The organism is Streptomyces sp. 796.1 (genome assembly GCF_047525675.1).
In the GTDB taxonomy this organism is placed as follows: domain Bacteria; phylum Actinomycetota; class Actinomycetes; order Streptomycetales; family Streptomycetaceae; genus Streptomyces.
Genome location: NZ_JBLIWA010000006.1, coordinates 6935 through 122277, shown reverse-complemented (window position 1 = coordinate 122277; position 115343 = coordinate 6935). Strand labels below are relative to the sequence as shown.

Here is a 115343-nt window from a genome sequence, read left to right as displayed (position 1 = left end):
ACTGGCTCTTCACCGAATCGGAAGGTCTGCTCGCCGCCGTGCAGCAGGCGGCGGACGGGGCGGGCCGGCGCCGGGCCATCGACATCCTGGTCATCGTCAAGGACCTCGTCGAGTCGGGGGCCGCTGCCCGGGCCTATTTGGAGGCGGTGTTGGCCTGCCGGGACGCGGCGGCCGTGGCGGGCGACAGCCGGATGGCCGGGCGGGCCTGCATGATGCTGGCGCACTGCTACCGGTTGTCGAACCGGTTGGACGAGTCGGACGAGCAGGCGCGGCTGGCCCTGGAGCTGGCCCGCAGCGCGGGTGATCCCGTGCCGCTGTGCGAGGGGCACACCGACCGGGGAATCGTGGCGCTGATCCAGCACCGGCATGCCGATGCGGAGGAGCATTTCGTGGCGGCGTTGGCTGCCTTCCGCGCCGCGGGCAACGACTCCGGGGTGGCGAACGTGCTGAGCAATGTGTCCCGGGTGTACGCCGCCACGGGGCGGGCGGAGGACGCGGTCGCGTTGTCGGCCGAGTCCATCGCCCTCCACGAGCGGCTCGGGGTGGCGCTCCGGGTGGCCAACAGTTGGTACGGCATGGGTGTGGTGCTGGCGCAGACGGGGCGCCATGACGAGGCGGCGACCTACTTCAACCTCGCCCTGGAGTGCTTTCGGAGCAATCGTCAGCACCTGTGGGAGGGGTCGACGCACGCCCGCCTCGCGGAGGTGTGTCTGGCACAGCACGAACCGGACCAGGCCGTTCACCACGCGGAACGCGCTCTTGAGCTCCGCTGTATCGGGGGCGAGTTACGGCGGGCCACCACGCTCACCACGCTCGGGCGGGCGCTTTCGGCGTTGGGGCAGGTCGACCGGGCGCGGGTGTGCTGGAGTGAGGCGCTCGCCGTGCACGAAAGGCTCGACGCGCCCGAACAGCACGACGTACGAGCCCTCTTGGCCGAGTCCCTCCTGCGCACTCCCGCGCGTCCGGCCGCCCTGCCGACCTGATGCGGCCGGACCGTCCCCCTGCGGGCAGGCCCGCCCCACTGCGGGCGGGCCGTGCCGCTGCGGCCCCGCGGTCAGCTCGCCTGGGCCGCCGCCTCCGGTACCGCGCACAGTGCGGGGGCGGGCGGCGGTCCGGCGGGGGCGGTGCCGCCCTCCTCCTCGTACTGCCGGGCCAGGTAGCCCGCCTGGAAGCGGCTGTCGGCGCCGAAGTCGTCCATCAGGTGGGCGATGCGCCGGCGGCAGGTGCGCAGGGATATGCCGAGGCGGCGCGCTATGACCTCGTCCTTGGCGCCGGTGGCCAGCAGCCTGGTGATCGCGGAGTCGATGCCCCTGGAGATCTCGCGCTCGCGGCTTCCTTGGTGCATTCCGGCGAAGGGTTCCGCGGTCATCCAGAAGATGTCGAAGACGGTCGACAGGTAGCGGGCGAGGGCCGCGTTCCGGACGACGACGGACAGTTCGGCGTCGTCGGGGCCGGGGAGGACGGCCTGCGAGCGGTCGATGACGATCATCCGCGGCGGGAGGACGTCGAGCGTGCGGACCTCGGCGCCGGCGGCGCAGAGGTCGGCGACGCCTTGCTTGGTGATGCTGCTGTACCGCGTGCTGTGCTGGCACAGCGTGCGCTGGCCCACGCCGCGGCCGAGCAGTTCCAGGTACTTGGGCAGGCCGCGGTCGGCCTCTTCCTGGGTGCGGATGCCGAAGGGTTGGATGACGCAGGCTTCGACCTGGCACACCTCGGTCATCTCGCTGATCATCTTGTGTAGCAGCTCGGCGTCGTCCACCACCTCCACCCCTTCCGCCGGGTCCTGGCCCATGGCGGCCTCCAAGTGGACGGGCATGAAGGCTTCGATGGCGGCGCGCTGCACCGCGAGTCGGGACTGTTCCGCGCGCAGCGAGTGCTCCCGCGGGCCGACCCGCTCGGCCGCCGCGGTCTGCGGGTTGATGGCCACCAGGCGGGTGTGGGCGATGGACTGCCTGCGCAGGAGGCCGAGTTCGCGTAACTGGCTCACCGCGGATGCGGCCTCTTCGTCGGACACCTGGAGCAACTGCGCCGCGTGCAGCGGCTCGACTCCTCCCTCGCGCACGGCGTGCTGGTAGAGCCGCATCGTCGTCGTGCTGTGGGTCACGCCCGGTTGGTTCGGCCTCATGACTCCCCTCCGCGTCAGCCCCCGTCTTCCACCAGGGTGACGCACGACGCTAACCGTCCGATAAGCGAATGCCGTACGCGGGGTGGTCGCCGTCGCGCGCTGCCGGCGGCAGGGGGCGTGCGGCGGCTCGTCGGCCGTGGCGAATTGCGCGTACTGACCCGGTACGGCTAGCTGCGGCGGGTGCCCGGGGCGTGGTGGCGGAGGTCGCATTCCGCGGCGTAGTACAGGTACACGTCGCGATAAACGCCGGCCCGGAACACGTGGCCGCGTAGCGTGCCCACTTCTTGGAATCCGCAGTCGAGTAGGGCCGGAAGGCTCGTGTCCGTGCTGCACGAGGTGGCCGTGAATGACGTGGTGTCCGCGGTCGCCCGTAAATGGGAGAGGAGTGCGTGCAGTGCGGCGCTGTCGTCCGCCGCGACCGCCACCTGCGATTGGCGTGGATTGGCGGGATTGGGCGCGCTTCCCAGGAGCGTCCCGCTCTCGGCGACGCAGAGCGCGGCGTCCATCTGGGTGAGCCGGTGGAGCATCCATTGATCGTGCTGGGTCGTTGGTTCGAGGCCGAGGAATCCGTTGCCGGAGTCGGGTAGTCGGCGCAGTCGGTGAATGCCGTCGGCCAGGTCGACCGGGGTGAGGTCAGCCATCCGCGACCAGCCCCCACATCTCCCGCTCCACCTCGTCCCCCGCGTACCGGCAGCCGCGCGGGACGACCGCTTCCCAGGCGAATCCGGCGGCGCGCAGCAGCGCCAGCGGCGGGCCGGCCGCCGGCGTCACCCAGCCGTGCAGGCGGCGCAGGTTCAGCACGCGCCGCCCGTGCGTGACGGCCGCCTCGACGAGCTCGGCCAGCAGGTCTTCGGTGTGTTCGCCCCCTGCCCCGTCCCGTGCGGTGTGTTGCGCGCGCTCGCGCGGGCCGATCTCAAGGCGGGCCCGACCGCTGGCCCAATCGATGTCGGTGTAGCGCACGTAGGCCAGGTCGGTGACGACGTAGAGGCGCTCGTCGCGCCGCGCCCACGGGTCGGCGATCCGGTGCGGTTCGGCCGCGTCGGGCCATCCGGCGGGCCTCACCCCAAGGAGCTCACCCGGCAGTCGATATCCCGTGAGCAGCGACACATCGGAACTGCGGTACGCGACGAGCCTCATCAACTGACCTCAACCAATCCAAACAACAGGTATATGCAGCAGGCGCCCCCGTTCCGCCGAGCTTGAACGGGCGACCCCGCGCCGCGCCCATCTCCGCGACGATGGGCGCGGGCGGGTCCCCCGTCCGCCGAGAACCAGTAGGAATACCGGCCCCACACTCGACGGATACCATTCCCCGCGACCCGCCGAGCGCTTCGGAAGTGAGCGTGCCAGGAGTGACAGGGGGCGTCTACACGTGCCGCCCCTCAGCAAAGGGACCGGCACTTTGCGGACACTCCCGCTGGGCAGATGCTTTCAGGGGGAAATGGTTCGGGTCCGGAGCGCGTATACGCCGTATGGGTCCGTGCGCCACCATGCCGTGCACCGCGGCTCGATGGTCGCACTCGCGAACGCTGGCGTCGATGGGGCGAAGCACCCAGTCGACCGCTTTCGGCCGAGGCGCAAGGGCAGTTGGGTACCGCTCCCGGGTTCCCTGCGCCCGTCCGGCGCAAAGGGCAGCAACGACCGGGCCCGGCTCACCACCGTGCCGGGCGCCCCCGCCACATCAGGCACGCGCCACATCAGGCACGCGCCACCTCGCGTACGCGCTTGTCACCTCACATAGGCGCTCGCCGCGCACACACCGACCGACCGCCTCGCGCGCGGCCCGCACCAGACCGCCGCCAGCGGGCCGGCCGCGCCCCCGGTTCCGTGCGCCGCCCGGCAGTGCCTCGCGCGCCGTCCGTGCTGCCGCGCGCCGTGCCCTCTTCGTTCTCCGCTGGCGGTCGGACATCTCGTACGGGTCTCGCACCGGCCCATACCGGCCTCGATTCGGCCCCGTGCATCCCACTCGTACGCCGATCGCGTTTCGGCACGGCGGATCTCGGCCGGTGGATTTGGATTCCACCGGGTGAGCGCCGATATGCAGCAGCGTCAGGCCCGGGCGCTAGCGTTGGCCTCGAACAGCCCGTACCGTGCCGGTACGAGGACCACGGAGCATCTCAGCCGCTGCCGGCGACGGCCCGGACCACCTCTGACATCGCTATCAAGACGGTCAACTGGCTGGAGAACGCCCCTGTCGTACGGCAGCGTCGCGCACTCCGTGAAGGCGAACACCGCCTATGTAATCGAAAGTAGCGGTATATCCCGATCAATACGTGGATGCCGTGGAACTGGCCGATAACCAGGGTGGTTATCGAGCAATCACCGGCGGGAAGTGCGATCCGTTGCCTACTCCGCGCACCGGGGTTGCCCGCTCCGATATTGCGAATCGGCCAACTCTTGTGCGCCCTGTGGAGAGGTCCGGCCCCTACTGACGTGGAGGGGGCCGACAAGGCAAACTGACCGGTGCGAAGCGGAGACACTCGGCAAGGGGAGACCATGGGCGACGATCAGGGGCAGGCGCACCAACTGCGCTTCACCGTGCTCGGGCCCGTCCGGGCCTGGCGCGGCGATGAGCAACTCAATACGGGCTCGCCACAACAACGGGCCCTCCTCGCCGCCCTGCTGCTCCGCGACGGCAGCACCGCCACCGCTCCCGAGCTGGTCGACGGCCTGTGGGGGGACGAGCCGCCGGAGGCCGCCATCGCCACGTTGCGCACCTACGCCTCGCGGCTGCGGAAGTCCTTCGGACCGGACTCCGGCGTGCTGATCAGCGAGTCGGGCGGGTACGCGCTGCGGGTCCCGCCCGACGCCCTCGACCTCGTCCATGCGGAACAGTTGGTCGCCCAGGCGGACAAGGCCCGGGCGAGCGGCGAGCGGGCCGCCGCGCGGGAGTTGCTCGGTCAGGCCCTCGACCTGTGGGACGGCGAATCGCTCGCCAACCTCCCCGGCCCGTTCGCGGACAACCAACGGACCCGGCTCCTTGAGTGGCGCCTGAGCCTGGTCGAGAGCCGTCTCGACCTCGATCTGGAACTCGGCCACCACACCGACACCATCTCCGAACTCACCGCCCTGACGGCTGCTCACCCGCTGCGCGAGCGGCTGCGCGAGCTGTTGATGTTGGCGCTCTACCGCAGCGGGCGGCAGGCGGAGGCGCTCGCCGTCTACACCGACACCCGCAACCTGCTCGCCGAGGAACTCGGTGTGGACCCGCGGCCCGAGCTGTCCGAGCTCCAGCGCCGAATCCTCCAGGCGGACGTCAAGCTCAACGCCATGGCGTTCGACGCGCCTGCTGCCGAGCGGCCCGCCACCGTCCGCCCCGCCCAGTTGCCCGCCACGGTGGCCGACTTCACCGGGCGCGCGGCCTTCGTCACCGAGCTCAGTGACCAACTCGCCACCGCGGAGGGCCGCGTCATGGCGGTCTCCGCCGTGGCGGGCATCGGCGGCGTCGGCAAGACCACCCTGGCCGTGCACGTGGCACACGCCGCCAGGGCGCACTTCCCCGACGGCCAGCTCTACATCGACCTTCAGGGCGCGGGGCCCACCGCGGCGGAACCGGAAGCCGTCCTCGGCTCCTTCCTCCGCGCCCTGGGCACCCCGGACTCGGCCATTCCGGACACCCTGGAGGACCGGGCCGCGCTCTACCGCTCCACGCTGGCCGGCCGCAAGGTCCTCACGCTGCTCGACAACGCCAGGGACGCCGCCCAGGTCCGCCCGCTGCTGCCGGGCGCCGAGGGGTGTGCGGCGCTGATCACCAGCCGGGCCCGGATGATCGACCTGGAGAGCGCGCACCTGGTCGACCTCGACGTCATGAGCCCCGAAGAGGCCCTCATGCTCTTCACCCGCATCGTCGGTGAGGAGCGGGTGACATCGGAGCGCGACGCCGCGATGGACGTGGTGGCCGCCTGCGGCTTCCTGCCGCTGGCCATCCGCATCGCCGCCTCCCGGCTCGCCTCGCGCCGCACCTGGACCGTCTCCGCGCTGGCCCGCAAGCTCGCCGACGAGCGCCGGCGGCTGGACGAGCTGCGCGCCGGCGACCTGGCCGTGAAGGCCACCTTCGAGCTCGGCTACGGACAACTGGAGCCGCAGCAGGCCCGTGCCTTCCGGCTGTTGGGGCTGCCCGACGGCCCCGACATCTCGCTGGCCGCGGCGGCTGCGGTGCTCGACATGCCCCCGGACGACGCCGAGGAGCTGCTGGAGTCCCTGGTGGACGCGTCGCTGTTGGAGTCCGCAGCGCCGGGGCGGTACCGCTACCACGACCTGGTGCGCCTGTTCGCCCGCGCCTGCGCGGAGCGCGACGAGCAGCCGCCTTCCGAACGCACCGCGGCCATGTCCCGGCTGCTGGACTTCTACCTGGCCACGGCGGCCCGGGTGTACGCCATCGAGCGGCCGGGGGACCGCGTGGTGGACCACCTGGCGCCGACCACGTACGCCGGGTTGGACTTCCCGGACCGCGAGTCGGCGCTCGACTGGCTGTTCGTGGAGGCGACGTGCATCCTGGCCACGACGCGCCAACTCGCCACGGACGGTGCGCTGCGGCGCTCCGTCGACCTGCTCCAGGCCACCCGCGACCTGGCCGAGTCGGGCGCCCACTCGCACCAGTACCTCCAGGTGGCCATGGCGCTGCTCCAGGCGGCGCAGGAGGCGGAGGACACCCGGGCCGAGGGCCGTGCCCGTACGGTGCTGACGTTCGCGCACAGCCTGTCCGGCCGCTTCGACCGGGCGGACGAGGAGGCCAAGCACGCGATGTTGCTCGGGCTCGCCGCTGATGACCCGGTGCCCAACGGACAGGCGGCCAACGAGCGCGGCATCATCGCGATCTACCAGAGCCGGAACGACGACGCCGAGGCGTATCTGACCCGCGCCCTCGACGCGTTCCGGGCCGATGAGAACCGGCCCGGCGAGGCGAGCGCGCTGTGCAACCTCTCGCGCGTCCACGTCTCCTTGGGCCACACCGAGTTGGCCGTCCAGCTCGCCGAGCGTGCCCTGACGATCTATCGACAGCTCGGGGTCACCTTCCGCCTCGCCAACGGGCTGTACGCCTATGGCCTCGCGCTGCGCCACGCCGGCCAACTGGACATGGCCCGGGTTCAGTTCACCGATGCGCTCGCGGTCTTTCGGGAGAATCGGCAGCGGCTTTGGGAAGGCATGACGCTGTATCGCCTCGCCGAGGTCCACCTCGCGGCGGGCCAGGCCGCGCAGGCAGCCACCCATGCGGAACAAGCACTTTCGTATTTGCGGGGCATCGGCGGCGAATGGCGTCGCGGAAATGTACTGACGGTATTGGGTCAGTCACTTGACGCCATTGGGCAGTCAGGTCGCGCCCAAGCCTGCTGGAACGAAGCCCTCGGGATCTTTGAACAGTTGGGCGCCGCAGAAACGGATGCCGTGCGTCAACTTCTCACTCCGGCCGCCGCATAGTTCAGCGTACAACCTCCTACGCTGGCCGTTCATCGAACGTTTATCACTCCACGGCAGTCTCAGTGACGTCGATCCGTCGCGTCGGGGGGCAGGCGGGTCGATCAGGAAGCCACACCGTTATGGTGAACGGCCCTGAATGCCCGTCCAGCCGCCCTCGGGGGAGTGGCTGGGCGGGCACTTCTGACCCCTTTCACTGCACGACTAACGGAGGGCCCGAGCACCATGACTGACCAGCAGACTGTCCCAGCACAGCCACAGCCGGAGACCGTCGCCGACGCGGAGATCGTCACCGTCGACGGGCACGCGACCACGGCGCCGATACGGACCAAGCGGCCGAAGACCACCACCCAGCCGCAGGACGGGCACGCCACCGGCGCCAATGCGGCCCCGCTGGGTGACGGTCACGCCACCGGCGCCACCGCGGTCGCCCTGCGCGATGGGCACGCCACGTCCGAGCCGCGGGACTAACCAAGCCATAAGGACGTCCCCTCCGGGGGATAACCGCAGGGACCGGCATCGTCGGCACGGAGGGGGAGCCGCCGCGGCCGGTCCCTGCACGCATAGGCGCCCTAACAACATCAGGCCAAGGTACGGACAACTTCAGGCCGCTTGATCTACTAAGCGCACACCCGTCATTACGTTCTTGTCACGAAGAGCCATTAACCCCCGCTTAAGGAGCTCCCATGAATGACATCCGAAAGGTATGTGCAGCCGTCGCGATAGCGGCAGCCGCGGTTCTCTTCGCCGGTTCCTCCGCCGTGGCGGACGGCCACTCCACCACCTTTCCGGCAGATGGCCATGTGACGGGAGCCCAGTCCCATGACGCCCAGGCGGGCCCGGCGACACCACAGGACGGCCACGCGCTTTAAGAGCAAGCAACAAGACGACGGTGGGGGCTACCGCTACGGGTAGCCCCCACCGTCGTTTTCGTGACGAATTAGCAATTCCGTTTCAATGACGGACCGTTCGCTTTCCGATACGAATCGGAGTGGCGCCACTAACTCTTGTACTTCGAAGCACTGACCACCCGGCACGTGTAGTACGTCCGCTCCGTGAAGGTGTAGTAGCTCGTCATCGTGACCGTCTGGGACTGGCCCGGGGCGACCTTCACGCGCTCGTAGTCGCTGCCCATCAGGGTGCCGCCGGTGCTCTTCTCCCAGCGGACGGTGAGGGAGTAGTCGTAGGTGGTGGTGGACGCCGGGTTGCGGACGGTGACGTCGTACTGGAGTTGCTTGGTCGCCTCGTCGTAGCGGCAGTTGCTGCCGGTGGTCTCGTTGGTGACGTTCGCCTCGAAGGAGGGCTCGGTGGGGGTCGACGAGGTCGAGGACGACGAGGAGGAGGTGGACGACGAGTAGCTGCCGGAGCTCGGGGTGTAGTCGTCGTCGTAGGTGGTGCCGCCCGATGAGGTGCTGGTGCCGGTGCTGGTGCCGGTCGAGGTCGAGTCGGTGCCGGAGGAGCCGCCGGTGACGAAGCCGCCGTTGGACGAGGACGAACTGCTGCTGCTGCCGCCGCTGTCGTCGCAGCCCCCGCCGCCGCTGCGGCGGGCCCCCGTCAGGGCGACGAAGACGACGGCGACCATGGCCACCACCTGGAGATGGCGACGACGACGTGTGTGCATGAAATACCCCCGTGGAAAAGACTGATTCAAGCCAATGACGCGCTGCTTGACGAGCGCACGACAGCTTAAGGCAAGACCGAGGTGGCGCCGCCCGCTCCGAGCGGGCCCTGCCGCGGGGCGGCGGGCCCGGCCGGTGGCAGGGGCGAATCCGGCCGCGGATGCCGGCGGGTCGTCGCAGGGCGACGCGTCCGGCGGGAGCCGGGCCGCTCGAACGTCCGTGGCGGATCTACATTCCACCACGCCACAGGGGGCACATTGGTTCCCTTCTCGCCCCTTGGTTGTTGTCTTCACCAACTCCCCCCGCATCGTTACCGAGCGTGTCCCTCGCGTGGCAGGAGTGGCGGGACGGGCGTAGCGTCGGGTGGTGAGGGCGCTGACGCGACAGGACGAGGAGTCGAAGATGGTCCGCAACGTCTTCGGGAGCCTCATCGCTCTCATCGGAGCGACGGCCGTCGTCTGGAGCCCCTTCCGTGCCTGGTACGACGGCCGTCACGGTCGCGATGTACGCATCGACGACCTGTTCACCGGGTGGGACGGCGGGCCCGACACCGACGTGGCCCTGCTCCGCTCGTTGTTGCTGCCGATGCTCTGCGCCGCGTTGTTCGCCCTGCTCGGTCTGGCGCTGCGAGTACGGCTGTTGGTCGCGTTGGCCGGCCTCGTGGCGCTGGGCTTCACGGTGTTGTGGATGGTCAGGCAGGGGCAGGCCGCCGGCAACCTGGTGGTGGACGGCGAGGGCAACGGCCTGGGCGTCGGAGTCGCCGGTGCGCTGGGTGGCTCGATCCTGCTGTTGATCGCCGCACCGCTGATGACCAAACGCCCCACCCGCCGCGTCGATGGCGCACCACGACCGGTGCCGCGCGACGACGTCCGTACCCACGGCGCCCACGACGCCCGCGCCGCCTTCCACGGCCGCTACGACGGGGCCCCGGGCCCCGCGACGGCGTACGGAGCCGCTGACCCGTACGGGCGCGGCGTGGCAGGGACGTACGGCGCGGCGCAGGGGCACGGGTCGTACGGGGGCGGTACGGCGGTGGGCGGCGGGGCGACAGCGGGCGGCAGTACGGCGTGGGGTGGCGGGCGCGCGGCCCCTGCCCCGGCTTTCCCCGCCTCCCCCGGTGCCGGGGCCAGGCCGGGTACCGGTCCCACCCCCCAGGTGACCTGGCCCGCGGCGCCCGAGGCCGAGCGGCTGGACAAGACGATCGAGATGCCGCCGGTGACGGAGGAGACGCAGGCGGCGGAGGTGCGGGCGGACGGCACGCGGCCGGACGGGGGCCCGGCGCCGGGAGCAGGCGCCGACGGGGCGCGGCCCACCGCGGAGTCAGCCCCTCCCCCATCGACGGCCAGCCCCGCGGAGGCGACCACTCCGCCCCCTGCGGCGGCCAGTCCCGCGGACACCGGCCCGGCGGGCGTCGCCCCGGACGGGGCCGACCCGGCGCAGACCGGCCCTTCACGGGCCAGGCCCGCGGAGCCCGGCCGCGCGGACGCAGTCCCGCCGGAGTCGGACCTGGAGCGGACCGTTCCGCAGCCGGTCCACCGCGACGAGGACACCACCTGACGCGGCCCCGGCGCGCTCAAGCCCACCTCGCGCACGCGTACGCACGTACCGCCACCGGACCCGAGCGCCGCGGGCTGCAACCCGCCGCCCCGCGCACACCACTCGCGCACACCCACCCCGCGCACGCGTACGCGCGTACCGCTCCCACCCCGCGCACACTCAAGCCCATCCGCAGCCCACGCGCGCGCCCGCTCCCACCGCCCGCCCCCGGCGGCGACCGCTGCGGCCCGGCCATCGGCCCTGCCGCTGCCCGCCGCCCCGTGCGCCCTACTGGCGGGCGGGTGAACGGGAGAGGCCGGTGCCCTTGGCCGCGTCCAGGGCGTAGACGCAGCGGTCCTTGCTACAGGCGTACACGACGCCGGCGACCGCGACCGGCGAGCCGGTGATCTCGCCGCCGGTCGCCAGCTTCCAGCGGAGTTGGCCGCCGGTCGCGTCGACCGTGTACAGGCAGTGGTCGGCCGAGCCGAAGTGGACCCGGCCGTCGGCGACCACCGGGGCCCCGATGACCTCGCCACCTGCGGCGAAGCGCCACTTGGGGGTGCCGGTCACCGCGTCCAGCGTGTACAGCGCGCCGCCGCTGCCCAGGTGCACGGAGCCCGCGGCGACCAGCACCGGTTCCACGGACTGGCGGGGCTCGGTGGCGATCCGCCAGCGGTCCCGGCCGCTCTCGGCGTCCAGCGCGTAGACCGTGCCCAGGTAGTCGGCGATGTAGATGCCGCCGCCCGCGATGGAGGCGCCCGGCGCGTACGCCGGCGGGCTGAGGAAGACGGCCGGGGCTTCGAAGCGCCAGTGCACGGCACCGTGCGCGATGTCGATGGCGAGCACCCGGGTGCCGGCGGCGATGTACGCGACGCCGTCGGGCGCGTGCAGCAGCCTGACCGGTACGCCGCCGCAGGACGCGGCGTCGCCGACCGGGTAGGACCAGCGCTCGACGCCGGTACGGGCCTCCAGGGCGCGCAGCCGCGCGTCCGACCACACGTACACCGTGTCGTCGTGGATGACCGGCCCGGATTCGGGGGTCTCGAAGTCCGTCTGGGCGCCGCTCATCTCCCACAGGAGTTCGCCGTTGGCGGCCTCCCACGCCTGCACGCCGCCGCCGCGGGTGCCGGTGACGACGGTGCCGCGGTCCACCGAGAGCGAGTAGACCCAGCCCTCGGTGGCCAGCCGCCAGCGCTCGGCGCCGTCGGTGGCGTCCAGCGCGTAGAGCGTGGTGCCGTCGGAGGCGTGGATACGGCCGCCGGAGACGGCCATGGCCCAGGCGACGTCGCGGGTCCGGAAGACCCGCCGGCCGGTGCCGGTGTCCAGCGCGTGCACCTCGAAGGAGGTGACGTACAGCAGGTCGCCGGCGACCGCCGGGGTGCCCCACACGTCGTTGGACATCCGGAACCGCCACGGGCGCCAGCGGCCCTGGCCGCCGGCCTGGTCGGGGCCGCCGTCGCCGTCGCCCACCGGGTGCGGTGCGTGGCCGGTGCCCGCGCCCGGGCCGTGGCCGGTGGCGGATTGGGCGGGGCCGGCCACATGGCCGCCGGGCGAGCCGCCGTGGCCGACGCCCGGGCCGCCGCTGGGCGGGCGGACCCAGCCGGTCGCGGGGCCGGTCTCGGGCGCGGGTCTGCCGTTCCTGGCGTCGGCCGCGCGCGGGCCGGGGCCGATCGGCACCTGGGAGCCCGGCAGCCGCAGCGAGCCGTCCGGGCCCTCGGCGACCGCGGGCCCGGTGCCGCCCGCAGCGCCCGCGCCCAGCGGGCCGTGCGGGGCCGGTGGCGCGACGGAGGCCGCGGCCGACGGCGGCGAGGACAGCGGGGGCTGGGCGGGGAGCTGGCCGCCGGGGCCCGGGCCGGTCGAGATCGGCGCGGGGGTGATCGGCGGGGGCGGCGCGGAGGGCGGCAGGGCGGCCGACGGCGGCGGCCCGACGCCCGCGGTGTTCGGCGCCGCGTGGGCCGCCTGGCCCGGCTGGCCCGGCTGAGCGGCGGTGCCCGGTGCCGGTGGGGTGGTCGGATGCGGCGCCGCGGGCGGGCGCGGGGCGGCCTGACCGGGGGCGTACGACTGGGGGGTGCTCGGCTGCTGGGTGGCGGCCTGTGAGGCGGACGCCGGGCGGGGGGCGGACGCAGGGCCGGACGCGGTCGGGGGCCGGTGCGCCCGGGGCGGATGTGCCTCGGGCGCGGGATGCGTCGGGTGCGCGTGGGGCGGCCGGGCCGCGGCCTGGGGCCCGTTCTGCTGCCCGGTCGGCGGCTTCTGCTGCGCCGCCGGCGGCGCGTAGGACTGCGGCGCGCGCTGCGTGGGTGCCCGGTGTTCGCGCTGGTCCTGCCGTACGGGCGCGGGCTGGGCCGGGCCCTGCGCGGGCACTGCGGCCTGCGGTCCCGCGCTGAGCGGCCGTACCCGCGGGGTCGTGCCCACGTGCGTCATGCGGAGCGTGGGCGCGGTCGGCGCGAGCCCGCCGGAACCGTCGGGCCCCTCCTGGCCGGACCCGCGTCCGGCCGCGGTGCCGGGCCGCTCGGTGCCGTGTTCGGCCTGGTGGCCGGTGGCGGGGTGGGCCGGCGCGGCAGGCGCGGCCTGGGGCGCGACGGGGGGCGCCACTGGGGGAACCGGGTGCTCTGCCTCGCCCAGCTCGGGTCGAGCGTCGTGCCCCGCATCCGGATGCGAAGACGTGGTCCGTGCCGTGGGTCCCTGACCGGCCCCCTGAGTCATCGACCCCTCCACCATCGCGCCGCCGTGCACCTTCTGGACCTTGCCTGGTCGACGGGGGTCCGCGGTGTCGTCCGCCCATCATAGGAATGACCGTCGGGGGTTGTGACGCACCAGGGGTCGCGAAACGGCCCGAGCGCAGGGTTCGCCGGGCATTTCTCCCGAATTGGCCGCTTGGCAGGGGCGCATTACACCGTAACGAACGGCCACCGGCCGTGTGGATGACGGGTCGGGCGCCCCGGCGAAGCCGGCGGTGACGGCGGTCAGTGGGGCATGGGGCGTAGGCGCGGAGCGCGCGGTGCTCGCGAGAGCGACGGGGTGGCGCGTTGCGCCCCGGCGCTCAGGTGCTCGCGGGTCCGCGCGGGGCGCTCACGGTGGTACGGGGCGGACGCCGTTGGGACGAGGCCCGCACGATGAGCTCGGTCGGTATCACCTGCTCGACCGGGCCACCGCCGTCGACGCCTTCGATGGCGTCGATCAGCAGTTGGACGACGGCGGTACCGATCCGACGGGGTTTCAGGGAGAGGGTGGTGATCGGCGGGTCGGTGCTGGTGTACACGCTGGATTCGCTACAGCACACGAGCAGCAGGTCGTCGGGGACCCGCAGCCCGTAGCGGCGGGCCGCGGCGAGCAGGTCGGTGCCGTTGGGGTCGAAGAGGCCGTAGACCGCGTCCGGCCGGTCGGGCCTGGCCAACAGTCGGTCGGCGGCGACGGCCCCCGCACAGGGGTCGTGCGCCGGGTACTCCTCGTACACCGGGTCCTGGCCCACGCGCTCGCACCAGGAGAGGTAGGCGGAGGTGGAGAGCCGGGTGTAGGTGTCCGTGGTGGTGCCGGTGAGCAGGCCGATGCGTCGGGCGCCGGCCTCGGCGAGGTGGTCGAGCAGACCGCACACGGCGGCCTGGTGGTCGTTGTCCACCCAGGCGGTCACCGGGACCGAGCTGGCGGGACGGCCGTCGGAGACGACCGGGATCCCGTGGCGTACCAGCTCGGCCACGACCGGGTCCTGATCGGACGGGTCGATGACCACGGTGCCGTCCAGCGCCACGTTGGACCACACGTCGTGGCGCGAGGTGGCGGGCAGGATGACGAGGGCGTAGCCGCGGGCCAGCGCGGCGGAGGTGGCCGCGCGGGCCATCTCGGCGAAGTAGGCGAACTCGGTGAAGGTGAAAGGTTCATCCCCGTACGTGGTGACCGTCAGGCCGATGAGACCTGACTTGCCGGTACGGAGCGTGCGGGCCGCGGCGGAGGGGCGGTAGCCCAGCCGGTCGGCGACCTCGCGGACGTGGCGGCGGGTGGCATCCGGTAGCCGTCCCTTGCCGTTGAGCGCGTCGGAGACGGTCGTGATCGAGACCCCGGCTGCGGCGGCCACGTCCCGGATGCCCGCTCGCCCCAACCGGCGGCCGGTCGACCGGCTCACCTGGTGCTTCCCTGCTGCTGTCATGGCGTGCCGATAGTAGGGCTCGAAGGGTGCGTTCGGAGGAATCGGCAGGCCCCTGTCAACAGGCACGATTCTGCATGAGCCATTCCCGGTAAAAACCTTAAAATGCAAGGTAGTTGGCCGATCCGCGGCGACTCTGCATGGTGGTGTGGTGGTCGCGCCTGCTGCTTGCCTTATGTTTCGGAGAGGTCTCAACTCACTCTGATGGGTGACGCGCGCCACGGCGCCCGCCACCGGCGCACACTGAGACGAAGAGCGCTCCCCATGGTCTTTACGGCGACCCGGGGAATCCTCATAAGGTAAGCAGTATTGCTTTTCTGTTGCTGACTGCTGTGCTCGGGATGGTCTGAGGAGGATCTGCGGTGTCTGAGAAGAGCCCCAAGCTGCGTGCTGCGCTCGATGGCGTGCCGACCTACAAGCCGGGCAAGCCGGCTGCTGCGCGCGAGGGCGGCGGGACGACGTACAAGTTGTCCTCGAACGAGAACCCCTACCCGCCGCTGCCCGGGGTCCTGGAGCAGGCGGTGCAGGCCGCCGGCGCCCTCAACCGCTACCCCGACCTGGCGTGCAGCGGGCTGATGGCCGAGCTCTCCACCCGGTTCGACGTGCCGATCGAGCACCTGGCCACCGGCACCGGCTCGGTGGGCGTGGCCCAGCAGCTCGTCCAGTCGACGGCGGGGCCGGGCGACGAGGTCATCTTCGCTTGGCGCTCCTTCGAGGCGTACCCGATCATCACGCAGGTCTCCGGCGCGACCGCGGTACCGGTGCCGCTGACCACAGGCGAGGTGCACGACCTTAGCGCGATGCTCGCCGCGATCACCGAGCGGACCCGACTGATATTCGTCTGCAACCCCAACAACCCCACCGGCACCGTGGTGCGCCGCGCGGAGCTGGAGCGCTTCCTCGACGCGGTGCCCTCCGACATCCTGATCGTGCTGGATGAGGCGTACCGCGAGTTCATCCGCGACGAGGACGTCCCCGACGGCCTCGACCTCTACCGCAGCCGCCCCAACGTGTGCGTGCTGCGCACCTTCTCCAAGGCGTACGGGCTGGCCGGGCTGCGGGTCGGCTTCGCGGTCGGCCACGAGCCGGTGGCCGCCGCGCTGCGCAAGACGGCGGTGCCGTTCGGCGTGACGCAGGTGGCGCAGGAGGCGGCCATCGCCTCGCTGCGCAGCGAGGACGCGCTGCGCGAGCGGGTGGACGCGCTGGTCATGGAGCGGGCTCGGGTGTACGAGGCGCTGGTCGGCCAGGGCTGGACCGTTCCCGAGTCGCACGGCAACTTCGTCTGGCTGCGGCTCGGTGAGCGCACCGCCGACTTCGCGGCGGCCTGTGAGCGTGCCGGCGTCGTGGTGCGGCCGTTCGTGGGCGAGGGCGTGCGGATCACCATCGGTGAGACTGAGGCCAACGACATCTTCCTGGCGGCGGCGGAGTCCTTCCGCAAGGAGCTCTAGGCCACACGCCGCCGGCCCCCGGGGGCGTACCGGGCCCGGGCCGGGGCGGTGGTCGTGGCGCGCCGTCGTGCGGTGGCGCGGCGAGGACGCGCAGCGGTGGGGGCGGCAGTACGGGATGAGGGCGCGGCTTCTGCCGCGCCCTTTTCGCGTTGCTGTGTGGGGGTGGCCCGCCGGTGCGTGCCGTGCGCCGTGCGGGAGGTTCCGCGAGCCCGTGGCCGCGGGTGGCCCGGTCGTCTGCTCATCCGGCGTTCGGTCCTCGCGGCATCGGCATCGGCATCGGCGTCGGCGTCGACAACGGCATCGGCGGCGGCGTGCCGCGGCGCGTGGCCCGGCGCGGGGGTGCTGGCGATGCGCCGGTACGCGGAGTGGGCTTCGCCACAGGTGGGCCGCGGCCGGCGGGTGGCGGGCGGGGGCGGGGTGGGCGCAGCAGTGGCCGATCGCTTGCCGCAGGGTGGTGGTGCGGGCCGCCGCGGCGTACGGGGTGTGGCGCCGGCGGGGGCGAAGTCCCTGCTGGTGGTGGCCGGTTGGGCGGAGTGTGGGGCGCCGTGCGGGGGTGCTTGCAGCCACTTGGCCGGCGGTCGATGGGGTGCCCGGGGGACGGCTCGGGAGGGGCACCCCCCGGTGGGAGGGAGGGAAAGCATGTGCGTCATAATTCTTTGTGAATGTGAACGCGTTCACAAGCGCGCCCGGTGCATCCCGCTTTGCGGGTGATCAATGGGGCAGATCGCCTCTGCGGTGCGCGGCTCAGCAAGACGGCAAGGAGTACGACGTGGATCTGGCCCTGGCCCCAGAGACCCTGGCCCGCTGGCAATTCGGCATCACGACCGTCTACCACTACCTCTTTGTTCCGCTGACGATCAGCCTCGCCGCCTTCACGGCCGGTCTGGAGACCGCCTGGATCCGGACGGGCAAGGAGAAGTACTTCCACGCGACGAAGTTCTGGGGAAAGCTCTTCCTGATCAACATCGCGATGGGGGTCGTCACCGGCATCGTGCAGGAGTTCCAGTTCGGCATGAACTGGTCGGACTACTCCCGCTTCGTCGGTGACGTCTTCGGTGCCCCGCTCGCGATGGAGGCGCTGATCGCCTTCTTCTTCGAGTCCACCTTCATCGGCCTGTGGATCTTCGGCTGGGACAAGCTGCCGAGAAAGCTCCACTGCGCCTGCATCTGGATCGTCGCGGTCGGCACGACGCTGTCCGCGTACTTCATCCTGGCCGCCAACTCGTGGATGCAGCACCCCGTCGGCTACACCATCAACAAGACGACGGGCAAGGCCGAGCTGACCGACATCTGGGCCGTGCTGACCCAGAACACCACCCTGGTCGTCGTCTTCCACACGCTCACCGCCGCTTTCCTCACCGGTGCCGCCTTCGTGATCGGCATCGCCTCGTACCACCTGCTGCGTGCCAAGCGGGCGCAGGACCGGGGCGAGGAGTTGCCGGCCAAGCAGCGGCGGCAGGTCGGGGCGATGCGTGCGTCGCTGCGGGCCGCGCTGGTCATCGCCGTGATCGCGGGGCTCGGTACGGCGCTCAGCGGTGACCGGCTGGGCAAGGTGATGTTCGAGCAGCAGCCGATGAAGATGGCCGCGGCCGAGGCGCTGTGGGAGACGGAGGCGCCGGCCCCGTTCTCGGTCTTCGCGATCGGCGATGTGAGCCAGGGCCACAACAGCGTCGAGTTCAGTGTCCCCGGGATACTCTCCTTCCTCGCACACGACAACTTCTCGTCCTCCGTGCCAGGCATCAACGACATCGCCGAACGGGAAGCGAAGCTCTACGGCGGCGAGCCCGAGGACTACATCCCCAGCATCTTCATGACCTTCTGGGGCTTCCGCCTCATGATCGGGTTCGGGATGGTCTCCTTCGCGGCCGGGGTCATCGGCCTGTGGACCACCCGCCAGAAGCGATGGCTGGCACCGGAGAAGCAGACCGGTGAGGACGAGGTGCCGCGGCTGATGCTCACCAAGAACCGAGAGCTGAGCCCCTTCTTCACCACCTGGTCCTGGCGGATCGGCATCCTCACCATGGGCTTCCCGCTGATCGCCAACTCCTTCGGCTGGATCTTCACCGAGATGGGCCGCCAACCCTGGGTGGTCTACGGGCTGATGCGCACCAAGGACGCGGTGTCCCCGGGCGTCAGCCAGACCGAAGTGTTGATCTCGATGGGCGTCTTCACCCTGCTCTACGGCGTGCTCGCGGTGATCGAGGTACGGCTGCTCACCAAGTACGCCAAGGCCGGACCCGATGTGGACGAGGCGCCACCGACCAAGGACCCGAAGCTGCGCTTCCCCAAGCCGGGCGGGCCGGGCGGGCCGGGTGGTTCGGCCGCCGGCGGGGACGCCGCGGCCGAGGACGCCGACAAGCCGATGACCTTCGCGTACTGACGACGGCTGGATACGGAGACAGACCATGCACCTCCACGACGTCTGGTTCGTGCTGATTGCCGTCCTGTGGATCGGCTACTTCTTCCTCGAAGGGTTCGACTTCGGCATCGGCGTGCTGACCAAGCTGCTCGCCCGGGACCGCACCGAGCGCCGCGTACTGATCAACACCATCGGCCCGGTCTGGGACGGCAACGAGGTCTGGCTGCTGACCGCGGGCGGCGCCACCTTCGCGGCCTTCCCCGACTGGTACGCCACCTTGTTCAGCGGCTTCTACCTGCCGCTGCTCGCCGTTCTGATCTGCCTCATCGTGCGCGGCGTGGCCTTCGAGTACCGGCACAAGCGCAGTGAGGAGCGGTGGCAGCGCAACTGGGAGCAGGCGATCTTCTGGTGCTCGCTGCTGCCCGCGTTCCTCTGGGGCGCGATCTTCGCCAACCTGGTCCGCGGGGTGCCGATCGGCGCCGACAAGAACTACGCGGGCAACCTGCTGGACCTGATCAACCCGTACGCGCTGCTCGGCGGTCTGACGACGCTGGTGCTCTTCACCTTCCACGGTGCCGTCTTCGCCGCGCTCAAGACGGTGGGCGACATCCGGGCCCGGGCCCGGCGGCTCGCGGGGCAGCTCGGACTGGGCGCTGCGGCGCTGGCAGTGGCGTTCCTGGGCTGGACGCAGGCCGACTCGGGAAGCGTCGGCAGCCTCGTCGTACTGGTCATCGCCGTGCTCGCGATGGTCGGGGCGCTGGTGATGAACGGCCGGGGGCGCGAAGGCTGGTCCTTCGCCCTGTCCGGGGTGACCATCGCGGCGGCGGTGGCGATGCTCTTCGTGGCGCTCTTCCCGAACGTCATGCCCTCCTCGCTGGACCCGGCATGGAACCTGACCGCCGAGAACGCGGCCTCCAGCCCGTACACGCTGAAGATCATGACCTGGGTCGCGGGCGTGATGACCCCCGTGGTCCTGGCCTACCAGGCATGGACGTACTGGGTGTTCCGGCAGCGGATCGGCACCCAGCACATCCCCGTCGACGCGCACTGATGTCCACGCGAGGGAGTGAGTCGATGTTTCACGTGAAACCGAACGGCCCAACGTTTCACGTGAAACGAGCCGGTCGGGTGTTTCACGTGAAACCAGGTCGGTGTTTCACGTGAAACCCATCGACCCGCGGTTGGTGCGGTACGCCCGCGCGACGCGATTCTTCCTGCTGGCCTCGGTCGCCCTGGGGTTGGTCGGAGCCGGACTCGTCATCGCCCAGGCAATGCTCATCGCCGAAATCGTGGTGGGCGCGTTCCAGGACGGCAGGGACGTGGCCGGGTTGGCCCGGCCGCTGGCGTTGCTGGCCGGTGTCGCGGTGGGCCGGGCCGCGGTCTCCGCACTGACCGAACTGGCCGCGCACCGCGCCAGCGCCGAGGTGAAGTCCGAGCTGCGGATGCGACTCCTTGAGTGGGCGACGGGGCTCGGGCCCGGCTGGCTGAGTACGCAGCGGACGGGGGAGTTGACCGCGCTCGCAACCCGCGGCATCGACGCCCTGGACGACTACTTCGCCCGCTACCTGCCCCAACTCGGCCTCGCGGTGGTGGTGCCGGTCGCGGTGCTGGCCCGGATCGTCACCGAGGACTGGGTGTCGGCGCTGATCATCGTGATCACGCTGCCGCTCATCCCGATCTTCATGATGCTCATCGGCTGGGCCACCCAGCACCGGATGGACCGGCAGTGGCGGCTGCTGTCCCGGCTCTCCGGGCACTTCCTCGACGTGGTGGCCGGGCTACCCACGCTCAAGGTCTTCGGCCGGGCCAGGGCGCAGGCCGAGTCCATTCGGGCCATCACCTCCGACTACCGCCGCGCGACGCTGAAGACCTTGCGCATCGCCTTCCTGTCGTCCTTCGCGCTGGAGCTGCTGGCGACGCTGTCGGTGGCGCTGGTGGCGGTGGGCATCGGGATGCGGCTGGTCCACGGGGACATGGACCTCTACGCCGGGCTGGTGGTGTTGATCCTCGCGCCCGAGGCGTATCTGCCGCTACGGCAGGTCGGGGCCGAGTACCACGCCGCGGCGGAGGGGCTGGCCGCGGCGGACGAGGTGTTCGCCGTGCTGGAGACGCCGGCTTCCGGAGTGGCCGCCGCCCCGACGGTCGGGGCGGGCGCCGCCGCGCCAGCGATCGACGCGCGGACGGCCACCCTGGTGGTGGACCGGCTCCAGGTCCGGCACCCCGGGCGCACCGAACCCTCCCTCGACGCGTTCTCCTGCGCCGTCCGGCCCGGCGAGACCCTGGCCGTCGTCGGACCGAGCGGCGCCGGCAAGAGCACCCTGCTCCATGTGCTGCTCGGGTTCGTCGGCGCGGGCGACGGGGTGGAGCGCGGCCAGGTGACGATCGACGGCGTGGACCTCGCCGCGTTCTCGGCGGACGACTGGCGGGCCTGGCGGAACCAGATCGCCTGGCTGCCGCAGCGGCCCTATCTGTTCGCCGGCACCATCGCGGAGAACGTCCGACTGGCCCGCCCCGATGCCGACGACGAGGCCGTGTGCGCGGCGCTCGGTGCGGCGAGCGCGCTGGAGTTCGTACGGGCGCTGCCGGACGGGCCGCAGACCGTGATCGGCGAGGACGGGGCCGGCCTCTCGGCCGGTCAGCGGCAGCGCTTGGCGCTGGCCCGGGCGTTCCTCGCCGACCGGCCCGTACTGCTGCTCGACGAGCCGACCGCGAACCTCGACGGCGAGACCGAAGCGCTGGTCGTGGACGCGGTCCGACGGCTGGCCCGCGGGCGCACGGTGCTGCTGGTCGTCCACCGGCCGGCCCTGCTGGCGGTCGCGGACCGGGTGGTGCGGGTCGGCACGACGGCCGACGCCGGACCGGACCACGAGCGGGCGGCTGCGCCGCTGGACGCCACGGCAGCCAGCACGACCCCCGCCCGGGCCGCCACGTCCCCCGCCGAGTCGGCGCCCGCGGCGGCTACCGAGCCCGGCAGTGGCACGCCCGCCGCCGGCGAGCGAACGCCGCCGACCGCCGACGGCCCGCCGGCACAGGCCCAGGCGCCGGCACCGGACGTGCCCACGCCGGCGACCGGCCCGGCCCCTGCGGGCCACGGTCGACGGGGCGCCCTGGCCCTGGTCCGCGCGGTGGGCCGGGCGCGGCGGGGCCGGTTCCTGCTCGCGCTGCTGCTCGGCAGCCTCGCGCTCGGCAGTGCCGTCGGACTGATGGCCGTCTCCGGCTGGCTGATCTCGCGGGCCTCGCAACAGCCGCCCGTGCTGTACCTGATGGTGGCGGTGACCGCGACCCGGACCTTCGGCATCGGCCGGGCCGTCTTCCGCTACGCGGAGCGGCTGGTCTCGCACGATGCCGCGCTGCGCGTCCTGGCCGAACTGCGGGTGACGGTCTACCGGCGGCTGGAACGGCTCGCACCCGCCGGGCTGCGCGAGAGCCGGCGCGGCGACCTGCTGTCCCGGCTGGTCGCGGACGTGGACGCGCTCCAGGACTACTACCTGCGCTGGCTGCTGCCGGTCGGCTCGGCCGTCCTCGTGGGCGCCGCGTCCGTCGGTTTCACGGCCTGGCTGTTGCCGGAGGCGGGCGCACTGCTCGCGGCCGGTCTGCTGGTGGCCGGTGTCGGGGTGCCGCTGCTGACCAGCGCATGGGCCCGGCGTACCGAGCAGCAGCTCGCACCCGCCCGGGGCGCCCTGTCCGTCACCGTGGTGGACCTGCTGACCGGCACGGCCGAGTTGACGGTGGCCGGCGCGTTGCCCGCGCGGACGGCCGCCGTGCGGCGCGCCGACGGGCTGCTCACCGCGATCGCGCGGCGGGCGTCCGGCGCGAGCGCGCTGGGGGCCGGGCTGACGGCGCTGAGCTGCGGCGTCACGGTCGCCGCCACGTCGTGGGTGGGAGTGCGGGCCGTGGCGGACGGGCGGCTCGACGGGCTGTGGCTCGCGGTGGTCGTCCTCACCCCGCTCGCCGCGTTCGAGACGGTGGCCGGGCTGCCGGGCGCCGTGCGCTACCGGCAGCGGGTACGCCGGGCCGCCGAGCGGGTGCACGAGGTGCTGGACGCCCCGGCGCCGGTCCGCGAGCCGGCGCTGCCCGCGGCCGAACCCGAGCAGCCGTTCCCGCTGGTCGTACGGGATCTCACGGCCCGCCACGCCGGGCAGCGGCGGCCCGCGATCGACGGGTTCGACATGGAACTGGTGGCCGGGCGGCGGGTGGCCGTCGTGGGGCCGTCCGGGTCGGGCAAGACGACGCTGGCCCAGGTGCTGCTGCGGTTCCTGGACGCGGAGGCGGGGGCGTACACGCTGGCCGGGGTGGACGCGGCGGGGCTGTCCGGAGACGCGGTGCGGCGACTGGTCGGGCTGTGCGCGCAGGACGCGCACCTCTTCGACAGCTCGCTGCGCGAGAACCTGCGGCTGGCCCGCCCGGCGGCCAGCGAGGACGAGTTGCGGGCGGCGCTGGCCGGCGCCCGGCTGCTGGAGTGGGCCGACGGGCTGCCGGACGGCCTCGACACGCTGGTCGGCGAGCACGGCGCGCGCCTCTCCGGAGGGCAGCGTCAGCGGTTGGCGCTGGCCAGGGCGCTGCTCGCGGACTTCCCCGTGCTCGTACTCGACGAGCCGGCCGAACACCTGGACCTGCCCACGGCGGACGCGCTGACCCGTGACCTGCTCGTGGCCACCGAGGGCCGTACGACCGTGCTGATCACGCACCGGCTGGCGGGGCTCGACGCCGTGGACGAGGTGATCGTGCTGGAGGCGGGCCGGGTGGCGCAGCGCGGCGCGTACGCCGAACTGGCCCGGGCCGCGGGCCCGTTCCGCCGCATGTTGGAGCGCGAGCGGGCGGCCGACGGGCTCATGGGCCGGGGGCATGGCCCCGACGACGGGTCACGTCCGGGTGGGGAACGCGCTCAAGAGCGCTGCGAGGAGCGGGCAGGTCAGCCGGCAGAGCAGTCGGCAGGCCAGCCGGTAGGGCAGACGCCGGGACAGTCGGCTGGGGAGCCGGCTGGGGAGTTGGGCGGCGGGGCCAAGGAGGTGGCCGGGGCGGCGGGCCGGAGTTAATGCTTTCCCCCACAAAAGGGGCTAACTACGCTCGCCTCCATGGCAACCACGGGACCGCCCCAGCCCAGCGAACCAGCCGCGTCCGCCGGCCCGGCGGGCGAACCGGGCCGGGCCGCTGGCCGGGCCGCCGACCGCGCCGCCGGACAGGCTGCCGACCGGGCTGCCGACCGGGCCGGCGGTCGGAGCGGGCGCGCGCCGGCCCCGCACGATTCGCTGGAGGCCGCCACCGCCGCCACCCGCAGCCTGCGGGGGCTGCCGGCGGAGCTGACCGCCCGGGTGCCGCGGCTCCTTGAGGCCATGCGGTCGGTGGGTGCCGGGCTCGACCTCGCCGTCACGCTCGACCGACTGGTGTGCACCACCACCGAGTTGGTCGACGCCCGGTACGCCGCGATCGGCGTGCTGGACGGGGCGAGCGGCAGGTTCGCCGACTTCGTCAGCTACGGCGTGGGCGCGGAGGACTGCGAACCGCTCGGGGCGGCGCGCGAGCACGGGCTGCCGAGCGCGCTCGCCGTCCAGCCGGACCCGGTGCCGCTCGCCGACCTGACGACCGACCCGCAGGCCGCGGGGTACCCCGCGGGCCGGCCGCCGGTGCGCAGCTTCCTCGGCGTACCGCTGCGGGTGCAGGACGAGGACTTCGGCGCGCTCTACCTGGCGGAGAAGCAGGGCGACGGCCCGTTCACGGAGACCGATCTCCAACTCGTACGGGTCCTCGCGGTGGAGGCCGCGCTCGCCATCGCCAACGCCAGACGGGACGAGCAGGCCCGGCAGCGGGAGCGGTGGATCGACGGCTCGGTCGCCGTGACCACCGCCCTGCTGTCCGCGAACGACGCCGAGGACGCGCTCGTGGTGGTCGCTGAGAAGGCACGGCGGCTGGCGGATTCGACGGCGGGGATCGTGCTGCTGCCGACCGCCGCCGGGGGCCTGGAGATCGTCGCGGTGGACGCGGACGAACCCGAAGGGCTGCTGGGCACGGTGGTTGAGCCGCACGCCCCGATCGTGCCGCAGCTCATGTGCGGCGAACCGGTCTTCGTCGAGGACTCGGCCACCGACCCCCGCATGACGACGGGCATTTCCCGGCGGTTCGGGCCCAGCATGATGCTGCCCCTGCGCAGTGGCAGCCGGGTGCTCGGCATCCTCAGCACGCCGCGCAGCCGTGGCGCCCGCCCGTTCACGGCCACCGAACGCCGGCTCGCCACCCAGTTCGCCGCCCAGGCCGCGCTCGCGCTCGTACTCGCCGATGCCCAGCGCGACCGGGAGCGGCTCGCGGTGTACGAGGACCGCGACCGGATCGCCCGTGACCTGCACGACCTGGTCATCCAGCGGCTGTTCGCGACCGGGATGATGCTGGAGGGCGCCCAGCGCAAGGCGGAGCTGCCGCTGGTGCAGGACAAGATCGGCAAGGCCGTGGACGAGCTGGACGCCACCATCCAGGAGGTGCGCACCGCCATCTTCGCCCTGGAGCAGGGGCCGGCCGAGGCGCCGTCCGGGCTGCGTACGCGGGTACTGCGGGAGATCGGCACGGCGGCGGTGCCGTTGGGCTTCCAGCCGTCGGCCACCTTCGTGGGCGCGGTGGACGCCCGGGTGGGCGAGCTGACCGGCAAGAACCTGATCGCGGCGCTGCGCGAGGCACTGTCCAACGCGTTCCGGCACGCGCGCGCGTCGCGCATCGAGGTGGTCGTGGACGCGACGGTGCGCCTGCCGGACGGGCGGGACGGCGTGCGTCTGACGGTCGCCGACGACGGCGTGGGCATCGCGGCGGGCGGCCGGCGGAGCGGACTGCGCAACCTGGCCCGCCGTGCGGAGGCGCTGGGCGGTTCGAGCGGTTACGGCCCCGGCCTCGCCCCGGCCGGGGGCTCGGGTGCCGGTGCCGACGTCGCCGCGTCGGACGATCACGGTGGTGGGCGCGGTGGGACGACCGTGACGTGGGAGGCGCCGCTCTGAGAACCCTCGGCGGTGGCGGGTGTCGCGGGGCCGGATCACTCCGGGACGGGCGGGGCGCGTTGGTTGATGGGCTGGCTGCTTTAAGGGATTTAAAAGTTGGTTGGCCGAGGGGGGTTTGAGGGCCGTGGGGGCGGGCCGGCCCTCGTTCGCGTGCTGGTGGGGGGCGGGGGAGCGTCCGCGGGGACGTGGGGGCTTTTGGCGTGGCCGGCTGGTGGCCCGGCTGCTTTAACGGATTTAAAAGTTGGTCGGCCGTGGAAGGTTTGGCAGCCGTGGGGGCGGTCTGGCCCTCGTCCACGTGCCGGTGGGCCAGGGGCCCCGTACCTCTGCGGCCGGCGGCGCCGTCGGGCCTGCCGCCGGGCGGGTGCGCGTACGGGGTGCGGCGCGGGCAGCGTCCGGCGGACATCAGGCCCGCCGGGCGCCAAGGCTCGCCGGGCGCCAAGCCCGCCGGATGTCAGGGCCGTTAGGCAGCGTGTCGGGGCTCAGGGGGTTCGTTTCACCTGGGCTGCGAGGCCGTCGAGGAGGAAGGTGAGCCCGGTGGTGAAGCTGCCGTCCCAGTCGTCGTCGTACAGGTAGCCGCGCTCGGCGAGGGTCGGGTAGCGGTCGCCGTTGGCCCGCAACTGTTCCTGGCCGACCCGGCGTTCCTCGTCGGTGATGTGCAGCGCGGTTTCGGAGGCCGCCGAGCCCAGCACGTGGTTGTACAGCGCCCACGTCGCGGCCGACAGGTCCTTGTCGGTGAAGCCGGCCCGTACCAGCGTGGCTTGCAGGATCTCCATCCAGGCCAGGAAGTGCGGGCCGATGGTCGGTCGGCGCCTGGCGGGGACCGCGGCGGCCCAGGGGTGCCGGAGCAGCGCGGCCCGCCACGCGGTGAGCACCGTCGTCACCTGCGTCCGCCAGTCGGCGGAGGCGTCCGTGGCCGGCTCCACCTCGCCGAAGATCGCATCCACGGCGAGGTCGATGACGTCGTCCTTCGTGTCGACGTGCCAGTACAAGGACGGGGCCATGACGGCCAGCCGTTCCGCGAGCCGGCGCATGGTGAGCCGGTCGATGCCCTCCTCGTCGAGCAGGGCGACGGCGGCTTCGACGATGCGCGCGCGGGTGAGCGGCGGCTCGCCGCGGCTGGTACGGCGCGGTCGCAGCCACACGCTCCGCACCTCGCCCCCCTCGCGTTGCCCGCGCGCTGCGCCCATGCCGCTCCTCCCTCTCGCCCGTCGCTCCGGCCGTCCGCGCCGGGCAGTCGGGCCTCGTCGCGTCCCGCGGTCCGCGGGACGCCGTAGCTGTGTGCCGCTGCCTTGCCCACCGGCGGCGTTCCGTCGCCTTCCCACCTTGCCCGTACCGCTGCTGACCTGCGTATTCGTAGCGCGCCGCGGTCGCGGACCGGGGCTGTTCGGGGCGGTCGGGACCCGTTCACCGGTCGGCCCAGTGTAGTACGTTGTTCGCCGTCTCTAACGTTGTTAGTGGAGGTCGAACGGTGTTAGCCAATGCGGATGTGGCAAGTACGACGCCTGAACCAGGCGCGGGGCGGCGGCGGTGGTGGACGCTGCTGGCGGTCAGTACGGCGCAGCTCCTCGTCGTCCTGGACGGCACGATCGTGAACATCGCGCTGCCGTCGGCGCAGCGCGCGCTCGACATGTCCGACGCCAGCCGGCAGTGGGCCGTCACCGCCTACGCGCTGGCCTTCGGCGGCCTGCTGCTGATCGGCGGGCGCGTCAGCGGCGCGCTGGGACACCGCCGCACGTTCCGCATCGGGCTGCTGGGCTTCGCCGCCGCGTCCGCGCTGGGCGGGGCCGCCGTCAACCCCGAGACGCTCTTCGGGGCGCGAGCCTTGCAGGGGGTGTTCGCCGCGCTGCTCGCGCCGGCCGGGCTCGCACTGCTGACCACCACCTTCACCGAGGCCCGCGAGCGCGGGCGCGCCTTCGGCGTCTTCGCCGCGGTCGGCGCCGCCGGGTCAGCGCTCGGCCTGGTCGCGGGCGGGCTGCTGACGGAGTACGTGAGCTGGCGCTGGTGCCTGTACATCAACGTGCCGCTGGCACTGCTCGCGGTGGCCGGCACGGCCCTGGTGCCGCTCGACCGCCCGACCCGGGACGGCGGGCGGCTCGACGTCGCGGGGGCCCTGCTCAGCGCGGCCGGGTTCGCCGCCCTGGTCTACGGCTTCAACGAGGCCGAGCCGTACGGGTGGGGCTCGGCCAGGGTGCTCGTACCGCTGGTCGGCGGGGTGGCGCTGGTGGCCGCCTTCGGCGTCGTCGAGTCGCGGGCCAGCCATCCGCTGCTGCCGCTCCGGGTGCTCGTCCACCGTGCCCGGGGCGCCGCGTTCGCCGCGATCACGCTGCTGTTCGTCGCGATGTTCGGCTTCTACCTGTTCATGAGCTACTACACGCAGACGGTTCTCGACTACTCACCGGTCGAGGCGGGCCTCACGCTGATCATCAACGCCGTGGCCGCGCTGCTCGGCTCCACGCTGATCGCCGGCAAGCTGCACGGCCGCGTGCCACCCGCCGCGCTGATCCTGCCCGGCCTGCTCGCGGCGGCGGCCGGGATGCTCCTGCTGACCTGGTTGACGGCCGACAGCTCGCACGTCCTGCCGCTGTACCTGACGCCGGCGCTGGTCCTCACCGGGCTCGGGCTCGGCTGCGTCATGCCGCCGACCGCCAGCCTGGCCACCGCCGACATGCCCTGGCGCGACATCGGCGCCGCCTCGGCGGCCTACAACGCGGCCCAGCAACTCGGGGCGGCGCTGGGCACCGCGCTGCTCAACACGGTGGCGGCCAGCGCCGCCGCGTCCTACCTGGCCCGGCCTGGGCACCGCACACCGACCGCGGCCACCGTGCACGGCTACACCACCGCGCTCATGGTCGCCTTCGGCATCCTGCTCGGCGCCGCGTGCGTCGTCGCGCTCCTGACGGCCCCCGGTCGCAGGGGTACGCGTACGCCCGTGACCGGGCACGACCGGGCGGAGGAGGCCGCTCCACGCTCCTGACGAACGCCTGACGGTGGGAACGCCTGGCGCGGGTCCGTCCGATGCTGGTGCGCCCGACGCCGGTCCGCCCGATGCCGGTCCGCCCGGTGCCCGTTCTCTTGGTGCCTGTCGTGCCGACGGCCGGGCCCTCCCGGCCGTCGGACTCCTTCGGACCTCCAGGCAGTCGGGCTCCTGGGGCGCCCGACCGTCGGACTCCTCCGGGTTCCCCACGCCGGGGTCCCGGCGTGACCCCGAGCGGCTACCGCCCCAGCACGCTCTCGATCACGCGCGCCACGCCGTCCTCGTTGTTGCCCGGGGCGTGCCGGCTCGTCGCGGCGAGGACCTCGGGGTGGGCGTTGGCCATCGCGTACGGCATGCCGGCCCAGTTCAGCATCTCCACGTCGTTGGGCATGTCCCCGAACGCCATCACCTGGTCGCGGGTGATGCCCCGCTCGGCGCAGCACCGCTCCAGCGTGCTGGCCTTGCTGACGCCGAGGGCGCTGATCTCCAGGAGGGCGGTGGGGCTGGAGCGGGTGAACGTCGCGTGCTGCCCGGCGGAGGCGCGGGCCAGGGCGAGGAAGTCGTCCGGGGCGAGGTCGGGATGGTGGGCGAGCAGCTTGAGGATGGGCAGTTCCGCCTGGTCCGCGTCCTCGGACAGCAGCTTGTCGGCCGGGCCGATGGTCGTGGGGGTGTCGAACGACAGGGGCGGGTAGGCCGGCTCGTGGTGGATGCCGCCGGTGCGCTCGACGGCGAACGTGGTGCCGGGCGCGGCGGCGCGCAGCGCCCGTACGACGGAGAGCGCGTCCTCGGCGTGCAGGGGATGTACCAGGACGAACCGTATGCCCTGGTGGAGGTCGACGACGGCCGCCCCGTTGGCACAGATGGCCAGGCCGTGGCCGTGCAGGTGGTCGCTGACGACGTGCATCCAGCGGGCCGGGCGGCCGGTGACGAAGAAGACGTCGATGCCCGCGGCCTCGGCCGCGGCCAGCGCCGCGACGGTGCGTTCGGACACGGACTTGTCGTCGCGCAACAGGGTGCCGTCGAGGTCGGTGGCGATGAGCCGGGGCACGGCGGGCGCCACGGGCGTGGGCTCCGCACCCGCGAACGTGCCGGGTTCGGGCTGCTTGGGCTGCTCAGTAGCTGGAGTCACGGCCTCCATCCTGCTGCATGGGCGCGCACAGATGTGCGTACGGGCGCACGGACGGGCTTCATGCGCCTGAACGGTCGGTGTCTCCGGTGGCTCCGGTGGCCCCCGGTGGCTCCGGTGGCCCCCGGCGTCTCCGGTGGCCCCCGGCTCCGGGTGGGGGCGCGCTCGGGCTCGGCGGCGAGGGGGGCTAGGGCCCCGGCGCCCCGCCCGCCCGGCTCCGGCTCCGTCGTCCCGGTCACCGGGGAGACGCTGACAGAACGCCCCTCGGTGGAGGGCGCGTTGGGATACGGCACGGCACGGAACTGCCGCTGCCCGTCAAGGCAGAGGGGGCCGTGACCTGGCTGCCCGAGGGGGGGCGGCGTACGGGGTGCTGCGGGGTAGGAGGGGGCGGGTGCGGACGGGTGCGGAGAGGCGGGGGTCGGGCGGGAGGCAGGCGGCGTACCGGATTGTCGTACCCGGCACTTACCCTCGATGCATGCGACTGAGCACCGTGATTCTGCCGATCCGCCGCTGGTCCGACGGCGGTCGCGCGGAGTGGGAGCGCGCCGAGGAGCTCGGCTTCCACGCCGCGTACACGTACGACCACCTCTCGTGGCGCACGTTCCGCGACGGACCGTGGTTCGGCGCCGTCCCGACGCTGACCGCGGCAGCGGCGGTGACGTCCCGGATACGCCTCGGGACCCTGGTCACGTCGCCGAACTTCCGTCACCCGGTGACGCTCGCCAAGGAGCTCATCACGCTCGACGACGTCTCGGACGGTCGCATAACGCTGGGCATCGGTGCAGGTGGCGTGGGGTATGACGCGACGACGCTGCTGGCCGGCGACCAACAGCCGTGGTCGCAGCGCGAACGCACGGAGCGCTTCGAGGAGTTCGTGCCGCTGCTCGACGCCCTGCTGTCGGAGGAGACGGTGACGGCGGAGCACCGGTACTACGCGGCGCGCGAGGCGCGGAACGTACCGGGCTGCGTGCAGCGCCCCCGGCTCCCGTTCGCCATTGCCGCCACCGGCCCGCGCGGGCTGCGACTGGTCGCGGGGTACGGCCAGGCGTGGGTGACCACGGGCGATCCGAAGCTGGCCGAGGGCGCCGGCCCGGCCGATTCGCTCGCGGCCATCGGGCGCCAGGTCGAACGGCTCGGCGAGGTGTGCGAGCAGGCAGGTCGCGACCTGGGCAAGCTCGACAAGATCCTGCTCACCGGCTTCACCCCGGACCGGCCGCTGGACTCGGTGGACGCCTTCGTGGACTTCGCGGGGGCCCATGCGGAACTCGGCTTCACCGAGATCGTGCTGCACGCCCCGATACCGGACTCGGTCTTCGCCGCCGATCAGGCGGTCTTCGAGAAGATCGCGCTGGAGGGCCTCGCCCAACTGGGTGGCTGACCAGCGCGCCAGCGCTTTGACGGCCATGCGGTCCTCCTGCGCAGGCTGCCGTGAGCTCGTGGGCTTGTGGGCTCGTGGGCTGATGGGGTATCGGGGGCGTGGGCTCGTGAGCCCTTGGGGCTTGGCACGCGGGTGGGCTTGCGGTGGGTCCGACGTACGCCGGACCGGTGCGCGCTGCGGAGGCGTGTACTGCGGAGGCGCGCGTGGGGGAGGCGTGCGCGTACGCGCGGTGTCACGTCGTGCCGCACCGCGCCGCGTACGCCGGACCACCGCCGTGCGAGCGGGCACCCGGGTGAGGAGAGGCCGGGTGTCCGGGGCATCCCGTCGCGGCGTGAAGTGATGTGGCGTGGTGCTGCGTGGCGTGGGCGGCGCGGTGTGGTGCCCTTCGGCCGGCTGGTGGGCGCGCCGCGCTCCGGCACGGCATCCGCGCGTAGTCCACCGGTAGGTGGGGGACGCCGGTCCGCGACGGAACGAACGGGTTCCGCATACCCCGATGAGCGGGCTGACCTGGTAGAAGCGGCCCCGGCGTGGGGAATGGCGGCCGTGCACACGCGGTGCGCGCCAGGTAGGCAGGACATGGTGCGCGCATTCCGTCTACCGCGCCGACCACTTGGCCCGGACGGCTCGGCGGTGACGCTTCGGGTAATTCCTGATGAACGGTCAGGGCGAGATTGTTGGCCGGGTGGCCCAACTGTTGGATGGTCTGCAACGTCGGCCTGCCATGCCTTCCCTGCGTCTGGGCGCGCACCTAAGGTCCGCTGTGTGAAGTTCCACAGCACCCTGATCGTTTCCCGTTCCGCCCGTCGCGCGCTGCGGCCCGTCCTTGATCAGCTCGACCAGCGCATTGACAGAAAGCTCCGCTCAGCCCGCCGTGAACTCACCGTCCTCCGTGAGGAGTTGCGCCGTACGCACTCCACTGACCTACTGCTCGGCCGCGACGGCAGGTTGACCGACCGGCAGCCGAGCCGGGAGGAGATTGCGGCCCTCGCGACCCAGATCGCCGCCCTGACCGGCCGCGATAGCGCGTACAAGGAAACCGTGCTCGCCTACCGCACCCTGGTCGAACTGGAGAACAGGGGCGTCGGCCGCATCGCCGGCTCCACCCGCAACATCCTCGGCAAACTCACCGCCACCCCACTGCTCGGTCCGCCGAACGGCGAGATCCTGGAGATCGGCACGCTCTACGGGCTCTTCGCCGGCGGCATGGCCCGCCAGTTGCTGCGCGCCGGCCTTCCGTATCAGCTCACCATCGTCGATCCGCTCTCGCCCGTTCAGCTCCAGCCCGGTTTCGAGATCTCCTCCGACCCGTCGGGCACGCCTGTCACCGAGGCGGTGGTACGCGCCAACCTCGCCTACGCCGGCGTCGAGGAATCACGGCTCCGCCTGCACCGGGGCTTCTCCGAGGACCCCGCCGTACGCGAGGAACTCTCCGACCGGCAGTACGGCGTCGTGATCATCGACGGCGACCACTCGTACGAGGGCGTCGCCAACGACCTGGAGTGGGCCGAGCAGATCGCCGCCCCCGGCGCGGTGATCGTCATGGACGACTACGGAGACGGCCGATGGGCCGGCGTACGCGAGGCCACCGAGGAGCGGCTGGCGGGCAAGACTCGACTCAGCATGATCGGCCAGGTCGCCACCAGCGCCTTCCTCCGCGCAGCCTGAACGATTCCCCCACCCCCACTGCCTCGCCGCCCCATCAGCAGCGACGGCAACCGCCCGGCCGCTCGGTGGGGCTGCGGCTGCGCGGTTGCGCGGGCTGCGCGGCTTGAGCTGGGCAGTGCCGGGTGCGCGGCTGGGCTTGGCTGGGCCTGGCGTGGGGGCGAATTTTGGGTGCGGGCTTGAGCCTGGAGCACGGGCCTGGGGCCGGGCCTGGAGTGCCGGCTTGGGGCGAGTTTCGGGTGCGGGCTTGGGTTTGGAGTGCGGCTGGGCCTGGGAGGCCGGATCGGGCGTGGGATCGGGGGACGGGTCCCGGCTTGGGCCTGCGGATCGGCTTGGGTCGCCATGCGGCTGGCCAGCGGCGATGCGAGGCGCCGGAGGGTTGGCCCGCGGCCCCGGTGCCTCGCTTCGGCGCCCACTGCGATCGGCTGGGCCACTACCACCTCACCCGCCCCGGGCCCATGGCATCCGGACCTGCACCGGGCCCGGGGCGTCCGGCCGCGTCGTTGCATGTCGGGCGCGGTCGACCCACCACGGAATCGGGCGGCTCCATCACTGTCCCAGCCGGTGACGGGCTGGGTAGGCGTTGCGCCAGCCGCCCCGCGAACCGCCCCCACCCCCACAGGCACGCGGCGCCCGCCCCGCCGCGCCCCGCGGCAACCCACCCCAATCTCGCTTATCTCACGAATACCCCACAAAGAGGGAGAATCGTAGGAGAGCGCAGAGGAGGGGCTTATGCCGCGTACGCGATTCGCACCCGACCGAGGACTGGCCGCGCGCATGGTCAGCACGATGTTCCTCATCGGGCTGCTGTACGTAGTGTTCATCGGCGTCCTGGTGGCGCTGCTGGGGAACGCATGGCCCATGATCGTGCTGCTGGTGGGCGGGATGTTCATCGCGCAGTTCTGGTTCAGCGACCGGATCGCGGCGTTCAGCATGGGCGCGCGCGAGGTCACCCCCGCACAGGCCCCCGAGCTACACGGCGCAGTGGACCGGCTGTGCGCTCTCGCCGACATGCCCAAACCCCGGGTGGCGATAGCCGACAGCGACGTACCGAACGCCTTCGCCACCGGACGCAGCCAGCAGAAGTCACTGGTGTGCGCGACGACCGGGCTGTTGCGCCGCCTGGAGCGCGAGGAACTGGAAGGCGTCATCGCGCACGAGCTGTCGCACGTGGCCCACCGCGACGTCGCGGTGATGACCATCGCGTCCTTCCTCGGCGTACTGGCCGGCTTGATCACCCGCATAGCGCTCTGGGGCGGCTTCAGCCGAGGCAACAACCGTGACAACGGCCTCGGCATCGCGCTTCTGGTGATTCCCCTGATCAGCGCAGTCGTCTACGCGATCAGCTATCTGCTGACCCGACTGCTCTCCCGCTACCGCGAGCTCTCGGCAGACCGCGCCGCCGCCCTCCTGACGGGCCGACCCTCCGCACTCGCCGCCGCACTGACCAAGGTGACGGGCGAAATGGCGCGCATCCCCACCCGCGACCTACGACAGGCCGAACCGTACAACGCCTTCTACTTCGCCCCCGCCTTCTCCGGCAGCAGCTTCAGCAAACTGCTGTCCTCCCACCCGACGCTGGAACAACGGCTCGACCAACTGGGCCGCATCGCCGCCGAACTGGGCCGCCCGTAACGGGAAGCTCCCAGCCCCTGGCGGGGGGGGGCTCCCCCTCCCCTCCCCTCCCCCTCCGCCCTCCCCCCACCCACCTCCACCCCCCCCCACCCACCGCCTCACCACACCCCGCCGCATGTGCTCACGGGCCCATGGGGCCCGTGTCCCACGGATTCACGTGTACGCGCCTACGCCGGAGCTCCCCCCACGCAGCCAACTCAGCCCCCACCCGACCCACCCCGCCACCTCAACCCAGCCCACCCCACCCGCACGCACCTCACGAACACCCCGCACCCCGCACCCCAACCCCCACCCCCAACCACCTCGCGTACGAACACGCCCTACAGCGACCGGAAGGACAACCCCGTGGGCTTCCTCGACACCCTGCTAGGCCGCAGCAAGCCGGCCCGTCCTCAACTCGACCAGCTCTTCGCCCTGCCATCGGCGGCGGTCACGCTGGAGGCCGCAGCGGGGTTCACGCCGACCGGGCAGGGATCGGTGTGCTTCGCGAGTGTGGAGGGCGGCGCGTTCGCCGGTCTCCAGCGTGAGGTACGCGACCTCCTCGACGCCGACACCGAACGGGGCGGCATCCCCGTCGAGTTCAGCCAAGACGCGTACGGTTTCACCTGGCTGCTCACCCAGCACGCTCCCGACGACGTCGCCGGCCTGGTCAACGACCTCCATGCGGTCAACACCACCCTGCGCGACGGCGGTTTCGGGCCCCAACTGCTCTGCTCGCTGTTGAGCTTTCGGGACGGCCAGGACCGTTCACTCGCGCTCGTGTACCTCTACAAGCGCGGCACCTTCTACCCCTTCGCCCCCCTTCCCGGTGGCGTCGACAAGCGTGACAACGGTCTGGAGCTCCAGACCCGCGCCCTGCTCACGGATGACCTGCGGATCGAAAAGGACCTCGGCCGCTGGTTCCCGGTCTGGGGCGCACCGGGCCTCTAACGTGGGCCCGCGCCCGGCTCCCGGGCGGTGCCCGCGCGCTGACCCGTACCCGGCGTCAGCGGATGAGGCCGTTGAGCCAGGGCGTCATGTTCCACGGCCCCAAGATCGGCTCCTTGTACGTGATGTCGCCGGGTATCGGCACGATCAGGTGCAGGGTGGGCGGGAACCGCCGCCCCCGCACCCAGGCCCGCCCCCCGTAGACGGCGTCGAGGAAGGCCGGCAACTGCTCCCGGGGGACACCGATGAACTCCACGGTGTCCACGGTGATGCTCGCGTCCCCCTCGCTGAAGATCTCAATGCACACCGTCGGCCGACCGGCTATCTCGATGTACGCCTCGTGCGGTAGCGACCCGTCCGGGTCGACCACGGTGAACGCCCCGGAGGCGAGGCGCCGGCCGGACTGGTCCGCGCCGATGGAGTGCTCGACGGTCGCCTCGCGGCCGTGTGAATCCGCCATCTCCGTCACGGCGGCGACAGCGCTCTCGGTGCTGTTGATGCGCCGGTCGCCGGCCCCGCTACCGTCGCCTCCGCTGCCCGTACCGGGCGGGACGTTCGTAGGTCTCATACCTTCCCATGATGCCGCACGGCGATAGAACGTCCCTGTTCGTGGCCCTGTTGGTGGGCCTGCGCCGGGGGCTGGCCGCGGCTGTGTCAATCGGTCGGCTTCGGTGGGCGGCCATCTCGTGACCGTGGTCGCTGCTCGGATGCCAGGCGGCACGGCGGTGTTTCCGGCGATCGGTCCCCGGCCCCGGCCCCGCCCCCGGGGCCGGTTCGCCGCTACCGCTCCGGCGGGGAATGCCTTGGCCTCCACTGGCTGTCCTCCTTCCGTGGGTGGCCTCTGATTCGGTCGTGCTCGCCCCTGGGCGGTGCCGCCTGCTGAGTGCTGCTCGTACCGCGCGTGACCCATCTGCCCTGGAGACGTGTGCGGCGCCGCGTCCGGATCAGTCGCCGCTCCCGTCCCCGGGGACGCCGGGTGGTGAGGGGCTACGGGCAGCAGCATCGGGTATCGCGAGGCGGTCCATCCGACGTGCGCACACCTCGCGCTCCACCGCGGCGGCTATGAAGTCAGCCATGTGCACCTCGCCGACCAACTCCCGAACCCGGTCCAGCACCCCGACGGGAAGCGAAATCGACGCGTTGCCGTTGCCATCGACACCCCTGACACCGCCGCCGCCCGCGGCAACGCCGTGGCCAGAACCAGCGTCAGCACCAGGGTGCTCCGCAGCGGGCGAGCCCGCCGCGCGGCGCTCGGGTCGGGTGACTCCGGGAGAGCCGGGCGGATCTGCTGGAGCCGTCGGGGTCTTCGGGGCCTTCGGGGCATTCGGTGCCGTCGGGGAGGATTCCGACGCCCGTCTCGACGCTGCTCCGGGGATCGGCGGACGGTGGGGCAGCGGGCCGTAGCGGCCGAGGTGTTGGTGCAGATGGCGGGTTGCCACCAAGCGCATCGCGCGGGCCAGCTCCGCGTCCAGTGCCTGCTGGGCCAGCGGACGGAAACGACGGATCAGCAGCGCCGCCTCCTGGGCCTCGGCGTCCGTCGGCGGATGGCCCAGGTACTGCTGGAACACGTGCTCCGTCGTGAAGTCGAGGAACCGATCCGCGATGTGCTCGACCTGTCCCCGCAGTTCCCGTACGTGATCGGCGATGGCCAGCAGGGGCACGCCTGCCGCGTGCAGTTCGACGGCGACCGCCAGCTCTTGCGGGCTGGGCACCAGGAACTCGTCCGGGCTCTCCGGAACGGGCTCCAGAATGCCGAGTTCCACCGCCTCCCGGACGGCGGCCTCGTCCAGGCCACTGCCGAACCGCTCAGCCAGCTCCGCCCAGGTGATCCGCGTGGCCTGCTCGTCCGTCCACGGCTCCTCCACCGCCGCGACCAGACCCAGCACCCCGCCCAGGTCTCGGCCCGCGTCCCAGGCCGCGAGGAGTTCCTTGATGCTGGACAGGGTGTAGCCGCGCTCCAGCAGCGCCGCGATCCGCTCCAACCGGGTCAGGTGCTGGTCCCGGTACACATTGGCCCGGCCGCGCCGCTCGGGCCGGGGGAGCAGACCACGGTCCTGGTACGCGCGGATGGTGCGGACGGTCGCCCCGCTGCGGTGCGCCAACTCCTCGATCCGGTACTCGGGGGATGCGTGCGGTTCGACGGATGCTTCGGACACGTCCCTGCCCCTCCCTTCCTCTTCTCTGCTTCGCCATGTCTGCTTCGCCTGGCGCGGGCTCCCGCCCTGACCTGGCTGTCCGCCATCCACCTCGTTGGTGCGCGGGCCGCTGGCCTCGGCATTGGGCCGGCTCGGCCTGCCCCTCGCGCCGCCCGTCACCCCTTCGGTTCGAGCCTGGCCAGGGCGCGTATCGCCTTCGGAGCGAAGCGGGACAGCAGATGTGCGCCGCGTGCCTCAGGGGTCACCGGCACCACCGCCTGGTTGCGGACCACGGCGCGCAGGATCGCGTCGGCCACCTTCTCCGGCGGGTAGTTGCGCTTGCCGTACATCCGGGTGCTGCGGGCGCGGCGGCGCTCTTCCTCGTCGTGGTCCACGCCGACGAACCTGGTCGTCCTGGTGATGTTGGTATTGATGATGCCGGGGCAGATCGCTGAGACGCCGATGCCCTGTCCTGCCAGCTCGGCACGTAGGCACTCACTCAGCATGAGCACGGCCGCCTTGGACGTGGCGTACGCGGGCAGCATGCGGGTGGGTTGGAACGCGGCGGCGGATGCGGTGTTGACGATGTGGCCGCCCTGGCCGCGGTCGGCCATCTGCCGGCCGAAGGTGCGGCAGCCGTGGATCACGCCCCACAGGTTGACGTCGAGCACCCGCTGCCACTCCTCGGGGCTGGTGTCGAGGAAGGGGCCGGACACCCCGATTCCGGCATTGTTGACCAGCACGTCCACGACGCCGTACGAAGCGGCGACCTTGTCGGCCAGCTTCTCCATGGCCTGCGTGTCCGAGACGTCCACCGGCTCGCTCCAGGCCGCCTGGGCCCCGATCAGCCTGGCCAATTCGGCGGTGCGGGCGGCCCCCTCCTCGTCCCGGTCGACGGCGACTACACGCGCCCCCGCCTCGGCGAACGCGAAGGCAGTGGCTCGGCCGATGCCGCTTGCGGCGCCCGTCACCAGCACGAGCTGCCCGGCGAACCGTGCGGCGTAGGCGCTCGCTTCTCTGGGCTGCACGGCCGGCGCCCCTTCCTCGACCGACGTGACGAAGTCGGCCACCCAGGCGGAGATCTGGTCAGGGTGCGTGCGGGGCGCCCAGTGCTTGGCTACCAGGCTGCGGCGCACCAACCTGGGCGCCCACGTGTCCAGTTCGTCGAAGACCTGCTCCGAGACGAAGCGGTCTCCGGTGGGGTGGATGAGTTGGACCGGTACGTGTGCGTAGGCGTCGGTGCGGGGGCGTCGCAGCCTGGCGCGCACGTCGTCCCGGTACATCCACACGCCGTGGGCGCCGTCACCGGGCAGCGAGGCGGTCGGATAGCCGGCGCCGTGCGCGCCGTGGGCCGGTGTCTTCTCGACCCGGCTCAGCAGCCCGGGCCACGCCTTGCCGAGCGGCCCCCGCCACAGGGCCTCGGGCACCACGGGGGTGTGGAACGCGTACACGTACCAGGACTTGATGCCCTGGCCGAAGAGCTGGCCCACGCGGCGCGGGGTCGGGCGGGTGGCGCGCTTTTTGAGCCAGATGCCGAGATGGTCAAGGCACGGTCCGGACATCGTGGTGAAGGAGGCGATACGGCCCTCGGTGCGCGCCACGGTGGCGAACTCCCAGCCCTGCACCGAGCCCCAGTCGTGCCCCACCAGGTGCACGGGCCGGTCGGGGCTGACCGCGTCGGCGACCGCCAGGAAGTCGTCGGTCAGCTTCTCCAGCGTGTAGCCGCCGCGCAGTGGTTTGGGCGCGCTCGACCGTCCGCAGCCGCGCAGGTCGTAGAGGACGACGTGGAACCGGTCGATCAGCCGTCGGGCGACCTCGCTCCACACCTCTTTGCTGTCCGGGAAGCCGTGCACCAGCACGACGGTCGGCTGTGTCCGGTCGCCCCACTCTGCGACGCAGAGCTGCACGCCGCCGGTGTTGACCCAGCGTTCGGTCGCTCCGGCCAACGGTCCCGTGGCCTCCGTGTCCGTCACTGCTTGACCGCCTCTCCGATAGCCGCTGTCACTGTTGCCCGTCTTCGTGCCGCGTACGTACTGCCGTGCCCTGGCGGATACCCCGAACCGCTCCCGTGACGACCGTGTCGTTCCGTCCCGTGGCGCGCCCGCACGGCGGCGATGTGGACGCCGGTGTGGTCGGCCGGTAGCGGGTGCCGGTGGGCTTGCCGCGTGGTTCGCAGGCGCCCGTGGTCATATGGGTTGTTCCGCCGCCCAGCGGCGCACGTGCGGGAGGTCGTCGTCCAGCCAGAACGCGCTCTGCTCCGGGTCCCTGGAATCCGTGACGACGAGGATCTCCTCGAACTTGGTGCCCACGCCACGGAAGCCGAGGTGCGGTTCCACGGCCCACAGTCCGGGTCGTGGTGGATGGTCGGAGAACCGGTACGGGCTCCACAGCGGGGACCACCCTTCGCGGTGCCCGTGCAAGGCGTCGCTGGCCAGGCCCTTGAGGCTGTGTACTCCGAAGCCGAACGCCGTGGGGGACCAGGTGCGTTGCCTGACGCGGTCGACCTTGTGCGCGATGACGCCGAACGGGTAGGCGCGATGCCGGTTGGCGTACCCCTGGCGGACCATGAGCCGGTCCACGTCCTCGTATATCGCGCGCAGGGAGCGCCGCTCGCGCACTCCGCGCAGGATCAGGGCACGGTGTGCCGCCAGGTCGGTGAGCAGCCTGTCGTGCAGGGGGTTCGCGCCGAGACAGCCGCTGTAACCGATGTCGGCCGTATAGCCGTTGAGCACCGGGGCCATGTCGAGGATGAACGGCATCCCCGGCTCCAGCTTCCGGTTGGTGGGGAAGAACTGGAGCGGTATGCGGAAGTCGGTGAAGGCCGTGCGGTCACCGAACCAGGCGAACGGCAGGTGGAACCAGTCGCGTACGCCCCGCTCGCGCAGCCAATCCCGCTGCATCCTGGCCGCCTCGCGCTCGGTGACGCCGGGGCGCAACTGGGCGGCGACGGCCTCCGCGCACTCGTAACTGAGCCGCTGCACCGTGCGGAACCCGCGCAACTCGGCGGTGAGTTCGCCGTGGCGTGTGGTGTGCCGATCGTCCACCGATGTGGTCATGGCTTCCGTCCCTCCCTCGACGCTCGGGCCCTGGTCGTACGGCTGCGGGCCCGGCCCGGGTGGGCAAGGCCATGCAGATCTGGGGCCGAGAGGCGTCCGGGCCTCGGTCCCGTAACTTGACACTGATGAATGTGACAATGACTGGCGGCTGCGTCAATAGGTCGGATCGGCCTGTGGAAAACCCTGGGTAACCCCGAACCACCTGCGACTGGACTGGCTACTTCGCATCTGTGGCGGCACCGGGCGCAGGACTTTTCTTCGCGATGAAGCCTCGATTCCCCCCTTGTGGGTGAGCGTGCGCCGGTCTTCGGCGCGTGACGTTCGTGGTCGGTGTGACACCAGCGGCGTCAGCTATGTGAGCGCCGTCAGGTGCGTGAGCAACGCATGCGCGCTGCGAGTCGGACGTGCACGCACCCCCGGCCGACGCCGTGCCTCCGTGACGGCGTGCGACAGCGCCCCGTCCGCCCGGGCGCCAGCCCGCCACGCCGCTTCCGCCCGCCTCGCCGCCCCGGCAGTGACGCCGTACGTCCTACCCTCGGAGGTAGCACCCCCTAGTGCACCGCCCTCCCGCACCTCAGCCCCCTGGGGCTGGCCCTCGCGGTCAGCCCCGTACCGCGTCTCCGCAGGTCAGCCAGTCCCCGCAAGGAGACGACCGGATGCCGCCGAGACGTCGGGCGGTGATGGCCGGCGGCACGCCGGGAGCGGGCGGGGACGAGGGAGGGGACGGAGCGACGAAAGAGAACTCCGACTGTTCTCCTTCGGTACGGGCCCCCTACGGGTTTCTACGACTCCAGTCGTAGGCCGATCCAGCCGTCTGGAGGGAGGCCGGCTCGTAGGGACGCCACTACCTTCGAATACGTGACTGTGATCGCTACCGAAGGCCTGAGCAAACGGTTCCCCCGGGTGACCGCGCTCGACCGGCTCTCCCTCGACATCGCCCCGGGCGTGACCGGGCTGGTCGGTGCCAACGGCGCCGGCAAGTCCACCCTGATCAAGATCCTTCTCGGGCTCTCGCCCGCCAGCGAGGGGAAGGCCGCCGTGCTCGGCCTCGATGTCGCCAGTGAGGGCGGGGCGATCAGGGAACGGGTCGGATACATGCCGGAGCACGACTGCCTGCCGCCGGACGTGTCGGCGACGGAGTTCGTCGTGCACATGGCGCGCATGTCCGGCCTCCCGCCGGCCGCGGCCCGTGAACGCACCGCGGACACGCTGCGCCACGTCGGCCTGTACGAGGAGCGATACCGCCCCATCGGCGGCTATTCGACCGGTATGAAGCAGCGGGTCAAGCTGGCCCAGGCGCTCGTGCACGATCCGCAGCTCGTACTGCTCGACGAGCCGACCAACGGCCTCGACCCGGTCGGCCGGGACGAGATGCTCGGCCTGATCCGCCGCGTCCACACCGACTTCGGCATCTCCGTCCTGGTGACCTCGCACCTGCTCGGTGAGTTGGAGCGCACCTGCGACCACGTCGTCGTCATCGACGGCGGCAAGTTGCTGCGCTCCTCGTCGACGGACGACTTTACGCAGGCCACGGCGTCGCTCGCGGTCGAGGTCACGGACAGCGAGGCGCACCCGGACGGCACGACCGCCCTGCGCGAGGCGCTGGAGCAGGCGGGCCTGACGGTCGGCACCGTCGAGCGCGAGGCGGACGGTTCGCCGGCCTCGGCGCGGCTGCTGTTCGTCGAGGTCGACGGCGACCCCACATACGACGCGGTACGCGATGCGGTGGCCGGGCTCGGACTGGGGCTGGTGCGGATGGAACAGCGCAGGCACCGCATCGCCGAGGTCTTCCGCACCGACGCTGCCGCCGCGCAGTCCCCGGCCGCCGGCGCGCCGCAGCCCCCGGCTCGCCCCGGCGCGTCACCCACGTCCCAGCAGCCCCCTGCCCATCAGCACGCGGCGCAGCCACTGGCCGCTGGCCGGCATCAGGAAGGAGGCGACGGCGATGTCGCCTAAGACCCACAGCGGGGAGACGGCGGGCAACTGGTCGGCCCCGAGCCCCGCGGCCCCGGCCGACGTCATCCACAACATCGGCTACCGGCACTACGACGGCCCGCGCCTCGGCCGCGCCTACGCCCGCCGCTCGCTCTTCTCGCAGAGCCTGCGCGGCGCCTACGGACTCGGCCGTTCCGCCAAGTCCAAGGTGCTGCCGATGCTGCTGTTCGGCGTGATGTGCCTGCCGGCCGGGATCATCGTCGCGGTCGCCGTAGCGACCAATGCCAACAGCCTGCCGGTCGAATACACCCGGTACGCGATCATCATGCAGGCAGTGATCGGCCTGTTCGTGGCCGCACAGGCGCCACAATCGGTCTCACGTGATCTGCGCTTCAAGTCGGTACCGCTCTACTTCTCCCGGCCGATCGAGACCGCCGACTACGTGGTCGCGAAGTTCGCCGCACTGGCCTCGGCCATCTTCCTGCTGACCGCGATCCCCGTGGTGGTCCTCTACGTGGGGGCGCTGCTCGCGAAGCTGGACTTCATGGACCAGACGAAGGAGTTCGCACAGGGAATGGTCTCCGTGGCCCTGCTCTCCGTCCTGCTCGCCGGCATCGGCCTGGTCATCGGCGCCCTCACGCCGCGCCGCGGCTTCGGCGTCGCCGCCATCATCGCCGTGCTGACCATCTCCTACGGCGCCGTGAGCACCATGCAGGCGATCGCCGAAGAACAGAGCAGCACCGGTTCGATCGAGTGGATCGGCCTCTTCTCGCCCATCACCCTGATCGACGGGATCAGCGCGGCGTTCCTCGGCGCGACCTCCGCCGCACCCGGCGGATACGGCCCGGACGCGGCCGTCGGCCTGGTCTACCTGCTGGTGACCGCTGTCCTGGTGGCCGGTTCGTACGGGCTGCTCATCCGCCGCTACCGGAAGGTCGGACTGTGACCCAGATCGACCACCTGCTGCCTACGGATGACCGCGGATCGGCCACATCTGGCCAGCCCCTGCCCCGTACGAGCCGCTTGGTGACCGCCCGAGTGTCGGGGCGTGCCCCCCGCACCTCGCCCGCCGTCGCCACCACCCCCCGAAGGAATGGGCCGCGCCCATGAGCACTCTCATCATCGACAACGTCTCGCGCTGGTTCGGGAACGTCGTCGCCGTCAACGACGTGACCATGACCATCGGCCCCGGCGTGACCGGCCTGCTCGGACCCAACGGCGCCGGCAAGTCCACCCTGATCAACATGATGGGCGGCTTCCTCGCGCCCTCCACCGGCTCCGTCACCCTCGACGGCACGCCCATCTGGCGCAACGAACAGAGCTACCGGCACATCGGCATCGTGCCCGAGCGCGAATCGATGTACGACTTCCTCACCGGCCAGGAGTTCGTCGTCGCCAACGCCGAACTGCACGGGCTGCCCCATCCGCGCGCCGCCGCACAACGCGCGCTGGCCACGGTCGAGATGGAACACGCGGCCGGCCGCAAGATCTCCACGTACAGCAAGGGCATGCGGCAGCGCGTGAAGATGGCGTCCGCGCTGGTCCACGAGCCGTCGGTGCTGCTGCTCGACGAACCGTTCAACGGCATGGACCCGCGGCAGCGCATGCAACTGATGGACCTGCTGCGACAGATGGGGGCCGAGGGACGCACCGTCCTGTTCTCCTCCCACATCCTCGAAGAGGTCGAGCAACTGGCCGCGCACATCGAGGTCATCGTCGCCGGCCGACACGCCGCATCCGGTGACTTCCGCAAGATCCGCCGGCTGATGACCGACCGCCCCCACCGCTACCTGGTGCGCTCCAGCGATGACCGGGCCCTGGCCGCCGCGCTGATCGCCGACGCGTCGACCGCCGGCATCGAGGTGGACGCGGCCGAGGGCGCCCTGCGCATCCAGGCCATCGACTTCAACCGGTTCACCGAACTGCTGCCGCGCGTCGCCCGCGAGCACGGCATCACCCTCCTCACGGTCTCGCCATCGGACGAGTCCCTGGAGAGCGTCTTCTCCTACCTCGTCGCGGCATAACGCAAGGAGCCCCAGCGATGTACAACCCCACGGTCGCCCGGCTGACCTACCGGGCGTTGCTCGGCCGGCGCCGCGCGCTGATCCTCTGCTCGCTGCCCGCCCTGTTGATCGTCATCTCGATCGCGGTGCGGCTGATGACGGGGGCCGACGACGAGACGGCCGATGCGATCCTCGGCGGCTTCGCGCTGTCCGTGATGGTGCCGCTGATCGGCGTCATCGCAGGTACCGGGGCCATCGGCCCCGAAATCGACGACGGCTCGGTGGTGTATCTGCTGGCCAAGCCGGTGAAGCGGCCGACGATCATCGTCACCAAGCTCTTCGTCGCGGTCGGCGTCACCATGGCCTTTTCGGCCATCCCCACCCTGATCGCCGGCCTCATCCTCAACGGCAACAGCCAGGGCATCGCCGGCGCCTACACCTCGGCCGCCGCCATGGCCTCCATCGCCTACAGCGCGATCTTCCTGCTGCTCGGCACCGTCACCCGGCACGCGGTCGTCGCCGGCCTGGTGTACGCGCTGGTCTGGGAGTCCGTGTTCGGCACGTACGTCAACGGCGCCCGCCAACTCAGCGTCCAACAGTGGTCGCTGGCCGCCGCGGAGAAGATCGGCCAGGGCGGCGTGGTCTCCTCCGACGTCGGCCTGCCGGTCGCCGTGGTGCTGCTGATCAGCGTCACGGTGCTGGCCACCTGGTACGCGGGCCAGAAGCTGCGCACCCTGACCCTGGCCGGCGACGAGTAGCCGCACACCCGTCGGCGCACCCACCGACGCGACTGCGCGGCGGGGCCTGCCGGATGGCGGGAAAGGGCGGACCGCGGTCCGTACGGTGGCCAGCAGACGCTGCCGTACGGATCGCTTCGTATCTGCTGCCACCCGCCGGGACGTTGCCGCGTGCGCACGCCCGCGCGTAGCCGTCAGGCGCGCGACTTTGGGGCGTTGGCACTGCCCGCGTGGTGGGTCCTGAGCTGGCCGAACGCCCTCGGTGACGGCTCCGCGCAGCAGGAACCGCAGGCAGCGACGGTCATCCGCCCGTCACCTCCCGGTGACCGAGAAATTCCTGCCCCGTCGCCAATGGCCAAAGGTTGAACAGTTCTTGACTGTTCGAATGGGGGTTCGCATAGGGGGGATTGTCAGAGGGGCCGAGTAGCGTCTTCGGCATGGGGTACTCGGGTTGGATCATCGTCGCCAAGGGCGACGACACACTGTCGAAGGAGCCTGCCGTCACCGCCCACGGGCGTGGAGTCTTGGCTGAGTACGTCCGGGGGGACTGGCGCGAGATGTGGCTCGACGGTCGCTGGGGGACGCGACCGAGCCCATCGGCGACAGAACTCGCCACGGCGACCGGCGCCCCCGCCATGACCGTCTTCGTGATGGACGAGGACTGCGCGGTGGCGTACGGGGCGGCGCCCTCAGGGCAATGTTGGGAGGCCGTCTTCTCCGAGGAGGCGGCCGAGGCGTACGAGGCGATACCAGCCGGTTACGAGCGGTGCGCGGCCGTCGCCGCCGCCCTGGACTGGGCCGCGGAGGCCAAACTCCTGTGCTGCGAACCAGGTCCCGTCGAGACGGCACTGCGCGACGGCTGGTATTCGGACCTGCTCCGTTGCTTCGGACTGCCGGAGGGGGTGGAGGTCCACAGGGCAGAGTGAACGCCCACCGTCTCACCAGGAGTTCTCTGCCCGGTACGGGCCTGCGCGGGCCTGTAGGGGCGCCTGACGTGGCGCGCGTCCCGCACCCACGCTTCTTCACAGGCGGCACGCCCTCACCGGCCGCCGCGGCGGAGGCGGAGCGGTCGGCGGGGGTTTCCGCTGTGCGCGGTAGCACCTGAGCGCGGCGCCGCGCCGGGCTGTGCGCCGCTGGTGCGCCGGGTGCCTGGCGGGGTGGTGGCTTGCGCTCGAACTTCGTCCGCCATGCGCGTGCACGAGGCGTACGGCACGCCGCCTCGGCGCGCGCCGCTGCTGCTGCCATGCCGTCCCGATGGCGAGAGCCGTGGCGATGCGCAGCGCGCTGGGGGCAAACGGGGAGGTGGGGCCGCGGCGCGCGGGCGCTCAGGGCATGTGGGGGTGGGGGGTGTCCGCGCCGCTGCGGTCGTCGCTCACCATGAGCAGTACGGTGGCGCGCTCGCCGTCCCCCAGCGAGCGAACCTTGTGCGGCGTCGTCGCCTTGAAGTACACGGAGTCCCCCGGCCCCAGCGTGACCGTCAAGGACGGGAACAGCAGCTCGGCGAAGCCCTCGTGGACGAAGACGAACTCCTCGCCCGGATGGTCCCGGAAGGGGGCGGGGCCGGCATCGTGCGGCGGGTACAGCATGAACGGCGTCATGCGCTTGTCCCCGGCCTGGAGTGCTATGCCCTCGTAGCGGGTGCCGGGCTCGTCGTCGGAGGTCAGCGACTTGCGCTCGGCCGCCCGCGTGACGGTGATGTCCGCGACCTCGGCCGCGTTGGCGAAGAGGTTGTCCAACGGGACGTCCAGGGCCTTGGCGAGCGAGGCGCTGACGGCGATGGACGGGATGCTCTGACCGCGCTCGACCTTGGACAGATAGCTCTTCGTGACTCCGGAGCGCTCAGCGAGCACCTCCAGCGTCATCAGCCGCTCCTTGCGCAACTGCCGTACCCGATTGATCACTGGTCGCATCCCTTCACGCACCCCCGCCCTGGCTTGAGTCGACCGGGCGGGTCCCCAGTATGTCCCGGCCCCCCGCTGACCGGCCCGGTCGGGAATTCACTCTTGCCTCATGACACCAGGTGTCCTATGGTGAACTCAGTTTCCTCGAGAGTGCTGCGAGCGGCACAAGACGACGGGGCGCTGGCGCTGCCTGCGCCCCGGAAGTGGAGAAAACCGTGGCCGACACCCTGAAAGAGACGAAAGACGTGCTCGTCGACCGTGCCGCACGGCAGATGCGCGAGCACTTCGGCGACTCGCGCCTGACCACCCGGCAGAAGCTCGCCCTGACCTGTCGGATTGCGTACGACGGCGGCCATGACTCCGGGCTCGCCGGCCAGATCAGCGCGCGTGGACCACGGCCGGGCACCTACTACACCCAGCGGCTGGGCCTCGGCTTCGACGAGATCACCGAGGACAACCTGCTGTTGGTCGACGAGGACCTGCGCGTGCTGGCGGGGGAGGGCATGCCCAACCCGGCCAACCGGTTCCACTCATGGATCTACCGCGCCCGCGAAGACGTGAACTGCATCATCCACACCCACCCGCTGCACGTGGCCGCGCTCTCCATGCTCGAAGTCCCGCTACAGATCTCCCAGATGGACACCACGCCGCTGTACGACGACTGCGCCTTCCTCAAGGACTGGCCCGGAGTGCCGGTGGGGAACGAGGAGGGTGAGATCATCTCGGCGGCCCTCGGCGACAAGCGGGCCATCCTCCTGGCCCACCACGGCCAACTCGTCACCGGCGCGACCGTCGAAGAGGCGTGCAACCTGGCGGTTCTCATCGAGCGCGCCGCGCGCCTGCAACTACTCGCCATGTCCGCCGGCACCATCAAACCCCTGCCGCCCACCCTCGCGCAGGAAGCCCATGACTGGACGTCCTCGGAGCGCCGCAGCCAGGCCAATTTCGCGTACTACGCGCGCAAGGCGCTCCGCCGCCACCCCGACTGCATCACCGGCGAGGTGGACCTCTGATGGCCGAGTCACCCCTCAGGGGAATCATCTCGTACCCCGTCACCCCCTTCCGCCCGGAGACCGGTGAAGTCGACCTGCCCGCTCTCCGCCGGCTCACGGGCGAACTGGTCGATGCGGGAAGCCACGGCATCGCACCACTGGGTAGTACGGGGGAGAGCGCCTACCTCCGCGAAGCGGAATGGGACGCCGTCTGTGAAGCCACCCTGGACACCGTCGGCGGGCGGGTTCCCACCGTGGTCGGGGTGGCGCACTACAGCACCGAGGGCACCATCCGGCGTGCCCGGGTCGCGGCCCGGCACGGCGCCACCGCGATCATGGTGTTGCCCCAGGTGTACTGGAAGCTGACAGAGGCGGAGCTGGCCCGCCACTTCGCCGCCGTCGCCGACGCGAGCGACCTCCCCGTCATGCTCTACAACAACCCTGGCACCAGCGGCGTTGACCTGCTGCCCGAAACCGTGACCGCCCTGGCCCGCACCATCCCGAACCTCACCATGGTCAAGGAGAGTTCGGGTGACGCCACCCGCTTCCGATCCATCCGCGAGCTGTCGGGCGGCGCCCTGTCCGTCTACAACGGCAGCAACCCTCTCGCCCTCGAAGCCTTCCGCTCCGGCGCAGAGGGTTGGTGCACCGCAGCCCCCTGCCTGGTGCCGCGCTGGTGCCTGGACCTCCATGCGTCAGCGAAGCAGGGGGACGAGGACCGGGCCGATGCGGTGCTGGCGGAGCTGCTCCCGTTCTTGCAGTTCATCGTCGGGCACGGTCTGCCGCGGGCCATCAAAGCGGGCCTGGAATTGCAGGACCGCGGAGTGGGACAACCAAGGCCCCCGCTCCTGCCACTCCCCCAGGAAAGGAGAGAGGAACTACGAGGACTACTCGACGGACTCGACACTCACCCACTGCTGTCGGACCCGGGCACCGGCGTACGAGCACCTGCGGTGTGAAGCACCTCGGCCCTGCACGGTTCGCCGCAAGGGCTGAGTAGGCAGCGAGGGCGTGGCGTACGAAGCAGTTACCCGGGAAGGTGGGGGAACGGACGTGGTGGGTTGGTCCCGGAACCGGTCCGACGCTGGGGGCAGGCTGTTGCGAACGACTGGGGGCAGGTTCCGTTCAGCACGCCCCGAGCGATGGGCCCGGCATTCCTGAGCGACGGTCCGGGGCTGGCGGTGGCCGGCCGGGGTAGCCTCCGGGCATGTCTTCCACGGCTGCTGACGCCTTTGTCCCAAGCGACTTCGACATTCCTCAGGGCCTGTCCGAGGAAGGGTTTCGACTAGAGCCCCTGCACCCTCGCCACAACGAAGCTGACCACGCCGCATGGATGTCAAGCATCGAGCACATTCGCGCCACGCCCGGATTCGAGAAGCACGATTGGCCACCGGTGGCCGGCATGAGCGCTGCGGAAAACCTCAGCGACCTCCAGAAGCACGCGGATGACTTCGAGCGGCGCGATGGATTCACCTACTCGGTCCTCGACGACCAGGACGAGGTAGTTGGCTGCGTGTACATCTACCCGGTGAATTCCGGAACGGAGCAGGCCCAGGTCCGATCCTGGGTGAGCGCCGACCGGGCCGACCTGGACGGCCCGGTGTACGAAGCGGTTTCCGACTGGTTGGAACTGGTCTGGCCCTTCGACCAAGTCCGCTACCGACCGACAACCTGACAAGAGGCTGACCACCGCAGAGAGCGGCTGTGCCACCCCATACGACAGAAGCAGGACCGCAGCCTCCCAACGACAAACAGCGGACGTCTCGACGTACGACGCCACGACGCACGGCACATGACGAATGGCGAATGACAAACGAGCACCAAGAGCGAGGAAGGAGAACAGAGCCAGGCTAGGTGAGATGACCCGACTGGTGGGCCGAACGGTGGGATGCAGCACGGAGTGCAGGTGAGCCGGAATGGTCCGCCTGGGTGCCCCTCAGGTACTACGCCCGCGTGTATGCGTCGGCGTGCGCGTCCCCTGAGGGGACCGGACTTCCTACCGTGCAGGAGTCGGCTACAGAAAGCAGGGCTCCCCGTGTCCGTCACCGACGTCTACCTGGCGAACAACGAAACGTATGCCGCTGCCCCCGCGGCGACCCGCGGGCCCCTCCCCCTGGCTGAGCCGCCGACTCGGCATCTCGCCGTGATCACCTGCATGGACGCACGGATCGACGTGTACGACATGCTCGGGCTCGAACTGGGCGAGGCGCACGTCATCCGCAATGCCGGCGGCGCGGTGACCGACGACGCGATCCGTTCACTCGTCGTCAGCCAGCGCGAATTGCAGACGCGGGAGGTGATGGTCGTCCACCACACCAAATGCGGGATGCTCGGCCTGTCAGACGACACGTTCAAACGAAACATCGAGCAAGCCACGGGCGTCCGCCCACCCTGGGCGGCCGAGGGATTCGAGCAGCTTGAAGAGGATGTACGGCAGTCGGTGCGACGCGTCTTGGCGAGCCCCTTCGTCCCGTACCAGCACTCCGTGCGGGGTTTCGTCTATGACGTCGACACCAGACGGTTGCACGAGGTGCAGTGCGGGGGTGCGGCTCACCGGTAGGGGCTGTTTCAGCAGTGGCATTCTGGGGTGTTAGTGAGCGTTGCGTTCTGCGGCGGCATGCCACCAGCCAGGTGGAGATGCGTCGGCGACGGCGGCGGTGGGCTGGTCCGGGTGGAGCCCGAGTCGTCGGAGTGCACCGGCCTGGATGCGGATGTCGAACCAGCCGTGCCAGTGGCCATCAGGCCCGACGCCGCATGCCAGACCCCACTGGATCTCGGCCGGGTCGAAGGGCATCCAGTCGATGCCGCGGTCACGCAGTCAAGCGCGGGTGGCAGCCATGGGGCGGGGACGGCCCGGCACGTTCTCGTAGGTCGCGATGGTGATCCAGACGGCGCTCGGCGCATCCATGGTGCCCATGATGCCGGGCGGCCGACCTGATGCCATCGCCAAGGGGGCGGGGGTGGGAGGGAGGGGCAGGGGGGGAAGCGGGCAAGCCCCCTGGCCCCGCGGATATTGCCGCAGCGATACGGCCTCGTGTACGCCGGCCCAGTTGGCTTTCGGGAGGGAATCGGGCGCCCGTACCGTGCTGTGGCGATTACGGAACGTCGTTCCTGGAGGTTGGTGCCCCATGTCCGTCACCGATGAGTACCTGACCAACAACGCCACGTACGCCGCCACCTTCAGCGGGCCGCTGCCGTTGCCGCCGTCGCGCCATGTTGCGGTGGTGGCCTGCATGGACGCACGGCTCAATGTGTATGCGGCGCTGGGGCTGAAGGAGGGCGAAGCGCACGTCATCCGCAATGCGGGCGGCGCGGTGACCGAGAACGAGATCCGTTCGCTCGCCATCAGCCAACGCCTGCTCGGCACCAGGGAGATCGTGCTGATCCACCACACGGACTGCGGCATGTTGACGTTCACGGACGATGCGTTCCGGCAGCAGATCGAGGAGGAGACGGGCATCAGGCCGGCGTGGGCCGCTGAGGCGTTCGACGACGTGGAGCGGGACGTACGGCAGTCGGTGCGACGCATCAAGGCCAGCCCGTTCGTGCCGCATACGGATCAGGTGCGCGGGTTCGTCTTCGACGTGGCCACGGGGCGGCTCAACGAGGTGGAGTGAGGGCGACGAAGGTGCGCCGGGACGCACGGGTTCGACGCGCCGCCGTAGCGTAAAAGACTTTGCGGGGCGCTGACTTCGCCTGGTGGCAGCCCCGTACGGGCTCCGGTCCGTAGCCTTGCCCCACTGCGGGGCAGGTTCCGGACCGGAGCGCTGGGGCCGGGGTCAGATCTTCAGGTCGCGGCCGGCACCGAGGCCGAGCGTGGCCAGGCCCGCGCACACCCCGAGCAGCAACAGCAGCGGCAGGGTCCAGCCGTCGGTGACCTGGTGGACCGCGCCGAGGGCCAGTGGCCCGGCGGCAGCCAGCAGGTATCCCCAGGTCTGGGCCATACCGGAGAGGCGCGCGGCAGTGTGCGCGTCACGGGCGCGGAGCACCATCATCGTCAGCGCGAGGCCGAGCGCGCCGCCCTGCCCGATGCCGAACAGTGTGGCCCACAGCCAGGCCCCGCCGACCGGCGCCACGAGCAACCCGACGACGCTGGCGGCCATGAGCGTGGCCACCCCCACCGCAAGCAGCCGCTGCTGCCGCATGCGCCCGGCGAGTAGCGGCACGACGAACGACCCGACGCCCTGCAACAGCGTGCTGTAGGCGAAGATCAGGCCGGCCGTTGACTTGCTCATGCCGTTGTCGGTGAAGACGGTGGGCAGCCAGGCGATCACCACGTACGCAACGAACGACTGCGACCCCATGAACAGGGTGATCTGCCAGGCCAGCGGGGTGCGGGAGAGGCGCGTCGCGTCCGGTTCGGGGGCGGCCGGGGCCGAGTTGCGGGCCGGGGTGGCGGCTGGCTGGCCGTGGTGCAGGCCGCGGCGTGCGATGACGGCCTGCGGCGCCCACAACAACGCGGCGACCGCCGCCAGCAGCGCCCAGGAGGCGAGCGAACCGCGCCAGCCGCCGAGCGCGTTCTCCAGCGGTACGGCCGCGGCGGCGGAGGCGGTCGCGCCGATGATCATCGCGGTCGAGTACAGGGCCGTCATGGCCGCCGCGCGCTCCGGGAAGTCCCGCTTCACCAGGCCGGGCATCAGCACGTTCAACCAGGCGATGGCGGTACCGACGAAGGCGCCACCAACGAACAGCGTGACCACGGGCGGTGCGACGCGCAGCAGGATGCCACCACACAGCAGCACCAGCGCGGCCAGCAGGACGAATTCGGTACTGAACCGGCGCGCCAGCTTCGGCGCCAGCGGCGACGCTATGCCCATGAACACCAGCGGGATCGTGGTGACCAGGCTGGTTGTGGTCGCCGCGAGGTGGAAGTGGTCGCTGATCTCACCGAGCAGCGGGGAGACCCCGGCCAGCGCCGCGCGCATGTTGAGGGCGGCGAGCACGATGCCGATGAGGAGCAGAGCCGGGTGGGTGCGCAGGGTGCGGCGTGCCGCCGCGACGGGCGGCGTGGGGACCAGATCCTCTTCGGCATCGATGAGCCGGTCATCGGGCGTGGTGCTGGGCCCGGATATCCCGGACATAGGCGGCTTACCTTTCGTCGGTTCGAGGCGTGTTCCCGAGCGAGGGGGGCGCTTGAGGCGTGGGGCGGGCGCCCGGCCGTGAGGCACGGCGGGCTGCGCCGACGGGGGCGTTGCGTGCGTGGCTGTGCGACGGCGCGCCGGCCTGGAAAGGAGAAAAAGAGGGGAGGGCGGGGGAGGAAGAGGGGAGGGGAAGCCTTGGGGCGGGTGGGGGAGTCAGGTGCCGGGCGCGAGTAGTGCGTCCACGGCCTGTTTGGGTACGTCCAGCAGGGCGCGGGCCGCACACTCCGCGGCGTCGGGGTCACCGGAGGCGATGGCGTCGACGACGGCGTGGTGGTCGCCCGGCGCGATGTGCGGCATGTCGCGATCGCCGAGCGCGGTGAGCAGCGCCTCGCGTACGGAGCTGCTGAACCAGCCGTACGTGGCGCTCAGCGCCGAGTTGTGCGCCGCGTCCACCACGGCCGTGTGGAACTCCACGTCGTGGTCGGCGTACAACTCGATGTTCTCGTGGGGTGGTTGGGTTCCGCCGTCGGCCAGTGCTGCCTGTGCGGCGAGGGCGGCTCGCATGCGTGCCAGGTCGGCGGGTTGGTGCCGGAGCGCGGCGAGCCGGGCGCCCTCTGCCTCCAGGGCGATCCGCAGTTCCAGGACGTCCCGGATGCCGGCACGCTGGATGCCGCGCATGACGGCGGCCGGGTCGGCCGTGGACACGACGAAGGTGCCTTCACCTTGTCTGGACTGGAGCATTCCGGCGTGACAGAGCACGCGGACCGCTTCGCGCACGGTGTTCCGGCCGACCTGGAGCTGTTCGGCGAGCGCGTGCTCGGTGGGTACCCGGTCGCCGATCTTCCACTGACCGTCGGCCAGTTGGGCACGGAGCTGCTCGACGACGGTGTCGACGAGCGAGGTGCGTCCTGCCGCCCGCAGCGTCATGGTCACTGCTCCTCACCTGCGTCATGTGGTTACCCGGTCATCCTACAACTGCCTATCGGCCCGTCCACCCCTGACAGGCGTGATGCGCGCTACGCCTGCGGTCTCGGGCCTCGGGCCCTTCGTCCCGGGTGACCCGACGTGCGCGTGCGGCCTGACGTGCGCGGATGGGGCGGCGTACGCGGGTGGCGACCCATTCCCCTCGCGTCATGCGGGTGGGTGGGGGCCGGCCGGCTGTTCGTACGCTCAGCGACGATTCGATCACCGCAGGTCAGCGAGGATTGTCAGAGGGGAGCAGTACGGTCGGTCCATGGCAGCAGGCTTCGACCTGGCATCCGACTCCACGGATGCTCGGCTGTGGCTGTGGCTGGTTCGGTGGTCGCTTCGGGCCCGGTCTCGTGGCCGGTGGTTTCGGGGCGTGGGTGGGAGCGGTGGGTTGGTGTGCTGGTCGTGGGGGCGCAGGTGAAGAGGGTGTTCGTCCTTGGATGTAGTGGGTGGGTGTGGTGGGTGCCCCAGGCTGTTTGGGGGTGAGCCACGTACGGGTGATTGTTGGGTGTGCAGGGTGGGTTGGGGGTATGAAGCCGGGTGGGGGTTGGTTGGGAAGCGGCCGGCAGCGTTTGCGTGTGGCCTGGCCTGGGGGTGGGTGTTTCCAGCGGAGGGCTCGCTGGACAGAGGTGGGTGGTGGTGGGGTCAAGCGGGGGTGTGGCTGCGGGGCTTGGGTGTGAGGGGAATGGCCGGGGTGTGGTGACGGAGCGGAGGCAGGCTCTCTGCCACGGCGTCCGCGAAGGCCAGGGCGGCCGGGCCGAGGGTTTCCCAACGGCGCACGGCCCAACCGGTGGCGAGCGGGGGCAGGCTCGGAATGGGGATGAGGCGCAGCCCGGGGTGTTCGGTGGCGCGCCAGCCGGGGAGGGTGGGGACGATCGCGTGCCCGAGGCCGAGTTCGGCGAGCAGCATGGCGGTGTCCCAGTCCGCGACGCTCGTGCTGGCGTCAGGTTCGGAGCCGTGCTGGGCGAAGTGACCGTCCAGGGAGCGGCGTGAGGTGGAGTTCTCGGGCAGCCGGATGTGTTGGATACCGGCCAGGTCGTTGTGGTGGATGGTGGTGTGGGTGGCCAGGGGGTCGTCGGCTCGTACGGCGAGTACCCAGGGGAGTTGGATCACCGGGCGTTGTTGGATGCCGCGTACGGGTGGGCCGATGGTGATCCAGGCCAGGTCGGCGGTGTCAGCGGCCAGTGCGTCGAGACAGCCACGTCCCGAGTTGGACGTCTGGAACTCCAAGCCCACCTGAGGGTGTTGGGCTCGGAAGGCGACCACGGCCTGCGACATGAAGTGCCGTACCGAGATGGCGCCGGTGGTGATGCGTACGGTGCCGGCTGCGCCGTCGCGGATCTCCCGCAACTGGCGTACGGCCAGGTCAAGGGCGCCGATCCCATCGCTTGCCGCGTGCCGCAGGAGTCGGCCGGCCTGGGTGGGGGCCACCCCGCGCGGTTGGCGTTCCAGGAGGGGTAGGCCCAGTTCGCGCTCCAGTCGGCGGATGCGCTGACTGATGGCCGACTGGGTGCAGGACAGGTCGCGGGCCACGGCGCTGAGGCTGCCCGCTTCGCACACCGCGAGGAAGGCGCGGAGATCATCGAGAGTCATTTGATCACGCTAGATGAGGAGGTGATGCCAAGCCACGGCTTGGAGAGTTGCAAGGAAACCCGTGGATTGACTTGGGGGTGGCCGGGCGCAGATGCTCAGAGGCAGGGCGAAGTCGGCGCCGCGGAGCCCTGGGCGGCAACCCGCTCGCCAGTTCACTGCGCGTCCGGAAGCGCGGTGCGTTGGCGAGCGGGTGCCGACCCGCAGCCGTGGGCCCGCCGCGGTGCCGGTGGGCCGGCGGTGGCTGGCCCACGGTGTCGGCCCGGCGATGGGTGGTGGCGTGCAGTGATGTGCGCGGTGTGGAGGCTGTGTGGTGCGGGCTGTGAGGCTGGGGGTTGGCGCGTGAGGGTGGGAGATGTTGGTGGGGTTGGGTGTGGTCAGGAGGCGGGCCAGTCCCAGGCCATGCCGTGGACGCCGGCGGGGCAGCGGGTGGGGAGCATGTGGGCCGAGTGGGAGATGTCCAGGGCGATGCGGCGGCTGGAACGTTGGGCGGCGCCGATCTGTTCGCGGTAGTAGCGGTAACAGGTCACCGGGAGCGCCTTGGGGTGGAAGTACACGTGGAGGAGGTACTCGCGCAGGTTGATGCGGGTGCGGCGTTCGTGGTGGGTGGAGGGGAGTTGGCTCGGGCCGAGCAGGATCTCGTAGTCGATCATGGCGGTCTCGTTGCGGGTCAGTTCCCGGCCGAAGAGGATCTCGATGACGAGGCTGCGCAGTTCGGGCACGAAGCGTACGGTGCCGGGCTTGCCGCACCGTATGACCACGTCGATCGATTCGGCGGTGGTGTCGTCGATGGAGTGCACGACCGTGAACCGGCTGGCTCCGCTGCGGGTGGCGCGAAGGACCTGGTGGACGGCGGTGCTGCGGATGCAGCGGTGTTCGTCCAGGCGGAGCGTCTCGTGGATGACGAGGGTGTGCAGGTCCTCGTTGAAGTGGGCGAAGGCGGCGCCCAGGGCGCGTTCGACGACGGAGTTCTCGCCGAAGACGCGCTGGGAGGCGGTGAGGTCCTGTGACTCGGCGGTTGTTCGGCCCCGTGGGCGGTGCGGGCCGAGGAGGGAGCGCAGGGCGCCGGTGGGGAGGGCGAGTATGGATTCCAACTCGTCGACGGCGCGCAGGGATTGGGGCCGCTCCGGTTGGCTCCGGCCGCGCTGCCAGTAGCTGAGGGTGGCGAGGCTGATGCGGATGCCGCGGGCCTCAAGCCGTTCCCTGACACGTTCCAGTGTGAGGCCGCGTTGGCGTAGGGCCTCGCGGAAGACGGTGGCGAAGGAGGTGCCGGCCGTGGCCCGGGCCAGGTGGGGCGAGGGTTCGGTGCCAGTGCCAGTGCCAGTGCCAGTGCCAGTGCAGGGCTCGGTGGGAGGTGGCGGTGGGGCGGCGGCTCGTACGCGGGGTCTTGGGGGCGCCCCGGTGACCGCGATGGACCGGGGTGCGCGGGGTGGGGATGGCTGTGTGGCGGCGGGCGGGGTGGGGCTGGTTCCCGGGTGGGGCGTGTGGTGCGCGGGGGAGCCTTGGGGCGGCTTGGGCATGACGTCTCCGGGGGTCGCGCGGTCCCGCTGAGGCGTGGTGCAGGGGTATGGAGCGGTGCGGTGTGAGGCGGTTCTCGCCGGGTGGCGTACGGGGTGGTTGGTAGGGGCCTGGCCGTACGGGGCGAGTGGAGCGGTGGGACGGGATGGCGCGGCGGGTGGTGGGGGACGGGGTACGTGCCGGTGGCGCGGGCCTCGCGGGTGCCGATGCCGAACGGTGCGGGGGCCGCTTACCGTATCCGGCGAGCGGCCCCCGTGTCCCGTACGAGGTGTGGGGTTTGGCCGTTGAGGGAGGGGGCTGTGCCTCGTGCGCCGGCGCCGGGTTTCGTCGGCGACGGCCCCGGCCTCGTACGCCCCCGTCTCGTACGCCCGGGCCGAAGGGCGCCCCGGATGCCCCCATTCCTCGTACGTCGTAGGCCGAGGCCCAGACGCGGTGCTCCGTGTGTCGCGTCCCGGGGCCGGGGTGTCGGGTGTTAGCCGTGGGAGGGGTGAGGGCTGGTGGCGGCCGGCGTGTTGGCTACGTCGGGGGTAGGGCCGTGTTGGTGGTGGTTGTTGTGGGGTGCGCTGTGCTTGGGGCGGGCTGGGGGTGTGGTGTGGGGTTGTGGGCTTTGTTGTTCGTGTGGGGGGTGGGGGGTTGGGGGCGGTCGTTGCGTAGGGCTGCGAAGACGAGGAGGGCGGTGGCGACTGCGACGAGGCCGGAGATGAGGCAGACCCGGTCGATGCCGGCGGCGAAGGCGTCGCCGGCGAGGCGTTCGATGGTGTGGCGGGCGGGGCCGGGTGGGGCGGCGGCGATGACGTCGGTGGCGTGACCGCCGCTGATGGCCTCGGCGGCGTGATCGGCCGCGTGGGCAGCGGTGTGGCCAGTGACGCGTTCGGCCGCATGGTCGGCGATCGTGCTGTTCGGGCCGCTGCCGGTGCTGGGCGGGCCCGCTGCGAGCGCGTCCCGCGCGCCGCCGGCTCCGCCGTCGCCCGCCGCGGCCGTGGTGGTGCCGTCGGTGTAGACGGTGCGTACGCGGGCGGCGAAGACGGTGCCGAGTACGGCGATGCCGAGCGCGTAGCCGAACTGGCGGGAGGTGTTCACCGCGCCGCTGGCCATGCCGGCGCGTTCACCCGGTACGAGTCCCAGTGCGGCCGATACCAGGACCGGCGTGGCCAGGCCGACGCCGAGGCCGGCCACGGCGAGCCCCGGTATGAGCGAGGTCCAGTCCGCGTCGCCGTCCACGAACGTGGCGTTCAGCAGCGCGCCCCCGCCCACCAGCAGCAGGCCGAACCCCACCGGGACCTTCGGCGGCAGGTGGCTGAGCAGTTTGCCGCCGACCACGCCGACCAGCAGTGCGGCCAGCGCCAGCGGCGTCACCGCGAGGCCGGCCTCGATCGGGCTCATGCCGAGGAGCGACTGGAGCCACATGGCGACGTAGGTGAGGTAGGGGAAGGCGCTCGCCTGGAGCACCACTGCCGCCACCATCAGCACCACGAATGCCGGGCTGCGCAGCAACCCCAGGTCGAACATGGGTTGTTGCAGTCGCCGTTCGACCAGGACGAAGGCGAGTAGGGCCAGTCCGGCGGCGATGAGCGCGGCCAGGGTGCCCGGCTCGGTCCAGCCCTCTTCGCCGCCGCGGATCAACCCGTACGTGAGGGCGCCGGCGAAGGCCGTGAAGAGGACCACGCCCGCGGTGTCGATCCGGCCCCCCGAGCGGCCGGTGGACTCGCCGACGGTGCGTAGCGTCAGCCAGCCGGCGAACACCGTCAGCGGCAGGTTGACCAGGAAGATCGCCCGCCAGTCCAGGGCCTCGGTGAGCAGCCCGCCGAGTACTGGGCCGACGGCCGCCGCGGCGCCGCTGGTCCCGCCCCACACGCCGAACGCCACGCCGCGGTCGCGCCCCGAGTACGTCGCCATCAGCAGCGGGGTGTTGGTCGCGAACATGGCCGCCGCGCCCACGCCCTGGACCGCCCGCGCCGCGATCAACAGGCCCGGGCTCGGGGCCAGTCCGCAGGCCAGCGACGACAGTGCGAAGACGGTCAGGCCCAGTACGTACAGCTTGCGGCGGCCGAACAGGTCGGCTGCCGAACCGGCCGCCATCAGCAGCGCCGCCAGCGCCAGGGCATAGATGTCCATCACCCACTGGAGGGAGGTGAAGGAGGCGTCGAGATCGCGCGCTATCGGCGGCAGCGCGGTGTTCACGATCGTGACGTCCATGATCAGCATGAAGTTGCCCAGGGTGATGGCGACCAGCGGCCACCACTTGCCGCGCCCGGCGCTGTGCTCGGTGCCGTGCTTGGTGGCGCCTCCGGAATCGCCCCCGGCACCGCCTCCGGAATCGGCTCCGGCACCCCGCCCGGCGCCGCCCCCGGCGCCGCGCCCCGTATCGAGTCCGGTGCCGCGCGCGGCGGCGGTCCGGTCGCGGGTGCCCCCGTCGTTCGTCATGGGTGTTTTCTCCTTCGTGAGGTGGTACGGCCCGATGTCGGCGGGCCGTACCACTGTCCGACCGGTCCGGCGTTTTCCCCAGCCAGTACGGGTGGTGGTGGCGGTATCCGACACGGGCTAGCGTGGGGTGGTGAAAATCGACGCGTTCGACGAGGTGGATCGGCAGCTCGTGCACGCCCTTCAGATCGACGGGCGCGCCTCCTTCGCCCGGATCGCCGCGGCGCTCGGCGTCTCGGACCAGACCGTGGCCCGCCGCTACACGCGGCTGCGCACGCAGGGGCTGGTGCGGGTGCTGGGGCTGACGGACGCGCGGGCGTTGGGTGAGGTGGTCTGGTTCCTGCGGGTGCAGTGCCGGCCCGATGCGGCGGTGTCGGTCGCCGAGGCACTGGCCCGTCGCCCGGACACGTCGTGGGTGAGCCTGATGTCGGGCGGTACGGAGATCGCGGCCGTACTGCGCGGTGCCAGCGGCCAGGACAACGACGCGGACGCCCTGCTCCTGCGCGAACTGCCGCGCACGCCCCAGGTGGTGGGCGTGACCGCGCAGTGCATGCTGCACCAGTACTTCGGCGGCGAACAGGGCCTGGTCAACAAGTCGGGGGCGCTCACGGCGCGGCAGGTGGAGTTGCTGAGTGCGGGGCCCGGCGGCGAGGGCGGGCCGGACGGGCTCCGCGGGCCGGGTGCGGTGTCCCGCGAGGGCGCGGGGGTTCCTGCTGCGGATGCGCCCGCGCCGGGTACGCCCATCGCGCCGGGTGCTCCCGATTCTCCGGAGGCATCCGCCGTCGTGGGCGTGGCGGCCGTCTCCGCCAGCCCGGGGGCCCCCGCTGCCGCTGCTGCCCCGGGGAGCCCCGTAACCCCGGCCGCCTCCGTGGCCGTGGGGGCCCCAGCAGCCCCCAGCACCTCAAGTGCCCTTGCCGCATCGGCCACATCAGCCATTTCAGGCGTCCCGGCGGCCTCGACTGCCTCGGATAGTCCCGGCGCCCTGGCCACCTCTGCCACGTCAAGCACCTCGGCCACGTCAAGCACCTTGGCCACGTCAGCCACCCCGGCCACGTCAGCTACCCAAGTAACTCCCGCCACTGCCGACACCACCTCGGGCGCCACTTCGACCACCACCCCGACCGTCGTCGCGCGCGCCACGGGAGCGCTGGCGGAGCCCACCGTTCCGGTGTCGCTCAGTGAGGGGGACCGGCGGCTGTTGGCCGTGTTGGAGGTGGAGGGGCGGGCGCCGCTCGCCGAACTCGCCGCCGCCACCGGCTGGTCCCAGTCGACCGTCCGCCGCCGGGTGGCCGAGCTGCGTCGGCTGGGCGTGCTCTACTTCGACGTGGACCACGACCGGCGGCTGTTCGGGCACGACACCAGGACGGCGCTGTGGGTCTCGGTGCCGCCGTCCGACCTGCACGCCACCGGCCAACAGATCGCCGAGCACCCCGAGATCGCGTGCTGTTTCGCCACCACGGGGCAGCACAACCTGTTCGCCATGGCCATGTGCTCCGACGTCAACGCGCTGTACCACTACCTCACCACGCGCGTCGCTTCGCTCGCCGCGATCCGGCAGGTGGAGACCTCGCCCTTGATCCGCCGCATCAAGGGCCCGGGCCCGGTGCCGGCCCACACACCCGTCCGCCGCCGCTGAGCCCGACCCCGACCCCGACCCCAGCCCCAGCCCCGCCTCAGCTCACCCGGCCCCACCCCACTCCACCCCGCCCCACCCCGAGCCCTGCTGACTCGCCGCACCCCGCCGCGCGGGCGCCCGTACCCGCAGGGAACCGGCTCTCGCCCTCCCCCGGGGCTCGTCCCGCGCCGCGCTCGTACCCACCCGCGGCGCGTCGCCCGCCCCTCCGCACAGGCCGCCGGGGCCTCACCGGTCTCTGCGGCCCCGACCACGTCCCGTACCTCCTCCACCCCTGCGGCCTCGGCCACCCCCCCCGTGCCTCACCCGCCGGCAGACCGGCAGACCGGCGGGCCACACCTCACCCCGGGCACGGGCAGGCCCCACCCACCGGCCGGCAGGCGACCACCCCACCCCCGGCAGGCGCACCCCCCCACCCACCCACCTACCGGCCGGCAGGCGACCACCCCACCCCCAGCAGACGACCACCCCGCCCCCCGGCAGGCTCACTCCCCGGCAGGCTCCCCACCCCCTCGGCAGGCCCCAGGCCAGGCGGCGAGCCGACACCGGACGCCATCCGCTGTTCATGCGAAGGTCCGTGCACGGCCCTTGTTGTTTGACAGGTACCTGCGGAACTCTGTTCCTCGCGTACGGGTCTACGCGCAGTGTCTATGCGCGTAAACGACTCGTCCCGCACGCCTGCGCTCGGCCGTGCTCGCCGGTCGGCGTCGTCCGGGCCGGCCTCCCACGGGCGGGCTCCGTCCGGCGCCGCCCGTGTCCCGCGCGGCTCCCGCCTCGTTCACCCAGCTCACCCAGCACGTCTGGTACGTCAAGCACACCCAGCACACCCAGTTCACCAAGTGCCCCGTCGGCACGGGTTCGCCGGTTCGGTTCGGTCGGGTCCGTGGTCGTCACGGAATCAACGGAGGAACTCCATGCGCCGGTTGGTCGCCACCCTGTCCACCACCGCTGTCGCCACGCTCACGGCCGTGGCCCTCGCCTCGCCCGCTTCGGCCGCCCCCGCCGACAAGGCGCAGGTGCTCGCCAGTTGGACGCAGACGAGCGCGTCCAGCTACAACGCGTGGAACGCCGCCCGCGCCAACCAGGGCGCCTGGTCCGCCTACGGCTTCGACTGGTCGACGGACTATTGCAGCAGCTCGCCCGACAACCCGCTGGGCTTCCCGTTCAAGAACTCCTGCGCCCGGCACGACTTCGGGTACCGCAACTACAAGAAGGCCGGCACCTTCAGCGCCAACAAGGCCCGTCTGGACAGCGCCTTCTACGAGGACCTGAAGCGCGTGTGCAACGGGTACTCCGGCGGGTCGAAGACCACCTGCAACGCCACCGCCTGGACCTACTACCAGGCCGTCAAGCAGTTCGGCTGAGCCGGCTGACCCACCAGCCGCCCGCGGTGGCCCAGACCGCCGCCCCCACGGGCGGGCCCGCGCCGCACGCGCGGCCCGCCCGTGGGCGGCAGGCGATGACCAACCGCGAGCCACCCGGGCCGACAGGCCGTCCAGGCCGCCCAGGTCGTACGGGTCCACAGAGATCAGAAGAGGTCGCAAAGGGTCCGAAGAGGCCAGGAACGCGCTCGGGGCGCGCCGTTGGCCGTGGGCCCGGGCGCGCCCCGAGAGGCGGAGTTCGGTCGGTGGCCGCTACGGGAACAGCGTCTCCAGGACCACCGCGATGCCGTCCTCCTCGTTGGAGGCGGTGATCTCGTCGGCCACGGCCCGCAGTTCCTGGTGGGCGTTGGCCATGGCCACCCCGTGGCCGGCCCAGCCGAACATGGGCACGTCGTTGGGCATGTCGCCGAAGGCGATCGTCTGGGCGGCCGTGACGCCGAGGCGCCGGGCGGCCAGGGAGAGGCCGGTCGCCTTGGTCAGGCCGAGCGGCAGCATCTCCACCATGCCGGGGCCCGCCATGATCACGCCCACCAGGTCGCCGGCGACCCGGCGCGCGGCAGCCGCCAACTCGTCGTCGGTGAGGGTGGGGTGTTGCAGGTAGAGCTTGTTGAGGGGGGCTTCCCAGACCTCGTCCACGTGCTCGAAGACGGGGGATTCCAGCGTGCGGTCCTCGACCACGTAGCCGGGCCCGAAGAGCACCTTGCCCTCCAGGCCGTCCCGGCCGGCGGCCAGGTAGAGCGGGCCGACCTCGGATTCGACCTTGGCCAGCGCGAGCGCCGCCAACTGCCGGTCCAGGGTCACCGAGGTCAGCAGCCGGTGCTCGCCAGCGTCGTAGACCTGCCCGCCCTGCCCGCACACGGCGAGCCCCGTATAGCCCAGGTCATCCAGTATGTGCCGGGTCCAGCCGACGGCCCGCCCGGTGACCACGATGTGCCGGGCGCCGGCCTTGGTCGCGTGGGCCAACGCCGCCCGGGTGCGCTCCGACACGGTCCCGTCGCCACGCAGCAGCGTGCCGTCGAGATCGGTGGCTATGAGCTGGTACGGGAGCGGGGGCTGGGGCGCCGCGCTCACGTGGCGACCGGTTCGAGGACCTCGCGCCCACCGAGGTAGGGGCGCAGCACCTGCGGCACGGTCACTGAACCGTCCGGCCGCTGGTGGTTTTCGAAGATCGCGACGATGGTGCGCGGTACGGCGCACAGCGTGCCGTTGAGCGTGGCCAGCGGCTTGACGTGCTTGCCGTCGCGCAGCCGCACGGACAGCCGGCGGGCCTGGAACTCGTCGCAGTTGGACGCGGAGGTCAGCTCGCGGTACTTGCCCTGGGTCGGAATCCACGCCTCGCAGTCGAACTTGCGCGACGCGGAGGCCCCGAGGTCGCCGGTGGCCACGTCGATCACCTGGAACGGCAGCTCAAGCCCGGTCAGCCACTGCTTCTCCCAGTCGAGCAGCCGCTGGTGCTCGGCCTCGGCGTCCTCCGGCGCGACGTAGGAGAACATCTCGACCTTGTCGAACTGGTGCACCCGGAAGATGCCGCGGGTGTCCTTGCCGTACGTGCCGGCCTCGCGCCGGAAGCAGGGCGAGAAGCCCGCGTACCGCAGCGGGAGCTTGTCCGCCTCGATGATCTCGTCCATGTGGTACGCGGCGAGCGGCACCTCGGACGTGCCCACCAGGTAGTAGTCGTCCTTGTCCAGGTGGTAGACGTTCTCGGCGGCCTGGCCGAGGAAGCCGGTGCCCTCCATGGCGCGCGGCTTGACCAACGCCGGGGTGAGCATCGGGGTGAAGCCGGCGGCGGTGGCCTGGGCGATGGCCGCGTTGACCAGCGCGAGCTCCAGGAGCGCGCCGATGCCGGTCAGGTAGTAGAAGCGCGATCCCGAGACCTTGGCGCCGCGCTCGGTGTCGATCGCGCCGAGCAGGTTGCCGATCTCCAGGTGGTCCTTGGGCTCGAAGCCCTCGGCGGCGAAGTCGCGCGGGGTGCCGACGGTCTCCAGGACGGTGAAGTCCTCTTCGCCGCCGATCGGGACGTCGGGGTGGACCAGGTTGCCGAGCTGGCGCAGCAGCCGCTGGGTCTCTTCGGCGGCCTCGTCCTGGGTGGCGTCGGCGGCCTTGACGGCGGCGGACAGCTCGCCGGCCTTCTTCAGCAGCTCGGCCTTCTCGTCGCCGCTGGCCTTGGGGATGAGCTTGCCGAGCTGCTTCTGCTCGGAGCGCAGTTCGTCGAAGCGGACGCTGGACGACCTGCGTCGTTCGTCGGCGGAGAGCAGCGCGTCGACGAGGCCGACGTCCTCTCCACGGGCGCGCTGGGAGGCGCGCACTCGGTCGGGGTCCTCACGAAGCAGGCGAAGGTCAATCACCCCTCCAGGTTACCGGTGCGTGCTCCGGCGCCTCGACGCGATATTCCATTGCGTCGCCATTTGCCCATATTTACCCCGAAAGGGGATAGAGGGGGCGGTGGGGAGGGTGTGGTGCAGCGCGGGGGTGGCTACGAAATGCGCGCTCGGGCCGTCAAGAATACGGTGCGCATTCCTCCATAGGGGGTACGTGGATGAGCCACGCTGGCTGATTTCCGCTGTGGAAGGGGGAGTTGGCGCCCGGAGGTTGTCCACAGGTCCGGGGGTGTAGTGCATAACTTATCCACAGGCTGTGTGCACAATCTGTGGACTTTAAGGTCGGACATTTCGACCGCATATTGCTGGGCCATGGATTCCCTCGCCACCCGCATCTCACACCCTCTTTCGAGTGAGTTAGCTCCCTTCTGGCGGGCGGATTCGCTGTGGATCAAGAAATGGGGGGCGAAGTGGCGGGAGTGGGCGGGAGTGTTGCGACTTGCGATGCTTTGGGTTATTTGCCCCCTAGGCCGGAATCGCCATGTCGACTTATTCACAGGTCGAGTCGGAGCCTGTGGATAACTTTTTGAGGGGTGTGCATTGCTGTGGGTGATGCGGGGCCCGGCCTCGGGCCGGGCGGCTGCGGATGTGGCTGCGGATGCGTCTGAGCCTGCGGCTGCGGCTGTGGCTGCTCGTACGGTGACGGCGTCCGTACGGTGATGAGGCTCGTGCGGTGACGGCGGCGGCGACGGTGTGGGGCCGGGCCGGTACCGGTTCTGGCGGTACGGGTTCGACCAGTACCCGGTCTGGCGGTACGGGGTTCGGTCGATACGGGGTCTGGCGGTAACGGGACCGGGGAGACCGGGCCGAGCCCGTACCGGTACCGGCTGTACCCGTACCAGCCGTACCCCGTACCGGCTGTACCCGTACCGGCCGTACCAGTACCGGCCGTACCAGTACCAGCCGTACCCGTACCAGCCGTACCCGTACCGGCCGTACCAGCGCCGGCGATACCAGTACTGGCCGTACCGGGATCGGGTGGTACCGGGACCGGAAAGACCGGGCCCGTCCCGTACGCCTCCGCAGCTCGTCGCGGGCGTGCCTCAGGCGCGGCCGTCCTGGCAGCGGGCCAGCCAGTCGGCCGCGGCGACGAACTCCGCGTCCGAGGTGCCGTGTCGCAGTTCGGGCAGGTCGGCGGGGTCGACGCCGGCCCGCGGGTAGGAGCCGAGGAAGCGCACCTTGGGGCAGATCCGCTTCAACCCGGTCAGCGCCTCGGCGACCCGGCGGTCGGTGATGTGCCCCTCGCAGTCCACCGAGAAGCAGTAGCGGCCGATGCCCTCGCCGGTCGGCCGGGACTCGATGCGCATCATGTTCACGCCGCGGGCCGCGTACTCCTGGAGCAGTTCGAGCAGTGCGCCCGGGTGGTCGTCGCCGAGCCAGATCACCACCGACGTCTTGTCCGCGCCGGTCCGCGCCGCGGGCCTGGCCGGGCGGCCGACCAGGACGAACCTGGTCTGCGCGTTCTGCGCGTCGTGGATGTCCGAGACGAGCGGCTCAAGGCCGTAGGTCGGTGCCGCGAACTCGCCGGCGAACGCCGCGTCGTAGCGGCCCTCCTGCACCAGGCGCGCGCCGTCCGCGTTGGAGGCGGCCGACTCCCACACGGCGTCCGGCAGGTGCTTCGCGAGCCAGTTGCGCACCTGCGGCTGGGCCACCGGGTGGCCGGTGACCGTCTTGATCTCGCTCAGCTTGGTGCCGGGCCGTACCAACAGGGCGAAGGCGATGGGGAGCAGCACCTCGCGGTAGATCATCAGCGGGCCGCCGGTGGCCAGTTCGTCCAGGGTGGCGGTGACGCCGCCCTCCACCGAGTTCTCGATCGGCACCAGCGCCGCGGCGGCCTCGCCCGACCTGACCGCGTCCAGCGTGGCCGGCACGGACACCATCGGGACCAGTTCGCGGGTGGCGGCCTCCGGCAACGTGCGCAGCGCGGCCTCGGTGAACGTGCCCTCGGGGCCGAGGTAGGTATAGCGGCTGGGCGACATCACCATGGGGTCCTCGCGATCTGACGTCCGGCGGGCGCGTGGCCGAGCGGGGCGAAGACGGTGGGTGTGCGCCGGAGCGGCACCCCGTACGCGCTGCCCCGCGCGGCGTTGCTGCCCGTGGATCTGCTGGGAAGTCGCCACGATACCCGCGCCCGGGCCCCGCTCAGGCCGGCTCCGTGGGCCCTGCCGTACGAACCCGGCCACGCGCGCGGCGCGTGCGGGTCATGTCCCCGCACCGTTGCACCGTTCGTTCGCCACCGGGTGGCCCTGCCCGGTGGGTGGCGGCGGCCGGGTGGTGGTCGGGGGCCAGGAATGGAGTGGGGGCGCTACGGGGAGTGTGCGGGAGGTGCGGGGGCGGGGTGCGGGATGTGGAGGAGGTGCAGGGCGGCGCGCGGGGGCGGGCGGGGCGTGGGGCGGTGCGCGGGCGCAGCGTGTGCGCGTTCTCGGCCCGTACCGATGCTTGAATGTGATTGAAAGTGTCACTTAGACTGCATGAACAATCATCCCCTCTCGCTTCGGAGTAGCCGTGACGCATGTCGAGAAGGAACTGGCCAGTCAGCCGGAGTGTTGGAGCCGCGCGGCCGAGCTGGCCGAGGCGCAGCGCGAGGCGTTCCCCGGGCGGGGGGAGCGGGTCGCCGTCGTGGGGTGCGGCACCTCGTACTTCATGGCCCAGGCGTACGCCGCGCTGCGGGAGGGCTCGGGGCAGGGGGAGACCGACGCGTTCGCCGCCTCCGAGTTCCCGGCCCACCGCGGCTACGACCGCGTCGTCGCGCTGACCCGCTCCGGCACCACCACCGAGGTGCTGGAACTCCTGGCCGGGGTGCGCGGTGCCGGCGGCCGTACGCTCGCGCTCACCGCCGACCCGGACACGCCGGTGATGACCGCGGCCGATCAGGTCCTCGTGCTCGACTTCGCCGATGAGCGGTCGGTCGTGCAGACCAGGTTCGCCACCACCGCGCTCACGCTGCTCCGCGCCCACCTCGGGCTGCACACCGAGACCGCCGTGCGCGACGTGCGGATCGCGATCAGCGAACCGCTGCCGAACGGCCTCGTGGACGCCAACCAGTTCACCTTCCTCGGCCAGGGCTGGACGGTCGGCCTGGCCAACGAGGGCGCGCTGAAGATGCGCGAGGCGGCCCTGGCCTGGACGGAGTCGTACCCGGCGATGGAGTACCGGCACGGCCCGATCAGCATCAGCACCACCGGCACCGCGACCTGGATGCTCGGCGAGGAGCCGGCCGGACTGGCCGACCAGGTGCGCGCGACCGGCGCGCAGTGGGTGTGCGACGGGATCGACCCGCTGGCGGAGCTGGTCCGCGTCCAGCGGCTGGCCCTCGCCATCGCCGACCGCCGCGGCCTGGACCCGGACCGACCGCGCCACCTGACGCGGTCGGTCATTCTCCAGGAGGGCTGACGGCTGCGGCTCCAGGAGTAGCCCCTGACCGGCCCCGCCCTCGACGGGACCCCTTCCCGGGAGGGCGAGGGCGGGGCATTGGTGCGAGGGTGCAGCAGGGGTTGGAGGAAGGTGGCGTGCACAGGGCTGTCCTGCCAGTTGCGGACGTGGAAGCTGACCGTCCATCCGCAGTCGTGTCGGTAGTACGGCCAGGTGCTCTCCGCCGATGCGGGGCCCGCGACTTCCGATGCCACGCCTGCGGCGGAGGTATTCACTTCACGACCTGCCGCCACCCGCTTTGTGCGGCATATGGACTGTCCGGGAAGTAGGCATTCGGGAATGAGCGCTTGGAGACGTACTTTTCCTCCTCCGTGAGCTTCCAGTCCCCGTCTTCCCATTTAAGGATGACGTCGACCTCTTCATCCTTGAGTGGATCGTCATCGACCACGTCGTTCGGGAGTTCCGCGTAGCGGTCGTAGACCATCCACAAGTGCACCACCTCACCGTCGTCGGTCAGCGACCTGCCGTGGATGGCTTTGACGACGGTGGTGACGTTGAACCCGGCGGGCATCGCTCCGGAGGGTGGCAGCCCGGCGCCTTCGCGTAGTTTGCGTACTTCGGAGACCCATTTATCGATCGTCTCCGGAGAGTTTCGGGAGGTGGTGACGGTCAGCTGCCGACGTGCCATCTGGTCATCCAGAAATGCGTACTCCTCCCAGCGTGCTACGGCCGCCGACAGAGCGCCTTGGACAGTGTCGGGGAAGCCGAGCGAGGCGCCGTCCTCCACCTTTCGCGGCTTCAGCACGCGTACTGGCGGGCAGTTGGCAGGGGTGGTGCAAACGGGAGTGGACTTTGGGGAGCCGGAGGGGCGGGCTGTCGCACTGGCGCTGGGGCGGGGCTTGTCCGCTTTCTCGGGTCCGCTGTCGTCACCGGAGTTCACGGCTGTGAGGGCGATGACGCCGCCCCCCACAAGGAGGGTGCCGCTCAGTACTCCGACGAGGAACAGCCGCCACTTCGCCCGTGCTGCTTTGCGGTCGTAGTCATCCATCGGCGATCACTGGGTGACCTGGTAGGCGGTCCACACCTGGCTGCTGGTGAGGCCGATGCCGACGGCGGAATGGAAGGACCAGACGATGCCCTTCTCGCGGGCGGCTATGCCGTCCCGCTCGGTGTTGTGGCCCACCGCGGCGAATAGCCAGCCAACTAGCCTTCCGATTACGCAGGCGACCAGGCCACCCCCCGCGATCCACCCCAGAATGGTCTCGGTTGAGGTTTGGACGCCGGAGGGCAACTCTGGCTTGTAGTGAGATATGGGGTTGGTGGGGCCAGGCGAGGGGTTTTCATCTGCCAGATGGTGCCAGGCGTCTGCTAATTCCATGATAAATTCCATGTCATTTTCTTCAATTGACCGGCATTACCGGTGATCCCACGATGAGCGGTGCAGGCTGTGCGGGCGGCGGCAGCGGGGAACCCCACGTGCTGTGTTCAACGTCTGAGTTCGTGTGGATGAGTGCCTCTCCCGCACGTTGGGTGGCGGGACGAAGCCGGGACGCCTCCCGAAGTCCTTGTCCTCGGAGAGCCGTGAGCAGGTGTCCAGGACGGCTGTTCTGCCCCTGCGGCTCAGCCGCTATCCGACAAGGAGCCGCGGTGGAGCGCCCGCAACCGGCTCTTGTGCCGACTACCGGTACGACCAAGCGTGTTGAGCTGCCTAGTGGTGGCGGCAACGCCGCCTTCTTCGCCATGCGCCCCCGCAACGGTTGGCCCCGCCCCCGCTGAGAATTGCCGCGCCAACGCCTGCCGGTCGCTTAGCGTGAATGCCCAGTCACTGGAGTGGCAGCATCTCAGCACGGAACAAGTCGAGGCAACCCGTTGCAGGTCTTGTCTGCTTCTTCGTGATTAGCGAGTGTCGGGCTAGAGAGATGGCAGATGTATTGACTTCTATAGAATTATCCTGCACTGAAACGGTAGTGCGCGTAGGTTGGATGAGCCCCTGGGAGAGTGAGCTTCGGCGCTGGCATGCAGTCGGGCGTGGCGCAGTGCCCGTTCAGGTGCTGCTTCCACCATGAAATGTGTCCGTCATTGCGGACCGTGCCTGTCCTAGATATGTCCTACTGTCTGCCCATGCCTACGGAACCCACCGCCTCCGCGTCCCCCGCTGCCGCCACATCCACCACACCCGCCGCTCCGGACGCCGTCCCCGCGGCCGGCGCCGCGTCCGCCGCGCCCGTCTTCCGGTACGCCGCGGTCACCTTCGACTGTCCCGATCCCGATGCGCTGGCCCGCTTCTACGCCGAGGTCACGGGTTGGCCGGTGACCTACTCCACGGACGGCTTCGTGCTGTTGGGACAGGAGGGGAGCCCCGGACTCGGGTTCAACCGGCTGGCCGACTACCGGCGTCCGACCTGGCCCGACCCCGCCACCGAGAAGCAGGCGCACCTCGACTTCGGCGTCGCCGACCTGGACGCGGCCGAGGCACATCTCGTCGCTCTGGGTGCGACCAAGCCCGACACCCAGCCGGACCCGGAGCGCTGGCGGGTGCTGCTCGACCCGGCGGGGCACCCGTTCTGCGTCTCCACGATGGTCTGACCCGCACGAGCCAGCCCCTGTCGCCCGCGGTGCGCGCCCACGCCTGAGCCCGGGTCCGCGCCCACCGGCTGCGGCGCGCACTCCCACCCACACCCCGTACGGCCCGATCCCCCGCTTCCCGGCGGGCGGTCGGGCCGTACGCGTGCCGGGGGTGGGGTTGGGGACGGGGAGCGGCTTGCCACCGGCCGCGCCAGCCCTACCGGCTGCACCAACCTCACCGGCCCCGCCAGACGTACCAGCCGCACCAGCCCCACCGGCCCTGGCCCGCCCTCACCCCACCCCCATCTCGCCCCCAACCCTCTCCCGCCCGCCCATGGATGTTTCTGCGCGAACCAATAAGTCAGAATCCACGAGTGCGCAGCTAGGTGGGTGCGTATGCCACTGTGTTCCCCGGCAGGGCACAGTAAGTGCAGGGCCGTCGCACGGCACCGTCGCGGGTCGTGGAGCGCCACGTCCGCAGCAGTACGCCGGAGGGTGCACCGGAGCCACGGGCTCCGTACGGAGAAGCCGCGCCCCGCACGGGGCCCGCACCCCACGGCGTACCGCAGCCCCTGCCGACCACCACGACACACCAACGAGCACGGAGACGTGCAACGACCACAGCACCACAGCACCACAGCAACGAAACGCAGCATCAAGCACAGCAACACAGCAACACAGCAACACAGCACAGCAACAGAGAACAGCAACAGAGAACAGCAACGACGACCCGCAAGGCCCCGCGCCAGCGGACTCCGCACGGCCCCGCGCCAGCGGAGGTGTGGAGGTGTAGTGAACCGGTACGAACGGCACAACATGCTGCTGGGGCTGCTCGCTGAGCGGCGGCAGTTGGAGGTCGACAGCGTGGCGGCCGAGCTGGCCGTCTCGGCGGCGACGATCCGCCGTGACCTGGACCATCTCGCCGAGCAGCGGCTGCTGACCCGGACCAGAGGCGGCGCGGTGGCGCACACCGTCGCGTACGACCTGCCGCTGCGGTACAAGGCCATGCGCCACGGGGAGGAGAAGGAGCGGATCGGGCGGGCCGCGGCCGGGCTGGTCAGCCGCGGGATGGTGGTCGGGCTGAACGGCGGTACCACCACCACCGAGGTGGCGCGGGCGATCGCCACCAAGACCGACGGGGCCGACAAGGCCGACGAGCCGGTGGTGACGATCGTGACCAACGCGCTGAACATCGCCAACGAGCTCGCCGTCCGCCCGCACGTGAAGATCGTGGCCACCGGGGGCGTCGCGATGCCCCAGTCGTACGAGCTCATCGGCCCGCTGGCCGGGCACATCCTGCGCGAGGTCAGCCTCGACATCGCGTTCATCGGCGTGGACGCCCTGCACCCGGAGCTGGGGGCCAGTGCGCACGACGAGGGCGAAGCGAGCATCAATGCGCTGCTCGCTGGGCAGGCCCGCAAGGTGGTGGTCGTGGCGGACAGCTCCAAGCTGGGTGAGCAGGCGTTCGTACGGATCTGCACGATCAGTGCCATCGATGTCCTGGTGACCGATGCGCACGCGCCTGAGCAGGTCAAACGCTTTGAGGAGCGCGGGGTGACCGTCATTCAGGCGTGATCGCCGCCCTGGGGCGGCCCCGCCGCCCCAGGCTTCCGCGGTGCGCCCTCGTCGCCGCCGTACAAGCACACAATGATCACGCAGCGAAGTGTGATTCTGCGCGTTTGCAGATCTTTATGAACACCTCTTGTCACCTTTAAGCAGTGGCGTGCAAGATGAAGCCGCCTCGTGGTGAACGTCGCGGCGCGTAGCTCTCGGCTGCGCGCGCCGGCGTGCCACCACCACGGGGACTCGGCAGTCACCCTCCCCTGCACGGCGGATTCCCGCGTGCCCCGGGCGGGCTGCCCCGCATCCGCTCTCGCTCTCACTGTCGGAGGTGAATGTGACGGCTTCCGTTTCTTCGTCGGCCCGTCCGGGCACGTCGCAGCAGCAAGCCCCGCTCTCCGCGGCCCCGAGCCCGCAGGGGAAGCGGGCGCTGCGCAAGGCCGCCCGCGTTCCCCTGCGGCACCGGTTGCGCCGCGACAAGGCGTTGCTGCTGCTCTGCCTGCCGGGCGTGGCCTACTTCGGCGCGTTCTTCTACCTGCCGTTGCTCGGCAACGTCATCGCCTTCCAGGACTACCAGCCGTTCCTCGGCTTCAAGCACAGCCCGTACGTGGGCATGCAGAACTTCGTGGCGCTCACCGAGCAGCCGGAGTTCTGGACGGCGGTGTACAACACGCTGGAGATCACCGCGCTCCAACTGCTGCTGTACTTCCCGGCCCCGATCGCGCTGGCCCTGCTGCTGAACTCGCTGGTCGGCGAGACGCTGCGGCGCTTCGTGCAGACCGTGGTCTACCTGCCGCACTTCCTGTCCTGGGTCGTGGTGGTGGCCATGTTCAAGCAGGTGCTCGGCGGCACCGGCACCGTGAGCAGCTTCCTCAACGACCACGGGGTCGGCGTCGGCAACATCATGACCAACCCCGACACCTTCAAGCTGCTCGTCACCTCCCAGATGATCTGGAAGGACTGCGGCTGGGGCGCGATCATCTTCCTCGCCGCGATGGCCTCCATCGACACCGCGCAGTACGAGTCGGCGGCGATGGACGGCGCCGGGCCCTGGCGGCGGATGTGGCACGTGACGCTGCCCGGCATCCGGCCGGTGATCATCATGCTGCTGATCCTGCGCCTCGGCGACATCCTCAACGTCGGCTTCGAGCAGATGCTGCTCCAGCGCGAGGCGGTGGGCGCCGAAGCCTCCGAAGTCCTGGACACGTACGTGTACTTCCACGGCGTCGTGGACGGCGACTGGGGCATGAGCACGGCCGCCGGGCTGATGAAGGCGTGATCGGCCTGGTGCTGATCCTCGCCGCGAACAAGCTGGCCCACCGCTTCGGCGAGCAGGGAGTGTACAAGTGACCACCTCGCTGCTGACCCCGGGCAAGTCCCCCGCGAAGGGCGGCGCCGGGGGCTCCCGCGGCGCCCGTCCGCGCCGTCGCACCCGCCCCGAGCGCCCGCCGTGGATGGAGCGCCCCACCTGGTACGGGCAGGGCGCCAAGGCCGTGGCCATCGTCCTGATCGTGGTGGCCGTCGGCTATCCGTTCCTGCTCGCGCTCGGCACCAGCCTCGCCGGCCAGGAGGAGCTGGACGCCAACGGCGGCTACGTGCTGATCCCCGAACACCCCACCTTCGAGGCGTACGACGTGCTGCTCCAGGGCGGCGTGGTGACCCGCGCCGCGATGGTCAGCGTGGTGGTCACCGGCGTCGGCACCGTCCTGAGCGTGCTGTGCACCATCGCCCTCGCCTACGGCCTCTCCCGGCCCGGCATGGTCGGCGGAAAGCCCATCCTGCTGCTGGTGCTCGGCACCTTCCTCTTCACGCCGGGCATCATTCCGACCTATCTGGTCGTGCAGGAATTCGGCATGTTGGACAGCTATGCCTCACTGATCCTGCCGGTCCTGCTGAACGTCTTCAACGTCATCGTCGTCCGGGCCTTCTTCCAGGGAATTCCGACCGAACTGTACGAGGCGGCGCGCCTTGACGGGGCCGGTGAGTTGACCATTCTGTGCCGCGTGGTGCTGCCGCTGTCCAAGGCGGTCATCGCGGTCGTCGGCCTCTTCTACGGGGTCAGCTACTGGAACAGCTTCTTCAATGCGCTGCTCTTCCTCAACGACTCCGGGAAATACCCGCTCCAGGTCGTCCTGCGGTCCTATGTCGTACAGGGCGAGAGCATCAACGCCAAGGCGATGGGCGTCAGCCAACTGCCGCCGTCCATCTCGCTCCAGATGGCGGTCCTCATTCTCGCGCTCATACCGATCCTGTGCGTGTACCCCTTCCTCCAGAAGTACTTCGCCAAGGGTGTGCTCACCGGCGCGGTCAAGGGCTGATGCAGCCCCCGCCCCTGCCGCTCACCGCCGACCGCACCACCCCGTCAGGAGAACTCCATGTCCCCTCAGCAGACCGACCGGCAGCAGGTGACCGGCGCGCCCGCATTCTCCGCGGACGCGCCCGCATTCCCCGCGCATTCGCCTGCGGTCGGCGCCCGCAGCCTGTTCGACCGGCTTGACCGGCGCCGGTTCCTCGGCGTCGCCGGCGCCGCGGGGCTGGCCGTCACCGGGCTCGGCTCGCTCAGCGCGTGCAGTACGGGAACGGCCGTCGGCGGCAAGGGCGCCGAGGGGTTCCGCAAGGTCAAGCTGCCGACCTACCTGCCGGCCAATGTCGCGCCGGCCGATCTGCCGGGCAATGCGCAGGGCCTGGACGCCGGCTATCTGCGCTACCCGAAGAAGCTGGTCAAGTCGGTCGCGAAGACCCCGGGTGACGGCGAGTCGATCACCGCGCTGACCGAGACGTTCACCACGCCGGCGCCTGCGATGGACCGCAACCGCTATTGGAAGGAGCTCAACGAGCGGCTCGGTTCCGACCTCAAGATGAACATCGTCGTGGAGAGCGGCGCCGACACCTATCTGACGAAGTTCAACGCCATCATCGCCAGCGGCGACATTCCTGATCTGGTGTGGTTCCCGCCCAACCAGGGGCTGCGCAAGGTGCCGCAGTTGCTCCAGGCGAAATTCCACGACGTGACCTCGCACCTGTCGGGGGACGCGATACGGAAGTACCCCAACCTGGCCAACCTGCCGGACTTCGCGTGGAAGACGGCCGTCATCAACGGCAAGATCGCCGGCGTGCCGGTCGCCTACGGCCGCATGGGCCAGGTCTACGTCATCAACGAGGACTTCTGGAAGCCGGTCGGCGGCGCCACCTTCAGCAGCGCCCAGGACTTCCTCGACAAGGGCAAGGAACTCCTGGACACCAAGCGCAAGAAGTACGTGCTTGAGCCGGCGTACGTGAATGCGCACGGCATGTTCGCGCAGTGGTTCGGCGCACCCGCCGGCTGGCACCTGGAGGGCGGCAAGCTCACCAACAGGTTCGAGAGCGAGCAGTACTTCGAGGCCCTGGAATTCGCCGTCAAGGTGTTCAAGGCGGGCCTGTTCTGGCCGGACCCGAATCTGACCACCACCCGGGAGAAAATGGCGCAGGGCACGCTCGGCGCGTACGTGCAGTCCTTTCCGTCCTTCCTGGTGGACGTGAAGACGTACGACTTCCCGTTCGGCATCATCGTGCCGTTCGCCGCCAAGCCGGGCGCCACCCCGCACTTCGACTTCGGTTCCGGCTCGGTCGGCTTCACCGCCATCAGCAAGAACGCCCCCAAGGAGCGCATTCCGACGCTGCTGGCCGTGCTCGACTACCTCGCCGCGCCGTTCGGCAGCGAGGAGCGGCTGTTCCTGGAGAACGGCGTCGAGGGCACCCACCACGAGCGCACCCGCGACGGCGACGTCACCCTCACCGACAAGGGCAACGCGGAGGCGGTCACCACCGCGATGCCGGTCTCCTTCCTCACCAACGCGCCCGAGTACCTCTACCTGCCGGGCAAGCCCGACATGACCCGGCGCATCCACGGCTGGCAGCAGGAACTCATCAAGATGGGCCAGGCCAGCCCCGTCATCGGCCACTACTCGGACACCAACGCCGACAAGGGCGCCTCGCTCTCCAAGGCGTTCAACGACGGTGTCCTGGACATCGTCGCCGGCCGCAAGTCGCTCTCCGACTTCGACGGGCTGCTGAAGAGTTGGCGCTCGGGCGGCGGCGACCGCATCCGCCGGGAGTACGAGCAGTCGCTGGCCAGTGAGAAGAAGGGCAAGAAGACCAAGTGAGCCGCCCGCCGCCGGCGCCGACAACGGCCCGGCGGCAGGGCCCGGCCAGCAGCCGGTGGGCCCGGCCCGCGCGACCCTCAGCGCGGCGCCGGGTCCCGCCGGTGACCGAGCGGCCCGCACCGGGTGACCGGTCGGCGCCACCGCCGGCGCGTCCCGCCCCGATCCCCTGATCCCGCGGGGCGGGGCGCGCCGGCCTCAGCAGGGGAGACAACAGATGGAAGACCTCAGGATCGGCGTCATCGGCCTCGGGCTGCGCGCCAACCTGGCCGTCGCCGCCCACCGCCCGGGCCGCGGCAGCGTCGTCGCGGCCGTCGCCGACACCGATGCGGCGGTGCGCGCGAAGGTGGCCGACCGGTTCGCCGGCGCCCGCGCCGTCGCCGACCACCGCACCCTCCTGGACGACCCGTCCATCGACGCGGTCATCGTCGCCACCCCCGACGACACGCACGAGGCGATCGCCTGCGCGGCCCTGTCCGCCGGAAAGCCCGCCTACGTGGAGAAGCCGCTGGGCATCACCGTCGAGCAGTGTGACGCGATCCTGCGCGCCGGCTACGAGAGCGGCACCCGGCTCTACGTCGGGCACAACATGCGGCACATGGGCGTGGTGCGGCTGATGCGCGACCTGATCGCCCGCGGCGACATCGGCGAGCCGAAGACCGTGTGGGTGCGGCACTTCGTCTCGTACGGCGGCGACTACTACTTCAAGGACTGGCACGCCGACCGGCGCCGCACCACCGGGCTGCTGCTCCAGAAGGCCGCGCACGACATCGACGTGGTGCACTGGCTGGCCGGCGGCTACACCGAGCGGGTCAACGCGCTCGGTGACCTGATGGTCTACGGCGACCTGCCGCGCCGGGAGCCGGACACCCCGCGCCCGGACGGCTGGCTGCGCGAGTTCGACTGGCCGCCGACCGCCCGCCGCGACCTGCACCACGTGGTGGACGTGGAGGACGTGTCGGTGATGAACATGCGCCTGGACAACGGCGTCATCGCCGCGTACCAGCAGTGCCACTTCAGCCCCGACTACTTCCGCAACTACACGGTCATCGGCACCGAGGGCCGCATCGAGAACTTCGGCGACGGCCCCGGTGACCTGGTGAAACTCTGGAACACAGGCCCCTCTGGCTACCGGGCGGGCGGCGACGCCGAGTTCCGGGTGCCGGAGGCGAAGGGCTCGCACGGCGGCGCCGACGAGCGGATCATCGACGAGTTCTGCCGCTTCGTGCGCGAGGGCGGCGCCACCGACACCTCGCCGGTCGCCGCCCGGATGAGCGTGGCCGCCGGCGAGTTGGCCACCCGCTCGCTGCGCAGCGGCGGCACCCCCTTCGACGTGCCGCCGCTGGCCGCGGAGTTGCTCGCGTACTACGCGGCGGGGCAGCGGCGCCCGACCGGCTGACCTCGCCCCCCGTCCCGTGGTGCGCGCCGGCTGCCCAGCGGTACGGGGGGCCGGCCCCGTACGGTTCGCCGCTGCGGCGTGGCGCGGGCGCCGGCCCCCCGCGCCCCGGTGCTGCGGATGAGACCGGGGCGCGGGGCCGTACCGCTCGGGGGGTGGCCCCGGCGCCCCGTACCACGCGGCCCGTTCGACGTGGGCGAGCAACTCACTAACTGTGTCGGCAAGTTGGAGCTGTCGCGCGTGCGAGCGGGCGGTCCCGATCACCCCTCCAGCAGCGCCTGCCCCACGTACTCCCCGGGCCCGGCCGCCGCGGGCACCGCGAACAGGCCGCTCGCCTCGTGCCGTAGGAAGCGGGAGAGGCCGTCGCCGCGGTCGAGCTTGCGCTGCACCGGCACGAAGCCCTTCATCGGGTCGGCCTGCCAGGCGATGAAGAGCAGCCCGGCGTCCGGCGCGCCGTCGCTGCGGAACCCGTCGTGGTACGAGAACGGGCGGCGCAGCATCGCCGCGCCCTGGTTGGTCTCCGGCGCCGCGACCCGGATGTGCGCGTCGCCGCGGATCGCGATCGACCCGTCGCCGTTGAACTTGTCCAGGTCAACCGGGGTGGTCTCGGTGCCGCCCGAGAGCGGCGCGCCGTCCGACTTGCGCCGGCCGATGACCCGCTCCTGCTGCTCGACGGAGAGGTGGTCCCAGGTGTCGAGCAGCATCCGGATGCGCCGCACGACCGCGTACGAGCCGCCGCCCATCCACGCCGGCGAGCTGTCGTCGCCGCCCTTCGGCACGAACAGCCGGCTGTCGAAGTCGGGTTCCTGCGGCTTGGGGTTGTTGGTTCCGTCGACCTGACCCATCAGATTCCGAGTGGTCAGCGGCTTGCCGGTGGCGCCCGGGGTGCGGTTGAAGCCGGTCATCTGCCAGCGCACGGTGGCCACTTCGCCGGCGAGCCGTTGCAGCGTGCGCAGCGCGTCGAAGGCCACGAGTCCGTCGTTGGCGCCGATCTGGAGCCACAGGTCACCGTCGCTGCGGGCCTTGTCGAGCACGTCGGCGGAGAAGTCCGGCAGCGGCGCCAGAGCCCGCGGCAGTTGCTCCGGCACACCGGCCTTGGCGAAGAAGGTCCGCCCGAACCCGATGGTGACGGTCAGCGAGGAGGGCCCGGCGTCCAGCGCCACGCCGGTGGCGTCCCGACCCGGCGCGCGCCCCTCGGCGAGCTCCCGGGCGGCCTGCGTCCAGCGCCGCAACAGCCCGGCCGCGGCCTTCCGGTCGGCGCCCGCGGCGAGGTCGAAGGCGATGAGGTGGCCGTGCACCTGGTGCGGTGTGGTGATGCCGGCCTGGGGCGCGCCGTGCGCCCTGCGCTCGCCGCCGAAGGCGACGGACGTCGTTCCGATGCTGGTCAGTGCGGTGCTGCTGGCGGTCGTGCGGGTGGCGCGGTCAACGGCCACCCCGCTCGCGCCGCCGGCGATGAGCCCGGCGGCGCCCGCCGCCCCCGCCGTGCCCAGCAGGCGCCGGCGGGAGATGGGGTCCACAGTCATGGTCCGACCTTCAGGGTGTCGGTCTCCGTCACCTGGTCGATGTCGGAGGTGCGTACGGTCAACGAGAGTTGCCAGTCGCCTGGCATGGGGAGTTGCACGCCGGATGCGCTCCAGTGGCCCGCCGAGATCCGGTTGAGGGAGACGCCGAGCGGCCCGATGCCCTTGTTCCGCAGGGTGAGGGCGGCCTTGAGCTCGGGGACGTCGGCGGGCTTGCCGGCGCGGTTGGTGAGGTAGGCGTGCAGGGTGTTGTCACCGGTACGGCCCGGGTCGAGCGTCACCTCGGCGGTGCCCTGCCCGAGCGGGCCCCCGGTGTCGTAGGGGATCTCGACGGTGACCGGGCCGGCGGTCACCGCCTGTTGCGCGGCGCCCTGTTCGGTCTCGGCGCGGCCCGGCTGAGTGCCGGTGAGCACCGTCGTGACGGCCAACAGGGCGACGGCCACGGAGGTTTCGAGCGCCACCGAGCGACGTAGTCCGGAGCGTTCCGGATCGGCGTCCTGCGCCTGCCGGGTACGGGCCGCACTGGCCGCCGCCCGCTGCCGCGCGAGTTGGGCGGCCCGTACGGAATCGGGTGGGGCGGGTTGGTCCGGCCGGCCCGGCCGGGTTGCCGTGGAGCCCGCGTCGGCGCTCGCCCCGACAGTGGTCGGGTCGGTCGGATGATCCGCGGCGGCCGGGTCCGCCGGGACGCCGGCCCCCGCCGCCTTGCCGCTCTGCTTGCTGGTCTGCTTGCTGCTCTGTTTGGCGGTCTTGCTGCTGTTGCCGGTGGTGCTGTCCTTCTCGCCCCGACCGGTCTGGCTGTCGGCGCCGGCAGCCCGCTCCGACTTCTCCGCCCGCTCCGCCCGACTGGCCGCCGCCGCGGCCTTAGCCGGGCCGACCTTGCGGGGCCGCTGCGGGCCGTCGGTGAGCCGGCCGGTCCAGCGCCGCGAGTACCCGGCCACCGCCACCAGCAGCACCACGAGCCCCACCTTCACCAGCAGCCAGCGGCCGTACTCGGTATCGGTCAGCGCGTGCCACGAGCCGACCTGCCGCCAGGACTGGTAGAGGCCGGTGACCACCAGGGCGACCACCGAGCCGAAGGCGAGTTGCGAGAAGCGGCGGACGGCCAGGCTCGGCAGCCGGGCCTCGGTGCGCAGCGCGACCAGCAGGGCGACCAGGCCGCCCAGCCACACCGCGACGGCCAGCAGGTGGACGATGTCCACCGGGATGGCCAGCGACCGTTGGATGCCCACCGACGCGTGCTCGGCCAGCGCCCAGGTCGCGGCGAGCCCGCCGGCCACCAGGGCACCGCCGATGCCGAGCCCCCAGGCCAGCTCGCGCCGCCCGGCGCCGGCCCCACTGGCGCGAGTTCCACCGGCCCCGGCAGCGGAGCCCCGGCCACCACGACTCGGCTGGCGCGCCCCGCGCGCGTAGCCCCGCGTGTCCCCGCGCCCGTCCCCGTCCGGCGCGTACGAACCGAACAGCACTGCCATGCACACCGCGGCAGCCGCGAGCAGCAGCAGCCGCGACACCAGGGCCGTCCCCGACTTGGTGTCGAGCACGTCCCTGACCAGCGCGAGGTCGAAGGCCGCACCGAGCCCCTTGCCGGTGCTGGTGTACGGGCCACGCAGCAGCAACAGCACGAAGGTGGAGACGGCCAGCGCCGCCCAGCCGGTCGCCGCGACCCGCTGCACGGCCCGCCCGGCGTGGCACCGGCCGGCGAACACGCAGCCGCCCACCAGCAGCACGAACCCGCCGTACGCCACGTACCTGGCCAGGTCGTACAGCGCCGCCACCGTGTCGTCGGGCTCCGCGCTCGGCAGCGTCACCGAGGTCGCGGACGGCGCGCCGATGGAGAAGGTGAACGCGCCGCCCACCGGGTGGCTGTCCTCCGAAACCGCCTGCCAGGCCACCGTGAAGGTGCCGGTGGGCAGCCCGTTGCGGAGCCGCACGGTGGCTGTGGACGACTTGCCGTCCACGTGCGAGGGCTCGCCGTCGTCCACCCGCTCCCCCCGCGGGTCGAGCACCCGTACCGAGTCGTCCGAGAGCAGCACGCCTTCCGAGAAGGTGAGCGTGACGCGCTCGGGCGCCGTCTTGAGCACCGTGCCCTTGGCCGGATCGGTCCCGGTCAGCGCGGCGTGCGCGGCGGCCGGCTGCGCGCCGATGCCGAGCGCACACAGCAGCGCGGCCAGCAGCACGCCGAGCACGGCCAGCGGCCGGCGGGCCCGGGCCTCGGGCTGGCGCGGGACAGCGAGCCCGTGCGGGGCAGCGAGCCCGTGCGGGGTGGCGAGCTGGTGCGGGGTGGGGGTCGCGGGCATGGCGTCAGTCCTCGGGTAGGTACGACGTCGGCTTGACCGGAACCTTGACCTCGACCGCCGGTGAGGTGGCGAAGTGCAGGGTCAACGTGATGGTCTCGCCCACCTTGGGCCGGCGCGTCAGCTTCTCCAGCATCAGGTGGTTGCCGCCGCGGGCGAGGTCGAGCTGACCGCCGGCCGGCACCTCAAACGCGGTCACCTTCCGCATCGCACCGCCCTCGGTGGTGTGCATGGTGACGTCGTCGGAGAGCGCGCTGGTCACCGACGTCAGCTCGTCCGCGGTGCCGCCGGTGTTGCGCACGCTCAGGTAGCCGGCGGCGATGTCCGCGGTGGGCGGCTGCGGCAGGTACGCGCCGTCCACCGAAAGCTCGGGCCCGCCGGCCTTCTTGTCGTCGTCCGTGCCGCAGGCGGTGAGCGCGACCCCGGACAACCCGGTGACCAGCGCGAGCACGCCGGCCATCGTGGTCTTCCGGACCCGCGGCACCCGCCGTACGGGCCGTATGCGCCGTAGCCGTACGGCGCCCGCCGGCCGTCCGCCGTCCGCAGCCGGTCGCCGCGCGGCGGGGGTCATCTGATCGGTGCCGGTCATGGGTTCTGCCCCTTGACGATGCTGGGCAGCTCCCTGCTGTACGCGGTCGAGGTCGTCTCGGTCATGTACAGCCAGTGGCCCTTGTCGTCCTTGGGCGAGAACCCGATGACCTCGGCGCCGTGGTTGACGGTGATCGAGCCGTCCTTCTCCTTCTTCGGCTTCTCGATGAAGATGCCGAGCGGCTTTGCGGCGTCCTGGATGGTCTGGAAGTCGCCGGTGAGGCCGGTGAAGTCCTTGCCGCCCTGGCCGTCGAGCCAGCTCCGCATCCGCTTCGGGGTGTCCCGGTCCGGGTCGGTGGTCACGAAGACGACCTGGAGCTTCTCCTGCTCGGCCTTGGGCAGCTTGGCCTTGGCGATGGCGACGTTGCTCATCACGAGCGAGCAGACGTCGGGGCAGTAGGTGTAGCCGAAGTAGATCAGGGTGGGCTTGCCCTTGGTCCGCTCCAGCAGGTCGAACTTCTTGCCGTCGGTGTCCGTGAGGACCAGGTCCGGCTTCTCCTTGGGCGTGTCCAGGACGATGGCGCCCTTGTCCTTGACCGATGGCGAGGTCTTCACGGTGGCGACGCCCTTGTCCTCGGAATCCCCACCACCACAGGCGGCGAGGGTGAGGCTGAGCACGCTGACGGCGGCGATGGCGACGACCGTGGTCTTGCTACGCATGGAGTTCTTCTCCAGAGGGTGCGAGGGCTTGATGGTCAGGTGAGGGAGATGGGGCAGGGAGTACGGGGGAGTGCGGGGCGGGAGAGGGAGCGAGGGGGCACGGGCCGGCCGGGCCGGGTGTGCGGATGAGGGGGTGTGCCCGGTGGCTGGGTGTGTCGGGGCAGGGTGTGCCCGACGACCGGGTGTGCCGGTCCGGTGCCGGCGCAGCCGTACGAGAGGACTCCGCGCGGGCCGCCCCGTACGAGCGACCTCCACGAGCCAACCCGGGCACAGCCAACCCGAGCACAGCCAACCCGTACGAGCCGACCCGTACGCACCCAACCCACACACCCAACCCACACACCCGACCCACGCAAGCCACCCCGTACGCCAGGGCGGCCGGCCAGGGCCCCGCGCTCCGGGTCAGGCGCGGCGGCGGCCGGCGAGTACGCCGAAGGCGACGCCGGCCGCGCCGACCACGATGCCGGCGATGCCCAGCACCCGGGCGGTGGTGTCGCTGCTGTCGTCGTCACCGTCCCCGGCGGCGGTCTGCGGTTCGGCGCTGGCGCCGGCCTTCTCGGCGTCGTCCGGCTTGGCGGCCGAGGAGTCGGCGGCCACCAGCTTGAGCACCGGCGCCGGCGACTCCGGCTCGGCCGCGCCCTCCTTGGGCTCCTCGATCCAGCGGACGACCTCCTTGTTGGAGTACGTCTGGAGCGCCTTGAAGACGAGCTGGTCGGCGTCGGTGGGAAGCTGCCCGACGGAGAGCGGGAACTGCTGGAACTGGCCCGGCCGCACGCCGCCGTCATCGGCGGTCCAGGTGACCTTGTCGACCGCCTCGGTGATCTTCTTGCCGTGCGACTCCAACGGCTTGGCCAGCTTCTTCTTGGCCACCTTCACCTGCCAGCCGGGCACCGGCTGCGGCATCACCGAGGACAGCGGGTGGTCGGCGGGGAAGGAGACTTCGAGCTTGACGGTGGAAGCGTTGTCGCGCTCGTTGGGCACCTTGAAGTTGATCGTGGCGTACCCGCCCTGCGGGGCCTCGCCCGGCTGCACGCTGACGTGCGCCAGCGCCGGCCCGGAACACAGCAGGACGGCACCGGCGGCGAGCCCGCCCACGACGCCGAGCCGCCGTGCGGTTGACCGGCGGGGGCTGGCTGGCTGGGAAACGGACACGGGGCGCTGCGAACTGCTCATGCGAAGACTCCTGAAGGCGTTACGGGGAAGGGTGGTGGCACGGCGACGGGCGCCCGCGCGCCGCCGCTCCCCGGATGCGCCGGAGTGCGCTGCGCGTCAGGCCGCCAGGTCGAAGCGCGGCGGCCCGCGCCGGATCACGGCGTGGTGCAGCGCCAGCACAGCGGGCCGCACCGGCGCCCGGCAAGCCGCGGGTACGGGGCCGCGCCGCGGCCCGACAGCGGCCCGCGACAACCCCGCGCACACGGCTCCCACCAGCGCGATCGCGGCCCGCAGGGTACGCGCGAGGGCCAGGTCGCGGGCCTCGCGGGCGGGCGCGGCGGACAGCGCGACGATCCGCCACAGGGCGGCGTCGCCACGGCGCAGCAGCCAGCCGGCGGCGAGCGCCGCCAGCAGGTGGCCCAGGAGCATCGGCAGCGAGGGCAGTAGGGCGTCGACGACGGAACCCGAACCGTGCCCCGCGGCGGCGACGGCCGCACCCGGATCGACACCGGGCCCCGCGTGCTGCTTCGGGTCGAGTCCGGACCCGGCGACGATCAGCCGGGCCGTGGCCACCGAGATCTGGCCCGGTTCGTCACAGACCAGCCGCGCCGCGAGCATCACCAGCCGGCCGTCGGGGCTGTCGGCGGCCACCCCGGCGGGCAGCGCCTGCGCGCCCTGCGCGTGCTGGTGCCCGCCGACGGCGGGCAACCCGGCCACGCCGCGCTGCGCGAGCGCGAACAGACCGTGCAGGAGAAGTTGGCCGGCCGCGAGCCCGGCCGCGATCCCCGGCAGCGTCCGCCGCCGCCCGGCGAGCGGCAGCACCACGGCGAAGACCAGCAGCCACGCGACACCCAGGGTCCACCCGGGCACCGCCGCGCACGAGGCCAACACGTGGCCCCCGGCGGTCAGCGCCACACAGACACTGGTGAACATCCCGGCCCGCAACCACCGCAACCCGCCCCCGGCCCCGGCATGCGTCATCCGCTCGCGGAGCGGAGACCTCCCCGAGGCGCAGAAACGGAACGACGTGCGAGACAGCATGGCTGCGCCATCATCCCATCGGCCACGACACCCTCCTACGTCAGGGGGTGCGGCCTTTCGACGGTTTGTCGCGGCGAACGGGGTACTCGCCCGCTGACGCCCACGGGCCCCGGCCCGCGTCCCGGGAGGGTAGCTGCCGGATCCCCGCGTACGCCCCCGACCGGGACCCGCTCCGACATCCGGCGCGTGCGCCCCGCACCGGGAGCCCCGTCCCCGGCACCCCGACGGGACGATTCAGCGGGCCTGCAGGAGTACCTCATGCATCACACAGATGGCCCCCAGCCCCACTTCCATACACCGCTTACGCCCCTAACCGCATCTGCCGAATGAGCGTAGTCACACCGGAGGCGGGCTTACTGACCTCCGACTCAGGCAATACGTATCGATATGTCGAGCCGCGACCGGGAGGCTAGAGCATGAGCATCTGGTGGTCCCTCCATCTGCGGCGCGAGGCCGCGAGCGTGCCCCTCGCCCGGCGCCTGTTGCTCGGCGCCATGGAGACCGCGGGGGTCGACCCCGACGTCTCGTACGATCTGTCCCTCGCCCTCTCCGAAGCCTGCGCCAACGCCGTCGAGCACGGCGGTGACGCGTCCACCACCGACTACCGGGTGACGGCCTTCATCGACGGCGACACCTGCCGCATCGAGGTCACCGACTCGGGCCCCGGCTTCCCCGGAGGCCGCGCGAGCAGCCCCCGCACCATCCGCCCCGGCTGCCCCACCCCCCAACCCACCCGCCCCCGCCACCGCCAACCCGCCCCGTGCGAGGCCGCCGCCGAACACGGCCGCGGCCTCTTCCTCATCGAAGAACTGACCGACCGAGTCCGCTACCGCAACCCCGCCCGGGGCGGCGCCATCGTCAGCTTCGACAAGATCCTCAAGTGGCGCGAGGACGCACTGCTGCCGGTGGTGTGAGCCGGCCGGCCGCCCGATACCCGGGCCACGGCCGCAACCGCCCCGGCCACTTCGCCCAGCGCATCGTGTCCGCCTCCTCCGGCGGCAGCAGCCCCGCGCCGATGAGCGCGGCCCGGCCCGCCTCCCGCCCGGCGATCTTGTACCCGTGCTCGGAGGAGTCGACCTCGTGGTGGCTGCCGTCCGTGATCAGTACGGCCGCCGCCACCCCGTCGAGCCCCTCCAGCAGCCCGTCCCGCAGGGCCGGCAGGAACTCCGCGCGCAGCCGGGCCTCCGGCACGACGCTCAGCAACTCGAACCCACCGCCGGGCCCGGGCGGTTCGAAGTCCGCGACGACGTGCGCGTAGGGCCCACAGGCCCCGATGTTCAAGTTCACGCGCACGCGCACCTGGGACACGGGAACGGGGAGACCGGTCATGGGGGTCACCTTAGGGGGCCGCTGCGGCCGGCCGGCTGACGAGCATCGCGCGGCGGGGTCCGTGGTGACCTGGCTGGGGCGGGTCGGGCCCTGCGTCCCGGGGGGAGGGGGGCCATGTGGTGCTCGGGGGCGAGCCGTTGCCGTACCCACGGCCCGGCCAGGCAGCGCGGAAGCCCCGCCCGGCCGGCCCGCAGGCCAGTTGCTCCCGTGGCCGTGGCCGTAGGCCATGGGGCCGTGGGGGTCAGTCCTGGTGGACCTGGTTGCGGCCGGGGCCGCCGGAGAGCTTGTCGTTGCCCTTGCCGCCCCAGAGGATGTCGTCGCCGCTGTTGCCCCACAGGGTGTCGTCGCCGGCGTCGCCCAGCAGCTTGTCGTTGCCCTTGCCGCCGTAGAGGACGTCGTTGCCGCCGCGGCCGTAGAGGATGTCGTTGCCGTCCTCGCCGTGCATGGTCTCGTCCTCGTCGGAGCCGTAGAACTTGTCGTCGCCGGGGCCGCCGAAGCACTCCTGGCTACAGCGGTAGATCGTGTCGTTGCCCGCGCCGCCGTAGGGGCCGAAGCCGAACGGGCCGCCGCCGCCGTCGAGTTTGTCGTTGCCGTCCTCGCCGTACAGCATCGCGGAGACGGAGGACGTCAGGGTGTCGTTACCTGGGCCGCCGTGCACGCCGGCCCAGGCGTTGTCGTCCTTGCCGAGGGTGGCGGTGTCGTCCATGTCGCCCAGGTCGATGTCGTAGCTGTCCGAGTCATCGGAGTTCTGCGGGATCAGCACCGCGCACTGCACCGTGGTGCGGTCGTCGGCCTTGGGGTACTTGCACTCGTCCCACTTGGCCGCGTCCGGCGAGATGGCGATCTCGTAGTTGTCGTGGAAGGTGAGGACGTAGTACGACTCGCCGCCGTCGCGACCCTCTATCTCCTCGCCGACCGTCAGCCGGTTCTGCTGCCCGGGGGCGGCCTTGTACCAGAGTTCGCCGTCCTCGCGGATGAGGTTCGCCGTCGATGCCTTCGTGGCCTTCGTGCCCTGCGGGCCCGCCTGGGCGGCCGGGGCGGAGAGCACGGCCGTGCCGAGTGCCACGGCGAGCGTGGCGGTGGCTGCGATGGTGCGGTAGGTGCGCATGCGAAGGGAGCCCTCCGGGACGTGGGTGTGTCTGCTGCTCGCGGTCATCGGGTTAGACCAGGTGTCCGGCAGGGGAGTTGTGGCCTCCAGTGTGAACAGCAGGGGGCCTGGTGGTTGCCGCGGTATGGAGGGTGTGCGCCGCAGCGCATGGGTGCGGCCCGCACGGCTGGTGGGGCCGTGCGGGCCGTGGCGGCCTGTGGGGTGGGCGAGTTGCGGGTACGGGCCGGACGCCGGCCGGGTGTGGGTTGCGCCTTCGCGCCGGCGGATGTCGGACATCCAGCGGTACGTGGGCGGCGCCGGCCTTGACGATGCCGGTGACCGCGGCGATGGCCTCCGGCCCTGGGGCGTGAGCTGGCGATTCGATCACGCTGGTGCACGCCCTTTTCCTGGAGCGGTTGGCTGATCGCATCCGACCGCGCATCGAGGTGGCGGTCGGAAAAGCGCTGGCCATCGTGGGAGAGCGCGGTGCGCGGCGGATGATCGGAAACTGCGACCGCGAACGGTGCGGGCGGGGCGCTATCCGCTGGAATTGCGGCGCCGGCATTCACTGCGCATATTCCCCTCCACCGTGCGTCGTAGAAAAATCATCTCGAAATCTGAGACATGTCTCACGCCTTGCACTAGCAACATTAAGCAACACGGGTGTGACGTCGTGCCACTAGCACGTGCCTGTGGCCTGCGTCACATTGGCTGGACGGGGCGTCTGATCTGCGCTTTTCTCCTGGGAACGTCACTCGGATCAACTGGTGTGCCATTGAGGGGAGTTGGCGAGAATGCATCGGTCGGAGCCTGTGCGAAATAGCGGACGGTGGCGCGTTTGTGCCGCCCTCTTTTTGACAGGAGCGTTGCCCATTTCGCTGGTCATTGCCATTTCGGTAATGGTTCAGGGGGATTCCTCGCAGGGAGAGCTGAAGCCTCCGCAGCAGCCGCTTTTGGACACCGCTGGACACTTCTTCCTCGGTGTCGCTGCGGTATTACTTGCCTCGTATGGAATGGGAGTGCTGGCGGAGCGGCTGGGGCAGCCGCGGGTGATCGGGGAGATCGCCGCGGGAATCCTGCTCGGTCCGACGCTGCTGGGGTCGGTGGCGCCCGGGGTGATGGACCAGCTCTTCCCCGAGCGCGTGGTGCCGATGTTCAACGGACTGGCCCAACTCGGCCTGGTGCTGTTCATGTTCGGCGTCGGCCAGGAGCTGGGCTCGATGCAACTGCGCGGCGCGGCCCGGCAGGCCATGGCGATCAGCCAGGCGTCCCTGCTCGTTCCGTTCGCCGCCGGCGTGCTGGTGGCGCTGCCGCTGGTGGACCGGTACATGCCCGACGGGACGCGGCCGGTGGCCTTCGTGCTGTTCGTGGGGTGCGCGCTGAGCATCACGGCCTTCCCCGTACTGGCCCGCATCCTCAGCGACCTGAACCTGTCCAGGACCAGGCCGGGGCGGCTCAGCCTGTTCGCCGCGGCCGTCGGCGACGGCGGGAGCTGGCTGGCGCTGGCGGTGGTGCTGTCCCTCTCGCACGGCAGCGACCCGCTGACCGTGCTCGCCCGGGCGGTGGCCGTGGTAGCCGTGACGATGCTGTTCGTGGGCCCGCTGCGGCGGCTGCTCGCGCAGGGCATCAAGCGGGTGCCCAGCGGCATGGGGACGGCGTCCGGGGTGATGCTGTTCCTCGTCGTCGGCGTCGGCGTGTCGGCCACGCTCACCGCGGTGCTCGGTATCCACCAGCTCATCGGCGCCCTGCTGGTCGGGCTGATCTGGCCGCACGAGCACCAGGGCGCGACGGCCGCGGTCAGGCCGCTGGCCACCACCGCCAAGACGGTGCTGCTGCCCTTCTTCTTCCTGGGCTTCGGCCTCACCGTCGACCTGGGCTCGCTGCACCTGGACGGCGCGGCCGGCATCGCCCTGCTGTCACTGTTGGCCGCGGCCACCCTCGCGAAGATCGCCGGCCCGAGCCTCGCCGCCTGGCTGACCGGGCTGCCGTGGCGCGAATCGTGCACCGTGGGCGTCCTGTTGAACGCCCGTGGCCTGACCGAACTCGTCGTCCTCCAGATCGGTTACGAGGCCCACCTCATCAACGCCGAGATGCTCGGCCTGCTCACCGTGGTGGCGCTGGTCACGACGGTGATGACCAGCCCGCTGCTGCGGTGCGTCGGCCATCCGCCCGGGGCGCCGCAGGGCCCGGCCGACCCGCCGTCCGCTCCGGCCGACGGGCTGCCGGTCGGGTCCGATGGGGGCGCGGCTGACGGGGCCGCGGCCGAAGGTGCCGGCGCCGCGGGGGCCGCTGCCACCACCGAAGCGCCGGCCGCCGGCACGCCACCGGCCGGCCCGGTGGGACCCGCGGCGTCGGCCGGCGCCGCCCCGCCCCCGACGGAGCCGCAGCCGGCGGGCGAGACGACGGGCTGACGGGGTGGGGGCCCCGCCGCGTACGCGGGTGGCGTGCTGCCATGCGGACGCGGCGGGTCCCCTTCCGTACGCCCGTGGTGGTGTGTCGCCCGTACGGCGGCTGCGGTGTTCCTTCCCGTGCCGGCGTCGATGCCCAGTGGCCGTCTGCCGGTCGACCGGTCCCGGAACCCTCATGTACGGGCACGAGGCGGGCGGCCGGCTGCCCGTGCGGTCAAGGGGCGGGGCGGTTGATGCGCGGGTGTGCACCCTGACGGATGGTCAACTGGCCTTGTTCGCAATGAGCCCAGCGGTCAGCTCATGGCGCGCACGACTGGCGGAGCAGCCAACCCGCTGAACGGCCAACCCGCTGAACGGCCAACCCGCTGAGCGGCCCACCCGCGGCGTCGTCACTCGCGGCGCGGTCACCCCGCGGAGCGCTGGTACGTGCCGGGCGTGATGCCGTACGTGCGCTTGAACCAGCGGTTGAAGTGCGGCTGGTCGGAGAAGCCGGAGGCCGCCGCGGCGTCCGCCGGGGCCATCCCGCTGGACAGCAGGGCCCGTGCCCGGCGCAGCCGCAACAGCCGCTGGTAGTCGCTGGGCGCCATGCCGTACTCGGCCCGGAACGCGCGGTAGAGCGCGAACCTGCTGCATCCGGCCGCTGTCGCCAACTGCTGGGCGGAGACCGGGTCGAGCAGCGCCTCGTCCAGCAGGGCGCGGGCCCGCCGGGCCGCCCGCCGCTGCCCGGCCCCGGCGAGCGAGCGCAGCAGCGGGGTGCGGGTCGCGCCGCGCTCGGCCATCGCCAACACGGCCGCGGTGAGCAACTCCTCACGGTCCAGCGCACTGGAGGGGCCGAGCAAGGTGGCATGCAGCCGGGCGAGCACGGCGGTGAGCAGCGGGTCGGTCAGCACCGGGCGCAGGAACAGCGGCAGCGCCCCTGACCTGCCGTCAGAGGCGTCCGCGAGGATGTCGCTCACCACCGACGGGCCGATGTGCACGATGCGGTAGTGGTAACCCAACTCCACCGCGGCGCGGCCGTCGTGGACCTCGTCGGGGTTGAAGGCCATCACCATGCCGGCGGCACTGGTGTGGTCGGCGCCCCGGCAGCGGAAGCTCTGCGCGCCCTCGTCGGTGATGCCGAAGGAGTAGGTGTCGTGGCTGTGCCGGGAGTACACGTGGTCGTGGAACTCGGCGTGCATGGCCTCCAGCGGGCGGGCGCCGTCCCGCCAGTACCTGGCCCTGTTCCTCCCCACTGACATGGGCCCATTGTGACCCCCGCACCAGCGTTCAAGGCACGGGACGCGGCGCCGGGCACAGTGTCCGCCCATGGGAATGCGGGGACGGGTTAGCAACCCTTATGTGCTGCTGATGACCACCATGGTGCTGTGGGGAGGCTCGTTCTCCAGCTCCAAGGCCGTCGTGGACGAGGTGCCGCACACCGTGGGGGCCTTCCTGCGGTTCGGCGGCGGGGCCATCGCGTTGGTGGCGGCGGTCTGGCTGTTCGACCGGCGGGAAGCCCCGGTGCCGGCCCGCAGCGCCTGGCTGGCCGGGGCGGCGGGGGTGCTCGGCGTCTTCGCGTACAACGGGTTCTTCTTCTGGGGGCTCTCGCTCGCGCCGTCGCTGGACGCGGGCATCCTGGTGCCCGTCATGAGCCCGGTGCTGACCAGCTCGTTCCTGCTGTTGTCCGGCAGGGAGCGGGCGAACTGGCCGCGCGTGGCGGGCCTCGGCCTGGGGCTGACCGGCGCGGCGGTCTTCTTCCTGGGCGCCGGCGGCAGCGGGGGCGGTGGCTCCGACCGCCTGTGGGGCGACTTCCTGTTCCTGCTGAGCGCGGTGTGCTGGGCGTCGTACACGCTGGTCGGGCCGCGGGTGATGGCCGGCATCGCACCGCTGCGCGCCACCACGTACGCGACCTGCGCGGGCGCCGTACTGCTCGCCGCGCTGGCCGCCCCCGACCTGGCCGACACCGACTGGTCGGCGCTGCCGGCCAGTCTCTGGCTGAACGCGGTCTACCTCGCGGTGGGCGCCGCCGCGGTCGCCAACCTGCTCTACTACCGCGGCGTGGGCGAGGTCGGTCCGGGCAGGGCGTCGCTGATGATGTTCAACGTGCCGGTGATCAACACCCTGTGCGCCACCCTGCTCCTCGACGAGTCCTTGGGCTGGCTCCAGGGGGTGGGCGCCGTGGTGCTGCTGGCCGGCGCGGCGCTCGCCGTGACGCAGGGCAAGCGGCCCCGCCGCGCGGCGAAGCAGCCGACGGCGGACGCCCGACCGGTGGCCGAGCAGCAGGCGGGCGACCGAGCGGGCGACCCGGCGAGCTGACGGGGCCGCGGCGTGGGTGACGGTGCGACCGGCGGCGTTTCCGCGTACGGGCTGGTCTACGGCGCCGCGTCATGCGGCGTCAGCCCTGCGGCGCGGGCCGCGTCCCCCGTACGGGGCGTATCGACGGGCGGTCGCAGCGGGGCCCGTACGGTGCATCGGCGCAGGTGGGGGGCGTGAGCCTGCCGCATGGCAGAGGTCCTCCCCTGTGGGGCCCCTGCCACACGGCGTGCTGGGACAATCTAATGCGAGGCTGTTCGCATTAGATTGGATTGGAGAATATGGGCCGTGATCGGGAAGGGCAACTCAGGGAGCGCATGAGCGAGGAACGCCTCACCCCAGGCAGGGCCCGGCCGGGCGGTCGTACGGCGCGGACCCGGGCCGCCGTGCTCGCCGCCACCTTCGACGAACTGGGCGAGGCCGGCTACGGCGGGCTGACCATGGAGAAGATCGCCCAGCGCGCCGGGGTGCACCTGGCGACCCTCTACCGGCGGTGGGGCACGGTCGAGCGGGTCATCTGTGAGCTGATGGTCGATCAGAGCGGCAAGATCCCGCTGCCCGACACCGGTTCGCTCCGCGGCGACCTGCGGGCGCTCTCGCTCGGCATCGGCTCCTTCTACAGCGCACCGCGCAACCGCAGCGTGATGGAGGCGGTGATCGCCGCGGCGGTGCGCCACCCGTACGCGGCCGAGATGCTGCGCGACTTCTTCCAGGACCGCAGGGGCCAGGCGGCCGAGTTGGTGGTGCGCGCCGTCGAACGCGGTGAGGTGCCGGCCGACACGGACGCGGACGAGGTGATCGCCGCCCTCGGCGCGCCCTTCTACTACCGGCTGCTGGTCTCCCGCGGCCAGATCGACGAGCACCTGGCCGAGACCACGGCGACGGCCACGTACGTCGCGGCCCGCGCCGGCGCCTTCACGCCGGCGGCGTCGGCCACGGCCGGTTCCGACGCCCAGAACCCTTCGCTGACCTGCACCGATGTCAAGGCTGGGGCCGAGGCGGGTGCCGAGGCCGAGACCGGCACCGCGTCCGGCGCCAAGGCCCGTACCACCACCAACTCCGCCACCAAGTCCGCCGCCAATTCCAGCACCAACCCCGAGCGCGTACCAAGGCAGAAGGACGGCGGCGCCCACGACGGCTGACCGCGCGCCGGGCGGGCCCGTACGGCAGCCTGCACCTCAGCAACCCACACCGCAGCGGCAGCCACCCCGGCAACACCCACCCACCCCGCAACACCCACCCACCCCGCAACACCCACCCACCCCAGCGGCACCCACCCACCCACCCACCGCCAGCGGCGCACCCCCAGCAACACCCACACCCCAGCGGCAGCGCCACACGCACCACGGCCCGGTGACGAAGCTCGTCGGGTGCTTCGTCACCGGGCCGTGGCCGTCGTGCCGGGAGTGTCGGGTCCCGTCGGGTTCGGGTCCCGTCGGGTTCGGGGCCCGTCGGGGTCAGCCCTTCAGGCGGGCCATCCACAGCTCGATCTCGTCGGCGGTGCGCGGCAGCGCGGCCGACATGTTCCGGTTGCCGTCCTCCGTCACGAGGATGTCGTCCTCGATGCGGATGCCGATGCCGCGGTACTCCTCCGGCACCGTCAGGTCGTCAGCCTGGAAGTACAGGCCCGGCTCCACGGTCAGGCACATGCCCGGCTCCAGGGTGCCGTCGGCGTACGTCTCGCGGCGGGCGACGGCGCAGTCGTGCACGTCGATGCCGAGCATGTGCCCGGTGCCGTGCAGCGTCCAGCGGCGCTGGAGGCCGAGTTCGAGCACCCGGTCGACCGGGCCTTCGAGCAGGCCCCACTCCACGAGGTGGGTGGCGAGCACGCGCTGCGACGCCTCGTGGAACTCGACGTACTTCGCGCCCGGCTTGACCGCCGCGATGCCGGCCTCCTGCGCCGCGTACACCGCGTCGTAGATCTTCCGCTGGAGCGCGGTGAACGTGCCGTTGATCGGCATCGTCCGGGTGACGTCGGCGGTGTAGAGGGTGTGCGTCTCCACGCCGGCGTCCAGCAGCAGCAGCTCGCCCGGGCGCACCGCACCGTCGTTGCGCACCCAGTGCAGGGTGGTGGCGTGCGGTCCTGCCGCGCAGATGGAGCCGTAGCCGATGTCGTTGCCCTCGACCCGGGCGCGCAGGAAGAAGGTGCCCTCGATGTAGCGCTCGGAGGTGGCCTCGGCCTTGTCCAGTACGCGTACGACGTCCTCGAAGCCGCGCACCGTGGAGTCCACGGCCTTCTGGAGCTCGCCGATCTCGAACTCGTCCTTGACCAGGCGCAGCTCGTTGAGGAAGGAGCGCAGTTCGGCGTCCCGCTCGGCGGTGACCTTGTCGGTCAGCGCCGCCTCGATGCCCGCGTCGTGCCCGCGGACGACGCGGACCGGCCCGGACGCCTCGGCCAGCTTCTCCGCGACCTCGCGCACGTCCGCGCAGGGCAGGCCGTAGAGCTGCGAGGCTTCGGCGAGGCTGTTGCGCCGGCCCACCCACAGCTCGCCCTGGCCGTCGAGCCAGAACTCGCCGTTCTCCCGGTTGGAACGCGGCAGCAGGTACAGCGTCGCGGTGTGGCCGCTCGCCCCGGTCGGCTCCAGGACCAGCACGCCGTCCTGGGTCTGGTCGCCGGTGAGGTGCGCGTACTCGCTGGAGGCGCGGAAGGCGTACTCGGTGTCGTTCGAGCGGGTCTTGAGGTTGCCCGCGGGAATCACCAGCCGCTCGCCGGGGAAGCGGGCGGAGAGCGCGGCGCGGCGCCGGGCGGTGTGCTCGACCTGCGGGATCGGCCGCAGGTCGTGCAGCTCGGTGTCGGCCCAACCGCTCTGCATGTTGGTGGCGAGCTCGTCGGACACGCCGTGGTAGAGCGTGTTCTTGCGCTGCTTGATCGGCTTGTCGCTCTCCAGGGTCTCCGGAGTGGGCTCCTCGGTCACGTCTCCTCCTCGAACTGGACCGCCCCGGCCTCGGGCCTGGGGACCTTCTCCATCGTATGTGTGAGCGACACCTACTTCGGAGGGCCCGGCCCCACCGATGGCCAGAGGACCGAAAACAGCAGCTCACGCGCGGGTTCTGGGAACGCCAGCGTTGGTCTGGACCGCGGCTGGCCGCCGCTCGGCACGGGCGGCCCACCACCCCGGGTCCGGCCGCGCCGTCCCCCGTCCACCACCCCGCTGACCTGGCCCGGCGCCGCACACCGCACCCGCGGCCGGGCGCCGGCGCCGCGCGGCGGGCGTCCCGGCACCGCGCCCCGGATGCCCGCCGGGTCCGTCCCGACCTGCCCGCCAGGACCCCCGTCGGGGCCCGGACCGACCTGGCCCGGGCCACCGGCCGGCCGCCGGACCCATCCCGATCCGGACGTCCCGCGCGACCTGCCGCGCTGTCGCCCCACCGATCAGTCGAAGCGCGCCGCGAGCAGCACGATGTCCTCGTCGTCGCTGGTCAGCGAGGTGCCATCGGGACGGCCCTGGCCCGTGCCCGACCGTGCGATGACCGTCCGCAGCACGTGGTCGACCACCGCGTCCGGGTCGTGCAGGGCGGCCTTCGGCACGCTCGCCGCCGCCGCGTGCACCTGGGCGAACGCCCGGTCCATGGGCGCGCCGGTGCGGTGCAGCAGCCCGTCGCTGAACAGCAGCAGCGTGTCGCCCGGCTCCGGCGACACGCCCACGCTCGGCGCCTCCCAACAGGCGAGCATGCCCAGCGGCGCGGACAGCGAGGTCTCCACGTACCGCGTCCGCTCCGTGCCGATCAGCAGCGGCGGACAGTGCCCGGCCCCGGCCAGCACCACCGTCCGGTGGGCCGGTTCGCAGTACGCGAAGAGCGCGGTGGCCGCGCGCGCCGGCTCGGTGAGGCGGAGCAGGAGTTCCAGGTCGGAGAGGACGGCGACGGGGTCTTCGCCTTCGAGGACGGCGTACGCGCGGAGCGAGGCGCGCAGCCGCCCCATCGCCGCGACCGCGCTCGGCCCGCCGCCGGTGACCCCGCCGATGCTGAGCCCGAGCGCGCCGTCGGGCAGCGCCAGCGCGTCGTACCAGTGGCCGCCGCCGAACGGCCCGGTGTGGTGCCGCGCGGCGAGCCGGACGCCGGGCACCCGCGGCAGCCGGCTCGGCAGCAGCTCCTCGCGCAGCGTGGCGACGGTACGGCGGTCCCGGTGGAGTTCGACGTGGCGGGCGATGTGCTCGGCCGCGTACCTGGTGTAGAGGCCGACCAGGTGCCGCTGGCGCGCCGTCGGCTCGGTCGGCTCGTCGTACAGCCAGACCACGGCGCCGAGCCGGCCGCGCGGCGGGTCCGGTGGTGCCGCCGTCGCCAGGGCACGGCCCGCGCGGGGCCCGGCGGCTGGGTCCGGGCTGGTGGCGGGGTCGAGGCCGGTGGTGGGGTCGAGGCCGGTGGTGGGGTCGGCCCCGGCGGCGGTCTCGGCCGCCGGCTCGTCGCCGTACCCGGCTGGCTGCTGCCCGCGGGCCTCCAGCGGCAGCGCGTAACTGGCGGCGTAGCCGAGCCGGGCGGCCACCTCGCGGTGGCGCGGGTCGAGGTCGTCCTCGCCGGCGATGTCGGGATGCGCGTCCTCGGTGGGCCAGCTCCCGACCGTGGTGGGGGCGTCGGGGCCGGTGGCGGGGGTGTGGGCCGCGCCGGGGGCGGCGCGGGTGCCGGTCGTGGGGCGGGTGTCGGTGGCACCGGGTGCGGTGTGGGTGGCGGGGTCTCCCGCCGCGGCGCGGGTGCCGCCTCCCGCGCCGGCGGCCGGCTCGGGCAGCCCGTCCAGGAGCCGGCCGACGGAGCCCGAGGCGCGCGGGATGGTCTCGATGTGGCCCAGTTCCGCGTGGCCGAGACCGAGCCCGATGGTGAGGGCGGGGCCGAGTCCGTCGGCGGGCTCCAGGGCGGCCATGCCGCGCTGCGCCCCGACGAGCGAGGCGCCCGCGCGCAGCAACTCGCGCAGCGCGTCGTCGAGCGTGGTCGCGTGCGCGAGCCGCTCGGTGAGCTCGTGCAGCGTGGTGAGGTCGGACACCCACCCCGCGAGCCGGTCCTGGACGACGGTGTACGGCGTGCTGGCGGACGGCAACCGGCCCGCGTCGAGCACGGAGGGTGACGTGGCCTGCTGGTGCGCCGATGCAGCGCCGCCGGTGCGCGAGGAAGGAGCGGCTGGAGCCGGCTCGGGATTGTGAGAGGGTCCCGGAAGAGATGAATCGATTCCAGCCGCTTTTGGAAGTCTCCGCGCCGTCATGGTTGACCACGCCCGGTGCTGGATAGTGGCCGGCCGCCGATGGTGCATTGCGTCTCGGGGGAAGTGCCCGTCTTTTTTCTGATTCGTGGCGCTTTATCGACCCAGTGAGCGGGATCGGAAGGCAGGGGCATTCTCCTCAATAGCATCGCAAACCCCCATGTCATGTTGCGCCGCTATGAATGCTCCACATGTACACGTACCCGTCAGGCGATGTCTAGCACTGGGTAGGTGGGGTTGGTGGTGTCTGTGGCGAATCGAAGTTGTCTCGAAAATGCCCTCCGAGTCGTCAAATTGCGGTCGACTGTCGTCATCCGGCAGCGCGTCATACCCACTTCGGCGGGTATGCACTTGTTGAAGGGCGGGGGTAGTTGGGTCGACCCGGAACCCCATCGCGGGTCCGAACGTCTTCATCGATGACGGTCGAGCCCACCCTCAGCGGTGGCGGGGGACGCACACTGAGTAAGAGCGGGCAAGCGCGCAGCGCACGCCACCCCTCGCCACGGTCCACGCTCGGCCGCAGGGGGCTCCTCGGGTGGCACGGTTGGGGAGAGGCATACCCCCCGCACGTGCAGTGACATGAGTTCACGAAATGTGATCGACGGCGTCGGCTCGACGCCGCACCGCGCAAGCGAAGTGAAGCGATGCTGCGAGCAGAGCGCAGCGTTCGAAGTGCCAGAAGTGCTTGAAGTGCCAGCAGTGTCCAGTAGTGCCACCGTGTGAGCAGTGCCACCGCAGTGCCATGCGTCGCCCAGACCAGCGACGCCATGGAGATGAAACGTCCGCTGCCCCGCGGGGCAGTCCGCAGCCCTCGGCGTTCACGGAAAGGAACGAGCGCTCATGCGCGAGATCCCCGGTAGGCGACGCAAGTTCTCGATGCGGCGCGGCAGGAGGACGGCGCTGCTCGGCGCGGCGCTCACCTGCGCCACCGAGTGGCGCTGGCCGATCCTTCCCGGAGCCGGCATTCCTCCTGGTGGGAGGCCCGGCGAGTGCAGTTGCCCACATCCGGACTGCGTGGTTCCCGGCGCCCACCCGTTCGACCCGGGGCTGCTGGCGGCGACCACCGACGCCCGGATGGTGCGCTGGTGGTGGACCAACCGGCCCACCGCGCCGATCATCCTGGCGACCGGCAACCAGGCGCCGTGCGCGGTCAGCCTGCCCGCCGTCGCCGGCGCCCGCGCGGTCGCCGCACTTGACCGGGCCGGCGTCACCATCGGCCCCGTCGTCGCGACCCCGACCCGCTGGTCGCTGCTGGTCGCCCCGTACTCGCTGGAGGAACTCGGCGAACTGCTGCACAGCCAGGACTGGGTGCCGAGTTCGCTGCGCTTCCACGGCGACGGCGGGTACGTGGCGCTGCCGCCGTCCCAGATCGGCGCCGGCCAGGTGCGTTGGGAGCGGGCCCCGCGCCCGGCCGCCCGCGGCACCCTGCGCCCGTGGCTCCCGCAGGTCAGCACCGTCGCCGACGCCCTGGTCGAAGCCAGCGCCAGCGCCCCAGGCGGCAGCAGCAGCGAACTCGCCTACTGAAACGAGCAGCGCGCGCTTGCGTGCGGGGGTGCCGGGGCGGGCTCGAACCACGAAGACGAGACAGCACGACGACAGCACGACAGCACGGCGGCTTGCGGGACCTCCCTCGCCGGCAAGACTCCGCTGAGTACGAGCACGAGCACGAGCACGAGTACGCGAACCAGAACCGGAACGAGAACCAAGGCGCGCCCGCGATCTGCCGGGACGCGCCTTGGGGCGTTTCCGGGGCGGACGGGGCGGTTCCGGCCTGGTTCAGGATTCCGGTACGAGGTTCCGGTACGGCTCGGCCCGGGATTCCGCTTCTGCGCCGCCGCCCCGCCCGGACGTCCCGGCAGCGTCTCGAACCGCCCCACCGGCCACCCGCACCGCGCACGCACCGCCCCGCGTACGTTTTCCGCCGCCGGGACCGCATTGCCCGGGCCGGGTGGACCGGCTGGCAGCCCGGCCCCCGGCCGCCCGGCCGTCCGTGTCGGCCGCGCACCCGCCGGGCCTTCGGGCGGCGGGCCTTGGACGCCGGTGGTACAGCGCCCGGACGTACGACGACGTACGCCCACGTACGCCGACGTGCGACCGTTCGGCGGGTGGAGCGTGCCCGGCCGGGCACGGCGCGACGGGTCGGCCGCGCGAGACCCGGCGGCGGCCCGGTTGTGCGGATCGTCCTAGTGGCAGGCCGACACCCTGTGCCAGCACTGGTGCGTCCGCCCGACAGCCGCGTTTCGCTCTTGAATGCTCGATGCATCGAAATGGCGCGGCTGAAGCCGTCCGCGGATGTCCCGTTCGCGATGGGCGGCCGGACCGCGCGCCTCCGACGGGCCGGAGGCCGCCCGTCCACCCGCCGGGCCAAGGGCGTCACGGAAGGTGACGGTCACGGAGAGTAGAAGCGTGATTGCGCCACGCTGAGCTCGCTGACCCCAGCACCGAACTCTCCGGTACTGGCTCAATATCGTCCCTCCAGCCGGGCTGGACTGGGGCTCCAGTGGCCCACGTGATGCCTGGGACGAGCCCCTGCGGTCCGGCGGGACGCCCCGAACGCGGCGTCCCCGACGGCCGGCCTGCGGTCGTACGAGCCTCCGCCCGCCTGCCACATCCCGCCCACCACCCACCGCCCCGTCAGCCACTGCCCGACGGCGACAGCGCCCGCCCCACCGGCCCCCACGGAAAACCCAGCCCCACCCATCCCGTTGGCCCCGAACCGAGCCGGCCCCCTGCCCTCCCCCCCCTCGACCGCCCGCCGCGAGCCGCCGCACCCGACCCCCACCCCGGCCCCGGGCCCTGCCGCCCGACCCCGACTTCCGCCCGGTCTGCGCTGCGCTCGGGGCCGAGGTCGCCCCGTACGGCACTGGGGGCGGCGGGCGCGGGACGAAGGTGGGGACGCCCGGCGAGGACGGCCCGGCGGGGTGCGGCCGAGGCGGGGCGCTGCGCCGCGCAGCTCGGCGTCGAGCGGTGGTGGCAGGGGGCGGGGTGGCGGCGAGGTCGGCTGCGCGCCGTCCCCGTCCCCGTCCCCGTCCTCGTCCCCGTCCTCGTCCCCTCACGCTCCGGACGACGCCCGCCGGGCCCCCTCACGCCAGCGCGCCGTTCGTCGGGCGCTCAGGCGCCGTCAGCCGCCGCGACGGGCCCCACCAGCCGTCGAGCCGCCGCCAGGCGCCCGCGCGCGTGCTGCGGCGCCGTCCGGGCCGGCAAGGCGGGTCGGCCCCACCTCATCGGCCGGCCCGCCTCGCGCGCACGCGCGCGCGAGGAGGCCCGGCAGACCTCGCGCCGTAGGGGCCGCACAGCGGGGGCGACGGGCGGGTCCGTGGGCGGGGGCGCGGGTACGGCCGTGGGCGCGAGCGCGGCCGGAGCCGCGGCGCCCGCCCACGCGTGGGGCGGGAGCGGGGCGGGAGCGGGGCGAGAGAGGCGGCAGGAGACGGCGAGCGTGCGGCCGGGAGCGACTACCGAAACGGAGCTGACGCAGGGCCAGAACCTGGCGTACGCAAGCGAGGTGGGGGACGCTCGGGGTGTCGCGCGAGCGAGCGTGCGAGGCGGGCGCGAGGGGTGCGGGGCGTCCGACGGTGGGGCTGTGGCGCGAGGGGCGGGGCGGGGGCCGTAGCGGCAACTCCCGGGCCAGGGCGCCGAATCGACGGCGCGGGCCGCAGCCGGTCTACCGCGGCGACGTGGCCGGGTCCGGACATGGAAGCGCCCGGTCGCTGGCGACGGGGGATGCACCAGCGACCGGGCTCCTAGAACGGTAACAAGAGATCGGCGGTTCGCAAATTCGATCGCGGATTTCAAGACGCGTATTTCCTGGCTAATACCGGGAGTTGTGACCAGGGTCACGTATCTGGATCGTCTGAGGATCATCTGTACGGGGTCCGATGGAGACAGGGCGTGACCACGTTGCGCCTCTCCCCGTCCGTCGCGGTCGGGCTATCTCCGCTATCGCCGGCAAACGCGGCTATCCGTGAGCATCCCGTGCAACGGCACTGCTGTCATGGCCACCGCCGGCCGTGCGATGACCGTAGGACGAGCACACCGCACCCGCATCGGAACCCCATCTGAACCCGCCCACCCATCCGCCCCCCATGACCTGGAAGGAAACGCCCTGAGCCGCGGCAAACCTTTGAAACGGCCGAATCTTCTGAGATTCATCGCTGAACTTCTTTGTTGACCGCCGGAACGGTCAACGGCCTGCCCCGATCTCGGCCCGAACATCCGGCTCGGCGCCGCGCCCGCGCCGCCCCCGTCCCGTGCCCGACCCGCGCCCGCTCCGCCACCCGCCGCCGCACCCCACCGCGCAGCCCCGCCCGCGCGCCCCGCCCCGCAGGCTCCGGCGATGCGGCGTCCGCGCTGGTGAGCCCGGTCCCCAGCGGCACGGGCGGCCCCGGAGGCAGGCCCCGTCGCCCTCCCGCCCGCGCCCCGTACCGGCGTCACAACCCCGCCCACCGGCGCCGATGGGCCGGGCCGGCCGGGCCCCGCCGGGCGCCGTCGGCCGGCCCCGGCAGCCCGTCGGTTCGACATTTGTGCCACGGCGCAACGACCGCGGACGCCGCCGCGTACCACCCGAACCATCGGCGCTGCGGACGGGCGCAGCCGCGCATTGTGCAGACCGTACGAAAGATTTGTCCGTACCGTACGAACGAACACGTTCTGCAAAGAGCCTGCGATATCTCCGGCCGGTCAGTACCGCTGTGGGAAGGCGGCTAAGCCGGGGAAGTGGTGCGGGCTTGCCGTTGAGTGGAGGGCCGCATTCGGCGGGTGGGGCGCCCGGATGGAATCGATCACCCGCCGCATCGTGAACCGCACTCGGCCGCCCGCCCCACAAACAATCGGGCAAACGGCTGGTCGGACGGCCGTGTCATTGATGGTGAAACCACGGCGTGGAAGTTGAAACATCCGGAATGCATTATTCCGGTCTGATGGCGAACACTCCCGCACTCCGGTTCTCCGGCCCGCGCCACCGCAGTAAGCCCTTTCTCCCCACCCCGAACCAGCCCGAACCTTCTCCCCGCCACTCCCCGCACGCACGCCCCCGGCCGCCCCGACCACCTGACCCCGCTGCGTACCGCCCCCGCCCGCGCAGACCGCCGCACACCGCACGGGCGGTGGCGTACGCGCCGCACGGGCGACAAGGCGCCGGCAGGCGGCGCGTTCCCTGGGAGCGGGAGCGCGAACGGGGCGCCCCGCGCCGGTCTGGGACCGGCCATGCGGGGCGCCCCGGGGGACGGCTCGTCGCCGTGCGGGCGTGCTCGTGTTCGCGTCAGCTCAAGGTGACCTGACGGTTGGTGAGACCGCTGCGGGCCCGGCGCTCGTCGGCCGTCAGCGGGGCCTCGTTGGCGAGCGCCTCCGCGAGCCGCTCGGCGAAGGCGGCGGCCGGCTTCTCGACGTCGTCGGCGCGGACCGAGGTCGGCAGGTCCCACACCGGCACGGTCAGCCCGTGCGCACGGAACGAGCCGACCAGCCGGGTCCCCTCGCCGAGCGAGGAGGCACCGGCGGCGTGCAGCCGGGCCAGCGCGTCCAGCAGCTTCTCCTCCGGGTGGGTCATGACCCAGCGCAGGTGGTTCTTCTCCGGGGTCTCGCACCAGTACGCCGACTCGACGCCGGAGAGCCGGGCCGTCGGGATGGCGGCGTCATTGGCCCGCTCCAGCGAGGCGGCCACCTCACCGGTCGCGTTCTGCGCGTCCTCGATCCAGAACTCGAACCCGTCGTGCACCACGGGGGCGAAGGCGCCCGCCGGGTCCAGCAGGTCCTGGAGCCGCGGCCCGTCGGCGGACGCGTCGCCCGCCGGCACCGGCGTGCCGGGCTCGGCGGTCAGCGCGCGCTGCAACGTTCCCGCGAGGTCGCGGCTGAGGTCACCGGAGGCGGTGTCGTTCTGGAGGCCGAGCAGCACGGAACCGTCGTCGCGGCGCAGCGCGGGCCAGGCCATCGGCAGCACCGTCGCCAGCGTGACCGACGGCACGCCGTCCGGCAGCCCGCCCTTGAGGTGCAGTTCGACGGTGGCCGCGGGCACCAGTTCGCGCAGCGCGACCCAGTCCGCCTCGCCGGGCAGCCCGTCGAACGGGCGCTGCACGAGTTCGGTCACCGCGTGCGCGGCGGCCCGGCCGTGGCACGCCTTGTACCGGCGGCCCGAGTTGCACGGGCACGGCTCGCGGGCTCCGACCACGGGGTATGCGGCATCGGAGGCCGCGCCCTGGGGCTTGGTCTTCGTCTGGGGGCGGCGCTTCTTGGCCATGGTGTGGCTGTCTCCCGGTCGGTACGGCTCGGACGCCTCGCGAGCCTAGCTCTTCCCGCCCGCGGACCGATCGGCGCACACGGCACCGGCCGCCCCGACGCCGCGACCGGGCGCCGCGGCCCGGCTCCGCGGCGGCCCGCGCACGACGGCCGGCCACCCGCGCGCCGGCGGCGTTGTCACACCCCGCGCCTACGCTTCGACCATGAGCGTTTCCCTGATGTACGAGGCACGCCGGGCGACCCCGCTGACCGCGGACGAGGCCGCCGAGGTCGAGCGGATCGTCAGCGCCCGCGAGGCGTCGTTCCCGTACCCGGACGAAGAGAGCTGCTACCTCTACGACGCCGGTGACCGCGTCCCGGACGCGGTCCTGAACGGCTCCACGAAGCTGCCGTTCAGCCCCGGCCGGCTCTTCCCGGTGATCGCACACGTGCTGGACACCGTGACGGAGCTGCGCCGCGCGCTGCCGACGGCGCAGTGGAGCGTGTCCACGGACGACGTGCCGGTCCCGTGGGACGAGACGGAGGGGTACGCGCTCGCCGGTATGCGGGACGCGGAGCTGATAGCCGAGCTCTGCGCCATCGACGGGGAGTAGGCCGCGGGCCGCGAAGGGCGGCTGGTCGCCGTGGCGCGGCGCGAGGGGCCGGTGGATCAGGCGGTGCCGTCCAGCTCCCCCAGGTCGCTGCCGAAGCCCTTCAACTCTTCAAGCCCGTCCAGCTCCTCCCAGGTGTTGCGCCGCTGGGTGGGACAGCGGACCTCGGGGGCGTACGCGGCGCTGGCCGGCTGCTTGGTGGCGGTGGCGGTGGCGGGAAAGGACAGGACGGCCCAGACGGTCACTTCGCCGTGCCCGTCCCGTACGCCCCATTCGTCGGCGAGTGCGGCGATGATGTTGAGGCCCCGGCCGCCCCGGGCGGTGACGGACGGCGTGGCTGGAAGTGGTCTTGTCGGGCCGCCGCCGTCGGTGGCCTCCACCGTCAGCGTGCCGTAGGGGTCCACGCGCCAGGACGCGCGCATCGCGCCCGGACCCGCACTGCCGTCCGCGCCGTGCGCGGAACTGGTCGGATCGTCTGCGTCCAGCGGTCTGCCGTACCGGCAGGAGTTGCTGAGCAATTCGGAAAGGATCAATACGGCGTCGTCTATGACCGTCTCCGGCACCCCGCTGGAGCGGAGCTCCCCGCGCATCCGGTGCCGCGCTTCCCCCACGCCCGCCGGGCCATGGGGTACGGACATGATCGACGACGTCGGCACTTCCTGTGCCACCACCAACGCCACCCCCGAGACCTCCTTTGCCCCATGCCAGGGGATGGATGCCCGGAGCGAGTGGATCGGAAACCGGCCATCTGGGATCGGACGACGCACTCGTCACGTTCGTCCACGTACCGAATGCGCCGGTGTGCCTCGGCTCAGGGCCGTGGCGCCCTGCCGAGCTGGGCCAGCACCTGCCGCGGACGGTTGGTGATGATGGCTTCGACCCCCAGCCGTACGCACAGTTCGACGTCGGCCGGTTCGTTCACTGTCCATACGTGCACTCGGTGCCCCGCGCGGTGCAGCCTGGCCACGAAACCGGGGTGGTTGCGCAGGATGCGCACGCTCGGCCCGGCGATGCCGACGCCCGCGGGCAGCCGGCCGTCCCGCAGCCGGGGCGAGACGAACTGCATGAGGTAGACGGTGGGCAGCTCCGGCGCGGCGGCCCGGACGCGGTGCAGGGAACGCGCCGAGAAGCTCATCACCCGTACCGGGGCGTGGCCCGCTTCCGTGGGCCCGCCGTCGAGCCCAAACCTGCGCAACAGCGTCAGCAGCCGTTCTTCGACCTGGCCCGCCCACCGGGTGGGGTGCTTGGTCTCGATCGCGAGCCCGACCGGGCGGCCGGCGTCGGCGACGAGTTCGAGCAGCCGCTCCAGGGTGAGCACCGTGGTGCTGTCCCGGTCGGGCAGTTCGGCATCGGCCGCCTGGCCCTTCCAGGAGCCGAAGTCGAGGGCGGCCAGGTCGGCGAGTTCGAGGCTGGAGACGGCGCCGCGGCCGTTGGAGGTGCGGTTGACCCGCCGGTCGTGCACGCACACCAGATGTCCGTCGGCGGTCAGCCGAACGTCGCACTCCAGCGCGTCGGCGCCGTCCTCGATGGCCCGCCGGTACGCGGCCAGCGTGTGCTCGGGTTCGGCGTCGGACGCGCCACGGTGGGCGACGACGGACGGGCTGTGCGGACCGGGGCCGTCGTCCCGGGCCTGGCGCGCATAGGTCACCGCGTTATGGTGCCACCGCCTGGCGCGGGTCGCCTCGGTGGTCGCGGCGCCCGGGGGTCCATCCGCCTCGTCCGTAACCGGCTGGACGGGTGATGGGTCGCTGGTCGGGGCCGCGGCGCAGCACCGTCCTGCACGGTGGTCGGTCGCTCCTTACGACGGCCTGACAAGCCGTGGGAAAGGGTGTCGGCAGACCTTCGTCGGCGCTGGCCACCCGCCACCGGGCCGCAATGTCGTGCATCAGACCGTCGTGCATTTGAGGAGTGAGCTGTGAGCACGGAGAACGAAGGCGCTGCCGTTCCGCCCGAGACCGAGCCGCGCACGGCGCCTCCAGCGCCGCCCGCCACCCCACCCGCTGCACCTTCGGCACCCGCCGCACCCGACTACGGCCTCGCGCCTCCGGCCGGGACGCCCGCGGCCGATGCGGCGCGCCCGGCCGATGCGGCTGGTGCGCCCGACGCGGCCACGAGTGGGCGGGGCGCGGGTCCCGCCGCGGGAACGGAGGCCCCGGCCGATGCGGGTGGTGCGGGCGCCGCGGGCAGCGCGGGCGGTGGCCAGCCGCAGGCCGCCGCGCCGGCGGGACATCCACCGGCGGCACCGCCGGCACCGGCGCCGGTCGACGCGCAGCCGCAGCCGTCGGGTGCGCCGAGCGCGGCGCACCCGGCTGACGCGTATCCGCAGCCGACGCACCCGGCGGCACCGGTGGGCGGCGGTGCGGGTGGCGCGGCGGGCGCGGGCGGCGGCTGGTGGGCCGGCGGCGGCCAGCCGTACGGCGCCGGCGGCGCGGCTGGTGGGCCGGGGATGCCCGGTGCGCCCGGGGCACCTGGTGCGCCCGGTGCGTGGGGCGCGGTCGGTGTGGCGCCGCGACCGCCGTTGCGCAAGCGCGGCGGTCTGGTGGCCGCGGTGCTCGCGGCGGTCCTGGTGGCCGGTGGGATCGGCGGCGGCATCGGGTTCTGGGCCGCGGACCGCAACGACGACGGGGACTCCACCACCGTCGCGGCCTCGTCGGAGGGGTCCAAGACCAACGACCGGGCGCCCGGTTCCGTGGCGGGCATCGCGGACCGGACGCTGCCCAGCGTGGTCACCATAGAAGCGCAGAGCACCTCGGGCGAGGGCGGCACCGGCACCGGCTTCGTCTACGACCAGCAGGGCCACATCCTCACCAACAACCACGTGGTGGCGTCCGCGGCGGACAGCGGTGAACTGCGCGTCACGTTCTCCAACGGCAAGAAGTACCGGGCCGAGGTCGTCGGCCGGGCCGAGGGCTACGACATCGCCGTACTGAAGTTGAAGGACGCGCCCGGCCGACTGGCCCCGCTGCCGCTCGCCGACTCGGACAAGGTCGAGGTCGGCGACGCCACGGTGGCGATCGGTGCGCCCTTCGGCCTCTCCGGCACCGTCACGACGGGCATCATCAGCGCCAAGAAGCGACCGGTCGCCTCCAGCGACGGCGGCGGCAGCAAGGCGTCGTACATGAGCGCACTCCAGACCGACGCCTCCATCAACCCGGGCAACTCCGGCGGCCCGCTGCTCGACAACCGGGGCGCGGTCATCGGCGTCAACTCGGCGATCCAACCGGCCCGCGGCGGGGGCGGCCCCGGCGGTCAGGGCGCGCAGTCCGGCAGCATCGGCCTCGGCTTCGCCATCCCGATCAACCAGGCCAAGCAGGTGGCCGACCAGTTGATCAAGACCGGCCGGCCGGTGTACCCGGTGATCGAGGCCACGGTGAACATGAAGGACAGCGGCGCCGGAGCCACCATCTCCCGCGAGGACCAGGGCACCGCCGAGCCCATCACCCCGGGCGGCCCGGCCGACAAGGCGGGCCTGCGCCCCGGCGACGTGATCACCAAGCTGGACGACACGGCGATCGACAGCGGCCCCACCCTGATCAGCGAAATCTGGACGCACCAGCCCGGCGACAAGGTCGTGATCACCTTCACCCGCGGCGGCAAGGAGATGAAGGCCCAGGTCACCCTCGGCCAACGCGAAGGCGACAGCTAGCCCACACCCCGCTCCCCCTACCCACCCCACACCCACCACGCGCCCCCGCCCACCCCCTGGACCGGGGCGGCGACAAGGCCCCGAAAGCCGCTAGGCTGTAGGCGCTCCGCAGCAGGTGGGCGGGGTGGGGAGGCTTGCCCGAGCGGCCTAAGGGAACGGTCTTGAAAACCGTCGTGGCAGCGATGTCACCGAGGGTTCAAATCCCTCAGCCTCCGCAGTAGGTCAGCGTTTTGGCTGGTCAGCAGGGGCGTCCCGCGGTGCGGGGCGCCCCTGGTGCGTTGGGGGTGTCCCAGGTCGAGCGGAGCCGGCCGAGGTTCTTTCCAAGGCCCCGCCGAGGCGCAACTCGCCTTGTGCGTCCCGCTGGAGTGCCCGGTGGCGGGGGTCGCGGGGTGGCTGTGGCGGAGGCGAAGCCGTACTCCCAGCACGGACCGCTGCTACGTCGCCGGGAAGAGCCGAAGCTTCGCGGTGTGGCCCGTGATCGTGAGGACGGAGAACGACTGGCCGTTGATGGTGGAGGCGCCCGGGCCGGGGAGCTGGTTGCGGAACGAGGAGACGAATCCGTCCGGGGCGACCGAGTGCAGGTCCACGCCTTCGGCGCTGACGGAGTCCACCGTGAACGGGCCCGCTCGGAGGGCGTTGGCGCGGGGGATTTCGGTGCCCTTCGTCACGACGATCGTGCAGCTTCCGTCCGCGCACGCCTGCAACTCGGCCGGTGTCGACGGCTTCATGGGCTTCGCCGGCTTCGCTGGCTTCGCCGTGGTTGGGGACGGTGGCGCGGTGGGCCTGGTGGGTGCGGGTGACGCGGGTGACGGCTTGGCCGAGCGTGAGGGGGTGGCCGAGCGGGGCGCCCCCGCGTCGTCTTTCGAGTCGGAGCCGCAGCCGGCCAGTGCGGCGGTGAGGGCCAGCGCGCAGACGGCCCCCGCCGCGCCGTGCGCCGTAGCCGGCCTGGTCCGATGGCGGCGGCGGGCCGGTGCGTCCGATGTGGTCATGGGGCCGTTCTACACGCGGGTGCTCGTGAGGGGTCCCGTGCCCGGCGAGCCGGCGAAGGCGGCTACGCCTCCAGGTCAGGCCGTGACGGCGTCGGCGTACGGGGGGCGGGCGGGGTCAGGCGTAGCGGCGCTTGTGGTCGGTGGTGGGGCGGTACTTGCGGAGGCAGGTGGTGCAGTACCAGAGCCAGCGGTCCTCCTTGCCGATGCGGATGGTGCTGGTGTCCTTCCACAGGGGTCGGGTGCCGCAGCCGGGGCAGTGGGGTGGGGGTTGCACGGTGCTCACGGGGATCTCCTGGTCCGCGGTCGGGGCCGCGGACCATCGTGCTGGGCGGGCGCGGGGGCGCGACACGGATGGCAGGGGCGTTACCCGTACGAGTGAGGGGAGCGGTGCGGCGTTCGGTTCGCGGGGTGAGAGGTGGTGGGTGGGTCGGCAGTGGGAGGTGTGTGCCCGGCGTGCGCCGGGGGCGGGAGTGAGGCGGGGCTGGGGAGCAGGAACGGTTAGGCGCAGGGGAGTTGGGGGCGTACGCGGAGTGTGTGGAGGGCCCGTTCGGCGGGCGTGCGGGGAGGGTAGGGGCGATGGGTGTGACGGGGTTTGGCGGCCGGGCCTCATGCTTGCGGGGGAATCGGGGGCGGTGCCGAGTTCACCGCCGGACGGGTGGGCAACTCTGGTCTCGCGACGTCGCAACGGGGTCGAGGCGGTGGGCCCACCGCCTTGCGCCAAGGGCTTGATGCACGGTCCAACTCTTGCGATTCCAGGAGGAATTGACATGGCAAGCACTCGCACCGCCCGCGTACTGGCCGCCGTCGCCGCGCTTCCGATGGCCATCGTCTTCATGGGCGGGGTGGCCCAGGCGGACAGCGGAGCGATCGCGGCCGGACTCTCGCGTGCCGAGTCCAACGACGGTGACGCCGCACTCATCGGCAGTGGCGCGGGCCTGAACCTCGGTAATTCGACCACCACGCAACAGGTGGCCAACGGCTCGGGTGCGACGAACAACAACAACACCGCGAACGTCATCGGGTCGGGCATCACGCCCATCAGCCAGCACAACACGAACGTGAGCTTCGGGCCGCTGTGGTGAGGCCGGCCCGGTGGTGCCAGTTCGGTGATGTCGGCCTGGTGGGGCCGGCCCGGTGGTGCCAGCCGTGGTGATGCCATGAGGCTGACGTGAGGTGATCGGTCGCGCGGCGGCGCCCCTTTCGGGCCCCCCCCCCCCCCCCCCCCCCCGCGACTGTTTTCTTTTGCCGTCCCTGTTCCCGTCGCCGTCGCCGTTTCCGTCCCTGTTCGCGTCGCCGTTCCCGTTCCCGTCCCTGCCCCTGGTCCTCGTTCTCGCGCCCCGTACCGGCGCGCGGGGCTCGCGCACCCGGCCCGCGTGGCCGGCCCACACGTGTGACCTGCACATCCGGCGCAGGGAACTGCTCACGCATCCAGCCCACGCATCCAGCCCGCGCACCCCGCCCGCGCGCGTGATCCGCGCGTCCGCCCCGCGCATCGCACGTCCGGGCTAGGTCAGGCGGGGGGATCGGGGGCAGACGGCTGAACGGTAGGCGTGTCTGCCGGCGGTGGCGGGTGGTGGTGCCTTCACTCGGTTTATGGGACGAACGTATGGCATGCGCGGGCGTGGCCCGCGGTCTTGGCTCTTTCGGTACCGGTGGTTGCTGAGCGTCGGGTGGGGCGTGGGCGTTCGGCCGCGCCGCGGCGTACGGCTCGGGAGGGCGCCCGGGACACAGGGGCCGGCGAGCGCGGCGCGGCCCGGGCGGGCGGCTGCGGGCGCGCCGCCGGGCCGGGCGGCTCGGCTGACGCCGTTGCGGCACCGCCGACCCTGGACGGCGGCCGGGGCCCCACCGGGGTCGCCCGACGAGCCACCCCAACCCGCCTGTCCCGGCCGGCGGCGAACCGGCCCGTACGGGCGGTTCGTCGGATGCGTGGTGGGGCTGCTCACCGCGTTGGCCTCGCTCTGCGGGGTCCTGGTGGCCGGGCCGGTGTCCGTGGCCGAGGGGCGGAGCGACCGCTGGGACGACGGGCTGAGCGGTGGCTGGGACGACGGATGGACCGACCGGCTGGCCGGGCCCGGGGGCCAACGGGCCGACGGCGGCAGCGCGGCCACCGCCCCGAACCGCCCGCGGCAGGCCGACCCCGCCACCGCCCAGCGCACTCGCCGACTGAACCCCGCCACCCCGTACCGCCCGCGGCAGGCGAACAGCACCAGCCAGCAGGGTTCGCGCCGCGTGGCGACCGCCCCGCAGCGGGCGCGCAGGGCCGCACCGGCCACGGCCCCGCAGGCCAAGCGGGCTCCGGCGGCCACCCCCAAACACGCACCCAAGCAGGCACCCAAGCACGCCCCGAAGCAGGCTCGGGCCGCGGCGCCGAAGGCCAAGAAGACGGCGCCGCGTCCGGAGCGTGGGGCGGCGAAGGCGGGCGGCGCGCAGCGGCGGAACTTCCACGGGTGGGCCATCGACCGGTGCCAGGCGCCGCCGGTGAGCACGATCCGGGCCTGGAACGCCTCGCCCTACCGCGGGATCGGCGTCTACTTCGGTGGCCGCGGGCGGCACTGCAAGACGCAGAAGCACCTGAGCACCGGTTGGCTGCGCGAGGTGAAGGGGCTGGGTTGGGAGGTCATCCCGATCTACGTGGGGTCGCAGTCGCCGTGCGTGACGGCCGCCTCCAAGCGGCGCTTCCTGATCGGCGACAACGCCTGGGCGCAGGGCCGGCAGGAGGCGCAGGACGCGGTGCGCAGTGCGGGCCGGCTCGGCATGGTGCGGGGCAGCGCGCTCTACCTCGACATGGAGGCGTACCACTTCAAGCGCTACCGCTGTGGCCGCACCACGCTCGCCTTCGTCCGGTCCTGGAACCGTGAGGTGCGCCGGCAGGGGTACGTGCCCGGCTTCTACAGCAGCGCCAACTCCGGCGTACGCCACATGGAGGAGTCGCGGAAGGCGGGGGAGAAGGACCTACCGGAGGTGATGTGGTTCGCGCGCTGGGGCGTGCGGCCTTCGCTGTACGGGGAGCAGTGGTTGGACCGGCGGGCCTGGCACCCGCACCGGCGCATCCACCAGTACGCGGGTGACGTGACCGAGACGCACGGCGGGCGCAAGCTCGCCATCGACCGGAACCTGGTGGACGCCCCCGTCGCGATCATCCGCTGACCTGACCTGACCTGACCTGACCTGACCCGGGCCGTCCCGTCCCCGTGCGGGGCGGCCCGCGCCGGCATCGGCCCGGTCCCGCATCGACGTCGGGGACGGTCCCGCACCAGGCACCGGTACGCTCCGGTGCCGCCCCGCGCGGGGAGCGCGCCAGCCCCGCGGGTGAGCCCCGGGCCGCGGCACGGAGCGCCCGCGGCGGATCGTGGTGGGCCGTGGGTCCCCCCTCGTACTCAGGGATGATTCGGGGTCGAAAGGGCCTCAGCGGCCGGCGTGTCGCGCTCTCCTCAGGGGCCCTGCCGCGGTAGGCCCCGGTGCGCAACCCTGAAAGACCCCGAACGCCCTCCGCCCGAAGGAGGTGGTGCCAGCACCACCCGTACAACCAGAGGCGGACCTCGCTTCGGCACCTGCGGCCGATCCGCAGCGCACCGCGCGCTCCTAGCGTTGAGCCCATGACCACGCCTGTGTGCAACAGCGCATCCACTGCTAGCACTGCCGGGTTCCCGTCGTTCACCTCCTACGTACGGGAGCGCGGGCCGGTGCTGCTGCGTACCGCCCGCTCCCTGACCGCGAACCCCAGCGACGCGGAAGACCTGCTTCAGACGGCGCTCACCAAGACGTATCTGGCGTGGGAGCGGATCGAGGACCACCGGGCGCTGGACGGTTACGTCCGCCGGGCGCTGGTCAACACGCGCACCTCGCAGTGGCGCAAGCGCAAGGTCGACGAGTTCAGTTGCGAGGAGCTGCCCGAGCCCGACCCGGTGCCGGCGCCCGACCCCGCCGAGCAGCAGGTGTTGCGGGACGCGATGTGGCGCGCTGTGGTGCGGCTCCCGGACCGGCAGCGCGCCATGGTCGTCCTGCGGTACTACGAGGACCTGAGCGAGGCGCAGACCGCCGAGGTGCTCGGCGTCTCCATCGGCACCGTCAAGAGCGCCGTCTCGCGCGCCCTCGGCAAGCTCCGCGAGGACCCGGAGCTGAGCCGGGCCGCGTAGGGCCACCGGTCCGAAGGGGCCCGCCCCGCACGAGCCCCGTCTCGCCCCGCACGGCAGGCCCCGCCCCGCGCGGGCAAGCCCCGTGCCGCCTCTCTCACGCTGCCGGGCCCGTCGTGGCCCCGCCCCGTACGCCGCGGTGTGCCGTGCCTCCCCGCCGCACGCCGCGGTTCGCACCCCCAGGTTCCAAGCCCGGCCCGTACGCCGATGCCCGTACGCCGATGCCACCCCCGCGCCCTCCCGCGCGGGCGCGAACGTGGCCCGTGCGGTGCGGCGGGAGGGGGCTGGGGGGCGATCCCGGCCAGGACGTGGCTGGCCCGCGGGAACCCAGGGGGCCGGCCCGCGGGAACTAGTGACATGCCGGGCGGTCGGCTGCGATATTCGGCGCATCCCTTACCCGCGCGTAACACACCCTCTCGGGAGGCCCCGGTGCAGAGCACGATGCAGGACGTACCGCTGACCGTCAGCCGCATCCTGCGGCACGGTTCGACGGTGCACGGCAACTCGCAGGTCGTGACCTGGACCGGGGACGGCGAACCGGAGCGACGTACGTTCGCCGCGGTCGGGGCGCGGGCGGCGCAGCTCGCGCACGCGCTGCGGGACGAGCTCGGGGTGCACGGCGACCAGCGGATCGCGACCCTCATGTGGAACAACTCCTTCCACCTTGAGGCGTACCTCGCCGTGCCGTCCATGGGCGCCGTGCTGCACACCCTCAACCTGCGGCTCCCCGTCGACCAGCTCACCTGGATCGTCAACCACGCCGCCGACCGGGTCGTGCTGGTCAACGGCTCGCTGTTGCCGCTGCTCGCCCCGCTGCTGCCGCAGTTGCCGACGGTCGAGCACGTGGTGGTGGCGGGCCCGGGCGACCGGTCGCTGCTCGCGGACGCCGGGCCGCAGGTGCACGACTACGAGGAACTGCTGGCCGGCCGCCCGACCGACTACGACTGGCCCGAGATCGACGAGCGCGAGGCCGGCGCGCTCTGTTACACCTCGGGCACCACCGGCGACCCCAAGGGCGTCGCGTACAGCCACCGCTCCCTCTACCTGCACGCCATGCAGGTCAACAATGCCGAGGCGTTCGGGATGACGGTGGCGGACACGATGTTGCCCGTGGTGCCGATGTTCCACGTGAATGCCTGGGGGCTGCCGCACGCCGCGTTCCTCGCGGGCACCAGGCTGCTGATGCCGGACCGTTTCCTCCAGCCGGCGCCGCTGGCCGAGATGATCGAGATCGAGCGGCCGACGCTCGCCGCGGCCGTGCCCACCATCTGGCAGGGGCTGCTGGCCGAACTGAACGCGAGGCCGCGCGAGGTGGCGTCGCTGCGCAGCGTCATCATCGGCGGCAGCGCCTGCCCGCCGTCGCTGATGCGGGAGTACGAGGAGCGGCACGGGGTGCGGGTGGTGCACGCGTGGGGGATGACCGAGACGTCGCCGCTGGGTTGCATCTCGCACCCGCCGCACGGCCTCTCCGAGGAGGAGACCTGGGCGTACCGGCTGACGCAGGGCCGTTTCCCCGCCTCCGTCGAGGCCAGGCTCGCCGGCGCGGACGGCACCTTCCAGCCGTGGGACGGGCAGTCGGCCGGCGAACTTGAGGTGCGCGGGCCGTGGATCGCGGCGGCGTACTACGGGGGCGCCGCGGGCGAGCCGCTGCGGCCCGAGGACAAGTTCAGCCCGGACGGCTGGCTACGCACCGGCGACGTCGGCACCATCACGCCGGACGGCTACCTGACGCTGACCGACCGGGCCAAGGACGTCATCAAGTCCGGCGGCGAGTGGATCTCCTCGGTGGAGCTGGAGAACCAGCTCATGGCCCACCCGGACGTGGCGGAGGCGGCCGTGGTCGCGGTGCCCGACGAGAAGTGGGGCGAGCGCCCGCTGGCCGCCGTCGTCCCCAAGGAGGGCGTCCGCGTCGACTACGCGGAGCTGCGCGGCTTCCTCGGCGAAAGCGTCGCGCGCTGGCAACTGCCGGAGCGCTGGACGCAGATCCCGGCGGTGCCCAAGACGAGCGTCGGGAAGTTCGACAAGAAGGTGCTCCGCAAGCAGTACGCGGACGGCGAGCTCACGGTGACGACGCTCGGCTGAGACAGAGGTGGGGGGGGGGGGGGGGGGGGGGGGGGGG

The 115343-nt window shown here is 72.0% G+C and carries 83 protein-coding genes, 1 tRNA gene and 1 pseudogene (1 of these 85 cut by a window edge); 46 read left to right on the top strand and 39 right to left on the bottom strand.

Features of this window, described 5'->3' with window-relative positions:
* A protein-coding gene (locus ACMA1D_RS06410; protein WP_414722893.1) for a BTAD domain-containing putative transcriptional regulator crosses the window boundary here: on the top strand, positions 1-983 show its end. Its footprint begins 1888 nt before the window's first position; the window shows 983 of its 2871 coding nt (coding positions 1889-2871); its start codon lies off the left edge, out of view; its stop codon occupies positions 981-983.
* 71 nt (positions 984-1054) lie between these two features.
* Here the strand turns inward: ACMA1D_RS06410 and ACMA1D_RS06405 are convergent, their stop codons facing one another.
* From ACMA1D_RS06405 to ACMA1D_RS06395, 3 genes are all read right to left on the bottom strand, one after another.
* Complete coding sequence (locus tag ACMA1D_RS06405) at positions 1055-2104, bottom strand: hypothetical protein (RefSeq protein WP_414722892.1); 1050 nt, start codon at positions 2102-2104, stop codon at positions 1055-1057.
* 188 nt (positions 2105-2292) lie between these two features.
* Positions 2293-2766 carry a hypothetical protein gene (locus ACMA1D_RS06400; RefSeq protein ID WP_414722891.1) on the bottom strand — a complete coding sequence of 158 codons (474 nt, stop codon included), beginning with the start codon at positions 2764-2766 and terminating at the stop codon, positions 2293-2295.
* Positions 2759-3262 (bottom strand): hypothetical protein, encoded by a 504-nt coding sequence (locus ACMA1D_RS06395; protein ID WP_414722890.1) that lies wholly within the window; start codon positions 3260-3262, stop codon positions 2759-2761. The genes ACMA1D_RS06400 and ACMA1D_RS06395 overlap by 8 nt, the downstream gene beginning before the upstream one ends.
* Before the next feature lie 1359 nt (positions 3263-4621).
* Between ACMA1D_RS06395 and ACMA1D_RS06390 the strand changes: the two genes are divergently transcribed.
* From ACMA1D_RS06390 to ACMA1D_RS06380, 3 genes are all read left to right on the top strand, one after another.
* Positions 4622-7543 (top strand): BTAD domain-containing putative transcriptional regulator, encoded by a 2922-nt coding sequence (locus ACMA1D_RS06390; RefSeq protein WP_414722889.1) that lies wholly within the window; start codon positions 4622-4624, stop codon positions 7541-7543.
* Positions 7544-7765: 222 nt separating this feature from the next.
* Positions 7766-8011: a hypothetical protein gene (locus ACMA1D_RS06385; RefSeq protein ID WP_414722888.1), complete on the top strand. Its 246-nt coding sequence runs from the start codon at positions 7766-7768 to the stop codon at positions 8009-8011.
* A 215-nt stretch (positions 8012-8226) separates the two neighbouring features.
* Entirely contained in the window at positions 8227-8412 is a 186-nt protein-coding gene (locus tag ACMA1D_RS06380; RefSeq protein WP_414722887.1) for a hypothetical protein, read from the top strand.
* A gap of 128 nt (positions 8413-8540) precedes the next feature.
* On the opposite strand, the gene ACMA1D_RS06375 is transcribed toward ACMA1D_RS06380, so the two are convergent.
* On the bottom strand, positions 8541-9161 hold the full coding sequence (locus tag ACMA1D_RS06375) for a hypothetical protein (protein ID WP_414722886.1): 621 nt from the start codon (positions 9159-9161) through the stop codon (positions 8541-8543).
* Between the two features lie 364 nt (positions 9162-9525).
* Between ACMA1D_RS06375 and ACMA1D_RS06370 the strand changes: the two genes are divergently transcribed.
* A complete protein-coding gene (locus tag ACMA1D_RS06370) occupies positions 9526-10716 on the top strand; it encodes a hypothetical protein (RefSeq protein ID WP_414722885.1) in 1191 nt (396 codons plus the stop codon).
* A 267-nt stretch (positions 10717-10983) separates the two neighbouring features.
* On the opposite strand, the gene ACMA1D_RS06365 is transcribed toward ACMA1D_RS06370, so the two are convergent.
* Complete coding sequence (locus ACMA1D_RS06365; protein ID WP_414722884.1) at positions 10984-13287, bottom strand: PQQ-binding-like beta-propeller repeat protein; 2304 nt, start codon at positions 13285-13287, stop codon at positions 10984-10986.
* 448 nt (positions 13288-13735) lie between these two features.
* Positions 13736-14836 carry a LacI family DNA-binding transcriptional regulator gene (locus ACMA1D_RS06360; protein WP_414722883.1) on the bottom strand — a complete coding sequence of 367 codons (1101 nt, stop codon included), beginning with the start codon at positions 14834-14836 and terminating at the stop codon, positions 13736-13738.
* A 359-nt stretch (positions 14837-15195) separates the two neighbouring features.
* On the opposite strand from ACMA1D_RS06360, the gene hisC reads away from it, so the two are divergent.
* From hisC to ACMA1D_RS06335, 5 genes are all read left to right on the top strand, one after another.
* Positions 15196-16281 (top strand): histidinol-phosphate transaminase, encoded by a 1086-nt coding sequence (gene hisC / locus ACMA1D_RS06355; protein WP_414722882.1) that lies wholly within the window; start codon positions 15196-15198, stop codon positions 16279-16281.
* A 769-nt stretch (positions 16282-17050) separates the two neighbouring features.
* On the top strand, positions 17051-18661 hold the full coding sequence (locus ACMA1D_RS06350; protein ID WP_414722881.1) for a cytochrome ubiquinol oxidase subunit I: 1611 nt from the start codon (positions 17051-17053) through the stop codon (positions 18659-18661).
* Between the two features lie 25 nt (positions 18662-18686).
* On the top strand, positions 18687-19691 hold the full coding sequence (gene cydB / locus ACMA1D_RS06345) for a cytochrome d ubiquinol oxidase subunit II (RefSeq protein WP_414722880.1): 1005 nt from the start codon (positions 18687-18689) through the stop codon (positions 19689-19691).
* A 109-nt stretch (positions 19692-19800) separates the two neighbouring features.
* Positions 19801-23676, top strand: a complete 3876-nt coding sequence (gene cydD / locus ACMA1D_RS06340) for a thiol reductant ABC exporter subunit CydD (protein ID WP_414722879.1) — start codon at positions 19801-19803, stop codon at positions 23674-23676.
* Between the two features lie 39 nt (positions 23677-23715).
* Positions 23716-25617: a GAF domain-containing sensor histidine kinase gene (locus ACMA1D_RS06335; RefSeq protein WP_414722878.1), complete on the top strand. Its 1902-nt coding sequence runs from the start codon at positions 23716-23718 to the stop codon at positions 25615-25617.
* 479 nt (positions 25618-26096) lie between these two features.
* Here ACMA1D_RS06335 and ACMA1D_RS06330 read toward each other — a convergent pair whose 3' ends face one another.
* On the bottom strand, positions 26097-26804 hold the full coding sequence (locus ACMA1D_RS06330; RefSeq protein WP_414722877.1) for a TetR/AcrR family transcriptional regulator C-terminal domain-containing protein: 708 nt from the start codon (positions 26802-26804) through the stop codon (positions 26097-26099).
* 299 nt (positions 26805-27103) lie between these two features.
* Here ACMA1D_RS06330 and ACMA1D_RS06325 point away from each other — a divergent pair, with 299 nt between their 5' ends.
* Positions 27104-28591 carry an MFS transporter gene (locus tag ACMA1D_RS06325; RefSeq protein ID WP_414722876.1) on the top strand — a complete coding sequence of 496 codons (1488 nt, stop codon included), beginning with the start codon at positions 27104-27106 and terminating at the stop codon, positions 28589-28591.
* Between the two features lie 238 nt (positions 28592-28829).
* On the opposite strand, the gene ACMA1D_RS06320 is transcribed toward ACMA1D_RS06325, so the two are convergent.
* Positions 28830-29729 (bottom strand): Cof-type HAD-IIB family hydrolase, encoded by a 900-nt coding sequence (locus ACMA1D_RS06320; protein ID WP_414722875.1) that lies wholly within the window; start codon positions 29727-29729, stop codon positions 28830-28832.
* Between the two features lie 463 nt (positions 29730-30192).
* Between ACMA1D_RS06320 and ACMA1D_RS06315 the strand changes: the two genes are divergently transcribed.
* From ACMA1D_RS06315 to pspAB, 4 genes are all read left to right on the top strand, one after another.
* On the top strand, positions 30193-31095 hold the full coding sequence (locus tag ACMA1D_RS06315) for an LLM class flavin-dependent oxidoreductase (protein ID WP_414722874.1): 903 nt from the start codon (positions 30193-30195) through the stop codon (positions 31093-31095).
* A 762-nt stretch (positions 31096-31857) separates the two neighbouring features.
* On the top strand, positions 31858-32760 hold the full coding sequence (locus ACMA1D_RS06310; protein WP_414722873.1) for a class I SAM-dependent methyltransferase: 903 nt from the start codon (positions 31858-31860) through the stop codon (positions 32758-32760).
* Positions 32761-33489: 729 nt separating this feature from the next.
* Positions 33490-34392: a zinc metalloprotease HtpX gene (htpX, locus tag ACMA1D_RS06305; RefSeq protein ID WP_414722872.1), complete on the top strand. Its 903-nt coding sequence runs from the start codon at positions 33490-33492 to the stop codon at positions 34390-34392.
* A 345-nt stretch (positions 34393-34737) separates the two neighbouring features.
* On the top strand, positions 34738-35322 hold the full coding sequence (gene pspAB / locus ACMA1D_RS06300; RefSeq protein ID WP_414722871.1) for a PspA-associated protein PspAB: 585 nt from the start codon (positions 34738-34740) through the stop codon (positions 35320-35322).
* A 55-nt stretch (positions 35323-35377) separates the two neighbouring features.
* Here pspAB and ACMA1D_RS06295 read toward each other — a convergent pair whose 3' ends face one another.
* The 4 genes from ACMA1D_RS06295 to ACMA1D_RS06280 all read right to left on the bottom strand — a co-directional run bounded on the left by ACMA1D_RS06295 (position 35378) and on the right by ACMA1D_RS06280 (position 40510).
* The gene (locus ACMA1D_RS06295; RefSeq protein ID WP_414722870.1) at positions 35378-35887 is read right to left on the bottom strand and encodes a hypothetical protein; all 510 of its coding nucleotides are present in this window, start codon (positions 35885-35887) and stop codon (positions 35378-35380) included.
* Positions 35888-36263: 376 nt separating this feature from the next.
* Positions 36264-37475: a MerR family transcriptional regulator gene (locus tag ACMA1D_RS06290; RefSeq protein ID WP_414722869.1), complete on the bottom strand. Its 1212-nt coding sequence runs from the start codon at positions 37473-37475 to the stop codon at positions 36264-36266.
* Positions 37476-37630: 155 nt separating this feature from the next.
* On the bottom strand, positions 37631-39427 hold the full coding sequence (locus ACMA1D_RS06285; protein WP_414722868.1) for an SDR family oxidoreductase: 1797 nt from the start codon (positions 39425-39427) through the stop codon (positions 37631-37633).
* A 213-nt stretch (positions 39428-39640) separates the two neighbouring features.
* Positions 39641-40510 (bottom strand): M24 family metallopeptidase, encoded by an 870-nt coding sequence (locus tag ACMA1D_RS06280; protein ID WP_414722867.1) that lies wholly within the window; start codon positions 40508-40510, stop codon positions 39641-39643.
* An 858-nt stretch (positions 40511-41368) separates the two neighbouring features.
* Between ACMA1D_RS06280 and ACMA1D_RS06275 the strand changes: the two genes are divergently transcribed.
* The 5 genes from ACMA1D_RS06275 to ACMA1D_RS06255 all read left to right on the top strand — a co-directional run bounded on the left by ACMA1D_RS06275 (position 41369) and on the right by ACMA1D_RS06255 (position 46111).
* Positions 41369-42466: an ABC transporter ATP-binding protein gene (locus ACMA1D_RS06275; RefSeq protein ID WP_414722866.1), complete on the top strand. Its 1098-nt coding sequence runs from the start codon at positions 41369-41371 to the stop codon at positions 42464-42466.
* Positions 42456-43391 (top strand): ABC transporter permease, encoded by a 936-nt coding sequence (locus ACMA1D_RS06270; RefSeq protein WP_414722865.1) that lies wholly within the window; start codon positions 42456-42458, stop codon positions 43389-43391. Before ACMA1D_RS06275 ends, ACMA1D_RS06270 begins: the two co-directional genes overlap by 11 nt.
* Before the next feature lie 160 nt (positions 43392-43551).
* On the top strand, positions 43552-44469 hold the full coding sequence (locus tag ACMA1D_RS06265) for an ABC transporter ATP-binding protein (protein WP_414722864.1): 918 nt from the start codon (positions 43552-43554) through the stop codon (positions 44467-44469).
* A gap of 17 nt (positions 44470-44486) precedes the next feature.
* Complete coding sequence (locus tag ACMA1D_RS06260) at positions 44487-45206, top strand: ABC transporter permease (RefSeq protein ID WP_414722863.1); 720 nt, start codon at positions 44487-44489, stop codon at positions 45204-45206.
* A gap of 416 nt (positions 45207-45622) precedes the next feature.
* On the top strand, positions 45623-46111 hold the full coding sequence (locus tag ACMA1D_RS06255; protein WP_414722862.1) for a hypothetical protein: 489 nt from the start codon (positions 45623-45625) through the stop codon (positions 46109-46111).
* Positions 46112-46510: 399 nt separating this feature from the next.
* Here the strand turns inward: ACMA1D_RS06255 and ACMA1D_RS06250 are convergent, their stop codons facing one another.
* A complete protein-coding gene (locus ACMA1D_RS06250) occupies positions 46511-47095 on the bottom strand; it encodes a helix-turn-helix domain-containing protein (RefSeq protein ID WP_414722861.1) in 585 nt (194 codons plus the stop codon).
* Positions 47096-47301: 206 nt separating this feature from the next.
* On the opposite strand from ACMA1D_RS06250, the gene ACMA1D_RS06245 reads away from it, so the two are divergent.
* From ACMA1D_RS06245 to ACMA1D_RS06225, 5 genes are all read left to right on the top strand, one after another.
* A complete protein-coding gene (locus tag ACMA1D_RS06245; protein WP_414722860.1) occupies positions 47302-48099 on the top strand; it encodes an aldolase in 798 nt (265 codons plus the stop codon).
* Positions 48099-49037 (top strand): dihydrodipicolinate synthase family protein, encoded by a 939-nt coding sequence (locus ACMA1D_RS06240; RefSeq protein WP_414722859.1) that lies wholly within the window; start codon positions 48099-48101, stop codon positions 49035-49037. Before ACMA1D_RS06245 ends, ACMA1D_RS06240 begins: the two co-directional genes overlap by 1 nt.
* Positions 49038-49480: 443 nt before the next feature.
* On the top strand, positions 49481-49753 hold the full coding sequence (locus ACMA1D_RS06235) for a hypothetical protein (RefSeq protein WP_414722858.1): 273 nt from the start codon (positions 49481-49483) through the stop codon (positions 49751-49753).
* A 360-nt stretch (positions 49754-50113) separates the two neighbouring features.
* Complete coding sequence (locus tag ACMA1D_RS06230; RefSeq protein ID WP_414722857.1) at positions 50114-50638, top strand: beta-class carbonic anhydrase; 525 nt, start codon at positions 50114-50116, stop codon at positions 50636-50638.
* Positions 50639-51206: 568 nt separating this feature from the next.
* The gene (locus ACMA1D_RS06225; RefSeq protein WP_414722856.1) at positions 51207-51695 is read left to right on the top strand and encodes a beta-class carbonic anhydrase; all 489 of its coding nucleotides are present in this window, start codon (positions 51207-51209) and stop codon (positions 51693-51695) included.
* 162 nt (positions 51696-51857) lie between these two features.
* Here the strand turns inward: ACMA1D_RS06225 and ACMA1D_RS06220 are convergent, their stop codons facing one another.
* From ACMA1D_RS06220 to ACMA1D_RS06200, 5 genes are all read right to left on the bottom strand, one after another.
* Positions 51858-53159 (bottom strand): CynX/NimT family MFS transporter, encoded by a 1302-nt coding sequence (locus ACMA1D_RS06220; RefSeq protein WP_414722855.1) that lies wholly within the window; start codon positions 53157-53159, stop codon positions 51858-51860.
* A 213-nt stretch (positions 53160-53372) separates the two neighbouring features.
* The gene (locus ACMA1D_RS06215) at positions 53373-54086 is read right to left on the bottom strand and encodes a FadR/GntR family transcriptional regulator (protein WP_414722854.1); all 714 of its coding nucleotides are present in this window, start codon (positions 54084-54086) and stop codon (positions 53373-53375) included.
* A 687-nt stretch (positions 54087-54773) separates the two neighbouring features.
* The gene (locus ACMA1D_RS06210) at positions 54774-55721 is read right to left on the bottom strand and encodes a LysR family transcriptional regulator (protein ID WP_414722853.1); all 948 of its coding nucleotides are present in this window, start codon (positions 55719-55721) and stop codon (positions 54774-54776) included.
* A 374-nt stretch (positions 55722-56095) separates the two neighbouring features.
* Positions 56096-56812 carry an XRE family transcriptional regulator gene (locus ACMA1D_RS06205; RefSeq protein ID WP_414722852.1) on the bottom strand — a complete coding sequence of 239 codons (717 nt, stop codon included), beginning with the start codon at positions 56810-56812 and terminating at the stop codon, positions 56096-56098.
* A gap of 940 nt (positions 56813-57752) precedes the next feature.
* A complete protein-coding gene (locus tag ACMA1D_RS06200) occupies positions 57753-59441 on the bottom strand; it encodes an MFS transporter (protein ID WP_414722942.1) in 1689 nt (562 codons plus the stop codon).
* Positions 59442-59790: 349 nt separating this feature from the next.
* On the opposite strand from ACMA1D_RS06200, the gene ACMA1D_RS06195 reads away from it, so the two are divergent.
* The gene (locus ACMA1D_RS06195) at positions 59791-61293 is read left to right on the top strand and encodes an Lrp/AsnC family transcriptional regulator (RefSeq protein WP_414722851.1); all 1503 of its coding nucleotides are present in this window, start codon (positions 59791-59793) and stop codon (positions 61291-61293) included.
* 911 nt (positions 61294-62204) lie between these two features.
* Positions 62205-62654, top strand: a complete 450-nt coding sequence (locus tag ACMA1D_RS06190; RefSeq protein WP_414722850.1) for a phospholipase — start codon at positions 62205-62207, stop codon at positions 62652-62654.
* A 270-nt stretch (positions 62655-62924) separates the two neighbouring features.
* Here ACMA1D_RS06190 and ACMA1D_RS06185 read toward each other — a convergent pair whose 3' ends face one another.
* From ACMA1D_RS06185 to pheA, 3 genes are all read right to left on the bottom strand, one after another.
* Positions 62925-63743: an HAD family hydrolase gene (locus ACMA1D_RS06185; RefSeq protein WP_414722849.1), complete on the bottom strand. Its 819-nt coding sequence runs from the start codon at positions 63741-63743 to the stop codon at positions 62925-62927.
* On the bottom strand, positions 63740-65017 hold the full coding sequence (gene serS, locus ACMA1D_RS06180; RefSeq protein WP_414722848.1) for a serine--tRNA ligase: 1278 nt from the start codon (positions 65015-65017) through the stop codon (positions 63740-63742). Before serS ends, ACMA1D_RS06185 begins: the two co-directional genes overlap by 4 nt.
* 1076 nt (positions 65018-66093) lie before the next feature.
* Positions 66094-67029, bottom strand: coding sequence for a prephenate dehydratase (gene pheA / locus ACMA1D_RS06175; RefSeq protein WP_414722941.1), 936 nt, complete (start codon positions 67027-67029; stop codon positions 66094-66096).
* A 526-nt stretch (positions 67030-67555) separates the two neighbouring features.
* Here pheA and ACMA1D_RS06170 point away from each other — a divergent pair.
* Positions 67556-68443 carry an SIS domain-containing protein gene (locus ACMA1D_RS06170; protein WP_414722847.1) on the top strand — a complete coding sequence of 296 codons (888 nt, stop codon included), beginning with the start codon at positions 67556-67558 and terminating at the stop codon, positions 68441-68443.
* Positions 68444-68693: 250 nt separating this feature from the next.
* Here ACMA1D_RS06170 and ACMA1D_RS06165 read toward each other — a convergent pair whose 3' ends face one another.
* On the bottom strand, positions 68694-69470 hold the full coding sequence (locus ACMA1D_RS06165; RefSeq protein ID WP_414722846.1) for a hypothetical protein: 777 nt from the start codon (positions 69468-69470) through the stop codon (positions 68694-68696).
* A gap of 6 nt (positions 69471-69476) precedes the next feature.
* On the bottom strand, positions 69477-69605 hold the full coding sequence (locus ACMA1D_RS06160) for a hypothetical protein (RefSeq protein ID WP_414722845.1): 129 nt from the start codon (positions 69603-69605) through the stop codon (positions 69477-69479).
* A 938-nt stretch (positions 69606-70543) separates the two neighbouring features.
* On the opposite strand from ACMA1D_RS06160, the gene ACMA1D_RS06155 reads away from it, so the two are divergent.
* The 6 genes and pseudogenes from ACMA1D_RS06155 to ACMA1D_RS06130 all read left to right on the top strand — a co-directional run bounded on the left by ACMA1D_RS06155 (position 70544) and on the right by ACMA1D_RS06130 (position 78085).
* Positions 70544-71008, top strand: a complete 465-nt coding sequence (locus ACMA1D_RS06155; RefSeq protein WP_414722844.1) for a VOC family protein — start codon at positions 70544-70546, stop codon at positions 71006-71008.
* Positions 71009-71779: 771 nt separating this feature from the next.
* On the top strand, positions 71780-72562 hold the full coding sequence (locus tag ACMA1D_RS06150; protein ID WP_414722843.1) for a DeoR/GlpR family DNA-binding transcription regulator: 783 nt from the start codon (positions 71780-71782) through the stop codon (positions 72560-72562).
* Positions 72563-72977: 415 nt separating this feature from the next.
* Positions 72978-73897, top strand: a pseudogene (locus ACMA1D_RS06145) (ABC transporter permease).
* Between the two features lie 104 nt (positions 73898-74001).
* Entirely contained in the window at positions 74002-74865 is an 864-nt protein-coding gene (locus ACMA1D_RS06140; RefSeq protein WP_414722940.1) for a carbohydrate ABC transporter permease, read from the top strand.
* A 57-nt stretch (positions 74866-74922) separates the two neighbouring features.
* The gene (locus ACMA1D_RS06135; protein ID WP_414722842.1) at positions 74923-76689 is read left to right on the top strand and encodes an extracellular solute-binding protein; all 1767 of its coding nucleotides are present in this window, start codon (positions 74923-74925) and stop codon (positions 76687-76689) included.
* A 214-nt stretch (positions 76690-76903) separates the two neighbouring features.
* The gene (locus tag ACMA1D_RS06130) at positions 76904-78085 is read left to right on the top strand and encodes a Gfo/Idh/MocA family protein (protein WP_414722841.1); all 1182 of its coding nucleotides are present in this window, start codon (positions 76904-76906) and stop codon (positions 78083-78085) included.
* A 257-nt stretch (positions 78086-78342) separates the two neighbouring features.
* Here the strand turns inward: ACMA1D_RS06130 and efeB are convergent, their stop codons facing one another.
* From efeB to ACMA1D_RS06100, 6 genes are all read right to left on the bottom strand, one after another.
* The gene (efeB, locus tag ACMA1D_RS06125; protein WP_414722840.1) at positions 78343-79605 is read right to left on the bottom strand and encodes an iron uptake transporter deferrochelatase/peroxidase subunit; all 1263 of its coding nucleotides are present in this window, start codon (positions 79603-79605) and stop codon (positions 78343-78345) included.
* Positions 79602-81896, bottom strand: coding sequence for a copper resistance CopC/CopD family protein (locus ACMA1D_RS06120; protein ID WP_414722839.1), 2295 nt, complete (start codon positions 81894-81896; stop codon positions 79602-79604). Before ACMA1D_RS06120 ends, efeB begins: the two co-directional genes overlap by 4 nt.
* Before the next feature lie 4 nt (positions 81897-81900).
* The gene (locus ACMA1D_RS06115) at positions 81901-82353 is read right to left on the bottom strand and encodes a copper chaperone PCu(A)C (protein WP_414722939.1); all 453 of its coding nucleotides are present in this window, start codon (positions 82351-82353) and stop codon (positions 81901-81903) included.
* A gap of 125 nt (positions 82354-82478) precedes the next feature.
* The gene (locus ACMA1D_RS06110; protein WP_349993799.1) at positions 82479-83141 is read right to left on the bottom strand and encodes an SCO family protein; all 663 of its coding nucleotides are present in this window, start codon (positions 83139-83141) and stop codon (positions 82479-82481) included.
* A 402-nt stretch (positions 83142-83543) separates the two neighbouring features.
* Positions 83544-84314, bottom strand: coding sequence for a YcnI family protein (locus tag ACMA1D_RS06105; protein ID WP_414722838.1), 771 nt, complete (start codon positions 84312-84314; stop codon positions 83544-83546).
* A 96-nt stretch (positions 84315-84410) separates the two neighbouring features.
* Entirely contained in the window at positions 84411-85226 is an 816-nt protein-coding gene (locus ACMA1D_RS06100; protein WP_414722837.1) for a hypothetical protein, read from the bottom strand.
* 524 nt (positions 85227-85750) lie between these two features.
* Between ACMA1D_RS06100 and ACMA1D_RS06095 the strand changes: the two genes are divergently transcribed.
* Positions 85751-86248, top strand: a complete 498-nt coding sequence (locus ACMA1D_RS06095; protein ID WP_414722836.1) for an ATP-binding protein — start codon at positions 85751-85753, stop codon at positions 86246-86248.
* On the opposite strand, the gene ACMA1D_RS06090 is transcribed toward ACMA1D_RS06095, so the two are convergent.
* A complete protein-coding gene (locus ACMA1D_RS06090; protein WP_414722835.1) occupies positions 86211-86663 on the bottom strand; it encodes a hypothetical protein in 453 nt (150 codons plus the stop codon). The genes ACMA1D_RS06095 and ACMA1D_RS06090 overlap by 38 nt on opposite strands.
* A 241-nt stretch (positions 86664-86904) precedes the next feature.
* Positions 86905-88047 carry a calcium-binding protein gene (locus tag ACMA1D_RS06085; RefSeq protein WP_414722834.1) on the bottom strand — a complete coding sequence of 381 codons (1143 nt, stop codon included), beginning with the start codon at positions 88045-88047 and terminating at the stop codon, positions 86905-86907.
* A gap of 497 nt (positions 88048-88544) precedes the next feature.
* Between ACMA1D_RS06085 and ACMA1D_RS06080 the strand changes: the two genes are divergently transcribed.
* Positions 88545-90161, top strand: coding sequence for a cation:proton antiporter (locus ACMA1D_RS06080; RefSeq protein ID WP_414722833.1), 1617 nt, complete (start codon positions 88545-88547; stop codon positions 90159-90161).
* A gap of 401 nt (positions 90162-90562) precedes the next feature.
* On the opposite strand, the gene ACMA1D_RS06075 is transcribed toward ACMA1D_RS06080, so the two are convergent.
* The gene (locus ACMA1D_RS06075; protein WP_414722832.1) at positions 90563-91396 is read right to left on the bottom strand and encodes an AraC family ligand binding domain-containing protein; all 834 of its coding nucleotides are present in this window, start codon (positions 91394-91396) and stop codon (positions 90563-90565) included.
* A 109-nt stretch (positions 91397-91505) separates the two neighbouring features.
* Here ACMA1D_RS06075 and ACMA1D_RS06070 point away from each other — a divergent pair, with 109 nt between their 5' ends.
* Both ACMA1D_RS06070 and ACMA1D_RS06065 read left to right on the top strand, forming a co-directional pair.
* Positions 91506-92453 (top strand): DMT family transporter, encoded by a 948-nt coding sequence (locus ACMA1D_RS06070; RefSeq protein ID WP_414722831.1) that lies wholly within the window; start codon positions 91506-91508, stop codon positions 92451-92453.
* A gap of 314 nt (positions 92454-92767) precedes the next feature.
* Positions 92768-93592: a TetR/AcrR family transcriptional regulator gene (locus ACMA1D_RS06065; RefSeq protein ID WP_414722830.1), complete on the top strand. Its 825-nt coding sequence runs from the start codon at positions 92768-92770 to the stop codon at positions 93590-93592.
* A gap of 315 nt (positions 93593-93907) precedes the next feature.
* Here the strand turns inward: ACMA1D_RS06065 and ACMA1D_RS06060 are convergent, their stop codons facing one another.
* Positions 93908-95365: an aminopeptidase P family protein gene (locus ACMA1D_RS06060; protein ID WP_414722829.1), complete on the bottom strand. Its 1458-nt coding sequence runs from the start codon at positions 95363-95365 to the stop codon at positions 93908-93910.
* A 458-nt stretch (positions 95366-95823) separates the two neighbouring features.
* Entirely contained in the window at positions 95824-97497 is a 1674-nt protein-coding gene (locus tag ACMA1D_RS06055) for a SpoIIE family protein phosphatase (RefSeq protein ID WP_414722828.1), read from the bottom strand.
* A 981-nt stretch (positions 97498-98478) separates the two neighbouring features.
* Here ACMA1D_RS06055 and ACMA1D_RS06050 point away from each other — a divergent pair.
* Positions 98479-99162, top strand: coding sequence for a bifunctional DNA primase/polymerase (locus ACMA1D_RS06050; protein ID WP_414722827.1), 684 nt, complete (start codon positions 98479-98481; stop codon positions 99160-99162).
* Positions 99163-102895: 3733 nt separating this feature from the next.
* Here the strand turns inward: ACMA1D_RS06050 and ACMA1D_RS06045 are convergent.
* Complete coding sequence (locus ACMA1D_RS06045; protein WP_414722826.1) at positions 102896-103867, bottom strand: DUF5926 family protein; 972 nt, start codon at positions 103865-103867, stop codon at positions 102896-102898.
* Positions 103868-104069: 202 nt separating this feature from the next.
* Here ACMA1D_RS06045 and ACMA1D_RS06040 point away from each other — a divergent pair, with 202 nt between their 5' ends.
* Positions 104070-104459: a hypothetical protein gene (locus ACMA1D_RS06040; RefSeq protein WP_414722825.1), complete on the top strand. Its 390-nt coding sequence runs from the start codon at positions 104070-104072 to the stop codon at positions 104457-104459.
* A 56-nt stretch (positions 104460-104515) separates the two neighbouring features.
* Here ACMA1D_RS06040 and ACMA1D_RS06035 read toward each other — a convergent pair whose 3' ends face one another.
* The gene (locus tag ACMA1D_RS06035; protein ID WP_414722824.1) at positions 104516-105136 is read right to left on the bottom strand and encodes an ATP-binding protein; all 621 of its coding nucleotides are present in this window, start codon (positions 105134-105136) and stop codon (positions 104516-104518) included.
* Positions 105137-105267: 131 nt separating this feature from the next.
* Entirely contained in the window at positions 105268-106104 is an 837-nt protein-coding gene (locus tag ACMA1D_RS06030) for a glycerophosphodiester phosphodiesterase (RefSeq protein ID WP_414722823.1), read from the bottom strand.
* 267 nt (positions 106105-106371) lie between these two features.
* Here ACMA1D_RS06030 and ACMA1D_RS06025 point away from each other — a divergent pair, with 267 nt between their 5' ends.
* Both ACMA1D_RS06025 and ACMA1D_RS06020 read left to right on the top strand, forming a co-directional pair.
* Positions 106372-108102 (top strand): S1C family serine protease, encoded by a 1731-nt coding sequence (locus ACMA1D_RS06025; RefSeq protein WP_414722822.1) that lies wholly within the window; start codon positions 106372-106374, stop codon positions 108100-108102.
* Between the two features lie 128 nt (positions 108103-108230).
* Positions 108231-108317, top strand: a tRNA-Ser gene (locus tag ACMA1D_RS06020).
* A gap of 219 nt (positions 108318-108536) precedes the next feature.
* Here the strand turns inward: ACMA1D_RS06020 and ACMA1D_RS06015 are convergent.
* Both ACMA1D_RS06015 and ACMA1D_RS06010 read right to left on the bottom strand, forming a co-directional pair.
* Positions 108537-109091, bottom strand: a complete 555-nt coding sequence (locus ACMA1D_RS06015) for a hypothetical protein (protein WP_414722821.1) — start codon at positions 109089-109091, stop codon at positions 108537-108539.
* A 115-nt stretch (positions 109092-109206) separates the two neighbouring features.
* Positions 109207-109374: a hypothetical protein gene (locus ACMA1D_RS06010; protein ID WP_414722820.1), complete on the bottom strand. Its 168-nt coding sequence runs from the start codon at positions 109372-109374 to the stop codon at positions 109207-109209.
* A gap of 484 nt (positions 109375-109858) precedes the next feature.
* On the opposite strand from ACMA1D_RS06010, the gene ACMA1D_RS06005 reads away from it, so the two are divergent.
* The 4 genes from ACMA1D_RS06005 (at position 109859) to ACMA1D_RS05990 (ending at position 115306) form a co-directional block, all read left to right on the top strand.
* A complete protein-coding gene (locus ACMA1D_RS06005) occupies positions 109859-110173 on the top strand; it encodes a hypothetical protein (RefSeq protein WP_349996433.1) in 315 nt (104 codons plus the stop codon).
* An 844-nt stretch (positions 110174-111017) separates the two neighbouring features.
* Positions 111018-112238, top strand: coding sequence for a DUF1906 domain-containing protein (locus ACMA1D_RS06000; protein ID WP_414722819.1), 1221 nt, complete (start codon positions 111018-111020; stop codon positions 112236-112238).
* A 449-nt stretch (positions 112239-112687) separates the two neighbouring features.
* On the top strand, positions 112688-113227 hold the full coding sequence (locus ACMA1D_RS05995; RefSeq protein ID WP_349997139.1) for a SigE family RNA polymerase sigma factor: 540 nt from the start codon (positions 112688-112690) through the stop codon (positions 113225-113227).
* Positions 113228-113653: 426 nt separating this feature from the next.
* Positions 113654-115306: a long-chain fatty acid--CoA ligase gene (locus ACMA1D_RS05990; protein ID WP_414722818.1), complete on the top strand. Its 1653-nt coding sequence runs from the start codon at positions 113654-113656 to the stop codon at positions 115304-115306.
* Positions 115307-115343: the final 37 nt, after the last annotated feature.

What these genes read in the sequence shown, in the direction of transcription:
- ACMA1D_RS06400 (WP_414722891.1), bottom strand. Translation starts at nt 2,766, where the DNA reads ATGGCTGACCTCACCCCGGTCGACCTGGCCGACGGCATTCACCGACTG.
- ACMA1D_RS06395 (WP_414722890.1), bottom strand. Translation starts at nt 3,262, where the DNA reads ATGAGGCTCGTCGCGTACCGCAGTTCCGATGTGTCGCTGCTCACGGGA.
- ACMA1D_RS06390 (WP_414722889.1), top strand. Translation starts at nt 4,622, where the DNA reads ATGGGCGACGATCAGGGGCAGGCGCACCAACTGCGCTTCACCGTGCTC.
- ACMA1D_RS06385 (WP_414722888.1), top strand. Translation starts at nt 7,766, where the DNA reads ATGACTGACCAGCAGACTGTCCCAGCACAGCCACAGCCGGAGACCGTC.
- ACMA1D_RS06380 (WP_414722887.1), top strand. Translation starts at nt 8,227, where the DNA reads ATGAATGACATCCGAAAGGTATGTGCAGCCGTCGCGATAGCGGCAGCC.
- ACMA1D_RS06375 (WP_414722886.1), bottom strand. Translation starts at nt 9,161, where the DNA reads ATGCACACACGTCGTCGTCGCCATCTCCAGGTGGTGGCCATGGTCGCC.
- ACMA1D_RS06360 (WP_414722883.1), bottom strand. Translation starts at nt 14,836, where the DNA reads ATGACAGCAGCAGGGAAGCACCAGGTGAGCCGGTCGACCGGCCGCCGG.
- cydB (WP_414722880.1), top strand. Translation starts at nt 18,687, where the DNA reads ATGCACCTCCACGACGTCTGGTTCGTGCTGATTGCCGTCCTGTGGATC.
- ACMA1D_RS06335 (WP_414722878.1), top strand. Translation starts at nt 23,716, where the DNA reads ATGGCAACCACGGGACCGCCCCAGCCCAGCGAACCAGCCGCGTCCGCC.
- ACMA1D_RS06330 (WP_414722877.1), bottom strand. Translation starts at nt 26,804, where the DNA reads ATGGGCGCAGCGCGCGGGCAACGCGAGGGGGGCGAGGTGCGGAGCGTG.
- ACMA1D_RS06320 (WP_414722875.1), bottom strand. Translation starts at nt 29,729, where the DNA reads ATGGAGGCCGTGACTCCAGCTACTGAGCAGCCCAAGCAGCCCGAACCC.
- ACMA1D_RS06315 (WP_414722874.1), top strand. Translation starts at nt 30,193, where the DNA reads ATGCGACTGAGCACCGTGATTCTGCCGATCCGCCGCTGGTCCGACGGC.
- htpX (WP_414722872.1), top strand. Translation starts at nt 33,490, where the DNA reads ATGCCGCGTACGCGATTCGCACCCGACCGAGGACTGGCCGCGCGCATG.
- ACMA1D_RS06295 (WP_414722870.1), bottom strand. Translation starts at nt 35,887, where the DNA reads ATGAGACCTACGAACGTCCCGCCCGGTACGGGCAGCGGAGGCGACGGT.
- ACMA1D_RS06280 (WP_414722867.1), bottom strand. Translation starts at nt 40,510, where the DNA reads ATGACCACATCGGTGGACGATCGGCACACCACACGCCACGGCGAACTC.
- ACMA1D_RS06270 (WP_414722865.1), top strand. Translation starts at nt 42,456, where the DNA reads ATGTCGCCTAAGACCCACAGCGGGGAGACGGCGGGCAACTGGTCGGCC.
- ACMA1D_RS06265 (WP_414722864.1), top strand. Translation starts at nt 43,552, where the DNA reads ATGAGCACTCTCATCATCGACAACGTCTCGCGCTGGTTCGGGAACGTC.
- ACMA1D_RS06260 (WP_414722863.1), top strand. Translation starts at nt 44,487, where the DNA reads ATGTACAACCCCACGGTCGCCCGGCTGACCTACCGGGCGTTGCTCGGC.
- ACMA1D_RS06255 (WP_414722862.1), top strand. Translation starts at nt 45,623, where the DNA reads ATGGGGTACTCGGGTTGGATCATCGTCGCCAAGGGCGACGACACACTG.
- ACMA1D_RS06250 (WP_414722861.1), bottom strand. Translation starts at nt 47,095, where the DNA reads ATGCGACCAGTGATCAATCGGGTACGGCAGTTGCGCAAGGAGCGGCTG.
- ACMA1D_RS06240 (WP_414722859.1), top strand. Translation starts at nt 48,099, where the DNA reads ATGGCCGAGTCACCCCTCAGGGGAATCATCTCGTACCCCGTCACCCCC.
- ACMA1D_RS06235 (WP_414722858.1), top strand. Translation starts at nt 49,481, where the DNA reads ATGAGCGCTGCGGAAAACCTCAGCGACCTCCAGAAGCACGCGGATGAC.
- ACMA1D_RS06225 (WP_414722856.1), top strand. Translation starts at nt 51,207, where the DNA reads ATGTCCGTCACCGATGAGTACCTGACCAACAACGCCACGTACGCCGCC.
- ACMA1D_RS06220 (WP_414722855.1), bottom strand. Translation starts at nt 53,159, where the DNA reads ATGTCCGGGATATCCGGGCCCAGCACCACGCCCGATGACCGGCTCATC.
- ACMA1D_RS06215 (WP_414722854.1), bottom strand. Translation starts at nt 54,086, where the DNA reads ATGACGCTGCGGGCGGCAGGACGCACCTCGCTCGTCGACACCGTCGTC.
- ACMA1D_RS06210 (WP_414722853.1), bottom strand. Translation starts at nt 55,721, where the DNA reads ATGACTCTCGATGATCTCCGCGCCTTCCTCGCGGTGTGCGAAGCGGGC.
- ACMA1D_RS06200 (WP_414722942.1), bottom strand. Translation starts at nt 59,441, where the DNA reads ATGCTGATCATGGACGTCACGATCGTGAACACCGCGCTGCCGCCGATA.
- ACMA1D_RS06190 (WP_414722850.1), top strand. Translation starts at nt 62,205, where the DNA reads ATGCGCCGGTTGGTCGCCACCCTGTCCACCACCGCTGTCGCCACGCTC.
- pheA (WP_414722941.1), bottom strand. Translation starts at nt 67,029, where the DNA reads ATGTCGCCCAGCCGCTATACCTACCTCGGCCCCGAGGGCACGTTCACC.
- ACMA1D_RS06165 (WP_414722846.1), bottom strand. Translation starts at nt 69,470, where the DNA reads ATGGATGACTACGACCGCAAAGCAGCACGGGCGAAGTGGCGGCTGTTC.
- ACMA1D_RS06155 (WP_414722844.1), top strand. Translation starts at nt 70,544, where the DNA reads ATGCCTACGGAACCCACCGCCTCCGCGTCCCCCGCTGCCGCCACATCC.
- ACMA1D_RS06140 (WP_414722940.1), top strand. Translation starts at nt 74,002, where the DNA reads ATGGAGCGCCCCACCTGGTACGGGCAGGGCGCCAAGGCCGTGGCCATC.
- ACMA1D_RS06135 (WP_414722842.1), top strand. Translation starts at nt 74,923, where the DNA reads ATGTCCCCTCAGCAGACCGACCGGCAGCAGGTGACCGGCGCGCCCGCA.
- ACMA1D_RS06130 (WP_414722841.1), top strand. Translation starts at nt 76,904, where the DNA reads ATGGAAGACCTCAGGATCGGCGTCATCGGCCTCGGGCTGCGCGCCAAC.
- efeB (WP_414722840.1), bottom strand. Translation starts at nt 79,605, where the DNA reads ATGACTGTGGACCCCATCTCCCGCCGGCGCCTGCTGGGCACGGCGGGG.
- ACMA1D_RS06120 (WP_414722839.1), bottom strand. Translation starts at nt 81,896, where the DNA reads ATGCCCGCGACCCCCACCCCGCACCAGCTCGCCACCCCGCACGGGCTC.
- ACMA1D_RS06115 (WP_414722939.1), bottom strand. Translation starts at nt 82,353, where the DNA reads ATGGCCGGCGTGCTCGCGCTGGTCACCGGGTTGTCCGGGGTCGCGCTC.
- ACMA1D_RS06110 (WP_349993799.1), bottom strand. Translation starts at nt 83,141, where the DNA reads ATGCGTAGCAAGACCACGGTCGTCGCCATCGCCGCCGTCAGCGTGCTC.
- ACMA1D_RS06105 (WP_414722838.1), bottom strand. Translation starts at nt 84,314, where the DNA reads ATGAGCAGTTCGCAGCGCCCCGTGTCCGTTTCCCAGCCAGCCAGCCCC.
- ACMA1D_RS06100 (WP_414722837.1), bottom strand. Translation starts at nt 85,226, where the DNA reads ATGTTCACCAGTGTCTGTGTGGCGCTGACCGCCGGGGGCCACGTGTTG.
- ACMA1D_RS06095 (WP_414722836.1), top strand. Translation starts at nt 85,751, where the DNA reads ATGAGCATCTGGTGGTCCCTCCATCTGCGGCGCGAGGCCGCGAGCGTG.
- ACMA1D_RS06090 (WP_414722835.1), bottom strand. Translation starts at nt 86,663, where the DNA reads ATGACCGGTCTCCCCGTTCCCGTGTCCCAGGTGCGCGTGCGCGTGAAC.
- ACMA1D_RS06085 (WP_414722834.1), bottom strand. Translation starts at nt 88,047, where the DNA reads ATGTCCGACATCCGCCGGCGCGAAGGCGCAACCCACACCCGGCCGGCG.
- ACMA1D_RS06080 (WP_414722833.1), top strand. Translation starts at nt 88,545, where the DNA reads ATGCATCGGTCGGAGCCTGTGCGAAATAGCGGACGGTGGCGCGTTTGT.
- ACMA1D_RS06075 (WP_414722832.1), bottom strand. Translation starts at nt 91,396, where the DNA reads ATGTCAGTGGGGAGGAACAGGGCCAGGTACTGGCGGGACGGCGCCCGC.
- ACMA1D_RS06070 (WP_414722831.1), top strand. Translation starts at nt 91,506, where the DNA reads ATGACCACCATGGTGCTGTGGGGAGGCTCGTTCTCCAGCTCCAAGGCC.
- ACMA1D_RS06065 (WP_414722830.1), top strand. Translation starts at nt 92,768, where the DNA reads ATGAGCGAGGAACGCCTCACCCCAGGCAGGGCCCGGCCGGGCGGTCGT.
- ACMA1D_RS06050 (WP_414722827.1), top strand. Translation starts at nt 98,479, where the DNA reads ATGCGCGAGATCCCCGGTAGGCGACGCAAGTTCTCGATGCGGCGCGGC.
- ACMA1D_RS06045 (WP_414722826.1), bottom strand. Translation starts at nt 103,867, where the DNA reads ATGGCCAAGAAGCGCCGCCCCCAGACGAAGACCAAGCCCCAGGGCGCG.
- ACMA1D_RS06040 (WP_414722825.1), top strand. Translation starts at nt 104,070, where the DNA reads ATGAGCGTTTCCCTGATGTACGAGGCACGCCGGGCGACCCCGCTGACC.
- ACMA1D_RS06015 (WP_414722821.1), bottom strand. Translation starts at nt 109,091, where the DNA reads ATGACCACATCGGACGCACCGGCCCGCCGCCGCCATCGGACCAGGCCG.
- ACMA1D_RS06005 (WP_349996433.1), top strand. Translation starts at nt 109,859, where the DNA reads ATGGCAAGCACTCGCACCGCCCGCGTACTGGCCGCCGTCGCCGCGCTT.
- ACMA1D_RS05995 (WP_349997139.1), top strand. Translation starts at nt 112,688, where the DNA reads ATGACCACGCCTGTGTGCAACAGCGCATCCACTGCTAGCACTGCCGGG.